Annotated in this window: 106 protein-coding genes, 3 tRNA genes, 1 other RNA gene, 3 pseudogenes and 1 riboswitch; of the genes and pseudogenes, 80 read left to right on the forward strand and 33 right to left on the reverse strand. The window is 56.4% G+C overall.

Annotation, left to right across the window (positions count from 1 at the left end; translation table 11 throughout):
• Positions 1–135: 135 nt before the first annotated feature.
• Positions 136–810 (reverse strand): two-component system response regulator KdpE, encoded by a 675-nt coding sequence (gene kdpE / locus AFL22_RS03425; protein ID WP_010260694.1) that lies wholly within the window; start codon positions 808–810, stop codon positions 136–138.
• A gap of 257 nt (positions 811–1,067) precedes the next feature.
• Here kdpE and AFL22_RS03430 point away from each other — a divergent pair, with 257 nt between their 5' ends.
• From AFL22_RS03430 to nei, 11 genes are all read left to right on the forward strand, one after another.
• The gene (locus AFL22_RS03430; protein ID WP_010260696.1) at positions 1,068–1,268 is read left to right on the forward strand and encodes a YbfA family protein; all 201 of its coding nucleotides are present in this window, start codon (positions 1,068–1,070) and stop codon (positions 1,266–1,268) included.
• A 154-nt stretch (positions 1,269–1,422) separates the two neighbouring features.
• Positions 1,423–2,379 carry a 2-thiouracil desulfurase family protein gene (locus AFL22_RS03435; RefSeq protein ID WP_010260698.1) on the forward strand — a complete coding sequence of 319 codons (957 nt, stop codon included), beginning with the start codon at positions 1,423–1,425 and terminating at the stop codon, positions 2,377–2,379.
• Between the two features lie 12 nt (positions 2,380–2,391).
• Complete coding sequence (phrB, locus tag AFL22_RS03440) at positions 2,392–3,816, forward strand: deoxyribodipyrimidine photo-lyase (protein ID WP_052270802.1); 1,425 nt, start codon at positions 2,392–2,394, stop codon at positions 3,814–3,816.
• 18 nt (positions 3,817–3,834) lie between these two features.
• Entirely contained in the window at positions 3,835–4,578 is a 744-nt protein-coding gene (locus AFL22_RS03445) for a type 2 GTP cyclohydrolase I (RefSeq protein WP_010260703.1), read from the forward strand.
• A 159-nt stretch (positions 4,579–4,737) separates the two neighbouring features.
• Complete coding sequence (pxpB, locus tag AFL22_RS03450) at positions 4,738–5,394, forward strand: 5-oxoprolinase subunit PxpB (protein WP_052270803.1); 657 nt, start codon at positions 4,738–4,740, stop codon at positions 5,392–5,394.
• A complete protein-coding gene (gene pxpC / locus AFL22_RS03455) occupies positions 5,388–6,317 on the forward strand; it encodes a 5-oxoprolinase subunit PxpC (protein WP_052270804.1) in 930 nt (309 codons plus the stop codon). The genes pxpB and pxpC overlap by 7 nt, the downstream gene beginning before the upstream one ends.
• Positions 6,307–7,044, forward strand: coding sequence for a 5-oxoprolinase subunit PxpA (gene pxpA, locus AFL22_RS03460; RefSeq protein WP_010260713.1), 738 nt, complete (start codon positions 6,307–6,309; stop codon positions 7,042–7,044). Before pxpC ends, pxpA begins: the two co-directional genes overlap by 11 nt.
• A 53-nt stretch (positions 7,045–7,097) precedes the next feature.
• Positions 7,098–7,826, forward strand: a complete 729-nt coding sequence (locus AFL22_RS03465) for a DUF969 domain-containing protein (protein ID WP_052270805.1) — start codon at positions 7,098–7,100, stop codon at positions 7,824–7,826.
• Complete coding sequence (locus AFL22_RS03470) at positions 7,826–8,842, forward strand: DUF979 domain-containing protein (RefSeq protein WP_052270806.1); 1,017 nt, start codon at positions 7,826–7,828, stop codon at positions 8,840–8,842. The genes AFL22_RS03465 and AFL22_RS03470 overlap by 1 nt, the downstream gene beginning before the upstream one ends.
• Before the next feature lie 6 nt (positions 8,843–8,848).
• Positions 8,849–9,496, forward strand: coding sequence for a pyroglutamyl-peptidase I (pcp, locus tag AFL22_RS03475; RefSeq protein WP_052270807.1), 648 nt, complete (start codon positions 8,849–8,851; stop codon positions 9,494–9,496).
• Between the two features lie 11 nt (positions 9,497–9,507).
• Positions 9,508–10,296, forward strand: coding sequence for an endonuclease VIII (nei, locus tag AFL22_RS03480; RefSeq protein ID WP_010671297.1), 789 nt, complete (start codon positions 9,508–9,510; stop codon positions 10,294–10,296).
• A gap of 286 nt (positions 10,297–10,582) precedes the next feature.
• On the opposite strand, the gene AFL22_RS03485 is transcribed toward nei, so the two are convergent.
• Entirely contained in the window at positions 10,583–11,866 is a 1,284-nt protein-coding gene (locus tag AFL22_RS03485; RefSeq protein WP_010260725.1) for a citrate synthase, read from the reverse strand.
• A gap of 633 nt (positions 11,867–12,499) precedes the next feature.
• Here AFL22_RS03485 and sdhC point away from each other — a divergent pair.
• The 23 genes from sdhC to AFL22_RS23090 all read left to right on the forward strand — a co-directional run bounded on the left by sdhC (position 12,500) and on the right by AFL22_RS23090 (position 32,315).
• The gene (gene sdhC / locus AFL22_RS03490; protein ID WP_029519433.1) at positions 12,500–12,889 is read left to right on the forward strand and encodes a succinate dehydrogenase cytochrome b556 subunit; all 390 of its coding nucleotides are present in this window, start codon (positions 12,500–12,502) and stop codon (positions 12,887–12,889) included.
• Positions 12,883–13,230, forward strand: coding sequence for a succinate dehydrogenase membrane anchor subunit (gene sdhD, locus AFL22_RS03495; protein ID WP_009091417.1), 348 nt, complete (start codon positions 12,883–12,885; stop codon positions 13,228–13,230). The genes sdhC and sdhD overlap by 7 nt, the downstream gene beginning before the upstream one ends.
• The gene (gene sdhA / locus AFL22_RS03500; RefSeq protein ID WP_022626042.1) at positions 13,231–14,997 is read left to right on the forward strand and encodes a succinate dehydrogenase flavoprotein subunit; all 1,767 of its coding nucleotides are present in this window, start codon (positions 13,231–13,233) and stop codon (positions 14,995–14,997) included.
• A 14-nt stretch (positions 14,998–15,011) separates the two neighbouring features.
• Entirely contained in the window at positions 15,012–15,728 is a 717-nt protein-coding gene (locus AFL22_RS03505; RefSeq protein ID WP_010260736.1) for a succinate dehydrogenase iron-sulfur subunit, read from the forward strand.
• A gap of 200 nt (positions 15,729–15,928) precedes the next feature.
• Complete coding sequence (gene sucA, locus AFL22_RS03510; protein ID WP_010260738.1) at positions 15,929–18,736, forward strand: 2-oxoglutarate dehydrogenase E1 component; 2,808 nt, start codon at positions 15,929–15,931, stop codon at positions 18,734–18,736.
• A gap of 15 nt (positions 18,737–18,751) precedes the next feature.
• Complete coding sequence (gene odhB, locus AFL22_RS03515; protein WP_010260740.1) at positions 18,752–19,975, forward strand: 2-oxoglutarate dehydrogenase complex dihydrolipoyllysine-residue succinyltransferase; 1,224 nt, start codon at positions 18,752–18,754, stop codon at positions 19,973–19,975.
• Between the two features lie 70 nt (positions 19,976–20,045).
• Complete coding sequence (gene sucC / locus AFL22_RS03520; protein WP_003853151.1) at positions 20,046–21,212, forward strand: ADP-forming succinate--CoA ligase subunit beta; 1,167 nt, start codon at positions 20,046–20,048, stop codon at positions 21,210–21,212.
• The gene (gene sucD, locus AFL22_RS03525; protein ID WP_010260744.1) at positions 21,212–22,087 is read left to right on the forward strand and encodes a succinate--CoA ligase subunit alpha; all 876 of its coding nucleotides are present in this window, start codon (positions 21,212–21,214) and stop codon (positions 22,085–22,087) included. Before sucC ends, sucD begins: the two co-directional genes overlap by 1 nt.
• 574 nt (positions 22,088–22,661) lie before the next feature.
• Complete coding sequence (gene cydA / locus AFL22_RS03530) at positions 22,662–24,233, forward strand: cytochrome ubiquinol oxidase subunit I (RefSeq protein ID WP_031593672.1); 1,572 nt, start codon at positions 22,662–22,664, stop codon at positions 24,231–24,233.
• Positions 24,234–24,244: 11 nt separating this feature from the next.
• Complete coding sequence (gene cydB / locus AFL22_RS03535; protein ID WP_022626041.1) at positions 24,245–25,384, forward strand: cytochrome d ubiquinol oxidase subunit II; 1,140 nt, start codon at positions 24,245–24,247, stop codon at positions 25,382–25,384.
• A 15-nt stretch (positions 25,385–25,399) separates the two neighbouring features.
• Positions 25,400–25,504, forward strand: a complete 105-nt coding sequence (cydX, locus tag AFL22_RS23085; protein WP_010260755.1) for a cytochrome bd-I oxidase subunit CydX — start codon at positions 25,400–25,402, stop codon at positions 25,502–25,504.
• On the forward strand, positions 25,504–25,797 hold the full coding sequence (gene ybgE, locus AFL22_RS03540) for a cyd operon protein YbgE (protein WP_010260756.1): 294 nt from the start codon (positions 25,504–25,506) through the stop codon (positions 25,795–25,797). The genes cydX and ybgE overlap by 1 nt, the downstream gene beginning before the upstream one ends.
• A gap of 178 nt (positions 25,798–25,975) precedes the next feature.
• Positions 25,976–26,380: a tol-pal system-associated acyl-CoA thioesterase gene (gene ybgC / locus AFL22_RS03545; protein WP_010260759.1), complete on the forward strand. Its 405-nt coding sequence runs from the start codon at positions 25,976–25,978 to the stop codon at positions 26,378–26,380.
• The gene (tolQ, locus tag AFL22_RS03550; RefSeq protein WP_010260762.1) at positions 26,377–27,063 is read left to right on the forward strand and encodes a Tol-Pal system protein TolQ; all 687 of its coding nucleotides are present in this window, start codon (positions 26,377–26,379) and stop codon (positions 27,061–27,063) included. Before ybgC ends, tolQ begins: the two co-directional genes overlap by 4 nt.
• Positions 27,064–27,076: 13 nt before the next feature.
• Positions 27,077–27,505 (forward strand): colicin uptake protein TolR, encoded by a 429-nt coding sequence (tolR, locus tag AFL22_RS03555; RefSeq protein WP_010260764.1) that lies wholly within the window; start codon positions 27,077–27,079, stop codon positions 27,503–27,505.
• A gap of 27 nt (positions 27,506–27,532) precedes the next feature.
• Positions 27,533–28,834 carry a cell envelope integrity protein TolA gene (tolA, locus tag AFL22_RS03560; RefSeq protein WP_022626037.1) on the forward strand — a complete coding sequence of 434 codons (1,302 nt, stop codon included), beginning with the start codon at positions 27,533–27,535 and terminating at the stop codon, positions 28,832–28,834.
• 115 nt (positions 28,835–28,949) lie between these two features.
• Positions 28,950–30,245 (forward strand): Tol-Pal system beta propeller repeat protein TolB, encoded by a 1,296-nt coding sequence (gene tolB, locus AFL22_RS03565; RefSeq protein ID WP_010260769.1) that lies wholly within the window; start codon positions 28,950–28,952, stop codon positions 30,243–30,245.
• Between the two features lie 50 nt (positions 30,246–30,295).
• On the forward strand, positions 30,296–30,826 hold the full coding sequence (gene pal, locus AFL22_RS03570; protein WP_010260771.1) for a peptidoglycan-associated lipoprotein Pal: 531 nt from the start codon (positions 30,296–30,298) through the stop codon (positions 30,824–30,826).
• Between the two features lie 9 nt (positions 30,827–30,835).
• On the forward strand, positions 30,836–31,630 hold the full coding sequence (cpoB, locus tag AFL22_RS03575) for a cell division protein CpoB (protein ID WP_010260773.1): 795 nt from the start codon (positions 30,836–30,838) through the stop codon (positions 31,628–31,630).
• A 164-nt stretch (positions 31,631–31,794) separates the two neighbouring features.
• Positions 31,795–31,870, forward strand: a tRNA-Lys gene (locus AFL22_RS03580).
• A gap of 70 nt (positions 31,871–31,940) precedes the next feature.
• A tRNA-Lys gene (locus AFL22_RS03585) sits at positions 31,941–32,016 on the forward strand.
• Positions 32,017–32,062: 46 nt separating this feature from the next.
• Positions 32,063–32,138 (forward strand) — tRNA-Lys (locus AFL22_RS03590).
• Between the two features lie 43 nt (positions 32,139–32,181).
• Positions 32,182–32,315: non-coding RNA, RtT sRNA (locus tag AFL22_RS23090), on the forward strand.
• Positions 32,316–32,678: 363 nt separating this feature from the next.
• Here AFL22_RS23090 and AFL22_RS03595 read toward each other — a convergent pair.
• Positions 32,679–34,154 carry an AlkA N-terminal domain-containing protein gene (locus tag AFL22_RS03595; protein WP_052270808.1) on the reverse strand — a complete coding sequence of 492 codons (1,476 nt, stop codon included), beginning with the start codon at positions 34,152–34,154 and terminating at the stop codon, positions 32,679–32,681.
• A 158-nt stretch (positions 34,155–34,312) separates the two neighbouring features.
• Between AFL22_RS03595 and AFL22_RS03600 the strand changes: the two genes are divergently transcribed.
• The 3 genes from AFL22_RS03600 (at position 34,313) to pnuC (ending at position 36,790) form a co-directional block, all read left to right on the forward strand.
• The gene (locus AFL22_RS03600) at positions 34,313–34,855 is read left to right on the forward strand and encodes a methylated-DNA--[protein]-cysteine S-methyltransferase (RefSeq protein WP_010260149.1); all 543 of its coding nucleotides are present in this window, start codon (positions 34,313–34,315) and stop codon (positions 34,853–34,855) included.
• A 126-nt stretch (positions 34,856–34,981) separates the two neighbouring features.
• Positions 34,982–36,043, forward strand: coding sequence for a quinolinate synthase NadA (nadA, locus tag AFL22_RS03605; protein WP_022626034.1), 1,062 nt, complete (start codon positions 34,982–34,984; stop codon positions 36,041–36,043).
• A gap of 24 nt (positions 36,044–36,067) precedes the next feature.
• On the forward strand, positions 36,068–36,790 hold the full coding sequence (gene pnuC / locus AFL22_RS03610) for a nicotinamide riboside transporter PnuC (protein ID WP_052270809.1): 723 nt from the start codon (positions 36,068–36,070) through the stop codon (positions 36,788–36,790).
• Here the strand turns inward: pnuC and zitB are convergent.
• From zitB to AFL22_RS03630, 4 genes are all read right to left on the reverse strand, one after another.
• Positions 36,784–37,773 carry a CDF family zinc transporter ZitB gene (gene zitB, locus AFL22_RS03615; RefSeq protein WP_052270810.1) on the reverse strand — a complete coding sequence of 330 codons (990 nt, stop codon included), beginning with the start codon at positions 37,771–37,773 and terminating at the stop codon, positions 36,784–36,786. The two genes, pnuC and zitB, sit on opposite strands and share 7 nt — an antisense overlap.
• Positions 37,751–40,795 (reverse strand): transporter substrate-binding domain-containing protein, encoded by a 3,045-nt coding sequence (locus tag AFL22_RS03620; RefSeq protein WP_197276780.1) that lies wholly within the window; start codon positions 40,793–40,795, stop codon positions 37,751–37,753. Before AFL22_RS03620 ends, zitB begins: the two co-directional genes overlap by 23 nt.
• A 14-nt stretch (positions 40,796–40,809) precedes the next feature.
• Positions 40,810–41,391: a response regulator transcription factor gene (locus AFL22_RS03625; protein WP_052270812.1), complete on the reverse strand. Its 582-nt coding sequence runs from the start codon at positions 41,389–41,391 to the stop codon at positions 40,810–40,812.
• A gap of 98 nt (positions 41,392–41,489) precedes the next feature.
• Entirely contained in the window at positions 41,490–41,858 is a 369-nt protein-coding gene (locus AFL22_RS03630) for a YbgS-like family protein (protein WP_022626030.1), read from the reverse strand.
• Positions 41,859–42,145: 287 nt separating this feature from the next.
• On the opposite strand from AFL22_RS03630, the gene aroG reads away from it, so the two are divergent.
• Entirely contained in the window at positions 42,146–43,198 is a 1,053-nt protein-coding gene (gene aroG, locus AFL22_RS03635) for a 3-deoxy-7-phosphoheptulonate synthase AroG (RefSeq protein WP_052270813.1), read from the forward strand.
• Positions 43,199–43,400: 202 nt separating this feature from the next.
• On the opposite strand, the gene gpmA is transcribed toward aroG, so the two are convergent.
• The 6 genes from gpmA to modE form a co-directional block, all read right to left on the reverse strand.
• Positions 43,401–44,153, reverse strand: coding sequence for a 2,3-diphosphoglycerate-dependent phosphoglycerate mutase (gene gpmA, locus AFL22_RS03640; RefSeq protein WP_003851893.1), 753 nt, complete (start codon positions 44,151–44,153; stop codon positions 43,401–43,403).
• Positions 44,154–44,304: 151 nt separating this feature from the next.
• The gene (galM, locus tag AFL22_RS03645; RefSeq protein ID WP_010260170.1) at positions 44,305–45,339 is read right to left on the reverse strand and encodes a galactose-1-epimerase; all 1,035 of its coding nucleotides are present in this window, start codon (positions 45,337–45,339) and stop codon (positions 44,305–44,307) included.
• Positions 45,333–46,481 carry a galactokinase gene (gene galK / locus AFL22_RS03650; RefSeq protein ID WP_010669660.1) on the reverse strand — a complete coding sequence of 383 codons (1,149 nt, stop codon included), beginning with the start codon at positions 46,479–46,481 and terminating at the stop codon, positions 45,333–45,335. Before galK ends, galM begins: the two co-directional genes overlap by 7 nt.
• Positions 46,478–47,524, reverse strand: coding sequence for a galactose-1-phosphate uridylyltransferase (galT, locus tag AFL22_RS03655; RefSeq protein ID WP_010669661.1), 1,047 nt, complete (start codon positions 47,522–47,524; stop codon positions 46,478–46,480). The genes galK and galT overlap by 4 nt, the downstream gene beginning before the upstream one ends.
• A gap of 237 nt (positions 47,525–47,761) precedes the next feature.
• Positions 47,762–49,234: a molybdate ABC transporter ATP-binding protein ModF gene (modF, locus tag AFL22_RS03660; protein WP_052270814.1), complete on the reverse strand. Its 1,473-nt coding sequence runs from the start codon at positions 49,232–49,234 to the stop codon at positions 47,762–47,764.
• A 69-nt stretch (positions 49,235–49,303) separates the two neighbouring features.
• A complete protein-coding gene (modE, locus tag AFL22_RS03665; RefSeq protein WP_052270815.1) occupies positions 49,304–50,086 on the reverse strand; it encodes a molybdenum-dependent transcriptional regulator in 783 nt (260 codons plus the stop codon).
• A gap of 136 nt (positions 50,087–50,222) precedes the next feature.
• On the opposite strand from modE, the gene AFL22_RS23095 reads away from it, so the two are divergent.
• The 4 genes from AFL22_RS23095 (at position 50,223) to modC (ending at position 53,040) form a co-directional block, all read left to right on the forward strand.
• A complete protein-coding gene (locus AFL22_RS23095; protein ID WP_010260183.1) occupies positions 50,223–50,378 on the forward strand; it encodes an AcrZ family multidrug efflux pump-associated protein in 156 nt (51 codons plus the stop codon).
• A gap of 144 nt (positions 50,379–50,522) precedes the next feature.
• Entirely contained in the window at positions 50,523–51,296 is a 774-nt protein-coding gene (gene modA, locus AFL22_RS03670; RefSeq protein WP_033771171.1) for a molybdate ABC transporter substrate-binding protein, read from the forward strand.
• The gene (gene modB / locus AFL22_RS03675; protein WP_010260189.1) at positions 51,293–51,982 is read left to right on the forward strand and encodes a molybdate ABC transporter permease subunit; all 690 of its coding nucleotides are present in this window, start codon (positions 51,293–51,295) and stop codon (positions 51,980–51,982) included. The genes modA and modB overlap by 4 nt, the downstream gene beginning before the upstream one ends.
• The gene (gene modC, locus AFL22_RS03680) at positions 51,982–53,040 is read left to right on the forward strand and encodes a molybdenum ABC transporter ATP-binding protein ModC (protein ID WP_010260194.1); all 1,059 of its coding nucleotides are present in this window, start codon (positions 51,982–51,984) and stop codon (positions 53,038–53,040) included. Before modB ends, modC begins: the two co-directional genes overlap by 1 nt.
• Here modC and AFL22_RS03685 read toward each other — a convergent pair whose 3' ends face one another.
• Positions 53,041–53,859 carry a pyridoxal phosphatase gene (locus tag AFL22_RS03685; RefSeq protein WP_010669666.1) on the reverse strand — a complete coding sequence of 273 codons (819 nt, stop codon included), beginning with the start codon at positions 53,857–53,859 and terminating at the stop codon, positions 53,041–53,043.
• Between the two features lie 155 nt (positions 53,860–54,014).
• Between AFL22_RS03685 and pgl the strand changes: the two genes are divergently transcribed.
• Positions 54,015–55,016, forward strand: coding sequence for a 6-phosphogluconolactonase (gene pgl, locus AFL22_RS03690; protein ID WP_010669667.1), 1,002 nt, complete (start codon positions 54,015–54,017; stop codon positions 55,014–55,016).
• Positions 55,017–55,061: 45 nt separating this feature from the next.
• On the opposite strand, the gene AFL22_RS03695 is transcribed toward pgl, so the two are convergent.
• Positions 55,062–55,538 carry a kinase inhibitor gene (locus AFL22_RS03695; RefSeq protein ID WP_013357177.1) on the reverse strand — a complete coding sequence of 159 codons (477 nt, stop codon included), beginning with the start codon at positions 55,536–55,538 and terminating at the stop codon, positions 55,062–55,064.
• 75 nt (positions 55,539–55,613) lie between these two features.
• Positions 55,614–56,918 (reverse strand): adenosylmethionine--8-amino-7-oxononanoate transaminase, encoded by a 1,305-nt coding sequence (gene bioA / locus AFL22_RS03700; RefSeq protein ID WP_052270816.1) that lies wholly within the window; start codon positions 56,916–56,918, stop codon positions 55,614–55,616.
• Positions 56,919–57,003: 85 nt separating this feature from the next.
• Here bioA and bioB point away from each other — a divergent pair, with 85 nt between their 5' ends.
• Genes bioB through bioD form a run of 4 tightly spaced genes read left to right on the forward strand, consistent with a single transcriptional unit; the run spans position 57,004 to position 60,593 of the window.
• Positions 57,004–58,035 carry a biotin synthase BioB gene (bioB, locus tag AFL22_RS03705; protein WP_031593833.1) on the forward strand — a complete coding sequence of 344 codons (1,032 nt, stop codon included), beginning with the start codon at positions 57,004–57,006 and terminating at the stop codon, positions 58,033–58,035.
• Positions 58,035–59,186, forward strand: coding sequence for an 8-amino-7-oxononanoate synthase (bioF, locus tag AFL22_RS03710; protein ID WP_010669671.1), 1,152 nt, complete (start codon positions 58,035–58,037; stop codon positions 59,184–59,186). Before bioB ends, bioF begins: the two co-directional genes overlap by 1 nt.
• Positions 59,170–59,925, forward strand: coding sequence for a malonyl-ACP O-methyltransferase BioC (gene bioC / locus AFL22_RS03715; RefSeq protein ID WP_052270817.1), 756 nt, complete (start codon positions 59,170–59,172; stop codon positions 59,923–59,925). The genes bioF and bioC overlap by 17 nt, the downstream gene beginning before the upstream one ends.
• On the forward strand, positions 59,922–60,593 hold the full coding sequence (gene bioD, locus AFL22_RS03720) for a dethiobiotin synthase (protein WP_052270818.1): 672 nt from the start codon (positions 59,922–59,924) through the stop codon (positions 60,591–60,593). The genes bioC and bioD overlap by 4 nt, the downstream gene beginning before the upstream one ends.
• Positions 60,594–60,739: 146 nt before the next feature.
• Here bioD and AFL22_RS03725 read toward each other — a convergent pair whose 3' ends face one another.
• Positions 60,740–61,462 (reverse strand): ATP-binding cassette domain-containing protein, encoded by a 723-nt coding sequence (locus tag AFL22_RS03725; protein ID WP_052270819.1) that lies wholly within the window; start codon positions 61,460–61,462, stop codon positions 60,740–60,742.
• A gap of 183 nt (positions 61,463–61,645) precedes the next feature.
• Between AFL22_RS03725 and AFL22_RS03730 the strand changes: the two genes are divergently transcribed.
• Positions 61,646–61,924, forward strand: a complete 279-nt coding sequence (locus tag AFL22_RS03730; protein WP_052270820.1) for a hypothetical protein — start codon at positions 61,646–61,648, stop codon at positions 61,922–61,924.
• Positions 61,925–62,355: 431 nt separating this feature from the next.
• On the forward strand, positions 62,356–64,377 hold the full coding sequence (gene uvrB, locus AFL22_RS03740) for an excinuclease ABC subunit UvrB (RefSeq protein WP_010260230.1): 2,022 nt from the start codon (positions 62,356–62,358) through the stop codon (positions 64,375–64,377).
• On the opposite strand, the gene yvcK is transcribed toward uvrB, so the two are convergent.
• Positions 64,361–65,284: a uridine diphosphate-N-acetylglucosamine-binding protein YvcK gene (yvcK, locus tag AFL22_RS03745; RefSeq protein WP_010260233.1), complete on the reverse strand. Its 924-nt coding sequence runs from the start codon at positions 65,282–65,284 to the stop codon at positions 64,361–64,363. The two genes, uvrB and yvcK, sit on opposite strands and share 17 nt — an antisense overlap.
• 204 nt (positions 65,285–65,488) lie before the next feature.
• Positions 65,489–65,622: riboswitch (molybdenum cofactor riboswitch) on the forward strand.
• On the opposite strand from yvcK, the gene moaA reads away from it, so the two are divergent.
• The 5 genes from moaA (at position 65,612) to moaE (ending at position 68,308) form a co-directional block, all read left to right on the forward strand.
• Entirely contained in the window at positions 65,612–66,598 is a 987-nt protein-coding gene (gene moaA, locus AFL22_RS03750) for a GTP 3',8-cyclase MoaA (RefSeq protein ID WP_022626014.1), read from the forward strand. Its footprint overlaps the riboswitch before it by 11 nt.
• 14 nt (positions 66,599–66,612) lie before the next feature.
• Positions 66,613–67,128: a molybdenum cofactor biosynthesis protein B gene (moaB, locus tag AFL22_RS03755; RefSeq protein ID WP_052270821.1), complete on the forward strand. Its 516-nt coding sequence runs from the start codon at positions 66,613–66,615 to the stop codon at positions 67,126–67,128.
• Positions 67,129–67,130: 2 nt separating this feature from the next.
• Complete coding sequence (moaC, locus tag AFL22_RS03760) at positions 67,131–67,616, forward strand: cyclic pyranopterin monophosphate synthase MoaC (RefSeq protein WP_052270822.1); 486 nt, start codon at positions 67,131–67,133, stop codon at positions 67,614–67,616.
• The gene (gene moaD, locus AFL22_RS03765; protein ID WP_022626012.1) at positions 67,609–67,854 is read left to right on the forward strand and encodes a molybdopterin synthase sulfur carrier subunit; all 246 of its coding nucleotides are present in this window, start codon (positions 67,609–67,611) and stop codon (positions 67,852–67,854) included. The genes moaC and moaD overlap by 8 nt, the downstream gene beginning before the upstream one ends.
• A gap of 1 nt (position 67,855) precedes the next feature.
• Positions 67,856–68,308 (forward strand): molybdopterin synthase catalytic subunit MoaE, encoded by a 453-nt coding sequence (moaE, locus tag AFL22_RS03770; RefSeq protein ID WP_010260246.1) that lies wholly within the window; start codon positions 67,856–67,858, stop codon positions 68,306–68,308.
• Between the two features lie 105 nt (positions 68,309–68,413).
• On the opposite strand, the gene AFL22_RS03775 is transcribed toward moaE, so the two are convergent.
• A complete protein-coding gene (locus AFL22_RS03775; RefSeq protein WP_010260249.1) occupies positions 68,414–69,199 on the reverse strand; it encodes an OBAP family protein in 786 nt (261 codons plus the stop codon).
• Between the two features lie 106 nt (positions 69,200–69,305).
• On the opposite strand from AFL22_RS03775, the gene AFL22_RS03780 reads away from it, so the two are divergent.
• Together AFL22_RS03780 and AFL22_RS03785 are read left to right on the forward strand one after the other, a co-directional pair.
• Positions 69,306–70,400 carry a DUF1615 domain-containing protein gene (locus tag AFL22_RS03780; protein WP_010669679.1) on the forward strand — a complete coding sequence of 365 codons (1,095 nt, stop codon included), beginning with the start codon at positions 69,306–69,308 and terminating at the stop codon, positions 70,398–70,400.
• 246 nt (positions 70,401–70,646) lie between these two features.
• Complete coding sequence (locus AFL22_RS03785) at positions 70,647–71,354, forward strand: Bax inhibitor-1/YccA family protein (protein WP_010260256.1); 708 nt, start codon at positions 70,647–70,649, stop codon at positions 71,352–71,354.
• Between the two features lie 50 nt (positions 71,355–71,404).
• Here the strand turns inward: AFL22_RS03785 and AFL22_RS03790 are convergent, their stop codons facing one another.
• The 3 genes from AFL22_RS03790 to AFL22_RS03800 are packed head-to-tail and all read right to left on the reverse strand — an operon-like array spanning position 71,405 to position 74,372.
• Complete coding sequence (locus AFL22_RS03790; RefSeq protein ID WP_052270823.1) at positions 71,405–72,370, reverse strand: lysylphosphatidylglycerol synthase domain-containing protein; 966 nt, start codon at positions 72,368–72,370, stop codon at positions 71,405–71,407.
• Positions 72,370–73,614, reverse strand: coding sequence for a cardiolipin synthase ClsB (gene clsB, locus AFL22_RS03795; protein ID WP_010260263.1), 1,245 nt, complete (start codon positions 73,612–73,614; stop codon positions 72,370–72,372). Before clsB ends, AFL22_RS03790 begins: the two co-directional genes overlap by 1 nt.
• The gene (locus tag AFL22_RS03800; protein ID WP_022626009.1) at positions 73,611–74,372 is read right to left on the reverse strand and encodes an endonuclease/exonuclease/phosphatase family protein; all 762 of its coding nucleotides are present in this window, start codon (positions 74,370–74,372) and stop codon (positions 73,611–73,613) included. Before AFL22_RS03800 ends, clsB begins: the two co-directional genes overlap by 4 nt.
• 179 nt (positions 74,373–74,551) lie before the next feature.
• Here AFL22_RS03800 and AFL22_RS03805 point away from each other — a divergent pair, with 179 nt between their 5' ends.
• The 4 genes from AFL22_RS03805 (at position 74,552) to AFL22_RS03820 (ending at position 78,749) form a co-directional block, all read left to right on the forward strand.
• A complete protein-coding gene (locus AFL22_RS03805; RefSeq protein ID WP_031594396.1) occupies positions 74,552–74,944 on the forward strand; it encodes a YbhQ family protein in 393 nt (130 codons plus the stop codon).
• A 217-nt stretch (positions 74,945–75,161) separates the two neighbouring features.
• Entirely contained in the window at positions 75,162–76,538 is a 1,377-nt protein-coding gene (rhlE, locus tag AFL22_RS03810) for an ATP-dependent RNA helicase RhlE (protein WP_033779545.1), read from the forward strand.
• A gap of 2 nt (positions 76,539–76,540) precedes the next feature.
• Complete coding sequence (dusC, locus tag AFL22_RS03815) at positions 76,541–77,491, forward strand: tRNA dihydrouridine(16) synthase DusC (RefSeq protein ID WP_033766737.1); 951 nt, start codon at positions 76,541–76,543, stop codon at positions 77,489–77,491.
• Positions 77,492–77,561: 70 nt separating this feature from the next.
• Positions 77,562–78,749, forward strand: a complete 1,188-nt coding sequence (locus AFL22_RS03820) for an MFS transporter (RefSeq protein WP_052270824.1) — start codon at positions 77,562–77,564, stop codon at positions 78,747–78,749.
• A 21-nt stretch (positions 78,750–78,770) separates the two neighbouring features.
• Here the strand turns inward: AFL22_RS03820 and AFL22_RS03825 are convergent, their stop codons facing one another.
• The 4 genes from AFL22_RS03825 to AFL22_RS03840 form a co-directional block, all read right to left on the reverse strand.
• A complete protein-coding gene (locus AFL22_RS03825) occupies positions 78,771–80,372 on the reverse strand; it encodes an inorganic phosphate transporter (protein ID WP_052270825.1) in 1,602 nt (533 codons plus the stop codon).
• 187 nt (positions 80,373–80,559) lie between these two features.
• Positions 80,560–81,681 carry a L,D-transpeptidase family protein gene (locus tag AFL22_RS03830; RefSeq protein WP_010260287.1) on the reverse strand — a complete coding sequence of 374 codons (1,122 nt, stop codon included), beginning with the start codon at positions 81,679–81,681 and terminating at the stop codon, positions 80,560–80,562.
• A gap of 214 nt (positions 81,682–81,895) precedes the next feature.
• Positions 81,896–83,710, reverse strand: a complete 1,815-nt coding sequence (locus tag AFL22_RS03835; RefSeq protein ID WP_052270826.1) for a glycoside hydrolase family 15 protein — start codon at positions 83,708–83,710, stop codon at positions 81,896–81,898.
• Between the two features lie 231 nt (positions 83,711–83,941).
• Positions 83,942–84,523, reverse strand: coding sequence for a DedA family protein (locus AFL22_RS03840; RefSeq protein WP_052270827.1), 582 nt, complete (start codon positions 84,521–84,523; stop codon positions 83,942–83,944).
• A 205-nt stretch (positions 84,524–84,728) separates the two neighbouring features.
• Between AFL22_RS03840 and AFL22_RS03845 the strand changes: the two genes are divergently transcribed.
• The 3 genes from AFL22_RS03845 (at position 84,729) to AFL22_RS03855 (ending at position 89,116) form a co-directional block, all read left to right on the forward strand.
• Positions 84,729–85,316, forward strand: a complete 588-nt coding sequence (locus AFL22_RS03845; protein ID WP_010260296.1) for a Yip1 family protein — start codon at positions 84,729–84,731, stop codon at positions 85,314–85,316.
• Between the two features lie 178 nt (positions 85,317–85,494).
• A complete protein-coding gene (pbpG, locus tag AFL22_RS03850) occupies positions 85,495–86,442 on the forward strand; it encodes a D-alanyl-D-alanine endopeptidase (protein ID WP_010669685.1) in 948 nt (315 codons plus the stop codon).
• 226 nt (positions 86,443–86,668) lie between these two features.
• Positions 86,669–89,116 (forward strand): DUF3772 domain-containing protein, encoded by a 2,448-nt coding sequence (locus AFL22_RS03855; RefSeq protein ID WP_050680587.1) that lies wholly within the window; start codon positions 86,669–86,671, stop codon positions 89,114–89,116.
• A 325-nt stretch (positions 89,117–89,441) separates the two neighbouring features.
• On the opposite strand, the gene AFL22_RS03860 is transcribed toward AFL22_RS03855, so the two are convergent.
• From AFL22_RS03860 to dld, 3 genes are all read right to left on the reverse strand, one after another.
• Positions 89,442–92,093: a beta-N-acetylhexosaminidase gene (locus AFL22_RS03860; RefSeq protein WP_052270828.1), complete on the reverse strand. Its 2,652-nt coding sequence runs from the start codon at positions 92,091–92,093 to the stop codon at positions 89,442–89,444.
• A gap of 48 nt (positions 92,094–92,141) precedes the next feature.
• Positions 92,142–93,539, reverse strand: coding sequence for an OprD family outer membrane porin (locus tag AFL22_RS03865; RefSeq protein ID WP_052270829.1), 1,398 nt, complete (start codon positions 93,537–93,539; stop codon positions 92,142–92,144).
• A gap of 293 nt (positions 93,540–93,832) precedes the next feature.
• Complete coding sequence (gene dld / locus AFL22_RS03870; RefSeq protein ID WP_052270830.1) at positions 93,833–95,536, reverse strand: D-lactate dehydrogenase; 1,704 nt, start codon at positions 95,534–95,536, stop codon at positions 93,833–93,835.
• 155 nt (positions 95,537–95,691) lie between these two features.
• On the opposite strand from dld, the gene bglX reads away from it, so the two are divergent.
• On the forward strand, positions 95,692–97,989 hold the full coding sequence (bglX, locus tag AFL22_RS03875) for a beta-glucosidase BglX (protein ID WP_052270831.1): 2,298 nt from the start codon (positions 95,692–95,694) through the stop codon (positions 97,987–97,989).
• A gap of 96 nt (positions 97,990–98,085) precedes the next feature.
• The gene (locus AFL22_RS03880; protein ID WP_052270832.1) at positions 98,086–98,961 is read left to right on the forward strand and encodes an oxygenase MpaB family protein; all 876 of its coding nucleotides are present in this window, start codon (positions 98,086–98,088) and stop codon (positions 98,959–98,961) included.
• A 238-nt stretch (positions 98,962–99,199) separates the two neighbouring features.
• On the opposite strand, the gene AFL22_RS24715 is transcribed toward AFL22_RS03880, so the two are convergent.
• Positions 99,200–99,373 carry a glyoxalase superfamily protein gene (locus tag AFL22_RS24715; protein ID WP_228312227.1) on the reverse strand — a complete coding sequence of 58 codons (174 nt, stop codon included), beginning with the start codon at positions 99,371–99,373 and terminating at the stop codon, positions 99,200–99,202.
• On the opposite strand from AFL22_RS24715, the pseudogene AFL22_RS24720 reads away from it, so the two are divergent.
• From AFL22_RS24720 to AFL22_RS03910, 7 genes and pseudogenes are all read left to right on the forward strand, one after another.
• Positions 99,290–99,526, forward strand: a pseudogene (locus AFL22_RS24720) (methyl-accepting chemotaxis protein); the annotation flags it as partial. The gene AFL22_RS24715 and the pseudogene AFL22_RS24720 sit on opposite strands and share 84 nt — an antisense overlap.
• Before the next feature lie 741 nt (positions 99,527–100,267).
• Positions 100,268–100,516 carry a hypothetical protein gene (locus AFL22_RS03890; RefSeq protein WP_233600682.1) on the forward strand — a complete coding sequence of 83 codons (249 nt, stop codon included), beginning with the start codon at positions 100,268–100,270 and terminating at the stop codon, positions 100,514–100,516.
• A gap of 52 nt (positions 100,517–100,568) precedes the next feature.
• On the forward strand, positions 100,569–100,862 hold the full coding sequence (locus AFL22_RS23100; RefSeq protein ID WP_181955252.1) for a hypothetical protein: 294 nt from the start codon (positions 100,569–100,571) through the stop codon (positions 100,860–100,862).
• 132 nt (positions 100,863–100,994) lie between these two features.
• Positions 100,995–101,327, forward strand: coding sequence for a hypothetical protein (locus tag AFL22_RS03895; protein ID WP_156311574.1), 333 nt, complete (start codon positions 100,995–100,997; stop codon positions 101,325–101,327).
• Positions 101,328–101,487: 160 nt separating this feature from the next.
• A complete protein-coding gene (locus AFL22_RS03900) occupies positions 101,488–101,700 on the forward strand; it encodes a hypothetical protein (RefSeq protein ID WP_156311575.1) in 213 nt (70 codons plus the stop codon).
• 269 nt (positions 101,701–101,969) lie between these two features.
• Positions 101,970–102,186, forward strand: a pseudogene (locus tag AFL22_RS24725) (DUF6434 domain-containing protein).
• 905 nt (positions 102,187–103,091) lie between these two features.
• A complete protein-coding gene (locus AFL22_RS03910) occupies positions 103,092–103,775 on the forward strand; it encodes an O-methyltransferase (RefSeq protein WP_052270837.1) in 684 nt (227 codons plus the stop codon).
• A 401-nt stretch (positions 103,776–104,176) separates the two neighbouring features.
• On the opposite strand, the pseudogene AFL22_RS23110 reads toward AFL22_RS03910, so the two are convergent.
• Positions 104,177–104,628 (reverse strand): annotated as a pseudogene (locus AFL22_RS23110) (GNAT family N-acetyltransferase).
• A 259-nt stretch (positions 104,629–104,887) separates the two neighbouring features.
• Here AFL22_RS23110 and AFL22_RS03915 point away from each other — a divergent pair.
• Positions 104,888–105,298, forward strand: coding sequence for a hypothetical protein (locus AFL22_RS03915; protein WP_228312224.1), 411 nt, complete (start codon positions 104,888–104,890; stop codon positions 105,296–105,298).
• A 245-nt stretch (positions 105,299–105,543) separates the two neighbouring features.
• On the opposite strand, the gene AFL22_RS03920 is transcribed toward AFL22_RS03915, so the two are convergent.
• Entirely contained in the window at positions 105,544–106,500 is a 957-nt protein-coding gene (locus AFL22_RS03920) for a D-2-hydroxyacid dehydrogenase family protein (RefSeq protein WP_052270838.1), read from the reverse strand.
• A 334-nt stretch (positions 106,501–106,834) separates the two neighbouring features.
• Between AFL22_RS03920 and AFL22_RS03925 the strand changes: the two genes are divergently transcribed.
• From AFL22_RS03925 to idi, 7 genes are all read left to right on the forward strand, one after another.
• A complete protein-coding gene (locus tag AFL22_RS03925) occupies positions 106,835–107,395 on the forward strand; it encodes a hypothetical protein (RefSeq protein WP_052270839.1) in 561 nt (186 codons plus the stop codon).
• Between the two features lie 264 nt (positions 107,396–107,659).
• Entirely contained in the window at positions 107,660–107,890 is a 231-nt protein-coding gene (locus AFL22_RS03930) for an EexN family lipoprotein (protein WP_033766753.1), read from the forward strand.
• Positions 107,891–108,071: 181 nt separating this feature from the next.
• Positions 108,072–108,557, forward strand: coding sequence for a DUF2778 domain-containing protein (locus AFL22_RS23115; RefSeq protein ID WP_072000444.1), 486 nt, complete (start codon positions 108,072–108,074; stop codon positions 108,555–108,557).
• A 2-nt stretch (positions 108,558–108,559) separates the two neighbouring features.
• Positions 108,560–108,787, forward strand: a complete 228-nt coding sequence (locus AFL22_RS03940; protein ID WP_033766755.1) for a hypothetical protein — start codon at positions 108,560–108,562, stop codon at positions 108,785–108,787.
• Positions 108,788–109,117: 330 nt separating this feature from the next.
• A complete protein-coding gene (locus AFL22_RS03945) occupies positions 109,118–110,227 on the forward strand; it encodes a suppressor of fused domain protein (RefSeq protein ID WP_033779531.1) in 1,110 nt (369 codons plus the stop codon).
• Positions 110,228–110,418: 191 nt separating this feature from the next.
• Entirely contained in the window at positions 110,419–112,314 is a 1,896-nt protein-coding gene (locus AFL22_RS03950) for a methyl-accepting chemotaxis protein (protein ID WP_022625996.1), read from the forward strand.
• A 146-nt stretch (positions 112,315–112,460) separates the two neighbouring features.
• Complete coding sequence (idi, locus tag AFL22_RS03955) at positions 112,461–113,003, forward strand: isopentenyl-diphosphate Delta-isomerase (protein ID WP_010254245.1); 543 nt, start codon at positions 112,461–112,463, stop codon at positions 113,001–113,003.
• 124 nt (positions 113,004–113,127) lie between these two features.
• Here the strand turns inward: idi and AFL22_RS03960 are convergent, their stop codons facing one another.
• Complete coding sequence (locus AFL22_RS03960) at positions 113,128–114,603, reverse strand: MFS transporter (protein WP_010669713.1); 1,476 nt, start codon at positions 114,601–114,603, stop codon at positions 113,128–113,130.
• Positions 114,604–114,799 lie beyond the last annotated feature (196 nt).

The raw sequence follows: 114,799 nt of genomic DNA on the forward strand, positions 1-114,799 counted from the left end.
ACTACAGAAAACAAGATACAATGGATGACGGCTTTTGCGTCTTTCCGATCTGACCCTGTTTCCTGAGCAAGCTCGGTCTCACAGCGAACCGGGCCAGAATTTGTTGACAGTCTCAGGCGCCTCTGGCGCCTTTTTTTATGGCATAAAGCGATAGCCGATCCCGGTTTCCGTCAGCAGATGAGCCGGTTGTGTCGGATTGGCTTCCAGTTTCTGGCGCAGATGTCCCATATAGATGCGCAAGTAATGGCTGTGCTCCACCGCATTGGGTCCCCAGACCTGGCTCAGCAACTGCCGCTGTGTCAGCACCTTACCGGCATTGTTCAGCAGAATACTCAACAGACGAAATTCAATCGGGGTAAGGTGAATCTCGCTGCTGCCGCGCTGTACCCGTCGTGCGGCGAAATCGACGCTGACGTCGGCGAACGTCACCCTGGCATCCGGCTGCTGGCCACTATGACGACGCAGCGCAACCCGGACGCGCGCCAGCAGTTCGCCAATGCCAAAGGGTTTGGTCAGATAGTCATCTGCTCCCGCATCCAGTGCGGCGATCTTATCCTGCTCATCGCTGCGCGCTGACAGCACAATCACCGGTATGGCGCTCCACTGGCGCAGGTCACGAATGAAATCGGTGCCATCTCCATCCGGCAGACCCAGATCCAGGATCACTAAGTCCGGCTTGCGGGTCGCCGCTTCAATCAGTCCGCGTTGCAGCGTATCGGCATCAAACACCTTAAGGGCTTCATTTTCCAGCGCCAGCCGGACAAAGCGCCGGATCTCTTTTTCATCTTCAACGATCAAAACCGTGGTCACGCAATACCTGCCTTGAGTGGGGACCGAAGCGCTACTTTATCAACATTTTATGCTGGCGTCCGCGACCATAATCTGCCGGCCCTTTCAACGCTAACGCAACCAGGCGGTAACCTTTTTGTAACTTAATTACAGGTTAATTCTTAAACAGCAAAAATAGCGGCAAATAAGTGGTCAGATGAGTAGTAAAATTACACAACCTGGCGTAAAGTTGAACACAGATCACATTCACACTATTTCACTTACCGGGAGGAGAAACCATGTATCGGGCTTATCCACGTTATAAAATTATTGCGCGACGTACGCTGGTGGTTCTTCTCGGCGTACTGGCGTTTCCTGTTATGCTGTTTCGACAGGATCGGGCACGTTTCTACAGCTATCTGCACCGCGTCTGGTGTAAGACCAGCGCCAAGCCGGTCTGGCTGGCGCAGGCGGAAGCGGGCGGTGGCGCGTTCTGGTGATTTCCCCTGCCGCAAAACAGGCCTGGTCAACTGACCGGGCTTTTTTTTGCGTTTTTTCTGAGAATAAGCGATCCGGAATCCCGTTTTAACCCTTTATTCCTGACCATTTTACGCTACACTTAAACCTCTACAAGATTTCGGAGGTTGTACAAGTATGAGCAAAAAAATCCCCGTTGGAATCAGTGCATGCCTGCTCGGCGACCGCGTCAGATTTGATGGTGGGCATAAGCGTCTTACTTTTGCGACCGACGATCTCACCCCATTTGTCCGTTTTGAGCCCATCTGCCCTGAGATGGCGATTGGTCTGCCAACGCCGCGCCCGGCATTGCGTCTGGTGAAGCAGGGCGATGATGAGCTGCATCTCTGCTTCAGCAAAGATGGCGGAGAAGAGGTTACGACGCAGATGCGTGACTGGTCTGCTGAGCGGGTAAAATCGCTGCATCACCTCTGTGGCTATATCCTCTGCGCCAAATCACCCAGTTGTGGCATGGAGCGGGTGCGGGTCTATGAGCCCGATAACAACAATAACCGCAAAGCAGGCACCGGTATTTTTACTGAATTCCTGCAGCGCGAGATGCCCTGGCTGCCGCTGGAAGAAGATGGTCGTCTGCACGATCCCGCCCTGCGTGAGAACTTTATCGGTCGTGTCTGCGCGCTGCATGAATTTAATCAGATGTGGGAAAGCGGTCTGACCCGGCAGGGACTGATCGCCTTCCACAGCCGTTACAAGCTGATGATGCTGGCGCATTCGCAGGAGAAATACCGCGAGCTGGGACCCTTTGTCGCCTCCATGAGCCAGTGGGAGTCGCTGGACGCCTTTGCCTTTGAGTACCGCAATCGCATGATGGAACTGATGTCACGTCCCGCCTCACGTCGCAATCACACCAATGTGCTGATGCATGTGCAGGGCTATTTCCGCACGCATCTGAGTTCACCGCAGCGCCAGGAGCTGGCAACGCTGATTGACCGCTATCGTCAGGGCACACAACCGCTGCTGGTGCCGATTACCATTCTCAAACACTACATGGCGGAGTACCCGCACCCGTGGCTGGCCCAGCAACGCTATTTCGATCCCTATCCCGAAGCCTTGTGCTTACGCTACGGACAGTAATACAGGAGGAGTATGACCACCCATCTGGTCTGGCTGCGTAACGATTTACGCGTCAACGACAATCTGGCGCTGCACGCCGCCTGCCGCGACAGCGGTGCAAAAGTGATTGCGCTCTACCTTGCCACGCCAGCACAGTGGCAGCAGCATGAGATGTCACCGAAGCAGGCAGCATTTATCCACGCCAGTCTGTTGCAGGTGCAGCGTGCGCTGGCGGAGCGGGGCATTGAACTGCACTACCAGGCGTGCCACGCTTTCAGCGACAGTGTTGATGCGCTGGTGCAGTTCTGCGCTAAGCAGCAGGTCGATCAGCTCTTCTACAATTACCAGTATGAAGTTAATGAACGCCAGCGCGATGCGGAGGCTGAAAAGCGTCTCGACCAGGCGGGCGTGATTTGCCAGGGCTTCGATGACAGCCTGTTGCTGCCGCCCGGTAGTGTGCAGAGTGGCGATCGCTCGATGTATAAGGTGTTTACCCCGTTCAGCAAAGCCTTTGTCCGCCGCTTGCAGCAGGGGCTGCCTGAATGCGTGCCTGCGCCGAAAGCGCGCGAAGGCGCACCGCTGAAAGCCACCCCGATTCCCGCCTTTGACTATCCAACCGAAGCCTTTGATCAGGATCTGTTTCCGCCAGGCGAAGCGGCGGCATTGAAGCGGTTGCGCCATTTCGCCACGCAACCGGTTATCGACTATCCCGCTAAGCGCGACCTTCCGGCGCTGGACGCCACCAGCCGTCTGTCGGTTTATCTGGCGACCGGCGTACTGTCGCCACGTCAGTGCCTGCATCGCGTGCTGCATGAGCATCCCGATGCGCTGGACAACAGCCGCGCGTTCACCTGGCTGAACGAGCTGATCTGGCGTGAATTCTACCGTCATCTGCTGGTTGCCTGGCCGGCGCTGTGCCGACACAAGCCGTTTATCGACTGGACGCGTAATGTTGAATGGCAGCGTAACGACGCACATTTCGACGCGTGGAAAGCGGGTAAAACCGGCTATCCGATTGTCGATGCCGCAATGCGTCAGATGAAGGCGCTGGGCTGGATGCACAACCGCTTACGGATGATAACCGCCAGTTTCCTGGTCAAAGATCTGCTGATCGACTGGCGTGAAGGTGAACGCTATTTCATGCAGCAGCTGATTGATGGTGACCTGGCCGCGAACAACGGCGGCTGGCAGTGGGCGGCATCGACAGGCACGGACGCGGCGCCCTATTTCCGCATCTTTAACCCGACCACGCAGGGTGAGCGCTTCGATGAGAAGGGGGATTTTATCCGTCACTATCTGCCAGAACTGGCCGGGGTCCCTGACAGCGATATTCACCAGCCCCATGTCTGGGCGGAGAAGCATCATAAGAAACTCGATTATCCGGCACCAATCGTGGATCATAAGGTGGCACGCAAAAAGACATTAGACGCCTTTGAGCGCGCCAAGAGCGCAGCCTGAGGCCTCGAAGGAGCCTGAATGAACCATTACGAATTAGAGACGCTGATCAATCAGCAACTCGACAGCCACAGCTTCAGCGATTACGCCCCCAACGGTTTGCAGGTTGAGGGACGCAGCGAGATCAAAACGATTATCACCGGCGTCACTGCCTGTCAGGCGCTGCTGGATGAGGCGGTGGCGCGTCAGGCCGATGCGATTATTGTCCATCATGGCTATTTCTGGAAAAGTGAACCGGCCGCGATTAAAGGTATGAAGCGCCGTCGTCTGCGGACCCTGCTGGCCAACGATATCAATCTCTATGGCTGGCATCTGCCGCTCGACGCGCATCCTGAATTAGGCAACAACGCCCAGCTGGCGAAACTGCTGGATATCGAAGTGCGCGGCGAAGTGATGCCGCTGGTGTTCTGGGGTGAGCTGGCTGAGCCCCTGTCAGGCGAACAGCTGGCCCGCCGAATCGGTGAGCGGCTGGGACGTGAACCCCTGCATTGTGGTGACAACGCGCCAGCGCTGATCCGTCGTATTGCCTGGTGCAGCGGGGGCGGGCAGGGCTTTATCGACCAGGCCGCGGCGGCGGGCGTCGATGCCTTTATCACCGGTGAAGTCTCTGAACAGACTATTCACAGCGCGCGTGAGCAGGGGCTGCATTTCTTTGCCGCAGGCCATCACGCCACCGAGCGCGGCGGCGTAAAAGCGCTGGGCGACTGGCTGGCGCAACACCACGATCTTGATGTGACCTTCATCGATATCCCTAATCCTGCCTGACACTCTCCCTTGTCCTGCGCGCCTGCGCAGGACCTAAATCTGTTGACACATCCCTGTCACTTTCGCATAACTGTTTGCTTTACGTAGATAAGCAATGGGCTGTACCGGGCATCCGGTCAGGTCGGCCAGGCGCGATCTCAACTGAGCGGGAGGTAGCTGTTGCAACGAGCACGGTGTTATTTATTGGGTGAACGCGCTGTCGTGCTGGAGCTGGAACCGCCGGTCTCACTGGAGAGCCAGCAACGAATCTGGGGACTGAATCAGCGACTGCACGACTATGCCAGCGTGCTGGAGGTGATCCCCGGCATGAACAACATCACCCTGATCCTGCGTGATCCCCAGCAGAGCGCGCTGGACGCAATAGAGCGGCTTCAGCGCTGGTGGGAAGAGAGTGAAGCGCAGTTGCCGGAGTCGCGTCAGGTGGAGATCCCGGTGATCTATGGCGGCGAGTCTGGCCCCGATCTGACGGTGGTGGCGGAACACGCCGCGCTGACGCCCCGTCAGGTGGTTGAGCTGCACAGCAGCAGCGACTATGTGGTCTTTTTTATCGGCTTTCAGCCCGGTTTTCCCTATCTGGGCGGACTGGATCAGCGCCTGCACATCCCGCGGCGTGCTGAGCCCAGGGTTGCAGTGCCCGCCGGCTCGGTGGGCATCGGCGGCAGCCAGACCGGCGTCTATCCGCTGGCTTCGCCCGGCGGCTGGCAGTTGATTGGCCAGACGCGCACCGCGCTGTTTGATCCCCTGCAGCAACCGCCCACGCTGCTCCGTCCCGGTGACAGGGTTCGCTTTGTGCCGCAACAGGAGGGCGTATGTTAAACATTCTGCGAGCCGGCCTGGCCGCCACTATTCAGGATGCGGGCCGTTACGGCTGGCGTCAGTATGGCATCAGCCCTGGCGGTGTGCTGGATCATCCCGCGATGTTCACCGCCAATGTGCTGGTGGGCAATGATCCCGACAGCGCGGTGCTGGAGATGGTGCTCGGCCAGTTCAAAGCGGAGTTTACCCGCGATGGCTGGTTTGCGCTGACCGGCGCAGGCTGCCATGCGGAGCTTGACGGCCAGCCGGTCTGGACGGGCTGGCGCACGCCGGTGAAACGGGGGCAGCTCCTGTCACTGGCGATGCCGCAGCGCGGCATGCGCAGCTATCTGGCAGTGCAGGGCGGTTTTGATATTCCTGCGATGCTCGGCTCTGCCAGCACCGATCTAAAAGCAAAATTTGGCGGCTTTCAGGGGCGAGCCTTGCAGGATGGCGATCAGCTCCCGCTGGGTAAACCGACCCGCACGTTTGACCGTAAAGTCGGGGTGCGGCAACTGCTATGGGGCAACCGCATCCGCGCACTACCTGGCCCGGAGTATCACGAGTTCAGCCGCGAAGCGCAGCAGGCGTTCTGGCGTACCGCATGGAAACTCAGCCCGCAAAGTAACCGGATGGGATACCGGCTTGAGGGACGCAAGCTTGAGCGCGAGAGCCCGCGCGAGCTGCTGTCACACGGCGTGATGCCGGGTGTGATTCAGGTGCCGCCGAACGGACAGCCTATCGTGCTGATGGCGGATGCCCAGACCACCGGCGGCTATCCGCGCATCGCCTCGGTTATCGAAGCCGATCTCTATCACCTGGCACAAATCCGGCTGGGTGAGCCGATTCACTTTATTCACTGCACCCTGCCGGAAGCGATGCTGGCACGTCAGCATCAGCAACGCGCCCTGGACCAGATGAAGTGGGGACTCCATGAAAATTGATTTAAACGCCGACCTGGGCGAGGGCTGCGCCAGCGATCAGGCGCTGCTGCAACTGGTGAGTTCCGCCAACATCGCCTGTGGCTTTCACGCAGGTGATGCGCAGACCATGCTGCAGTCGGTACGCTGGGCACAGGCATCCGGCGTCGCAATTGGTGCGCATCCCGCTTTTCCCGATCGGGAGAACTTTGGCCGCAGCGCCATGCAGTTGCCGCCGGAAACGGTCTACGCCCAGATGATCTACCAGATTGGTGCGCTGAAAAGTCTGGCGGAAAGCGAAGGTGCGCGGCTGCTTCATGTTAAACCGCACGGCATGCTCTACAACCAGGCTGCGGCCGATCCGGTGCTGGCGGACGCCATTGCCCGTGCCATCAGGGCGGTCGACAGCCAGCTGATTGTGGTGGGACTGGCTAACAGCGAATCGATTCGTGCGGCGGCGCACTACGGCTTACGCACGCGGGAAGAGGTGTTCGCCGACCGTGGCTATCTCAGTAGCGGTGCGCTGGTGCCGCGCAGCGAGCCGGGCGCGCTGATTGAAGATGAACAGCAGGCTATCAGTCAGACGCTGACGATGGTGCAGCAGGGCAAAGTAAAAAGTATCACCGGAGAATGGGTTGCGGTGAATGCACAGACCGTCTGCTTACATGGCGACGGCGCGCACGCCCTGCAATTTGCACAGCGGTTGCGTGATGCGTTTGCCGATCAGCAGATTCGTGTCACCAGCAACTGAACAACAACACTTAGCCCGGCGTATGCCGGGTTTTTCAACTCTGAGGGAAATCCATGGATAGTGCAGTAAATCTCTGGCCATTACTGGGCATCGTCGCCATCGTCGTCGGCTTCCTGTTACGGTTCAATCCGGTGCTGGTGGTGATTGTCGCCGGGTTTGTGACCGGTCTGGCCGCGATGATGCCGCTGGCGGACATTCTGGAAAAGCTCGGGGCAGGTTTTCTCAACACCCGCAACCTGCCGCTGATCCTGCTGCTGCCGCTGGCGGTCATTGGCCTGCTGGAGCGTCACGGACTGAAAGAGCGGGCGCAGGCGTGGATTGCACAGATCAAAACGGCAACCGCCGGACGGCTGCTGATCGTCTACCTGTTTGTGCGCGAAATCACCGCCGCGCTGGGGTTAACCAGTCTCGGCGGACATCCGCAGATGGTGCGTCCGTTGCTGGCACCGATGGCGGAAGGAGCAACTGAAAGCCGCTATGGCGAGATCTCACCTGAGCTGCGCCATCGGCTGCGCGCGATGTCAGCGGCGACCGATAATGTCGGTCTCTTCTTTGGTGAGGATATCTTCGTGGCGTTTGGCGCGATTATCTTTATGCACAACTTTATGCAGGAGTCAGCCGGGATTCAGACCGAACCGCTGCACATCGCCTTATGGGGCATTCCGACTGCCGTCGCCGCGTTCCTGATCCACTCGGCACGTCTGGTGCGGCTGGATCGGCAACTGGCGCGAGAGCTGCAGCAGCTGAACCGTCAGGCGCTGAAAGCCAAAGGAGGTGAGTAATGTTCCAGCAACAATATCTGATGTGGCTGGCGGGCATTATCCTGCTGGTGGTGGCGGTGCTTTCCTGGCGTGACAGCGCGAATCCACGTCGCTTTACCACCGGACTGTTCTGGGCCTTGTATGGCCTGGTTTTTCTGGTCGGTGACTGGACGACACAACTGATGAGCGCCTGGATGGGTTCAGATGCGGCGGGCACCCGTATGCTGCACATCGGCATCGGTGTCATTGTGGTGGTGATGGCGCTGATTGCCGGATTTGGCGGTGTCAGGCTGGGTCGCTATCATCAGCGCAGCGATGAAGAGAAACAGGCCAGTGCGCTGCGTCTGCGCAATAAACTGTTTCTGCCTGCACTGTCGATTCCGGTCGTGACCGTGGTCGGTGTGCTGGCGTTTAACCATATTCACGGTTTGCAGGATGCGGTGTTCGGCCCCGGTAACCACGCTACGCTGGTGACGCTGTTTTCAATGATGGTCGGCTGTGTGATTGGCTGGCTGGTGGCGTTAAAACTGACCCACGAGAAACCGGTGCAGTCGATGCAGGAGACCCGTCGCCTGCTGGATTCGATTGGCTGGGCCTTTATCCTGCCGCAGATCCTCGCCACCCTGGGGCTGCTGTTTACCAGCGCAGGCGTGGGCAGCGCCATTTCGCATCTGACAGAAACCTGGCTGGCGGTAGATAATCGCTTTGTCGCGGTCACCGTCTATGCCGTCGGGATGGCGCTGTTAACCATGATCATGGGTAATGCTTTTGCGGCGTTTCCGATAATCACCGCAGGCGTCGGCATCCCGATTCTGGTGTTGCAGCACGGCGGAAACCCGGCAGTGATGGCGGCAATTGGTATGTTCTCCGGCTACTGCGGTACGCTGATGACGCCGATGGCGGCCAACTTCAATATCGTCCCGGCAGCGCTGCTGGAACTGCCCGATCGTAACGCGGTGATCAAGGCTCAGATTCCGACCGGTGTGCTACTGTTAATCGTTAATATTTTCCTGCTCTATTTCCTGATGTTCCTGTGAGGTTGCATGAAAACTGTCCTGATGACCGCCTTTGAACCTTTTGGCGGTGAAACGATTAACCCTTCATGGGAAGCGGTGCGCGCGCTGGAAGGCAAACAGATTAGCGGGGCGACGATAGTGATCCGCCAGTTGCCGGTGGTATTCAGCGACGTACTCAGGGTGCTGAATCAGGCGCTGGAAGAGGTGAAACCGGATGCGATTCTGTCGGTGGGGCAGGCGGGCGGGCGAAGCGACATTACCGTTGAACGTATTGGTATTAATGTCGATGACGCCCGTATCCCGGACAACGCTGGTCATCAGCCGGTAGATGAGCCCGTTGTAGCAGGTGGCCCGGCAGCCTATTTTTCCCGTCTGCCCATCAAAGCGATTGTGGCGGCGGTGCGGGAAGCGGGGATCCCCGCTTCAGTGTCGCAAACGGCGGGCACCTTTACCTGCAACCGCGTAATGTACGGCCTGCTGCACTGGCTTGAGCAGCATGACAGTCCGATGCGGGGAGGTTTTATCCATATTCCTTATCTGCCAGAACAGGCAGCGCAGCATCCGGGCGCACCGAGCATGGCGCTGGCGTCCATTATTCAGGCGCTGGAAATTGCGGTAAAGGTCACGCTGGAGACCGGCGAGGATATCAGACAGGCTGGCGGCGCCACCCATTAAGAGGATGAACGATGCCTGAAGGACCGGAAATTCGTCGCGTGGCGGATAAACTTGAAGACGCCATTGTGGGTCAGCCCTTAACGGAAGCGTGGTTCGCGTTTCCTCAGCTCAAGACCTATGAACCGGCATTGATTGGTGAGCAGGTTAATGCGATTGAGACGCGGGGTAAAGCGCTGCTGACTCATTTCAGCAATGGCCTGACGCTCTACAGCCATAACCAGCTTTATGGTGTCTGGCGCATTGTAAAACCTGATACCGAACTCAATTCCACCCGTCAGTTGCGGGTGCGACTGGCGACGGCGGGCAAAGCGATTCTGCTCTACAGCGCCTCAGATATTGAGCTGCTCAACGCAGATACGCTGGCGGCGCATCCGTTTCTTAATCGTATCGGGCCGGATGTGCTGAACAGTGCGCTGACAGTGGAAGAGGTGAAAGAGCGGCTGCTGTCACCCCGTTTCCGGCGGCGGCAGTTCAGTGGTCTGCTGCTGGATCAGGCTTTTCTGGCCGGGCTGGGAAACTACCTGCGTGCCGAAATTCTCTGGCTGGCACAGCTGCTGCCAAATCATCGGGCGCAGGATCTCAGTAACGATCAGCTGACTGCTTTCAGCGAAGCGCTGCTTTCAGTGCCGCGCCATGCCTATCGGATGCGTGGAACCATGAAGAAATATCATGAGGAAGCGGCGTTTCAGTTTGAGGTTTTTCATCGGCAGGGCAAAAAATGCCGACGCTGCGGCACGGTGATTGAGAAGGGCACGCTCTCATCACGGCCTTTTTACTGGTGTCCGGGTTGTCAGAGATAGGGGCGACCGCATTGGCGAACAAAACAGGAAAAGGTTCTTACTGCAAACAGCTGACAAACTCGAATCCGGGTGAGTCCAGCCGCTACGAAGAAGTCTGACGCGCAGGGAATACGGTCAGAGGAGGAAAGCGTCCCGCGCCAGGGACGGCGCGGGCCGAGCGGCCATGGATGGTTTAAGCGACTTTCCGATCTGACCATGTTCTCTGCGCAGGCGCGGTATCACAGCCAACCGCCCCCGGCTTTAAAGCAACATCAGGCGGAGATCCCTCTCCGCTATCCACTGAGCCTTACTTTTTCAGCTGTGAGCTGAATTCGCGCTCGGTATAACCGGTGTAGAGCTGACGTGGACGGGCAATCTTCATGCCTTCGTCGTGCATCTCTTTCCAGTGTGCAATCCAGCCAACAGTACGGGCCATCGCGAAGATCACCGTAAACATGGAGGATGGAATACCCATCGCTTTCAGGATAATACCGGAGTAGAAGTCCACGTTTGGATAGAGTTTACGCTCGATGAAGTACGGGTCGTTCAGCGCAATGTGTTCCAGCTCCATCGCCACTTCCAGCAGGTCATCCTTCATACCCAGCTCATTCAGGACTTCATGGCAGGTATCGCGCATCACGGTCGCGCGTGGATCGTAGTTTTTGTAAACGCGGTGACCAAAGCCCATCAGACGGAAGGAGTCATTTTTGTCTTTAGCGCGTTTAACAAATTCCGGAATATGCTCAACGGTGCTGATCTCTTCCAGCATACGCAGGGTCGCTTCGTTGGCACCACCGTGCGCCGGTCCCCACAGGGAGGCGATCCCGGCGGCGATACAGGCAAACGGATTCGCGCCGCTTGAACCGGCGGTACGAACGGTAGAGGTTGAGGCGTTCTGCTCATGGTCAGCATGCAGGATCAGGATGCGGTCCATGGCGCGTTCCAGCACCGGATTCACTTTGTACTCTTCGCACGGCGTGGCAAACATCATGTGCAGGAAGTTACCCGCATAGGAGAGATCGTTGCGCGGATAGACAAACGGCTGGCCGATAGAATATTTGTAACACATCGCTGCCATGGTCGGCATTTTAGAAAGCAGACGGAATGCTGCGATTTCGCGGTGGCGCTCAATGTTTACATCCAGCGAATCGTGGTAAAACGCAGCCAGTGCGCCAGTGACACCGCACATTACCGCCATCGGATGAGAGTCGCGACGGAAGCCGTGGAACAGGCGGGTAATCTGCTCATGAATCATGGTGTGGCGGGTAACCGTGGTACGGAACTCATCAAACTGTTTCTGGTTTGGTGCTTCGCCGTTCAGCAGGATGTAGCAGACTTCCAGATAGTTAGAGTGGGTCGCCAGCTCAGAAATAGGGAAACCACGGTGCAGCAGGATACCTTCATCCCCATCGATAAAGGTGATTGCAGATTCGCAGGACGCGGTAGACGTAAAACCGGGATCGAAGGTGAACAGGCCACTTGAACCCAGAGTGCGGACATCAACGACATCCTGGCCCAGCGTACCTTTCAGCACGTCCAGTTCAATAGATGTTCCATCTTGCAGGGTTAGCGTTACTTTTTTATCTGTCATTTTCGTCTCCATAGCGCCTTATGTGGGTAAGGATCTTTAGACACCTGAAACGCGTTCATGTTGCGGTTGGCAAAACTACACAGTATCACTCTGCGGGGGTAAAACGGGTGCAGGGTACAGAGTGAGCGGCGCGTTCCCAGCGGGAACCGGTGAGCCATGGACATGCTGCATATCGCGGTTGTTAAAGATCCGGTCAGGACATAACTTCTTGGTAACCAATAACCTGATGCTTTTTAATGCTCATTATCGCAATGTTACATAACTTGCGCTTAGGGGAAAGTGTATCCCCATAACTTTTGCGCATCATAGGAATTTACAGGCTTAGTTTGTAACTGAATTGTTGAACTATTGTCAAATCAGATAATTAAAATTGTATCAATTGTGAAAATCGTGAGTAGGATCACTGTTCCACCTAAAATATACCAAAGAGTTTGTAGGGGAATTGTAATCAGAATGTGATCCTCCTATACTCCAGGCAGGTCTCCGGAACACCCTGACACCAGGAGCCACCCAGCGTTTACTACCGCGTCAATTAACACTGGATGTTGCTTTTTTGGTGACGGTTAAAGTCTGCCACGCGTTGTGATTAGACTCCGCCTCAGGTCCGGAGGAAGCAAAATAAAAAAGAGCTGTGTGGGCAAAACCGTGAAAAAACAAAGACCTGTCAACTTGGATCTCTCGACGATCCGGTTTCCCGTTACTGCAATATCGTCCATTCTTCACCGCGTCTCCGGCGTAATCACATTGGTTGCCATTGGCATCCTGCTGTGGCTGCTCGGTCTCTCTCTCTCCTCTCCTGAAGGTTTCCAGCACGCTGCGTCCATCATGGATGGCTTCTTCGCGAAGTTCATTATGTGGGGCATTTTAACGGCGCTGGCCTATCACGCGGTGAGCGGGATTCGTCATATGTTGATGGATTTTGGTTATCTGGCCGAAACGCTGCAGGTTGGTAAGCGTTCCGCTCATATGACTTTTGTGATCACTGTCGTGCTGGCAATTCTGGCGGGAGTCCTCGTATGGTAAGCAATGCATCCGCATTGGGTCGCAACGGCATTCAGGACTGGCTGCTGCTGCGGGCAACTGCAATTCTCATTACGCTCTACATCGTCTACATCCTCGGTTTCGTGGTGATGACAGACACGCTGACTTATGACCTGTGGCGTGGCTTCTTCGCTTCCGCATTCACCAAAGTGTTCACGCTGCTGACGCTGTTCTCCATTCTGATCCACGGCTGGATTGGCATGTGGCAGGTGTTAACAGACTACGTTAAATCACTGCCAACCCGCTTGTTGTTGCAGTTTGTGATTGTCGTGGCGCTGTTGTGGTATGCGATTTATGGATTTGTTGTGGTGTGGGGTGTGTAAATGAGTTTGCCAATCAGAGAGTTCGATGCCGTGGTAATCGGCGCAGGTGGCGCAGGAATGCGAGCCGCACTGCAAATCTCCCAGGGCGGCCAGAGCTGTGCCCTGTTATCTAAAGTTTTCCCGACCCGTTCCCACACCGTATCTGCGCAGGGTGGTATTACCGTTGCGCTGGGTAATACCCATGAAGATAACTGGGAATGGCACATGTACGACACCGTCAAAGGTTCCGACTATATCGGTGACCAGGACGCGATTGAATATATGTGTAAAACCGGCCCGGAAGCGATTCTGGAACTGGAACACATGGGTCTGCCTTTCTCGCGTCTGGAAGATGGTCGTGTCTATCAGCGTCCGTTTGGTGGCCAGTCAAAGAATTTCGGTGGCGAGCAGGCGGCACGTACGGCGGCTGCGGCTGACCGTACCGGTCACGCATTGCTGCACACTCTTTATCAGCAGAACCTGAAAAACAAAACCACTATCTTCTCTGAGTGGTATGCACTGGATCTGGTGAAAAACGCCGATGGCGCAGTCGTGGGTTGTACCGCTATCTGCATCGAAACCGGCGAAACCGTTTATTTCAAAGCGAAAGCGACCATTCTGGCTACTGGCGGCGCGGGCCGTATCTACCAGTCCACCACCAATGCGCATATCAACACCGGTGACGGCGTAGGTATGGCACTGCGTGCGGGCGTACCGGTACAGGATATGGAGATGTGGCAGTTCCACCCAACCGGTATCGCCGGTGCGGGCGTGCTGGTCACCGAGGGCTGCCGTGGTGAAGGCGGCTATCTGCTGAACAAACATGGCGAACGCTTCATGGAGCGTTATGCGCCGAACGCCAAAGATCTGGCGGGCCGCGACGTGGTTGCGCGCTCAATGATGATTGAAATCCGTGAAGGTCGCGGCTGTGATGGCCCGTGGGGTCCACATCTCAAACTGAAACTGGATCATCTGGGTAAAGAGGTGCTTGAGTCACGTCTGCCTGGCATCCTTGAGCTGTCACGCACCTTTGCGCACGCCGATCCGATTAAAGAGCCGATTCCGGTCATTCCAACCTGCCACTACATGATGGGCGGTATTCCGACCAAAGTGACCGGCCAGGCACTGCGCGTCAATGAGCAGGGCGAAGATGTAGTGATTCCAGGCCTGTTCGCCGTCGGTGAAATCGCCTGCGTATCGGTACATGGTGCCAACCGTCTGGGCGGTAACTCACTGCTCGACCTGGTGGTCTTTGGCCGTGCAGCGGGTCTGCATCTGCTGGCAAGTATTCAGGAGCAGGGCGACCTGCGTGATGCCACAGAAGATGAGATCGCCGGGGCGATGGCGCGTTTCAACCGCTGGGAAAATAACACCACGGGTGAAGATCCGGTTGAGATTCGTAAAGCGCTGCAACGCTGCATGCAGAATAACTTCTCGGTATTCCGTGAAGGCGAAGCGATGGCACAGGGTCTGGAAGAGCTGAAAGAGATTCGCCAGCGCCTGAAGTCAGCGCGTCTGGATGACCGCTCACCGGATTTCAACACCCAGCGTATTGAGTGCCTGGAGCTGGATAACCTGATGGAGACGGCCTTTGCCACGGCGGTAGCGGCTAACTATCGCACCGAAAGCCGCGGTGCGCACAGTCGCTTCGACTTCCCGGATCGTGATGATGAAAACTGGCTGTGCCACAGTCTTTATGTCCCGGAAACCGAAAGCATGACGCGCCGTGAGGTGAACATGCAGCCGAAACTGCGCGCGGCCTTCCCGCCGAAAGTGCGTACCTACTAATTTCGGAGACGATCATGAGACTCGAGTTTTCAATTTATCGCTACAATCCGGATGTCGATGACAAACCGCGCATGCAGGATTACACCCTGGAAGCGGAAGATGGTCGCGACATGATGCTGCTGGACGCGCTGATTCGCCTGAAAGAGAAAGATCCGACCCTGGCGTTTCGTCGCTCCTGTCGTGAAGGCGTCTGCGGTTCCGATGGCCTGAACATGAACGGTAAAAACGGACTGGCCTGCATTACGCCCGTCTCGGCGCTGGGCAACGGCAAACAGAAAATTGTTATCCGTCCGCTGCCAGGTTTACCGGTGGTGCGTGACCTGGTTGTAGACATGAGCCAGTTTTATGCACAGTATGAGAAAATTAAGCCTTTCCTGTTGAATAATGGGGAAAATCCGCCAGCTCGTGAACATCTGCAGTCGCCGGATGAGCGTGAACACCTGGATGGCCTGTACGAATGTATACTCTGTGCCTGCTGCTCAACCTCATGCCCATCATTCTGGTGGAATCCTGAGAAGTTCATCGGTCCTGCTGGCCTGCTGGCCGCTTACCGCTTCCTGATTGACAGCCGCGACACCGAAACCGAGGCGCGTCTCGACAATCTGAATGATGCTTTCAGCGTATTCCGCTGCCATAGCATCATGAACTGTGTGAGCGTATGTCCGAAAGGGCTGAACCCGACGCGCGCCATCGGCCATATCAAGTCGATGCTGCTGCAGCGCGGCGCATAAGCAGTTTCTGCCGGGAACCTCAGGTTCCCGGTGTTTTACGGAAGCCTCTGTAAGCGCGGTGATTACCACGTTTACAAAGGTTCCCTTACGGGCCACGCGCGCTGCGCAAAGTGCTCGTATCGCTGAACTCACTACGGCAAACCGCGAAAGCGGCAACAAATGAAACCTCAAAAAAGCATAGCAATGCTTAAGGGATCACAATGCAGAACAGCGCGATGAAGCCCTGGCTGGACTCTTCCTGGCTGGCCGGCGCGAATCAGTCTTACATAGAGCAGCTCTATGAGGATTTCCTGACCGATCCTGACTCTGTCGATGCAGTGTGGCGCTCGATGTTCCAGCAGTTACCGGGCACCGGAATGAAACCTGAGCAGTTTCACTCCACCACACGTGAGTACTTCCGTCGCCTGGCGAAAGACGCATCTCGTTACACCTCATCTGTCTCCGATCCTGAAACCAACTCCAAGCAAGTAAAAGTGCTGCAGCTGATTAACGCGTTTCGTTTCCGCGGTCATCAGCACGCCAATCTTGACCCGCTTGGTCTGTGGAAACAGGACCGGGTAGCCGATCTCGATCCCGCTTTTCACGATCTGACCGAGGCCGATTTTCAGGAAAGCTTTAACGTCGGCTCTTTTGCCATTGGCAAAGAGACCATGAAGCTGGCCGAACTGTTCGAGGCGCTGACTCAGACTTACTGCGGCTCGATCGGTGCAGAATATATGCACATCAACAACACTGATGAGAAACGCTGGATTCAGCAGCGTCTTGAGTCAGTCGCGGGCCGTGCAGCCTTCAGCAATGAAGAGAAAAAAGGTTTCCTGAAAGAGCTGACCGCGGCCGAAGGGCTGGAAAAATATCTCGGAGCGAAATTCCCGGGTGCCAAACGCTTCTCGCTGGAAGGCGGCGATGCTCTGGTTCCGATGCTGCGCGAAATGATCCGTCATGCCGGTAAGAGCGGAACCCGTGAAGTCGTACTGGGTATGGCGCACCGTGGCCGTCTCAACGTGCTGATCAACGTGCTGGGTAAAAAGCCACAGGATCTGTTCGACGAGTTCGCCGGTAAGCACAAAGAGCATCTGGGCACCGGTGACGTGAAGTACCACATGGGCTTCTCGTCTGACGTGGAAACCGAAGGCGGCCTGGTTCACCTGGCGCTGGCGTTTAACCCGTCGCACCTGGAGATCGTCAGCCCGGTGGTCATGGGTTCAGTGCGTGCCCGTCTGGATCGTCTGGATGAGCCAGCCAGCAATAAAGTCTTACCGATCACCATTCATGGTGATGCGGCCGTGATTGGCCAGGGCGTGGTTCAGGAAACTCTGAACATGTCACAGGCGCGCGGTTATGAAGTGGGCGGTACCGTTCGCATCGTCATCAACAACCAGGTTGGCTTCACCACCTCCAACCCGAAAGATGCGCGTTCGACCCCTTACTGCACCGATATCGGCAAAATGGTGCTGGCACCGATTTTCCACGTTAATGCTGACGATCCGGAAGCGGTCGCGTTTGTGACCCGCCTGGCGCTCGACTATCGCAACACCTTTAAGCGTGATGTGTTTATCGATCTGGTCTGCTATCGCCGTCATGGTCACAACGAGGCGGATGAGCCAAGTGCGACCCAGCCGCTGATGTACCAGAAAATCAAAAAACACCCGACGCCGCGTAAAATCTATGCCGACCGTCTGGAAGGTGAAGCCATTGCCACGCAGGAAGATGCGACCGAAATGGTCAATCTCTACCGTGACGCGCTGGATGCGGGTGAGTGTGTGGTGCCGGAATGGCGTCCAATGAGCCTGCACTCCTTTACCTGGTCACCTTACCTGAATCATGAGTGGGATGAACCTTACCCGGCTCAGGTCGACATGAAACGTCTGAAGGAGCTGGCGCTGCGTATCAGCCAGGTGCCTGAAGAGGTGGAAGTGCAGTCACGTGTTGCCAAGATTTACAACGACCGTCGTCTGATGGCTGAAGGCGAGAAAGCCTTTGACTGGGGCGGCGCGGAAAACCTGGCATACGCCACGCTGGTTGATGAAGGCATTCCGGTACGTCTGTCGGGTGAAGATACCGGTCGCGGTACCTTCTTCCATCGTCACGCGGTAGTCCATAACCAGGCGAACGGCTCAACCTATACCCCTCTGCACCACGTGCACAGCGGTCAGGGTCAGTTCAAAGTGTGGGACTCCGTGCTGTCAGAAGAGGCGGTGCTGGCCTTTGAATATGGTTATGCCACCGCAGAGCCGCGCATCCTGACCATCTGGGAAGCGCAGTTTGGTGACTTCGCCAACGGCGCACAGGTTGTTATCGACCAGTTCATCAGCTCCGGTGAGCAGAAATGGGGCCGGATGTGTGGCCTGGTGATGCTGCTGCCGCACGGTTATGAAGGTCAGGGGCCAGAGCACTCCTCTGCGCGCCTGGAGCGTTATCTGCAACTCTGCGCTGAGCAGAACATGCAGGTCTGCGTGCCGTCTACCCCTGCGCAGGTTTACCATATGCTGCGTCGTCAGGCGCTGCGCGGTATGCGCCGTCCGCTGATTGTGATGTCGCCGAAATCACTGCTGCGTCATCCGCTGGCGATCTCCACGCTGGATGAACTGGCTAACGGCAGCTTCCAGCCTGCGATTGGCGAAGTCGATGATCTGGATCCGCAGGGCGTGAAACGCGTCGTGCTGTGCTCCGGTAAAGTCTATTACGACCTGCTGGAGCAGCGTCGTAAAAATGAGCAGACCGATGTGGCTATCGTGCGCATCGAGCAGCTCTATCCGTTCCCGCATCACGCAGTACAGGAAGCATTAAAAGCGTATGCTCACGTGCAGGATTTTGTCTGGTGTCAGGAAGAGCCACTGAATCAGGGCGCCTGGTATTGCAGTCAGCATCATTTCCGTGAAGTTGTGCCGTTTGGTGCCACCTTACGTTATGCAGGCCGCCCGGCATCCGCCTCACCGGCCGTGGGTTACATGTCCGTACACCAACAACAGCAGCAAGACCTGGTTAATGACGCGCTGAACGTTAATTAATTAAAAGGAAAGATAATGAGTAGCGTAGATATTCTCGTTCCCGACCTGCCTGAATCGGTTGCCGATGCCTCTGTGGCAACCTGGCATAAAAAACCAGGCGATGCAGTCACTCGCGATGAAGTGCTGGTCGAAATCGAAACTGACAAAGTTGTACTGGAAGTGCCAGCCTCTGCGGACGGTATCCTGGAAGCCGTTCTGGAAGAAGAGGGCGCCACCGTCACTTCCCGCCAGATCCTGGGTCGTCTGAAAGAGGGCAACAGCGCCGGTAAAGAGAGCAGCGCGAAGTCTGAAAGCAAAGAGTCTACCCCGGCTCAGCGTCAGACTGCGTCACTGGAAGAAGAGAGCAACGATGCGCTCAGCCCGGCTATCCGCCGTCTGATTGCAGAGCACAATCTTGATGCCTCACAGATCAAAGGCAGCGGTGTTGGCGGTCGTCTGACCCGTGAAGATGTTGAAAAACATCTGGCCAACAAACCGCAGGCTGCCAAAGCCGCTGCGCCAGCTGCTGATGCGGCCGCCGCGCAGCAGCCAGTGGCTAACCGCAGCGAAAAACGCGTGCCGATGACCCGTCTGCGTAAGCGTGTTGCCGAGCGTCTGCTGGAAGCGAAGAACAGCACCGCGATGCTGACCACCTTCAACGAAATCAACATGAAGCCCATCATGGATCTGCGTAAGCAGTATGGTGAGGCCTTCGAGAAGCGTCACGGTGTACGTCTGGGCTTTATGTCCTTCTACATCAAAGCGGTTGTTGAAGCGCTGAAACGCTATCCGGAAGTGAATGCTTCTATCGATGGTGAAGATGTGGTTTACCACAACTACTTCGACGTCAGCATTGCGGTCTCTACGCCACGTGGTCTGGTTACACCGGTCCTGCGTGATGTTGATGCGCTGAGCATGGCGGACATCGAGAAGAAAATCAAAGAGCTGGCAGTGAAAGGCCGTGACGGCAAACTGACAGTTGAGGATCTGACCGGCGGTAACTTTACCATTACCAACGGCGGCGTCTTTGGTTCACTGATGTCCACCCCGATCATCAACCCACCGCAGAGCGCCATCCTGGGCATGCACGCCATCAAAGATCGTCCGATGGCGGTCAATGGTCAGGTTGTGGTGCTGCCGATGATGTATCTGGCGCTCTCCTACGACCACCGTCTGATCGATGGCCGTGAATCAGTTGGTTATCTGGTTGCAGTGAAAGAGATGCTGGAAGATCCGGCGCGCCTGCTGCTGGATGTCTGATTTTCACCGGGCGCGCCTTGCCGCGCGCCCAACCTCATTACTCTTTTCAGACCTGAATGGATAGAACATCATGAACTTACACGAATACCAGGCGAAACAACTGTTTGCACGGTATGGCATGCCGGCACCAACGGGTTACGCCTGCACTACACCACGTGAAGCGGAAGAAGCAGCCTCTAAAATTGGCGCAGGCCCGTGGGTAGTTAAATGTCAGGTTCATGCCGGTGGCCGCGGTAAAGCGGGCGGTGTGAAAGTGGTTAACAGCAAAGAAGAGATTCGCGCTTTTGCTGAAAACTGGCTGGGCAAACGCCTGGTTACCTATCAGACAGACGCAAACGGCCAGCCGGTAAACCAGATTCTGGTTGAAGCAGCGACCGATATCGATCAGGAGCTCTATCTAGGCGCTGTGGTCGATCGCGCAACGCGTCGCGTAATTTTCATGGCCTCCACTGAAGGCGGCGTGGAAATTGAAAAAGTGGCGGAAGAGACCCCGCACCTGATCCACAAAATGGCGCTGGATCCACTGACTGGCCCGCAGCCTTATCAGGGCCGTGAACTGGCGTTCAAACTTGGCCTGACCGGCAAGCTGGTTGGCCAGTTCACCAAGATCTTCATGGGTCTGGCGACACTGTTCCTGGAGCGCGATCTGGCGATGGTTGAGATCAACCCGCTGGTGATCACCAAACAGGGCGACCTGATCTGCCTGGATGGCAAACTGGGTGCCGATGGCAATGCCCTGTTCCGTCAGCCAGAGCTGCGCGAAATGCGCGATCCAAGCCAGGAAGATCCACGTGAAGCCCATGCGACACAGTGGGAACTGAACTATGTTGCGCTGGAAGGCAACATCGGTTGTATGGTTAACGGCGCAGGTCTGGCGATGGGCACCATGGACATCGTTAAACACCACGGCGGTCAACCGGCCAACTTCCTTGATGTCGGCGGCGGCGCAACCAAAGAGCGCGTGACCGAAGCCTTCAAAATCATCCTGTCTGACGATGCGGTTAAAGCCGTATTCGTTAACATCTTCGGCGGCATCGTACGCTGCGACCTGATTGCCGACGGCATCATCGGCGCAGTCGCTGAAGTGGGTGTGAACGTGCCAGTTGTGGTACGTCTGGAAGGTAACAACGCCGAGCTGGGCGCCCAGAAACTGGCGGACAGCGGTCTGAACATCATTGCAGCAACCAGCCTGACAGACGCCGCACAGCGTGTTGTTGCTGCCGCGGAGGGTAAATAATGTCCATTCTGATCGACAAAAACACCAAAGTCATTTGCCAGGGTTTCACCGGTGGCCAGGGGACTTTCCATTCTGAGCAGGCGCTGGCATACGGCACCCAACTGGTTGGCGGCGTGACGCCAGGCAAAGGTGGCACGACCCATCTCGGCCTGCCGGTGTTCAACACCGTTCGCGAAGCGGTAGAAGCAACAGGCGCGACCGCCACTGTGATCTACGTTCCGGCTCCTTTCTGTAAAGATGGCATCCTGGAAGCGATCGACGCGGGCATCAAACTGATCATCACCATCACCGAAGGCATCCCGACCCTGGATATGCTGACCGTGAAAGTGAAGCTGGATGAAGCAGGCGTGCGGATGATCGGTCCAAACTGCCCAGGCGTTATCACCCCAGGCGAATGTAAAATCGGCATCATGCCGGGTCACATTCACCAGCCGGGCCGCGTCGGTATCGTGTCACGTTCAGGCACCCTGACCTATGAAGCGGTTAAGCAGACCACGGATATCGGCTACGGCCAGTCAACCTGCGTTGGCATCGGTGGTGACCCGATCCCAGGCTCTAACTTCATCGACATCCTGAAAATGTTCCAGGATGATCCACAGACTGAAGTTATCGTGATGATCGGTGAGATCGGCGGTAGCGCAGAAGAAGAAGCTGCAGCCTTCATTAAAGAGCACGTGACCAAGCCGGTTGTAGGCTACATTGCTGGCGTCACCGCGCCAAAAGGCAAGCGTATGGGCCATGCTGGCGCCATCATTGCCGGTGGTAAAGGTACAGCAGATGAGAAATTTGCTGCGCTGGAAGCGGCAGGCGTGAAAACCGTCCGCAGCCTGGCGGATATCGGTGACGCAGTTAAAGCCGTATTACCTGCTAAATAAGTCAGCGTCATCTGAGACTAAGCCACCTTCGGGTGGCTTTTTTTATGCCTGTAAATGAGAGCTCTAACGCAGGAAGCTAAAGTGAAGAGTGCGCGGTTAAATAACCGGCCCGCGGCTCATCACGTTAAGGAAAAGTGTCAAAGGTAAATTATTCCTTCGCGCTTTATTGCATTACTGACATCTCATTAACAAGAAACCTACCTGACCCTATCTGGAAACTTATTGCGTTAATCCAGATCAATTAATCGCGACTTATATCCAACTATATCTCTGGCAAAGCGCAACGCTAAGGGCGTAAATTGCGCTGCATCAATCCAGCCTTTTACATAAATTTTCAAACGTCTGCTCAACCCGGGATAACACCCGCTTTCCTCCTGTTAAAGCACGCGTTAACGAAAGCGCTGATTGACAATTTTCTGAGCTGCTTCATTCGCTACTCGCCTGTTCGGGCAGCTCACAGACCTGTTCTGCGGGTAATAAAAAACTGGAATCAATAAACAGTCGTTGCTGACTCTGATTGCGTTCGATCTGTTCGCGCGCGTGACGGAGACAAAGCGAGGAGCAAGGAGTCCTTATGTTAGATATCGTCGAGCTGTCGCGGTTACAGTTTGCCTTAACGGCGATGTACCATTTTCTGTTCGTCCCTTTAACGCTGGGTATGGCGTTTTTGCTGGCGATCATGGAAACGGTATATGTCCTGAGCGGCAAACAAATCTATAAAGATATGACGAAGTTCTGGGGCAAGTTATTTGGTATTAACTTTGCGCTGGGTGTCGCCACCGGCCTGACCATGGAATTTCAGTTCGGGACTAACTGGTCATATTACTCTCACTACGTCGGCGATATCTTCGGTGCGCCGCTCGCCATTGAAGGTCTGATGGCGTTCTTCCTGGAATCCACCTTTGTTGGCCTGTTCTTTTTTGGCTGGGATCGCCTGGGCAAAGTGCAGCACCTCGCCGTCACCTGGCTGGTGGCGCTGGGCTCAAACATGTCGGCGCTGTGGATTCTGGTGGCTAACGGCTGGATGCAGAACCCGATCGCCTCTGAGTTCAACTTCGAAACCATGCGCATGGAGATGGTCAGCTTCTCAGAGCTGGTGCTGAACCCGGTCGCGCAGGTGAAATTCGTGCACACCGTGGCAGCCGGTTACACCACCGGAGCGATGTTTATTATGGGCATCAGCGCCTGGTACATGCTGAAAGGCCGTGACTTCGCCTTTGCTAAACGCTCGTTCGCTATCGCGGCCAGCTTTGGCATGGCGGCGGTGCTGTCAGTCATCGTTCTGGGCGATGAGTCAGGTTACGAGATGGGGGACGTGCAGAAAACCAAACTGGCCGCTATCGAAGCGGAGTGGGAAACCCAGCCGGCACCGGCCTCGTTTACCCTGTTTGGCCTGCCCGATCAGGCCACTCAGGAGAACCGATACGCAGTACAGATCCCCTGGCTGCTGGGCCTGATCGCCACCCGATCTACCGATACGCCGGTAACCGGCCTGAAAGATCTGATGGCACAGCATGAAGTGCGCATCCGCAACGGCATGAAAGCCTATGCCCTGCTGAATGAGCTGCGCGGTGGCAGCCAGGATCCGGTGGTGCGTGACGCGTTCAACAGTCACAAACAGGATCTCGGCTACGGTCTGCTGCTGAAGCGTTATACCGACAACGTGGCTGATGCAACCGAAGCGCAGATTAAACAGGCGACGCAGGACTCTATCCCGCGTGTCGCTCCGCTCTATTTTGCCTTCCGCATCATGGTGCTGTGTGGCGTACTGCTGCTGGGCATTATCGCGCTGGCGTTCTGGAGCGTACTGCGTAACCGCATCGGTAAAAATCGCTGGTTACTGAAAGCGGCGCTGTTTGGTATTCCGCTGCCGTGGATCGCTATCGAATCAGGCTGGTTTGTGGCGGAGTATGGTCGTCAGCCCTGGGCTATCGGTGAAGTGCTGCCGACTGCGGTGGCCAACTCCTCCCTGACCGTTGGCGATCTGCTGTTCTCAATGATCCTGATCTGCGGACTCTACACAATGTTCCTGGTGGCTGAGATGTACCTGATGTTCAAATTCGCCCGCCTTGGGCCGAGCAGCCTGAAAACCGGGCGTTATCATCATGAGCAGATCACGGCAATCACCCAGCCGGTACAGGGATAAGGAGAGCGACCATGTTTGATTATGAAGTTCTGCGCTTTGTCTGGTGGCTGTTGATTGGCGTGCTGCTGATTGGCTTTGCCGTCGCAGATGGTTTTGATATGGGTGTCGGGATGCTGACGCGCATTCTGGGCCGGAATGATACTGAACGTCGTATCATGATTAACAGTATCGCCCCACACTGGGACGGTAACCAGGTCTGGCTGATCACCGCAGGTGGCGCGCTGTTTGCCGCCTGGCCGATGGTTTACGCGGCAGCCTTCTCTGGCTTCTACGTGGCGATGATTCTGGTGCTCGCGTCGCTGTTCTTCCGTCCGGTTGGCTTCGATTACCGTTCGAAGATTGAAGACAATCGCTGGCGCGGTGCCTGGGACTGGGGGATTTTCATTGGCAGCTTCGTGCCGCCGCTGGTGATCGGCGTAGCGTTTGGCAACCTGTTACAGGGCGTGCCGTTCCATGCCGATGAGTATCTGCGCCTGTTCTATACCGGTAACTTCTTCCAGCTGCTGAATCCGTTTGGTCTGCTGGCAGGTGTGGTCAGTGTGGCGATGATTCTGGCGCAGGGTGCAACCTATCTGCAGATGCGCACTACCGGCGAACTGCATCTGCGTTCACGCACCGCAGCACAACTTGCCGCCCTGGTGATGATGGTCTGCTTTATCCTGGCGGGCGTCTGGGTGAAATATGGTATCGATGGTTATGTGGTGACCAGCACCATGGATCACTTCGCTGCTTCTAACCCACTGGGCAAAACCGTGGTGCGCGAAGCGGGTGCCTGGATGGTCAACTTCCAGAACCACCCTGTGCTGTGGCTGTTCCCGCTGCTGGGCGCTGTGCTGCCGCTGCTGACCATACTCTGCTCGCGGGTTGAGAAGGGCGCCTGGGCGTTCCTGTTCTCCTCACTGACGCTGGCCTGCGTCATCATGACAGCCGGCATTGCAATGTTCCCGTTCATCATGCCATCCAGCACGGTGCCGGGTATGAGCCTGACCATGTGGGACGCAACGTCCAGCCTGCTGACGCTGCAAACCATGACCGTTGCCGCCGCTATCTTTGTGCCGATCATTCTGGCCTACACCACCTGGTGCTACTGGAAGATGTTTGGTCGTATCACCAAAGAGCATATTGAAAGCAACAGTCACTCACTCTATTAATTAAGGAGACGTCGCATGTGGTATTTTGCCTGGATTCTCGGCACGTTGCTGGCCTGTGCCTTTGGTATCGTGACCGCGCTGGCGATTGAGCACATTGAAGCGCAGGATGAGCCTCACTGATGCGAACGCTAATTCGGATGCTGTATGATCTGATGGATAAGGGCCCGTTACGGGCCCTTTCACTGCTGCTGGCGCTGCTGACCGCAGGCGGCGTGATGTGGGATCCGACACGCTTTGCCAGTCAGGCAGGCCAGTTACCGGCTCTGCAGGGGCTGGTGCTGATCTGGGCGGTCTGCAGTGGGGTGATCCACGGTGTGGGCTTCCGGCCACAGCAAACCCGATGGCAGGCGCTGTTTGCCCCGTTACCCGCCATGCTGGTGCTATTTATTGCGCTTTACCGTTTTTATCTTTAAGACCCCGTCTCATCGGCGCTGTCAGTGAATTTTTGTCAGCGTCTGGTCAATTAATCTCCCTGAAATCGTTCCGTTTGTTACGGAGCGATAATTATTTTCGCCTGGCTCTGACGAGCCATTCCCAACCCCAATTCTCTTGCGTATAGTAACAACGTTTAAAACGAGGCCGGGATGTAGAGTGAGTACAACGCTGTTTCGCTGGCCGGTTCGGGTCTACTACGAAGATACTGATGCCGGTGGTGTGGTTTATCACGCCAGCTATATCGCTTTTTATGAACGAGCACGTACTGAAATGTTGCGACAGCACCATTTCAATCAGCAGACGCTGTTAGAACAGCAGATCGCTTTTGTGGTACGGCGTATATCGGTGGACTATCTGGCGGCGGCGCGTCTTGATGACCTTCTGGAGATCCAGAGCGAGGTCACATCAATGACACGGGCTACCATGACGTTCACTCAGCGTATCGTGAATACTGAAGGCAAAGTGCTCAATGAGGCAGAAGTCCTGATTGCCTGCATTAACCCACATCTAATGAAGCCGATTGCGCTTCCCAAGTCTATTGTCGCGGAGTTCAAGCAGTGACTGACATGAACATTCTTGATTTGTTCCTGAAGGCGAGCCTTCTGGTCAAACTTATCATGTTGATTTTGATCGGCTTTTCTATTGCCTCCTGGGCCATCATTATTCAGCGCACACGTATTCTGAATGCGGCGGGAAGAGAAGCGGAGGCGTTTGAAGACAAATTCTGGTCCGGCATCGAACTCTCGCGCCTCTATCAGGAGAGCCAGGAGCGCCGGGAAGAACTGGGCGGTTCGGAGCAGATTTTCTATTCCGGCTTTAAAGAGTTCGCCCGCCTGCATCGCGCCAACAGCCATGCGCCGGAAGCGGTCATTGATGGTGCGAGCCGTGCGATGCGCATCTCGATGAACCGTGAGCTGGAAGCGCTGGAAAACCACATTCCATTCCTCGGCACCGTCGGTTCTATCAGCCCTTATATCGGACTGTTCGGCACCGTCTGGGGGATCATGCACGCCTTTATCGCACTGGGTGCCGTGAAGCAGGCAACCCTGCAGATGGTTGCACCGGGTATCGCTGAAGCGTTGATTGCGACCGCTATCGGTCTGTTTGCCGCAATTCCGGCGGTGATGGCGTACAACCGTCTGAACCAGCGCGTGAACAAACTGGAGCAGGGCTACGACAACTTCATGGAAGAGTTCACTGCCATTCTGCATCGCCAGGCTTTCTCCAGCGATAGCGCTAAGTAAATAGAGGTTAATGATGGCCAGAGTACGTGGTCGCAAACGCCGCGACCTGAAGTCGGAAATCAACATCGTTCCGCTACTGGACGTCCTGTTGGTGCTGTTGCTGATCTTCATGGCAACGGCGCCCATTATTACCCAGAGCGTGGAAGTGGATCTGCCTGATGCGACCGATTCGAAAACCGTTGCCAGCGATGATAATCCGCCGGTGATTGTCGAAGTGGCGGGCGTGGGTCAGTACAGCCTGGTCGTGGATCACGATCGTATGGATCAACTTCCGCCAGAGCAGGTAATCAGCGAAGCGCAGCGTCGACTGGAAGCGAATCCTAAGACGGTCTTTTTGATCGGGGGCGCGAAAGAGGTGCCTTACGATGAAATTATTAAAGCGCTCAACCTGCTGCACCAGGCGGGTGTTAAATCTGTCGGTTTGATGACGCAGCCGATTTAAAATCGAACCGTTTTTTGGGAACCGAGTGTGTCGAAGGCAACCGAGCAAAACGAGAAGTTAAAGCGCGCGATAATCATTTCGGTGATTCTGCATATCGTGCTGATCGCGCTGCTGATTTGGAGCTCGTTTAATGAGCACATTGACGCCAGCAGTGCGGGTGGCGGAGGCAGTGATATTGATGCAGTGATGGTCGATCCCGGTGCCGTCGTGAGTCAATACAATCGTCAGCAGAACCAGCAAAGTGACAGCCAGCGGGCTGAGCAGCAGCGTAAAAAGCAGGCGCAGCAGCAGGCTGAAGAGCTGCAACAGAAACAGGCTGCTGAACAGCAGCGTCTGAAAGCGCTGGAAAAAGAGCGTTTAGCCGCGCAGGAAACCGCGAAAGAAGAGGCAAAACAGCAGGCTGAGCAGCAGAAGGCTGCCGAAGACGCTGCTAAGCAGGCGCAGGAGCAGCAAAAAACGGCGGAAGCGGCGGCTGCCAAAGCCAAAGCGGATGCAAAAGCTCAGGCAGATGCGCAGGCAAAAGCCGCGGCTGAGCAGGCGAAACAGGCCGCAGCCGAAGCAAAGAAGCAGGCTGATCAGCAGGCGAAAGCCGCCGCTGCCGCTGCTGCAAAAGAGAAAGCCGTTGCGGAAGCGAAGGCGAAATCTGAAGCAGATGCGAAAGCCGCAGCTGAAGCCAAAGTGAAAGCGGCGGCGGATGCCAAAGCCAAAGCGGCTGAAGAGGCTAAACAAAAAGCTGCTGAAGCCAAAGAAAAAGCCGCAGAGGCGGCGAAAGAGAAAGCCGCAGAAGCCGCAAAAGAGAAAGCGGAAGCGGCTAAAGAGGCCGCCAAAGAGAAGGCGGAAGCTGCCGCCAAAGCGAAAGCCGATGCCGCGGCGAAAGCCAAAGCCGATGCTGCCGCTAAGGCCAAAGCGGATGCTAAAGCGAAAGCCGCCGCCGATGCGGCCAACGACAGCGATGTCGATGATTTGCTGGGTGGACTCGCTTCCGGTAAAAATGCACCGAAAAGCGGCACCTCTGGCGGCGCAGCAGGGCAGGGAAACCAGAAGAAAGCGGGTGCATCAGGCGCGGAAATCAACTCCTACATGGGTCAGGTTGTGAGTGCGATTCAGAGCCGATTCTATGATGCGGATCTGTATCGCGGAAAAACCTGTGATTTGCGGATTAAACTTGCGCCTGATGGCTTGTTGATTGATGTTAAGTCAGAGGGTGGCGATCCCGCGCTCTGTCAGGCCGCGATTGCTGCCGCAAAACAGGCACGTATTCCGAAGCCGCCTTCGCAGGCGGTCTACGAAGTGTTTAAAAACGCCCCAATGCGTTTTAAACCGCAATAATGCAGTAACGGGCGGCAAGTTGATCTATGTTTAGCGTGCCGTACTTAAGTTGTACTCGTGGTTTCCAGGAACAGTGCCAATTATCGTGGACTGAGGTTCAGATAAGGGAGATAAAATGAAGCAAGCTCTTCGCGTTACGTTAGGCTTTTTTATCCTGCTGTGGGCAGCCATGCTGCATGCAGAAGTTCGAATTGAGATCACCCAGGGTGTCAACACTGCGCGCCCGATTGGCGTGGTGCCGTTTAAATGGGCCGGTGCTGGCGCAGCGCCGGAAGATATCGGCGGCATCGTTGCAGCTGACCTGCGCAACAGTGGCAAATTTAATCCACTGGATCGCTCGCGTCTGCCACAGCAGCCTGCCAGCGCGCAGGAAGTTCAGCCTGCCGCGTGGAGTGCACTCGGCATTGATGCCGTGGTCGTCGGTCAGGTCGCGTCTAACCCGGATGGCAGCTATCAGGTTTCGTACCAGCTGGTCGACACCGGCGGTGCACCCGGTACCGTGCTGGCTCAAAACAGTTATAAAGTGACGAAGCAGTGGCTGCGTTATGCCGCTCATACGGCCAGTGACGAAACGTTCCTGAAGCTGACCGGCATCAAGGGCGCTTTCCGTACCCGTATCGCCTATGTGGTGCAGACCAACGGCGGCCAGTTCCCGTATGAACTGCGCGTTGCTGACTACGATGGTTACAACCAGTTTGTCGTGCATCGTTCACCACAGCCTCTGATGTCGCCAGCCTGGTCTCCGGATGGCAGCAAAGTCGCTTACGTGACCTTTGAAAGCGGCAAATCTGCGCTGGTGGTTCAGACGCTGTCGAACGGTGCTATCCGTCAGATCGCCTCCTATCCACGTCACAACGGTGCCCCAGCGTTCTCGCCGGATGGCTCTAAGCTGGCGTTCGCGCTCTCTAAAACCGGCAGCCTGAACCTCTATGTGATGGATCTGGCCTCAGGTCAGACGCGTCAGATTACCGATGGTCGCTATAACAGCACCGAACCAACCTGGTTCCCGGACAGCCAGACGCTGGCTTACACCTCCGATCAGGCTGGTGCTCCACAAATCTACAAAGTCGGACTTAACGGTGGCGCGCCACAACGTATTACCTGGGAAGGCGGTCAGAACCAGGATGCGGATGTCGCAACAGATGGTAAGTCAATGGTGATGATTAGCACCAACGGTGGTGCTCAACACGTCGCCAAACAGGATCTGGAAACGGGAGCCGTTCAAACGTTAACGGACACGTTCCTGGATGAAACGCCGAGCCTGGCACCCAATGGCACAATGGTAATCTACAGCTCTACTCAGGGTATGGGTTCCGTGTTGCAGTTGGTTTCTACCGACGGCCGTTTCAAAGCGCGTCTTCCGGCAACTGATGGACAGGTAAAATTTCCTGCCTGGTCGCCGTATCTGTAATGTCTGACAGTTCAGACATCACAAACAATAAACAATAATGGGATTTTGAAATGCAACTGAACAAAGTGCTGAAGGGTTTGATGCTGGCTCTGCCGGTTCTGGCAGTAGCGGCTTGTAGCTCACACAAGAACAACAACAATGACCAGACTGGCATGGGCGCTGATGGCGGCGCTTACGGTGCAAATTCTGGCATGAACGGCAACGGCGGCAACATGTCTTCTGACGAGCAGGCTCGTCTGCAGATGCAGCAGCTGCAGCAGAACAACATCGTGTACTTCGGCCTGGACAAGTATGACGTTCAGTCTGATTACGCACAGATGCTGGATCAGCATGCAACCTTCCTGCGCAGCAACCCGTCATACAAAGTGACCATCGAAGGTCATGCGGATGAGCGCGGTACGCCGGAATACAACATCGCCCTGGGCGAACGTCGTGCTAACGCGGTTAAAATGTACCTGCAGGGTAAAGGCGTGTCGGCTGATCAGATGTCTATCGTATCTTACGGTAAAGAGAAGCCAGCCGTTCTGGGTCATGACGAAGCAGCGTATTCTAAAAACCGTCGTGCCGTTCTGGTCTACTAAGAGAATCACATGGTTAGTAACTTCAGACATCACCTGTTGAGTCTGTCGTTACTGATTGGCGTAGCGGCCCCCTGGGCCGCTAATGCCCAAGCGTCAATCAGTAGCGTTGGCTCCGGCTCGGTCGAAGACCGTGTCACCACTCTTGAAAGAATTTCTAATGCCCAGGCACAGCTGATGCAGCAATTGCAGCAGCAGATGAGCGATAACCAGCGTGATATCGACGCGCTGCGTGGGCAAATCCAGCAAAACACGTATCAGTTGAATCAGGTGGTTGAGCGGCAGAAGCAGCTTTACCAGCAGATTGACAGCCTGAGCAGCGCCAGCACCAGCGGCGGTCAGCAGGCAGCCGGCAGTAATGCCGCAGCGGATACCGGCGCAGCAGCAACCGCAGGCGCGGCAGCATCAACGGATAGCGCACCTGCGCAGACCGGTGACGCTAACAGCGATTACAATGCGGCTGTGGCGCTGATTCTGGAGAAGAAACAGTATGATCAGGCGATCAGCGCGCTCCAGGCGTGGGTAAAACGTTACCCGGATTCGACCTATCAGCCGAACGCCAATTACTGGCTCGGACAGCTGAACTATAACAAAGGCAAAAAGGACGACGCGGCTTACTATTACGCCACGGTAGTGAAAAACTATCCGAAGTCGCCAAAAGCTGCAGAAGCGTTGTTGAAAGTGGGCGTCATCATGCAGGAGAAAAAAGACACAGCGAAAGCTAAAGCGGTCTTCCAGCAGGTGATCAAACTTTATCCAGACACCGAATCTGCTAAGCAGGCGCAAAAACGTCTGACCAGTCTGTAATCTGTACGGTTCAGGCCAGATATCGTGTGATTTCTGGTCTTGCCGTATGAAAGGTAAGCAACTGAAGCATTTAGCAGAAATAAGAGTTGCGCTACCCCGCTAAATCAGTAATATATGCCGCCGTTGCCGGGACACATTGCAAAGTGTCTGGTAAGCCTGAAGATGGGTCGTTAGCTCAGTTGGTAGAGCAGTTGACTTTTAATCAATTGGTCGCAGGTTCGAATCCTGCACGACCCACCATCTTCCTCAGACGCGCTTTTACCGCGCAGTTTTAAGAAGAACACTTCAGCATTGCTTCACAACCTAAGATGGGTCGTTAGCTCAGTTGGTAGAGCAGTTGACTTTTAATCAATTGGTCGCAGGTTCGAATCCTGCACGACCCACCATCTTATCTCAGCCGCCTGGCGCGTTGAACGGTTGTAAGCCCCCAGCGGGTCGTTAGCTCAGTTGGTAGAGCAGTTGACTTTTAATCAATTGGTCGCAGGTTCGAATCCTGCACGACCCACCAATTAAGAAAAAAGCGCCCTCAGGGCGCTTTTTTTGTTTATGCGGCACGGCGTTCCCCGTGCAGGGTGAGAACCTGCAGCAGGTTCGACTGAATCGCCAGGCGATTCAGGCTGATGCGACAGCATCACCCGAAGGGCGAGGCCCCGGATGGGCCGAGGCAATCCTGCACGACCCACCAATTAAGAAAAAAGCGCCCTCAGGGCGCTTTTTTTGTTTCTGCGGTATCTGAAAACTTTTTCAAAGCAAAACGTCACTGGTTTTTGAAGTTGTTGGCAAACTCTGGCCCGTTCCGCTGAGAGATCGAGCCTGCGCAGAGAACAGGGTCAGATCGGAAAGACGCCAAAGCCAATCCCTGACCTGCTCGACCCGCGCGATTACGCACCTCATCCCTGAGGTGCGCCCGTAGCCGGGCCAACGCTCTGCGTTGTTCAAAAACGCTCCCGGCGTTTTTGTCCCAGGCGCGGGACGCTTTCCTCTTCTGACCCTGTTCCCTGCGCGTTGAGCTTCTGTATTGCTGGCAGATTTGCCCCCACTCTCGCCGTCACGGCTTTTTCTTTGCCTTTGCCACTGCCAGGCTCTCCCAGATATGCATCACCGCATAGCTGCGCCAGGGACGCCACGACTGCGATCGCGCCTCCGCTTCTTTCGATGACATGCCGCCCAGGTTATTCCGGATGGCAATATCCTCTTTGGGAAAGGCATCCGGCCAGCGTAGGGCGCGCATCGCGATGTAGTGCGCGGTCCAGGGACCAATACCCGGCAGGCTGACCAGTTTTTTGATGACCTCGTCTGGCGCCTGAGCGGCACTAAGACGCAGATCTCCGCTGGTGCAGGCATTTGCAAAGGCGATGATGGCGCGGGAGCGGGCGGCACTGACAATCCCCATCGGCGCGACATCGTCTACCGTCAGTCCGGCGATGCGTTCAGGGTGGGCGGTGTAGCGGGTCAGATCGGCGAACGGCGTCTCACAGGGTTCGCCAAAGGCGGCGGCAAAACGGCTGCTGACCGTGGTGGCCGCTTTGACCGTCACCTGCTGGCCGATAATGGCGCGCACGCCCAGCTCAAAGGCGTCGAATGCGCCAGGCACACGCAGACCCGGATGCGAGATCAGGCTGGGTGCCAGCAGTGGGTCCTGCGCCAGACAGGCGGCGATACGCTGCGGCTGTGCGTCGAGATCGAACAGATCGCGCAGACGGCGCAGCAGCAGAGGCAGAACCGGCGTCAGCGAGGTGGAGAGCGTCACCTGCAACGCATTCTTTTGCGGCAGATGCGAAACAGAAACCCAGCCCCGGCAGCGGCCCAGCACCACGGTGCGTCGCCAGCTGCCATCTTCCACCGCCTCGACCTCTTTCATCAGATGTGTCTGCAAAAACCAGAGCATCGCCGCCCAGTCATAGGGAGGGCGATAGGCCAGCCGCAGCGTCACGCGGTCGCCGGGCTGCGCGCATTGAGTGCCCGTATCGTCCCTGCGCAGCGCGCCTGGCGTCATGCGGTAACGCGCCTGGAAGACATCATTAAAGCGCCGCAGGCTGCCAAAGCCGCTGGCATAGGCAACGTCAATAATCGGCAGTCGGGTTTCGGTCAGCAGTTGTTTAGCCAGCAGCATGCGCCGCGTCTGCTTCAGCTCCAGCGGCGAGACACCCAGCTCCTGCTGCACGATACGGCGCAGTTGACGCAGGCTGATACCGAATTCAGCGGCAATCGCCTCCAGTCCTTCACGTTCCTCCAGCATGCCTTCCTCGATACGCTGAACCAGCCGCTCTGCCACACGGTGCGGCTGATCAACCGGCGCATTACCGGGTGCCAGTTCAGGCCGACAGCGCAGGCAGGGGCGAAAGCGGGCTTTCTCCGCCGCTTCGGCGCTGCTGAAGAAAAGGCAGTTCTTCTGCATCGGCGCTTTGACCGGGCAGACCGGACGACAATAGATACCGGTTGAGGTCACGCCAACAAAGAAAACGCCGTCAAAGCGGGTATCACGAGAGGTCAGCGCCTGATAGGCAATGTCGGGATCGAGCATGGCAGTTCTCCGGTAAATAAGCGCAGCCTACACCGGTGAATCCCGGCAGACTGGCTGTTTTCGGACAGCACAACAGTTTATCGCCATGACCGAAAACAGCCAGTCAGGCTGATGAAAAGTGCGATAATAGGCGACAGAACCGTGACGGGAGAATCACCATGTACTACTTCAAACCGATAGTCACCCCGGTGGGTGAACTGAAACTGGTCGCCAGCGATAGCGGCCTGGCGGGTATTTTGTGGGAAAACGACGATCCCAAACGCACCCGGTTTTTGCCGCAAACGCGCGATGACGATCATCCCATTCTGATCGAAACTGAGCGTCAGCTCAGCGAGTACTTCACCGGTGCTCGTCGCTGCTTTGAGCTGCCGCTCGATTTTGTCGGCACTGAGTTTCAGAAAAAAGTCTGGCAGGCGCTGGTGGCTATCCCGTTTGGTGAGACGCGCAGCTACAGCCAGATTGCGCGGGAGATCGGCCATCCGCTGGCGGTGCGTGCCGTCGGGGCGGCCAATGGGCGTAATCCGCTCTCGATTGTCGCACCGTGCCACCGCGTGATTGGAGCCAACGGCAAGCTGACCGGCTTTGCGGGCGGACTGGATATCAAAGCCTTTCTGCTGGCACTGGAAGCGCCGCAAAAACCGCTGGTACTGGCAGATGAAACGCAGCCCGGCAGGGTCGGCGCTGTGATGCAGACAGAATAAATATCGCACGACACAGGCAGGCTTTTCCGCTATCGTGTTTAGCATATAAAACACGATGGCGGATTCAACGCCATAAGTCGCCGGAACAGGCGATTTTCGTTAACTAGACAAAACGAGAGCTGTGTCATGAGTGTGATGTTCGATCCAGAAAGCGCCGTTTATCCCTTTCCGCCCAAACCCGCTCGTCTGAGTGACGACGAGAAGGCGTTCTACCGTGAGAAAATTAAAGCGCTGCTGAAGGCGCGAAACGCAGTGATGGTGGCGCACTACTACACCGATCCGGAAATTCAGGCGCTGGCAGAAGAGACAGGCGGCTGCGTTTCGGACTCGCTGGAGATGGCACGCTTTGGCAGCAACCATTCGGCGACGACACTGCTGGTGGCGGGCGTGCGCTTTATGGGGGAAACCGCCAAAATCCTCAGCCCGGAGAAAACCGTACTGATGCCGACGCTGCAGGCGGAGTGCTCACTGGATCTCGGCTGCCCGATTGAAGAGTTTAATGCCTTTTGCGACGCCCATCCCGATCGCACTGTGGTGGTCTACGCCAATACCTCGGCGGCGGTAAAAGCGCGGGCCGACTGGGTGGTGACCTCAAGCATTGCGGTCGAGTTGATTGAGCACCTCGACAGTCTGGGCGAAAAAATTATCTGGGCGCCGGATCGCCATCTTGGCCGCTACGTTACCCAAAAATCGGGCGCGGACGTGCTCTGCTGGCAGGGCGCGTGCATTGTGCACGACGAGTTCAAAACCCAGGCGCTGCAGCGTATGAAAGCGCTCTATCCCGACGCGGCAGTGCTGGTGCATCCTGAGTCACCGCAGGCGATTGTCGATCTGGCCGATGCGGTCGGCTCGACCAGCCAGCTGATTCAGGCCGCCAAATCCCTGCCACATCCGCAGATGATTGTGGCGACCGATCGCGGCATCTTCTACAAAATGCAGCAGGCGGTGCCGGATAAAGAGCTGCTTGAAGCGCCGACCGCCGGTGAAGGTGCCACCTGCCGCAGCTGTGCTCACTGTCCCTGGATGGCGATGAACGGCCTTAAAGCCATCGCAGAGGCGCTGGAGTCGGGTGGGGTGGAACATGAGATTCAGGTGGATGAGACGCTGCGTGAGGCGGCGTTACTGCCGCTTAATCGCATGCTATCCTTTGCAGCGGAACTTAAACTCAACGTGAAGGGAAACGCGTAAGCGTTTTCCGGACAGGTGCTCAGCATGGACTTCTTCAGCACACATAATATTCTGGTTCACATTCCTCTGGGTGCCGGAGGCTACGATCTCTCATGGATTGAGGCTATCGGCACGCTGGCGGGCTTACTCTGCATCTGGTTTGCCAGCCTGGAAAAAATCATCAACTATCCCTTTGGCCTGATTAACGTCACGCTGTTTGCGGTGATTTTCTTTCAGATCCAGCTCTACGCCAGCCTGCTGCTGCAGCTCTTCTTTTTTGCCGCCAATATCTACGGCTGGTACGCCTGGAGTCGGCAAACCTCCGATCATCAGGCGGCGCTGAAAATCCGCTGGCTGCCGCTGCCTAAGGCGCTGGCCTGGACGGCGGGCTGTGTGATTGCGATTGCGCTGATGACCCTCTATATCGATCCGGTGTTTGCGCTGTTAACCCGTGCGGCCGTCACGCTGATGAACGGCCTTGGCCTGTCGGTGGCGATGCCCGTGCTGCAGCCGGATGCGTTCCCGTTCTGGGACTCCTGCATGATGGTGTTGTCGATTGCGGCGATGGTGCTGATGACGCGCAAATATGTTGAGAACTGGCTGCTGTGGGTCATCATCAACGTGATTAGCGTGATGATTTTTGCCCGTCAGGGCGTCTATGCGATGTCGCTGGAGTATGTGATTCTGACGCTGATTGCGCTGAACGGCTCGCGCATGTGGATCCGCAGCGCGCGGCAACAGGGTTCCCGCGCGCTGTCGGCTCAGTGAGTGTGCGCTTCGCCTTTAGCGTGAGCGTGGCCATGATCATGGTCGTGAGAATGACTGTGGTCATGGCCGGTGGCGGCAGCGCCGCTTAAGCCGAGTTCACACTCGGCACCGGCACAGGGCTGATACTCCATCTGCACGGTCGCATGCGCAATCTGATAGTGCTGGCGCAGATAGTCGTGGATACGATGCAGCAGCGCATCGTGATCGTAAGGCGGGATCACCTGCGCATGCAGCGTCAGCAGCGGCTTTTCGCCTACCTGCCACAGATGCACATGGTGAACATTGCGCACCTCTGCGATGTTCAGGGTGAGATCCCGTATCAGCCGGTTCACATCCAGCGAACGCGGCGCCCCTTCCAGTAACTCCTGCAGACTCTCACGCAGCAGCGCCCAGGCGCTGCGCAGCACCAGCAGTGACACCAGCAACGACAGAATCGGATCGATTGGGGTCCAGCCGGTCAGCATAATAATCACCGCCGCGACAATCGCACCCACCGAGCCAAGCAGGTCGCCCATCACATGCAGCGCCGCGGCCCGCACGTTGAGATTCTTCTCTTCGCTGCCGTGATGCAGCAGCCAGAACGACAGAATATTGGCCAGCAGACCGCCAATAGCAATCCCCAGCATCAGGCCGCCGGTCACCGGTTGCGGGTCGGCAAAGCGGCGCACCGCCTCCCAGACGATCAGTGCGGTAATGCCCAGCAGCGCAATGGCGTTAACAAATGCGGCCAGCGTGGTCAGACGCAGCAGGCCAAAGGTGTGGCGTGCATTGGGTTTACGGCGCGAGAACTGCACCGCCAGCAGCGCCATCAGCAGCGCGGCGGCATCGGTCAGCATATGCCCGGCGTCCGCCAGCAACGCCAGTGAACCCGAGAGCCAGCCGCCAATCACTTCAGCCACCATAAAGACAACGGTCACCCCGAAGGCGGCCGCCAGACGCGTGCGATTACTATCCTGCCCGCTATGAGTGTGGGTATGTGCCATAAGATTCCAGTTTTTTCAGTAACCTGTTTGCTAATAATATCAGTAATTGCCACGTCTCAGACGTGTCCTGATGCTGTTTTGCCTGCTCCGCCAGTTGCTGGCTGAGCTGTGCGCCATGCTCCAGCCCCACCAGTAACCAGCTTCCTTTCATCCGGTGTGCCGCTTCGGCGAACGGTATCCACGCCTCGCGCTCGCGTGCTTCGCGCATCACGGCCAGATCCTGCGTCACCGTGCTGTGCAGCGTCTGGCTCAGACGGCGGAGGAATTTTTCATTCTGCTGTGCCAGTTGCCACAAATTGTCATCCAGCGCCGCCAGCGGATCTTCCTGCCACTCTGCCAGCAGCGCGCTGAGATCGGCTAACTGCACCGGTTTTATCATTACCCGCTCCCGCGCCTCCAGCGGTCGTGACAGCAGCTGGGCATCAGCGGAGCAGAGCACCCGCATCGCCTGACGCTTCCGCTGACGGTCACGCCGCCGCAATATCCGCAGCAGCAGCGTGCCGTCAGGCCGCGGCATCATCTGGTCGATAAACAGCAGGTCATAAGGCTGCTGCGCATCGGCCTGCAGCAGCGCGCGTCCCTGCTCAAAGATGTCAGCCTGAATCGCAAAACGCGACAGCTGCTGCTGCATCACCAGCAGATTGGTCGGATGATCATCGACAATCGCCACCCGCAGTTGTGGAAGGTCGGGCAGGGCGGTTTCATCCACGTGGTTTGCTGGTGCGCAGACCGCCAGTGGCAGCGTCACGGTGACCTGGGTGCCGTGACCGGGTTCAGAGGCGAGCCGGATGTCGCCGCCCATCCGCAGCACCATTTCCCGGCAGATAAACAGCCCCAGGCCGCTGCCCTGCACCGAAACCGATTTACCGGACGGTGCCTGATACCAGGGATCAAACAGCTTCTGCTGCTCCTCTGGCGGAATGCCGCTGCCGCTGTCGCTCACCGTCAGAATCAACTGTTGTTGCTGTGCGGCCAGCGTCAGGCGAATCGCGCCGTGGCGGGTAAATTTCAGCGCATTGGTCATCAGGTTGTTGACCACCTGCTGCAGGCGATCGGCATCGATCATCACGGCATCAGGCAGCGGCGTCAGCGCCTCGACGATCAGATGCGGGCCGTCTTCGCGCATTAACGGATGATAAAAGTGCTGCTGCTGATTGAGCCACTGCGCCAGCGCCAGCGGACGGGGCGCCAGGGTAAAACTGTTGCTCTCGATGCGCGCATGATCCTGCAGATCATTCAGCAACGTCAGCAGCGATTGCGCACTGCTGTGCAGCAGCGTCAGGTTCTGGCTGCTGTGCTGCTGCTTCTCCAGCTCCAGCAGGCCGAGGATCGCCTGCATCGGCGTGCGCAGCTCATGGCTGACGGTCGCCAGGAACTGGCTCTTCATCGCATTGGCGTGCTCAGCCTGTTCACGCTGCTGACGCTCCCGGCGCTGTTGCCAGTAGCGGCGCGCCAGCAGCAACAGCAGCAGCGCAATGGCCGCACCTGCCACCGCCAGCACCATCATCGGCAGCGAACGCATCACCATCACGCTGCCGGGCTGTGGCGGGGTTGACCAGCTGTCGCGCATCTGACTCTGTGTGTCAGCCGGGATCTGCTGCAGCGCGCGATCCAGCAGGGTGCGCAGCACCGGCTGGTCAGGCGTCACACCCAGCGCGATCGGCCAGGCGATGTCGCTGGCGGCAAAGGCGAGATGGATGCGCGCATCATCGCGGCTGGCGATACGCCAGCGGGCGGAGAGCACGTTATCCACCAGCGCATCGATCTGCCCCTTTGCCAGCGCGTCATAGAGGCTATTACGATCGGCAAACTGCTGCGGCTGCAGATCCGCAGGCAGCAGACGCAGCGCCAGGTCATCCTGCAACACGCCGACCCGCTTGCCGCGCAGGTCGCGCCAGTGCGCCAGCGTATCGGGCTGCAGGCTGTAGATGCCCCACAGTGCGCGCCACACCGGCAGCGAGGTGCTCTGCATCGCATCGCCGTTCAGCGGCTGCATCAGCTGCAGCATCGCCTGCTGCTGACCGATCAGCGTGTTCGCCTGACGCGGATTGCTGACCCACACCGGTTCAAACTGCAGGCCGGTGCTCTGAGCTATCGCTTTCAGCAAATCCACGCCATAGCCTCTGGCGGTCCCGCTGGCATCGCGATAACTCCAGGGATAGTTGTCCGGTTCGGCGGTGTAAGTAATACGCGGATGATCGGCAATCCAGGCGCGTTCAGTGGGGCTGAGCATCAGGGTCTGCGTATCCTGATAGCGCGGCAGGGTACTGCTCCAGCGCGCCTGCAGCGTGTTCATCAGTTCTGCTGGCAACTGACGCAGGCTCTGATTAATCCAGCTGATAAGCTCCGGATCGCGGGAGACCGCGCGCAGGTTGAGCTGTCCGGCCTCGATGTGTGAGGCGATCTGATAAATCTGGCCCTGTTGCAGCTGGCTCAGCAGAAAACCGGCGCTGGTTTCATCCGCCACCACATAATCATTCTGCTGATTCAGCAAGGTATAGAGCGCCTGCAGGTCACTGCTGTAGCGTCGCCAGCTGTGGCGGGCCGCCAGCGCAGGCGGCAGTTGTGCCAGCGTGCTTTCGCTGATCGCCAGTTGGGCATTCTGGCTGTTAAACATCACGGCACGCTGGTTTTGCTGATTGCGGTAGACCCGAAGCGGGCTGCTGTACCAGTTATCGCTGCTCAGCGCGCCGGCTGGCAGGGGAGAAATCCACATGCCAAGCGCAAAATCGATCTGGCCGCTGTTCAGCGCCTGCATCAGATGCGGCTGATCGCTGTAGAGGTTGAGGCTGAACTGCGCGCCAGTCAGCTGGCGCAGGGCGGAAAGATAGTCAGCATTGATGCCATACAGGTCGTTGCCGATGCGCATCGCCCAGGGGGCGTGGTTCTCTTCCAGCAGGCCAACACGCAGAATTTTGCCCTGCATGGTTTCCGCGTGTGTCACCGGCAGCATCATCGGCAGATTGATGCTGCTCACCGGACGCACCTCAGCCAGAACGGAGCCGCACAGCAACAGCAGCATCAGCAGGAGAGTTCTCACTGCTGCGCCTTCCACAGGTCAGCCAGTTCCACCACCGAACGGGCGCCGGTTTTTTCCAGAATGTTCTTTTTATGGGTGCTGACCGTTTTGTTACTGATGTGCAACTGGGCAGCGATTTGCAGATTGGACAGTCCGCTGGCCAGCAGCGCCAGAATCTGACGCTCTTTCTGGGTCAGCGGGAGTTCCGGATCATCATCCATCACCGGAAACGCCGTCTGACCGCCCAGCACCGCCAGGATAGCGCTAAGCAGTTGCGCCATGCGCTGGCTCTTCACCACATAACCGGCGGCACCCAGCGCCTGGGCACGACGCACATAGTGGCGGGTCTGTTGAGCAGAGTAGATCAATACCGGACAGTCGGGCCGATGGATCTTCAGGCGACGCAAAAACTCCAGTCCATCGCTGTCCGGCAGGCCAATATCCAGCACGATGATGTCCAGTGGCTGCTGAAGCAGGGGACGGGCGGCTTTTTCACTGCTGGCAGAGAGGAGCTGAACCGGAATGGGCGACTGGCTCAGAGCGGCTTCAAGTGCCACTTCAACCAGCGGATGATCGTCAATCAGAAGCAAAACGGCCATGAAGGATTTCCTGTAAAATTCACAGGATTAGCATAGCGGAAGAGTGGGACAGAGGGGAGAAAAACCAGGAGAGCGTCAGCTCTCCTGGCTAAACAGAATTACTGGGTGGTGCCGTCGGTTTTGGTATCTACGTCACCGCCGCCCACTTTAGTCTGAACTTTTTTATTGATGTTCGGACATTTACCATCTTTACACTGGGCGTTCTGGTCCATTTCGTTAGCAGACATATTACCATGGCTGGTGGTGCTGCCAGACGTTGCAGGATTGGTATCGTTGCCAGTGTTATTAATTTTGCTGTTATCGACATTATTTGGCGGCAGATTCTCTTTCGCTCCGCCCGCTGCTGCACCTGCACTGGCTGCCTGATTCGATGTACCGTTATTGCTGCTGCTGTCTGCAGCCAGTACCGCACCGCTGCTCAGTGTCATTGCTGCTGTCAAAAAGAGTAAGGCAAACTTTTTCATCATTATGCTCCCGTTAATAAATGAAGATGCTTTAAGCCCAGAGGTGCAATTTCGGGTAAGAAAATCCCTGACGAAATATAATTCGCCGGTTGGCTTAAACAGGGTGATTTAATTTGGTAAGCGGGACGTTCCTCAGTGCTTACCATTAAAAAGTCTAGTCGCTAACCTGATTAATGCAAATATCACCCGCACATTTAACCCGCAGCGGGAATTTACACCCCAGGCGCTTCGGGCTACATTGGGCAGGTTGTGTCCGGCGGGCGCCGGGCCAGAAATAATATGGAATCAGTATGAATTACCAGAACGATGACTTACGCATCAAAGAGATTAAAGAGCTGTTACCTCCGGTTGCGCTGCTCGAAAAATTCCCGGCGACCGATCGTGCTGCACAGACCGTTTCACAGGCCCGTCAGGCGATTCATCAGATCCTGCAGGGCAAGGACGATCGCCTGCTGGTGGTGATCGGCCCCTGCTCAATTCATGACACTCAAGCGGCAAAAGAGTATGCCGACCGCCTGCTGGCGCTGCGTGATGAGCTGAAAGGCGAGCTGGAAGTGGTGATGCGGGTCTATTTTGAAAAGCCGCGCACCACGGTGGGCTGGAAAGGGCTGATCAACGATCCCTACATGGATAACAGCTACCAGCTCAATGACGGTCTGCGTCTGGCGCGTAAACTGCTGCTGGATATTAACGACAGCGGCTTACCGGCGGCGGGCGAGTTTCTGGATATGATTACCCCGCAATATGTGGCTGACCTGATGAGCTGGGGCGCGATTGGCGCGCGCACCACGGAATCCCAGGTTCACCGTGAGCTGGCGTCCGGTCTCTCCTGTCCGGTCGGCTTCAAAAACGGCACCGATGGCACCATTAAGGTGGCGATCGATGCCATTAACGCGGCGGGATCGCCGCACTGTTTCCTGTCTGTGACGAAGTATGGTCACTCCGCCATTGTGGAAACCAGCGGCAATGGTGACTGCCATATCATTCTGCGCGGCGGCAAAGAGCCGAACTACAGTGCGCAGCATGTTGCAGAGGTCAAAGAGGGCCTGGCAAAAGCGGGTCTGCCACAGCAGGTGATGATCGATTTCAGCCACGCCAACAGCAGCAAGCAGTTCCAGCGTCAGATGGTTGTGGCAGACGATGTCTCACAGCAGCTGATTAATGGTGAGCAGGCGATTGTCGGTGTGATGATCGAGAGTCATCTGGTGGAAGGCAACCAGAGTCTGGAGAGCGGCGAGCCGCTGGTCTATGGCAAAAGCGTCACCGACGCCTGTATCGGCTGGGAAGATACCGACAAGGTGCTGCGTCAGCTGGCGGCAGCGGTTAAACAGCGCCGCGGCTGAGTGGGATAACTGACAAGGTCTGACCCGGTTCGCGTTGAGGATGGTGCCTCTGACCGTATTCCCTGCGATTTGAGCCAATCAGTTGTTGCCAGGCTCATTGATCTCTTTATTCTGACAACGAACACAGTGCGCAGCGTTCATGCGCGCAGCCCAATAAAAAAGGCCAGACTTTCGTCTGGCCTTTTTGCATTTCAGCGAGAAATTACTTCGCTTTACCCTGATTCGCAACGGCTGCAGCTTTCGCGGCAATCTCGTCCTGGTCGCCCAGGTAGTAGCGTTTCAGCGGTTTGAAGTTTTCATCGAACTCATAGACCAGCGGTACGCCGGTAGGGATGTTCAGTTCGAGGATTTCATCTTCGCTCAGGTTATCCAGATATTTCACCAACGCACGCAGTGAGTTGCCGTGTGCGGCAATGATCACTTTCTCACCGCTTTTGATGCGCGGCAGAATGGTGTCGTTCCAGTAAGGGATAACGCGGTCGATGGTCAGCGCCAGGCTTTCGGTGGTTGGCAGCTGCTCTGGGGTCAGTTTCGCGTAACGCGGATCATGGCCCGGGAAGCGCTCATCTGAACGATCCAGCTCTGGCGGAGTAACGGCAAAGCCGCGACGCCACTGCTTAACCTGCTCATCACCATATTTGGCAGCGGTTTCCGCTTTATCCAGACCCTGCAGCGCACCGTAGTGACGCTCGTTCAGACGCCAGGTTTTCTCAACCGGCAGCCAGGCCTGATCCAGCTCATCCAGCACATTCCACAGCGTGTGAATGGCACGCTTCAGTACTGAGGTGTAAGCGAAATCGAAAACAAAGCCCTCTTTTTTCAGCAGCTGACCTGCTGATTTGGCTTCGCCACGACCTTTCTCAGAAAGGTCAACATCATACCAACCGGTAAAGCGGTTTTCGTTGTTCCACTGGCTTTCGCCGTGTCGCACCAGAACCAGCTTAGTTACAGCCATAGCTTAACTCCTTAATACTGTGATGTTTCTGTGAGATTGGAAACCTGCTGCTGCCCGCCTGACACGCGAGCTGATTGCGCCATACCATAACGGAAAAGCGGGCAGCGCGTAAGCCTGTGTGTGACGCACTGCGCGTTTTTCAGCCGGAGGCTCAGCGTGGCGTGAAGCGATAACGCGTCACGGATTCCCAGCGATCTCCCGGCTGCAGCCAGCAATCAGGCTGAGGCCATTCATCATGATTAGGCGAATCCGGTAAAAATTCGCTCTCCAGCGCAATACCCTGAAATGCAGTATAGCTCGCCTGCTCGCGGGCACGGGTGCCCGCCAGGTAGTTGCCGGAGTAGAACTGCAACGCCGGTGCCGAAGTGGTCACGCTGAGCTGCAGTCTGCCATCTTCCGACCAGAGTTCTGCCGCAGGCTGAGTGTCGTCGCCTGCGCTGTTGAGCAGAAACGCATGGTCATAGCCCTTCACCGCTCGCTGGTCGTCGTCTGCCAGAAACTCCTGTGCCACGACTTTGGCCTCGCGGAAATCAAAACTGGTTCCGACAACCTCTTTCAGCGGCGCATTCGGGATGCCTTCGCTGTCGACCGGCAGATAATGGTCGGCGTGCAGTTGTAAGCGATGCTGGCGGGCGTCGCCATGATGCGCATCAAGGTTAAAGTAGGCGTGGTTAGTCAGATTGACCGGGCAGGGCTGATCGCAGCGCGCTTCATAGCTAATGCTCAGGCAGTTCTGGTCATCCAGCTGATAGCGCAGATCGGCAATCAGATTGCCGGGATAGCCCTGATCGCCATCAGGCGAATCAATGCGGTAGTGCACCTCGCTGTCAGACTGGCTGACAATCTGCCAGCGGCGCTTATCAAAGCCTTCCGGTCCGCCATGCAGCTGATGTGCGCCCTGGTTCGGCACCAGCTGGCGGTTCAGTTTATTCAGTTTTGCCCCGGCGATGCGGTTAGCGTAGCGGCCGACCGTCGCGCCCAGATAGGCATCCTGATGGAGATAGTCAGAGGGCGTGGCGCAGCCGAGCAGCGCTTCACGCACCGTGCCATCCTGCATCGGCACGCGGGCGGAGAGCCAGGTTGCGCCCCAGTCCATAAAGGTGGCCAGCATGCCGTTGGCATTGCGCAGCACCGTTATGCGCCACGGCTGACCGTCGGGCGCATGGGAGTTGACGTCGTTCAGCATTGGCCGGCTCCTTCAGAGGCTTTGCAGACGTAGAAGGTCTCTTTGATGCCGGTTGCTGCTTCATACTGCTCTGCTACGGCGGCTTTGACCTGATCGACCAGATCCAGTGGCATCAGCGCGACGATACAGCCACCAAAGCCGCCGCCGGTCATACGCACGCCGCCGCGCTCACCGATCTGCGCTTTCACGATCTCAACCAGGGTATCGATCGGTGGCACGGTGATCTCGAAGTCGTCACGCATCGAGGCGTGAGATTCGGCCATCAGCTGGCCCATACGGGTCAGGTCGCCCTGCGTCAGCGCATCAGCCGCTTCCAGGGTGCGGGCGTTCTCGGTCAGGACGTGACGCACGCGTTTTGCCACCTGCGGATCGAGCTGCGCCTGTGCCGCTTCAAACTCGGCCAGTTCAACGTCACGCAGTGCCTTCTTATTAAAGAAACGCGCGCCCGCTTCACACTGCTCACGACGTGTGTTGTATTCGCTGCCAACCAGGGTACGACGGAAGTTGGAGTTGATGATCACCACCGCGATATCTTCCGGCATCGACACCGGACGCGTGCCCAGCGTGCGGCAGTCGAGCAGCATGGCGTGATCTTTCCGGCCCAGCGCTGAGATCAGCTGGTCCATGATGCCGCAGTTACAGCCGACGAACTGGTTTTCCGCTTCCTGACCATTCACGGCAATGGCGGCGCCATCCAGCGGCAGATTATAGAGCTGCTGCACCACGGTGCCGACCGCCACTTCCAGCGACGCAGATGAGCTGAGGCCCGCGCCCTGAGGCACGTTGCCGCTGATCACCATATCGATACCGCCGAAATCGGCATGACGCTGCTGCAGATGTTTCACCACGCCGCGCACATAGTTGGCCCACATCGGTTCCTGCAGGCTGACGATCTCTTCATCGAGAGAGAATGTGTCCTGCGCATTCTCATAATCCGCAGCGACCACCCGAATCTGACGATCGTCACGGCGGGCACAGGCAATCACCGTCTGGTAATCGATGGCGCATGGCAGCACGAAGCCGTCGTTATAGTCGGTATGCTCGCCAATCAGGTTAACGCGGCCCGGTGCCTGAATGGTATGCGTAGCGGCGTAACCGAAGGTGTCAGAGAAAAGCTGCTGCGTGATGGTTTTTAAGCTCATTGTTGTGCCTCACGGAAGTGAACGTCGCTGACAGAACGCAGACGTTCCGCCGCCTGTTCCGCCGTTAAATCGCGTTGGGTTTCGGCCAGCATTTCATAGCCAACCATAAATTTACGCACCGTTGCTGAGCGCAGCAGCGGCGGATAGAAGTGAGCATGCAACTGCCAGTGATCGTTGGCTTCGCCGTTAAACGGCGCGCCATGCCAGCCCATGGAGTAGGGGAATGAGCACTGGAACAGGTTGTCGTAGCGGCTGGTCAGCAGCTTAAGCGCCAGCGCCAGGTCGGTACGCTGCGCCTCATTGAGGTCGGTAATTCGTTTGACGTGCGCTTTCGGCAGCAGCAGGGTTTCAAACGGCCAGGCGGCCCACCACGGCACAACCGCCAGCCAGTGATCGGTTTCCACCACGGTGCGGCTGCCATCCTGCTGTTCGCGAGCCAGATAATCGACCAGCATCGGCGAGCCATGTTTAGCGAAATAGTCGCGCTGATGATCATCTTCACGTTGCGCTTCATTCGGCAGGAAGCTGTTGGCCCAGATCTGACCATGGGGATGGGGGTTGGAGCAGCCCATCGCCGCGCCTTTGTTCTCAAACACCTGCACCCAGGGATAGTGCTGACCCAGATCGGCGGTCTCTGCCTGCCAGGTACGCACCACCTCTTCCAGTGCGTTCAGCGACATCTCCGGCAGGGTTTTGCTGTGATCGGGCGAGAAGCAGATGACCCGACTGGTGCCGCGTGCGCTTTCACAACGCATCAGGATATCGTCGCTCTCGGGCGCGTCTGGCGTGTCGGTCATCAGCGCAGCAAAGTCATTGGTAAAGACGTAGGTGCCCGCATAGTCCGGGTTTTTGTCGCCGGTGATGCGGGTGTTTCCGGCACACAGGAAGCAGTCCGGATCGTGCGCCGGTAACGTATTGACCGCCGGGGTTTCCTGCGCGCCTTGCCACGGACGTTTGGCCCGATGAGGTGAAACTAAAATCCATTGATCAATCAGTGGATTGTAACGGCGATGCGGGTGATCGACCGGGTTGAATTTTTCCATGTTAGATCCTGGTAAGCGTCAAAAGCCAAAGAGGCATCGGTAAAAAGTAGCACATCAGCGCGCCCGAAAGCGTGATCAAGTCTGGATAAATGGTATCGTTTACACAAGCTGAATATTCTTATTTCGTGGCATTGTGTGCGGATATATGGCGTGAAAGGTGATGTGGAATGGTAGCGCTTACACAAGGGTGCTTTAAAACGCCGCAGCAGCGGCGTGGGGTGACGCGTTACAAGAGCCTTAGTGCAGGGTTTCCTGCTGATAGTGATAGCCGCCGTCATGGGCGATAAAGCTCAGGCGATGTGTGATGCAGGCGGGCGCATCTTCCGCGTGATGCGAAACAAACAGCAGCTGAGTCCGTCCCTCGCCAATCAGCACATCGACAAAGCGCCGCACCAGCTGGCGGTTAATCGGGTCGAGCCCCTGTAGTGGCTCATCCAGTATCAGTAGCGTCGGATGCTTAACCAGCGCGCGGGCAATCAGCACCAGCCGCTGCTGTCCCCATGAAAGCGAGTGGAACGGCGCATCGGCCTGTCCGTTATCCATCCCCAGCAGTGCCAGCCACTGCTGTGCCAGCGCTTTTTGCCGGTCAGAAGCCGCCTGATAGAGACCAATAGAGTCGAAGAAGCCCGACAGGATCACCGTGCGCACATTGGTGCTGACGCGGTAATCGAGATGCAGGCTGCTGCTGACATAGCCAATATGCTGCTTGATATCCCAGATGGTTTCACCACTGCCGCGACGGCGGCCAAACAGGGTTAAATCATTGCTGTAGCCCTGAGGATGATCGCCGGTCACCAGGCTGAGCAGGGTCGATTTTCCGGCGCCGTTCGGGCCGGTAATCTGCCAGTGCTCGCCGGCGTTGACCTGCCAGTTCAGCCCCTGAATTACTGGCTTATCGTTATACGAGACGGTGCCGTTGCGCAGGATAACGCGCGGCGCATCATCCGCCAGCGATGGCAGCTGATCCGGCGCATCCGCCTCAGGTAACGCCATTCCCATCAGCTGTTCACTGTGTGCCAGCTGCGCCACCAGCGCTTCCGTTAAAATAGCCTGGCGTGGCCCGCTGTGGGTGAGGGTGCACTCCGCCAGCACGCCAACCTGCTGAATGAAATCGGGAATATCGTCAAAGCGATTGAGCACCAGCACCAGGGTAAATGTCGGTTGCTGCAGGCCGCGCAGCGTGTCGGTCAGGCTGGCGCGCGACGCCACATCCAGCCCGTCAAACGGCTCATCCAGAATCAGCAAATCTGGCTGGTTCATCAATGCCTGACAGAGCAGGGTTTTGCGGGTTTCGCCGGTAGAGAGATATTTGAAGCGGCGTGAAAGCAGCGCTTTGATGCCGAACTGCTGTGCCAGCTGCTCGCAGCGCTCGGGCTGCTGCACCTCCGCCTGAATCACCTCTGCCACGGTCAGCCCGGTATCCTCTTCACCTTCGCTGAGCATATCGGTGTTGTTGCGCTGCCACTCCTGCGCCACCAGGGTTTGTAGCTGCTCCAGCGACAGCCGGACCGGCCGTCTGAAATCGCTGCTGACTGAACCGGCCAGCGGCGGAAGTTCACCAGAGAGTGCACGCGCCAGTGATGATTTGCCGCTGCCGTTGGCTCCGACAAACGCCCAGCTTTCGCCGCGCTGCAGTTCCACCTGATTCAGGCTCAGTATCCGGGTATCGCTAAGACGAAACGTGCCTTGCGAAATGTGCAATGAAGCCATGATCTGTTCCATTTTTTGCATCGTGTCACTGAGTTGTAACCATTGCCCTTAATGAAGTCAAATCAACCGCTAGAGCAGGGTGGCGACGATGGCGTGTTCGGCATTGAAACTGGCGATCACTGCGTCGCCGGGCTGCAGCGTCAGTTGCTGCAGTTGATCGTTGCTCAGGGTCGCGCACAGGGTTTCGCCGCTGGGGAGCTTCATCAGCACTTCACTCATCTGCTCGCCGGGTTCGATGGCACTGACCGTCGCTGCCAGCTGATTGTCATCCTGTGCGGCGTCACGACTGATGCGGATCCACGGCGCCTTGATCAGCACCAGCACCTCTTTACCTGCGGCCAGTTGCAGGCGATCGGCGCTGCGCTGGGTCAGCGCCACATTAAGCTGCGTGACGCCATCGGCCAGTTGAATCAGCAGATGCTGGACCACCTGCTGCGCATCGTTACTGACGACGGTGCCAAACAGCTGGTTACGGGCGCTGGTCTGCAGCGAGAAACGGGCGATGGCCGCCAGCAGACTGTCGAGCGGTAACGTATCCTGCTGCAGCGCATCAAAGGCTTTCTGCTGGATCTGCTCCATCAGCTGGAACAGCTGAATCAGGCGTTCACCGTAGCGGGTCAGCGTTGCACCGCCGCCGCCTTTGCCACCGGTGGCCCGCTCCACCAGCGTTTCATCCGCCATCTGGTTCATCTCATTAATCGCATCCCAGGCACTTTTGTAGCTGATACCGGCCAGCTTCGCCCCCTGACTGATCGACCCGGTCTGCTGTACGCGTTTCAGCAGCTCAATACGTCGCGGATCGGCAAACAGTTTCTGTTGTAAACGGATATGAAGGGACAGTTCGGCTTCCATGACAGCTCCGGCAAAGGGTTAAGGCGAAGGCCGATGATAGCGGCGTTTTGTGACCAAAGTAAAAGCACGAAAAGGGCTGCGCAAAATTTTGCTGACCCGTTACAATCTCTTTTTTGTTAGCAGAGTGAGACTCTCCATGCTGGAATTACTTAAAAGCCTCGCCGTTGCCATACTGATGGTGCCTGTCGTGATGGCGCTGATGCTGGGCATGATTTATGGCCTGGGTGAAGTGTTTAACGTCATCTCTAAAATTGGTCATCGCGAAAAATCCTCAGCCCGTTCGCACAATTAATTGCTGCTACGCCCGCCATCTGCGCGGGCGTGGTCGTTTTTATCTCTCCTGATTTAACCTTTTGTTCCCCCTGCCGATAATTTACTGAACCTCACTGACATTGCGCTATATTATCCGCTACACAACGAATAGCCGGAGAAAATCATGTCATTTAAACACTATCGCTGGGGCGTCGCGGCCCTGATCACCGTTTCGCTGGCCGGGCAGGCTGTGGCCGCCGACAGCATCACTGTGTTTGCCGCGGCTTCACTGACCAACGCGATGCAGGATATTGCCAGCCGTTACAAGCAGGAAAAGGGGGTGACGGTGGTCTCTTCGTTTGCCTCCTCTTCAACGCTGGCGCGCCAGATTGAGCAGGGTGCTCCTGCCGATCTCTTTATCTCTGCCGATCAGCAGTGGATGGATGATGCGGTGGCGAAAAAAAGTGTGATTACCAGTAGCCGCTATACCCTGCTGGGCAACGATCTGGTATTGATTGCGCCACGCAGTGCTGACGCGAAAGCGGTGACGCTGGACCCGCAGACTGACTGGAAAACCTTGCTGCACGGTGAGCGTCTGGCAGTCGGCGATCCGGACCACGTTCCTGCGGGCATCTACGCCAAAGAGGCGCTGCAAAAGCTGGGTGCCTGGGAAGGCGTTGCGCCTTCGTTAGCGCCAGCCAATAATGTGCGGGCAGCGCTGGCGCTGGTCGAGCGTAATGAAACGCCCTATGGCATTGTCTACGGGTCTGACGCGGTCGCCAGCGATAAAGTGCAGGTCGTCGGGCATTTTCCGGCAACCAGCCATAAACCCGTAGAATATCCGATGGCGATCGTGAACGATCACGACAACGCTGCCGTTAAAGCGTTTTATGATTATCTGAAAGGGCCTCAGGCCGCGGCTATCTTTAAACATTACGGATTCACACCGACGAAATGATACTCAGCGATCCCGAATGGCAGGCGGTACTGCTTAGCCTTAAAGTCTCTGGCATAGCCGTGATAGGCAGTCTGCCGTTTGGCATCCTGATGGCCTGGATTCTGGTGCGCTGCCGTTTTCCTGGTAAAGCGCTGCTCGACAGCCTGATCCACCTGCCGCTGGTGCTGCCACCAGTGGTGGTGGGTTATCTGCTGCTGATTAGCCTTGGGCGGCGCGGCATCATAGGCGAAAAGCTTTATGACTGGTTCGGCTTCAGCTTTGCTTTTAGCTGGCGCGGTGCCGCACTGGCCTCTGCCGTGATCGCCTTTCCGTTGATGGTGCGCGCCATCCGGCTGGCGCTGGAGGCGGTGGATAGCCGGCTGGAGCAGGCGGCGCGCACGCTGGGCGCCGGACGCTGGCGGGTCTTTTTCACCATTACGCTCCCGCTGACGTTGCCAGGCGTGATCGTCGGTACGGTGCTGGCGTTTGCCCGATCGCTGGGCGAGTTCGGCGCCACCATCACCTTTGTTTCTAATATTCCCGGCGAGACGCGCACGCTGCCGCTGGCGATGTTTACCCTGATAGAGACACCGGGCGCGGAAGGGGCGGCGGCACGGCTCTGCGTCATCGCTATCGTACTGGCGCTGGCGTCACTGCTGGCGTCGGAATGGCTGGCACGTGCAGGCCGTAAGCGGATGGGAAACTGATGCTATCACTCAACGTTATGCAGCAGCAGGGCGATCACGTGCTGGAGGTCGACCTGCAGATCCCGGCCAAAGGGATCACTGCTATTTTCGGCGTGTCAGGCGCCGGAAAAACCTCCCTGATCAACGCAATCAGCGGGCTGACCCAGCCGCAGCGGGGACGGATCCAGCTGCACGATCGCCTGCTGTTTGATGCAGAGCAGAAGATTGCGCTGCCGCCGGAAAAACGGCGTATCGGTTATGTGTTCCAGGATGCGCGGCTGTTCCCGCACTATCGGGTCCGTGGCAACCTGCAATATGGTATGGCACCTAAGATGAAAGCGCAGTTCGACAGTCTGGTCTCTCTGCTGGGTCTGGAGGCGCTGCTGCCGCGCTTTCCGCTGTCGCTGTCGGGCGGGGAAAAGCAGCGGGTCGCGATTGGCCGTGCGCTGCTGACCGCACCGGATATGCTGCTGCTGGATGAGCCGCTGGCGTCACTGGATCTGCCACGCAAACGTGAACTGATGCCCTATCTGCAAAAGCTGGCGAAGCAGGTTGATATTCCGATGCTCTACGTTTCGCACAGCCTGGAGGAGATCCTGCAGCTGGCTGATAACGTGCTGGTGCTGGATGCGGGCAAGGTCAAAGCTTTTGGTCCGCTGGAGCGGGTCTGGAGCAGCAGCGCGATGCGGCCCTGGCTGCCGGTGAGTGAACTGACCAGCGTGCTGCGGGTGCAGGTGCTGGAACAGCATCCCGACTATCCGATGACCGCGCTGTCGCTGGGCGATCAGCACATCTGGGTCAGCCGGGTGAATCAGCCGGTTAAAACCCCGCTGCGTATTCGCATTGCCTCGGCCGATGTCTCGCTGGCGTTGCAACCGCCGCAACACAGCTCGATCCGCAACATTTTACCGGCACAGGTGGTGGAATTGCTGGAGGTCGGGGACCAGGTTGAGGTGAAGCTGCGCATCGGCATCAGCGAACTCTGGGCGCGCATCACGCCGTGGGCGCGGGATGAGCTGGGCATCCGGCCGGATCAGTGGCTTTATGCCCAGATCAAAAGCGTCTCGGTGACGCCCTGATTACAACACGTACTGATAGAGGGTATCGGCAATACCGGTTTCAAGGTTGGTGCCGATCACCATTTTCGCCCGCGCTTTGATCGCCTCATCGGCATTACCCATCGCCACGCCCAGTCCGGCCGTTTCCAGCATGCTGAGATCGTTATAGTTATCACCGAACGCGATCACATCGGACATACTTAGCCCCAGTGATTCAACCCACTGCGCCAGTCGTTTGCCTTTGCTGTTGCCGCCTTTGGCGATATCAACCTGATCGTGCCACGACCATTCGCAGGCCAGCCCCAGTTCCGCTTCCACTCTGGTGGCGAACTGCTGCAGTTCCGGAATGTTGTTGTGCGACAGGGCAAACTTCCAGATCGAACCGGCGTCGCGTGCCGCCTGGGCCAGGTCGGGCACCTGGCGGAACAGTGGACGCTGGTGGGCAGGCAGCGATTCGGCCCACTTCAGGGTGCGCATCACGTGGCCGGTCGGGGTCTGATAGAGCATCGCATCATCCACATAGAGCAACCCGTGAATCTGCTGCTGATTCAGCATCTCAATTACCTGCAACGCCAGTTGCGGGTCGAGGGGATCGGACGCCAGCACCTTTTTCGCCTGGTAATCATACAAATAGGTGCCATTACAGCAGATTGCGGGTGTATCCAGCTGTAACGCCTGATAAAAAGGGTGGATAGCGCAGTGATGGCGTCCGGTCACGATAGCGACATGAACGCCCGCCTGGCGTGCCTGATTTAGCGCTTCGATTGACTGCGGCAGAATCGTTTTGGCTGGGGTCAGCAGCGTGCCGTCGAGGTCGAGGGCAATTACACGGTAGCTCATTAATCCTCTCGTTTTTCCTGGTTTGCAGGGGCTGAAGTCTACACCTCACCACGGTCCGGAGACAAAAAACAGGGCACAAATGATCCCAGCGCAGGGCAATAAAACAGGCTACAGTGATTCACAGATCATGATCAGGCAGCAAAAAAGGAGAATGCATGAAACAAGTTGTCTACACCGCCAGTCCCGAGAGCCAGCAGATCCACGTCTGGCAGATGAATGATGAGGGCGGGCTGACGTTGCTTCAGGTGACCGATGTCGCCGGCCAGGTTCAGCCGATGGTGGTGAGTCCGAACCGCGATTTTCTCTATGTCGGTGTGCGTCCCAATTTCCGCGTGCTGGCGTTTCGCATTGCCGCCGATGGCACGCTGACCGAAGCGGGTCAGGCGCCGTTGCCCGGCAGTCCGACTCACATTTCCACCGATCGCCAGGGCAGGTTCCTGTTCTGCGGCTCCTACAATGATGCCTGCGTCAGCGTCAGCCCGATTGGCGATGACGGCATTCCGCAGGCCCCGCTGCAGGTGATCAGCGGACTGGATGGCTGTCACTCGGCCAACATCGATAATGACAACAAGACGCTCTACGTGCCGGCTCTGAAGCAGGACCGTATCTGTCTGTTTACGCTGGGCGAAGATGGTCAGCTGACGCCGCGTAAACAGACGCAGGTCACGACGGTAGAAGGCGCTGGCCCACGTCATATGCAGTTCCATCCGGGCGGTCAGTATGCTTACTGCGTGAATGAGCTCGACAGCACGGTTGAGGTGTGGGCATTAAATACGGGCGAAGGCGAAGCAGAAAGCGTTCAGACGCTGGATATGATGCCGCCTGATTTCAGCGGTACGCGCTGGGCAGCCGATATTCATCTGACGCCGGATGGCCGTTTCCTCTATGCCTGCGATCGCACCAGCAGCACGCTGGCAGTCTTCAGCGTCAGCGACCTGGGCGATGAGCTGACCCTGGAAGGGTTCCAGCCGACGGAAACGCAGCCGCGCGGATTTAATATCGATCACAGCGGACGCTATCTGGTGGCGGCGGGACAGAAATCTCATCACATCGAAGTTTATGCGATTACCGAACCGAAAGGGCTGTTAAAGCCGCTGGGACGTTATGCGGTGGGGCAGGGCCCGATGTGGGTTGTGATTCATCAGTTACAGGCGTAACCCGCTACGAAAAACGCCTCTCCTGTCAGGGAGAGGCGTGCTGAATTACTGATAATTCACGGTCAGCGAGGCGCTCGCCAGTGCGTGGAAATGCACATTAAAGCCGACCATTGCGCCACTGGCGCCTTCATCTACTTCAATCGTCTCAACATCCAGCGCATGCACGGTGAAAATGTAGCGATGGGTTTCGCCCTGTGGCGGCGCCGCGCCACCGTAGCCCGCCTGACCGAAATCGGTACGGGTCTGGATTGCGCCTGCTGGCAGTGACGCTTTGCCGGAACCGGCACCCTGCGGCAGTGACGTCGTGCTGGCCGGAATATTCGCCACCACCCAGTGCCACCAGCCGGAACCGGTCGGGGCATCAGGATCGTAGCAGGTCACCACAAAGCTTTTTGTACCCTCTGGTGCCGCTTCCCAGGCAAGATGGGGAGAGATGTTCTCGCCCTGATAACCCATGCCGTTGAAAACATGCTTTTCAGGCATTTTCTCGCCGTCATTAAAATCCTGACTAAAAACGCGCATCACATCTCCTTAATTGTCGATGAATAGCCTGTCATCATAACCAAAAGTGCCGTCAGTGCCAGCGGTCAGCCCGCTTCAGGCGGCAAAATGTTGAGGATGCTCCAGCGCGACGCCAATCGCCTGCACCAGCCTGCTCAGCGCCTGCGGCGTGATGATGTAGGGTGGCATCAGGTAGATCAGCCGGCCAAAAGGCCGGATCCAGACGCCCTGTTCAACAAAGAACTGCTGCAGCGCCGCCATATTAACCGCCTGATGGGTTTCCACTACGCCAATCGCGCCCAGCACGCGCACATCGGCCACCTGCGGTGAACTGCGCAGCGGCAGCAGCTCAGCCCGTAACTGCTGTTCGATTGCCGCCACCTGGCGCTGCCAGTGACCTTCCGCCAGCATGGTCAGGCTCTCTGCCGCGACCGCGCAGGCCAGCGGATTGCCCATAAAGGTCGGGCCATGCATAAAGCAGCCCGCCGCGCTGCGGCTGATGGTGTCCGCGACCTCGCGGGTAGTCAGGGTCGCCGCCAGCGTCATCATGCCGCCGGTCAGCGCTTTGCCGACGCAGAGAATATCCGGGGTAATGCCCGCATGCTCGCAGGCAAAAAGTTTGCCGGTACGGCCAAAGCCGGTGGCGATCTCATCCGCAATCAACAGCAAGCCATAGCGATCACAGGCTTCCCGTACCTGCTGCAGATAACGCGGATGGTAGAAACGCATGCCGCCCGCACCCTGCACAATCGGCTCCAGAATCACCGCTGCCAGTTGCCGGTGATGCTGTTCTATCAGCCTGGCGAAATCATCGAAATCAGGCTGGTGCCATTCATCATCAAAGCCGCAGGCCGGGGCCGCCGCAAAGTGATGCTCGGGCAGATAGCCGCGCCACAGGCTGTGCATTGAGTTCTTGGGGTCGCACACCGACATCGCTGCAAAGGTATCGCCGTGATAGCCGCGTTTCAGCGTCAGGAACTGCTGGCGCGTCTGGCCACGCCCCAGCCAGTACTGCAGCGCCATCTTCATCGACACTTCCACCGCCACCGAGCCTGAATCGGCCAGGAAGACGCACTCCAGCGCCTCAGGCTTCATCGCCACCAACTGACGGCAGAGCGCCACCGCCGCCGGATGGGTAATGCCGCCAAACATCACGTGCGACATCTGGGTGACCTGCTCTGTCAGTGCCCGGTTCAGGCGCGGATGGTTGTAACCGTGGATCGCCGCCCACCACGAGGACATCCCATCCACCAGCTCACGGCCATCGGCCAGCTGCAGCTGAAAACCCTGTGCGGCGACCACCGGGTAGCAGGGCAGCGGATCCTGCATCGAGGTGTAGGGATGCCAGATATGCTGGCGGTCAAAGCGGGCATCGTCTGAGGAGAAAACGGGGATAGTCATCGGAGTTGTAAACCAAAATAAAAAAATATAGTTTACAAGTATAACCCTGCTTTTCGTCGGGATGACACCCTTTTTGGAGTAAGTAATGGCTCAACGCTGGACAATTGCACAGGCGCAAGCGCTGTTTGATCAACCTTTTCTTGAACTGATGTTTAACGCGCAGCAGGTGCATCGGCAGCACTTCGATCCGCGCCAGGTGCAGGTCAGTACCCTGCTGTCGATCAAAACCGGCGCCTGTCCGGAAGATTGTAAATACTGCCCGCAGAGTGCGCGCTACAAGACCGGCCTGGAGTCGGAGCGGCTGATGGAAGTGGAAGAGGTGCTGACCTCAGCGCGTCAGGCCAAAGCCGCCGGTTCAACCCGTTTCTGCATGGGTGCCGCGTGGAAAAATCCGCACGAGCGCGATATGCCCTATCTGGAGAAGATGGTTGAAGGCGTGAAGGCGATGGGAATGGAAACCTGCATGACGCTGGGCACGCTCAGCGACGACCAGGCGCAGCGACTGGCGGGCGCGGGTCTCGATTTCTACAACCATAACCTCGACACCTCACCGGAATTCTACGGCTCCATCATCACGACCCGCAGCTATCAGGAACGTCTGGATACGCTGGGCAAAGTGCGCGACGCCGGCATTAAAGTCTGTTCGGGTGGCATTGTCGGCCTGGGCGAAACCGTTAACGACCGCGCCGGTCTGCTGGTGCAGTTAGCCAACCTGCCAACGCCGCCGGAGAGCGTACCGATCAACATGCTGGTGAAGGTTAAAGGCACGCCGCTGGCGGATAACGATGATGTAGAACCGTTCGATTTTATCCGCACCATCGCGGTGGCGCGCATCATGATGCCGACCTCGCATGTGCGCCTCTCTGCGGGCCGTGAGCAGATGAGTGAGCAGACCCAGGCGATGTGCTTTATGGCCGGGGCGAACTCGATTTTCTACGGCTGCAAACTGCTGACCACGCCGAATCCGGAAGAGGATAAAGACCGCGTGCTGTTCCGCAAACTGGGCCTTAACCCGGAGCATACTCACACTCAGCACGGCGATCAGCAGCAGGAGCAGCAACTCAGCGAGCAGCTATTCCATGCCGACACTGAACAGTTCTACAACGCGGCGCTGTAATGGGCTGGCAGCAACGTATCCGTCAGGCGCTGACGCAGCGCCGGGCGGCCGATGGCTGGCGGCAGCGACGAGTGATCGATCAGCAATCCACCCGCACACTGCACAGCGGCGGCCGCAGCTATCTCCACTTCTCCAGCAATGATTATCTCGGCTTAACCCAGCATCCGGCGGTGATTGCGGGCTGGCAACAGGGCGCGGCGCAGGCGGGCGCAGGTGCCGGTGCTTCAGGGCATGTCACGGGTTATCACCGTCAGCACGCCGATCTTGAGGCGCAGCTGGCCGACTGGCTCGGCTACGACCGTGCGCTGCTGTTTATCTCTGGCTTTGCGGCCAATCAGGCGGTCATTCATCTGCTGGGCGAGAAAAACGATCGCATCCTGGCCGATAAACTCAGCCACGCCTCGCTGCTCGACGCCGCCAGCCATAGTCCGGCACAGCTGCGACGTTTCCATCACAACGCGCCGGAGAGCCTGGCAGCCCGGCTCGCCTCTCCCTGCGAGGGCGAAACGCTGGTGGTGACGGAAGGTATTTTCAGCATGGATGGCGACAGTGCGCCGCTGGCCGCCCTGGCGCAACAGACGCGACAGGCAGAGGGCTGGCTGCTGGTGGATGATGCACACGGCATTGGCGTGGTGGGTGAGCAGGGGCGCGGCAGCTGCTGGCAGCAGGGCGTTAAACCGGAACTGCTGGTGGTCACCTTTGGCAAAGCCTTTGGCGTCAGCGGTGCCGCGCTGCTGTGCGACGCAGCCACCGCCGACTATTTCCTGCAGTTCAGCCGACATCTGATCTACTCCACCGCGATGCCCGCGGCGCAGGCGAGCGCGCTGCAGGCGTCGCTGCGTGAAGTTCAGCAGGGCGATGCCCTGCGGCAGCAACTGCAACAGAACATCGGGCATTTCCGTCGCGGTGCTGTCTCGCTGCCGTGGCAACTGATGGACTCCGGCAGCGCGATTCAGCCGCTGCTGGTGGGCGAAAATGGTGATGCGATGGCGCTCTCCCAGCGGCTGGCTGAGGCGGGCTGCTGGGTCAGCGCAATCCGGCCACCGACCGTGCCGCCGGGGACGGCCCGGCTGCGCATCACCCTGACCGCGGCTCATCATCCTGAGGATATTGACCGGTTACTGGAGGCGCTGCATGACGCTGCGGGTTGACAAGCAGGCGGTGGCACGCGCCTTTGGCCGGGCGGCCAGCCATTACGATTCCCATGCGGCGCTGCAACGCCTCAGCGGCGATGCCCTGCTGGCACTGGCACCCGCACAGAGTGGTCTGCAACTGCTGGATGCCGGTTGCGGCACCGGCTGGTACAGCAGGCTGTGGCGCGAACGTGGCAAACAGGTAACGGCTCTGGATCTCTCTCCGCAGATGCTGCAACAGGCGCGGGACAATGACGCGGCGCAGCACTATCTGGCCGGTGATATCGACGCGCTGCCGCTGGCGGATAACACGATTGATCTGGTGTGGAGCAACCTGGCGGTGCAGTGGAGCGAGGATCTGCCCGGCGCGCTGAGCCAGTTCCGGCGGGTGCTGCGGCCCGATGGCACGCTGCTGTTTTCCACTCTGGGCGACGGTTCGCTGCAGGAGGTTCATGAAGCCTGGTCCCATCTGGATGCGCTGCCTCACGCCAACCGCTTTCTCAGCGAGCCGCAGATTGCGGCGGCCTGCCACGCAGAGCAGCTGCGCTGTATCTCAGAGGTGGTGACCCTGCATTTTCCCGATGCGCTCAGCGCTATGCGCTCCCTGAAGGGGATTGGCGCGACCCATCTGCATCAGGGGCGTGACGGGCAGGTATTAACCCGACAACGGCTCAACCAGTTAGAGGCGCACTGGCCGCGAGATCGGCACGGCTATCGCCTGAGTTACCATTTAATCTATGGAGTAAGTGCATCATGAAACGCCTGTTTATCACTGGCACCGACACCGAGGTCGGTAAAACCGTGGCCAGCGGCGGGCTGCTGCAGGCGGCAGCCGCAGCGGGCTATCGCTGTGCGGGCTATAAGCCGGTTGCTTCAGGCTGTGAGATGACGCCAGAGGGCATCCGTAACAGCGATGCGCTGGCGCTGCAGCGCTACAGCAGCGTGCCGTTAACCTATCAGCAGGTCAATCCGCTGGCGTTTCTTGAGCCGACATCGCCGCATATCGTCAGCGCCGAAGAGGGCAGGCCGATTACCCATCAGGCGCTGTCGGCGGGTCTGGCGGCGCTGCAACCGCTGGCAGACTGGATTCTGGTAGAGGGCGCGGGCGGCTGGTATACCCCGTTGTCGGAGACGCACACTTATGCGGACTGGGTGGTCAGTGAAAAGCTGCCCGTGATTCTGGTGGTAGGGATTAAGCTCGGCTGCATCAATCACGCCATGCTCACCGCTGACGCGGTGCGGGCAAGCGGCCTGCCGCTAGTGGGCTGGATCGCCAACACCGTCGAACCGCCGGGTAAACGCTATCAGGAGTATCTCACCAGCCTGAAAAATAGGTTACCTGCGCCCTGTCTGGGCACCATCCCGTTTCTCACCGATGGGGCGCAGCAGGCGTCCTGTGGTCAATACCTGACGCTGCCCGAGTAACCGCCTGGCCTGGCTATTTTATTTGTCGTGCTGAATCCGGGCAGTGCTCTCCATCCTTGCGCGATGTGTACACGCTCCGGTGGTTCCGCGCGCTCCGTCTCCAGCCTGCCTGCAACACTTACGCCCGGTGGGGCAGGCGCTGAGTGTCAGGCCACCGTCAGCCATTTATCGACGGTGTGGTCATCAAGCTGTTCCATGCTGCCCTGCGCCACATTGCGGCCGCGGTGCAGCAGCAGGAAATAGTCCGCCACGCGACGGATCAGCGACAGGCGCTGCTCCAGCAGCAGGATGGTCAGCCCGTAGTCGAGGTTAAGCCGACGGATCAGATTGCCCATCTCCTCTTCCAGCCACGGCGACATTCCGTCGGTCGGCTCATCCAGAATCAGCAGTTTGGGCTGCAACACCAGCGCGCGCGCCAGGGCCAGCTGTTGCTGCTGATCGATCGGCAGATCGCCGCTGCGCTGCTGGCGCAGAGAGTAGAGCGCCGGGAAGAGGTCGAACACCATTTCGGGAATGGCGCGATGCCGATCGCGCTGGCTGGCACCCGCCAGCAGGGCAATCAGCAGATTATCTTCCACGCTCATCTGGGTAAAAATATGGCGGTCCTGCGGCACATAGCCAATCCCCATCTGCGCCCGCTGTTCAGCCGGTTGCAGCAGCAGATCTTCTGGCGGCGAGCCATCCTCTTTCCAGGAGATAGAGCCGCTGTTAATCGGCAATCTGCCCATGATGCAGTTCACCAGCGTGGTTTTACCCATGCCAGGACGGCCCAGAATGCCGGTGCAGGTGCCAGGCGACAGATCCAGGTCCACATCCCACAGAATATGGTTTTGACCGTAAAATTGATTTACCGAACGTAAACTCAGCATCTGACACTCTCCTTCCCGATCATTAGCCTGATTGCTTCCGCGCTCTGTCGTCTGGCAAACAAGTCATCAGCAACGGCAGCCTCGCCATTGCAGCACAGTGCGCATTCAGCGCGTTAACGCTACTGACTCCTGCAATTCCCAGGCCAGATCTAAAAACGGCCCTGTTTCCTGCCGGAGCGCCTCGTGTCAGGGAAGAAAGGTGAGAAAAACTTATCAATTCCCCACGGTGATCACGCGCCTGCACTTTTGCAGTGCCTCGGGGCGCTGTTTCTGGTGCAGACGAACTGTAACGTGGCAGCAAGTCCGATTAAGAATCTTAGTATGAGGCGTGAAAATTTGCGTGCGGCACCCAGTGACAGATTAAAATTGCAGAATAATCCGGCAGCAAGCGACGCGAAATTTAACGCAAAAAAAATTATTTTCACGGTGGTGAGAAGGCAGGGAAAAATTATACACAGCTGATGGCGTCGGGGCTGCCATCACTTATCCACCATTCCTGTGGATAACCTTGTGCATTAGGTAATGAAAACCAGTTGGAAGCGAGGAAATACGCGGCCTGGTAACATAATGACGAGAATCTGGCCTCATAGCCTTATGTCAGTAAAATCAGTTGTTTATCAAAAAACAAGCCTGAGAATTATCTGTCAGGTAACCGTACTGTAATTTTGTGACACTCTATTGACAAATGTTAAATCAGATCCCTTCCTGGGGATAACATTGCGCAACAAGCTGAGCGATAACGCTGCCAGCCTGCAGGGACATCAGGTGCCATCCTGCTGGCGTTAACATTGCACCAATACTGTTTTTATATCCAGTATTATTTTCTGGCAAAATCACCATAGCAGAGTAAAATAAGTGCCTGCCCGCCGACTTCTCCAGCAGGAACTGCATTCATGAGCAAAGCCTTTAAATTGAACTCCGCCTTTAAACCTTCGGGCGACCAGCCTGAGGCGATACGTCGCCTGGAAGAGGGGCTGGAGGATGGACTGGCCCATCAGACCTTATTAGGCGTAACCGGCTCCGGTAAAACGTTTACCGTCGCCAACGTGATTGCCGACCTCAACCGTCCGACCATGGTGCTGGCGCCCAACAAGACGCTGGCCGCCCAGCTCTATGGCGAGATGAAAGAGTTTTTCCCGGATAACGCCGTCGAGTTTTTCGTCTCTTACTACGACTATTACCAGCCAGAAGCCTATGTGCCGAGCTCCGATACCTTCATCGAAAAGGATGCGTCGGTGAACGAACATATCGAACAGATGCGTCTGTCGGCCACCAAGGCGCTGCTGGAACGGCGCGATGTCATTGTGGTGGCGTCGGTTTCGGCTATCTACGGTCTGGGCGATCCCGATCTCTATCTGAAAATGATGCTGCACCTGACCCGCGGCATGATTATCGATCAGCGCAGTATTCTGCGCCGTCTGTCAGAGCTGCAGTACACCCGCAACGACCAGGCGTTCCAGCGCGGTACCTTCCGGGTGCGCGGCGAAGTGATCGATATATTCCCGGCGGAGTCGGACGACATTGCGCTACGCGTCGAGCTGTTTGACGAAGAGGTTGAGCGTCTGTCGCTGTTTGACCCGCTGACCGGCCAGATCGATTCGGTCGTGCCGCGCTTTACCATCTACCCCAAGACGCACTACGTCACGCCGCGTGAGCGTATTCTGCAGGCGATGGAAGATATCAAAGTCGAGCTGGCGGACCGCCGCCGGGTGCTGCTGGAGAACAATAAGCTGCTGGAAGAGCAGCGCATTACTCAGCGTACCCAGTTTGACCTGGAGATGATGAGCGAGCTGGGCTACTGCTCCGGCATCGAGAACTACTCACGCTACCTCTCCGCACGCGGACCGGGCGAAGCGCCGCCGACGCTGTTTGACTATCTGCCCGCCGACGGCCTGCTGGTGGTGGATGAGTCGCACGTGACCATTCCGCAGATTGGCGGCATGTACAAAGGCGACCGGGCGCGTAAAGAGACGCTGGTGGAGTATGGCTTCCGCCTGCCGTCGGCGCTGGATAACCGTCCGATGAAGTTTGAAGAGTTTGAGGCACTGGCACCACAGACCATCTATGTTTCGGCGACGCCGGGCAAATATGAGCTGGAAAAGTCGGGCGACGAAGTGATCGATCAGGTGGTGCGTCCTACCGGTCTGCTGGATCCGATCATCGAAGTGCGTCCGGTCGGTACCCAGGTCGACGATCTGCTGTCAGAAATACGTCAGCGCGTGGCGATCAACGAACGTGTACTGGTGACGGTGCTGACCAAACGCATGGCGGAAGATCTCACCGAATATCTGTCTGAGCATGGTGAGAAAGTGCGTTATCTGCACTCCGATATCGACACGGTAGAGCGTATGGAGATTATCCGCGACTTACGTCTGGGCGAGTTTGATGTACTGGTGGGCATCAACTTACTGCGTGAGGGGCTGGATATGCCGGAAGTGTCGCTGGTGGCGATTCTCGATGCGGATAAAGAGGGCTTCCTGCGCTCCGAACGCTCGCTGATTCAGACCATTGGCCGTGCGGCGCGTAACATCAACGGTAAGGCGATTCTCTACGGCGATAAAATCACGCCGTCGATGGCGCGCGCCATTGAAGAGACCGAGCGCCGCCGTGAGAAACAGCAGTTGCACAACGAAGAGAACGGCATCGTGCCGCAGGGCCTGAATAAGAAGATCACCGATATTCTGGAACTGGGCAAAAACGTGGTGAAAACCCGCGGCAAAGCGAAACCCGCCCGCCCTGGCGAAGCCCAGGCGCTGGCCGATTTCCAGCTGTTAACGCCGCAGGCTCTGCAGAAGAAGATCCACGAGCTGGAAGGGCAGATGCAGCAGCATGCGCAGAACCTGGAGTTCGAACAGGCGGCCAACGTGCGCGATCAGCTGCATGAGCTGCGAACGCTGTTTATTGCGGCCTCGTAGCGCCGTTAAAGCCCTGAATGGCGTGTTCCAGCGCCACCCGTAACAGCTGGCGGTCGTGACGATATTGGATATCGGCGGCCTCCAGCGGTTCACGGACAATCAGCCGGTTTTCAATGCCACGGGTGTCCACCGCCGGGCTGACGACCAGCGCATCAATCACCCGCTTGCCGATATAACGCTCCATCATCTGCAGCTTGTCAGCCACTGAGAGACTGGCGGCGGCAGGACTCAGCTCGCGGCCCAGATTGCCGATAAACACCATAGTGGCAGGCGTGCGACGCAAGGCCTGCGCCATCTCTTCCATCAGCAGAATCGGCATCAGACTGGTGTAAAAGCTGCCGGGTCCAATCAGGATCAGATCCGCTTCACCAACCGCCTGCAGCGCTTCCCGCGTTGGCTGAACGTTAGGGTGCAGCATCAGCTCCTGCGGCGGCTGCTTCATCTCGTCAATTGCGGTTTCGCCATAAACCATGTTGCCTTCAACATCCATCGCCACCAGATCCACCGGCTGCTCCGACATCGGGATTAAAAAGGCGTCGACCTTCAGCAGGTTACGGATAATGTTGATCGCTTCCAGCGGACGAACGCTGAGATGATCCAGCGCCCGCAGCATCAGATTACCCAGGTTGTGTCCGGCCAGTTCGCCATTACCGGCAAAACGGTACTCAAACATCGCCGAGGCGACGCTGGGTTCTGCAATCAGCTGGTTAAGGCAGTTACGCATATCGCCCCAGGCGATGCCGCCTTCTGAGCGACGAATACGGCCGGTTGATCCGCCGTTGTCGGTGGTGGTGACGATGCCGGTGAGACGCGAGCCCAGCGGGGAAAGGGCAGACATGACGCGGCCTAAACCGTGTCCGCCTCCCAGTGCCACAACGCGATCAAGATCGGCCAGTGTGCGATTCATACTTCTCCTTAATATCCGTTCGCGTGGCGAGGCTCTAATCGCTAAGCCCGCGCGGATGACTTACGTCAAAATCTGGATCGCATTTTAACGTATCCTGTCGCGAAAATGCGGTGAAAATTCGATATGTATAAGAATATATAGCGAAAACAGCAAATGGAAGAGTGACGAAAATCACGCTACCATCATGCTTACCGCGCTGATCAACGGGTCAGCGTACACTCAAGCCTGAATGCCTACGTCTGCGGATAGGGGGTTCAGGCCGTAGCCATCGAGCTGCCAGGGTGCAGGAAGAAATGACTGCATCTCCCAATCTGGAAAGGTGTTCTGGTGTCACAATTTACTGATGCATACGCGCGTAAGTTCTATTACCTGCGCCTGTCGGTCACGGATGTCTGTAATTTCCGCTGTACCTACTGTCTTCCTGACGGCTACAAGCCGCAGGGAATTCGTAACAAAAGCTTTCTCTCGCTGGATGAAATCCGCCGCGTCACGCGGGCCTTTGCCGCTGCCGGAACAGAAAAAGTGCGGCTGACCGGCGGTGAGCCGTCGCTGCGCCGTGATTTCACCGACATCATTGCGGCGGTGCGCGAAAACGCCTCCATTCGCCAGATCGCGGTAACCACCAATGGCTACCGGCTGGCGCGTGACGTGAAACAGTGGCGTGACGCGGGGTTAACCGCACTCAACGTCAGCGTCGACAGCCTGGATGCCCGTCAGTTTCACGCCATTACCGGTCAGGATAAATTCCATCAGGTCATGAGCGGTATTGATGCTGCCCTCGACGCCGGTTTTCGCCAGGTCAAAGTCAACAGCGTGCTGATGCGCGATCTCAACAGCCGTAATCTGGCCACGTTCCTCGACTGGATCCGTACCCGTCCGATTCAGCTGCGCTTTATCGAGCTGATGGAGACCGGCGACGGCGGCACGCTGTTCCGCGATCAGCACGTTTCCGGCATGGTCATCCGCGATCAGCTGATCGCCCAGGGCTGGCAGCGTCGGGAGAGCGGACGCAGCGACGGCCCGGCGCAGGTCTTTTACCATCCCGATTATGTCGGCGAGATTGGTCTGATCATGCCCTACGCCAAAGATTTCTGTGCCAGCTGCAACCGTCTGCGCGTTTCGGCGCACGGTAATCTGCACCTATGCCTGTTTGGTGACGGCGGTGTGCCGCTGCGCGATCTGCTGGCGTCAGACGACCAGCAGGCCGAACTGCAGGCGCGTATTGCCAGCAGTCTGGGGCAGAAAAAGCAGACGCACTTTCTGCATCAGGGCAACACCGGCATCACACAGAATCTCTCTTACATTGGCGGCTAATTTCAGGAGGCAGTATGGGTAAACCAGCCAGCGAATTTCAGGCAGTGCAGATTGCGGTGATGACAGTGTCAGATCGTCGCGATGCCAGTGACGATACCTCCGGCGACTATCTGCGCGAAGCCGCAGCCGAAGCGGGGCATGAGGTGGTCGATCACGCCATCGTGCCGGATAATCTCTATCGTATTCGCGCCACCGTGTCGCGCTGGATCGCCAGTGAAGATGTTCAGGTCGTGATTATTAATGGCGGAACCGGCTTTAACCTGAAAAACAGCACGCCGGAAGCGCTGCTGCCGCTGTTCGACCGCGAGATTGATGGATTTGGCGAACTGTTCCGGATGATCTCCTATGAAGAGATTGGCGGTTCGACATTGCAGTCGCGCGCGATTGCCGGTCTGGCTAATCAGACACTGATCCTGGCCGTGCCGGGTTCCACCAGCGCCTGCCGCACCGCCTGGGAACGCATTCTCGCTGACCAGCTTGATGCGCGAACCGCGCCCTGTAATTTTGTCTCACATCTCAAGAAACGGTAAGTATGTCTCAACTCACACACATTAACGCCGCGGGCGAAGCGCACATGGTGGATGTCTCCGCCAAGGCGGAAACCGTGCGCGAAGCGCGGGCAGAAGTGCTGGTGCTGATGCAGCCGGAAACGCTGCAGATGATTATTGAAGGCAGCCACCACAAAGGGGATGTCTTTGCCACCGCGCGCATCGCCGGTATTCAGGCGGCGAAACGCACCTGGGAACTGATTCCGCTCTGTCATCCGCTGATGCTGAGCAAAGTGGAAGTGAACCTGGAGGCTGAACCGGACCACAGCCGGGTCCGCATCACCACGCTCTGTCGCCTGACCGGCAAAACCGGCGTGGAGATGGAAGCGCTGACGGCCGCATCGGTTGCCGCGCTCACCATCTACGACATGTGCAAAGCGGTGCAGAAAGATATCGTTATCGATCAGCTGCGGTTAATCAGCAAGAGCGGTGGCAAAAGCGGCGATTTCAAGGCGGTCGCGCATGATTAAGGTGCTGTTTTTCGCCCAGGTACGTGAGCTGACCGGCACCTCATCGCTTGAGGTCGGTGCTGATTATCCGGATGTGGCCGCGCTGCGCAGTGCGCTGGCAGAACGCGATGACCGCTGGGCGCTGGCGCTCGAGTCGGGCAAGCTGCTGGCGGCGGTGAATCAGACGCTGGTGCCGATGAGTCATCCGCTGCACGCCGGTGATGAAGTGGCCTTCTTCCCGCCCGTGACCGGAGGCTAAGATGGAAACGCAGATTCGCGTCGGTCCCGCGCCCTTTGATATGGCGGAAGCGTATCGCTGGCTGGCGGCCTGTGATGAAGATGGTGCGGTAGTGACCTTTACCGGCAAAGTCCGTAACCACAATCTGGGCAACGACGTCGCGGCACTGACGCTGGAGCACTATCCCGGCATGACCGAAAAAGCGCTACAGGAGATTGTTGATGCGGCGCGCGAACGCTGGCCGCTGCAGCGCGTCACGGTGATCCATCGCGTGGGCGAACTGTTTCCCGGCGATGAAATCGTGCTGGTGGGCGTGACCAGTGCCCATCGTGGCAGCGCCTTTTCCGCTGCAGAGTTCATCATGGATTACCTGAAAACCCGCGCGCCGTTCTGGAAGCGCGAAGCGACAGAGCAGGGCGATCGCTGGGTGGATGCCCGCGACAGCGACCACCAGGCGGCTCAGCGCTGGGACTAAGCGGTATTAACGGCTTAGCGGGCAGAAGTGTCTGCGCCCGCTGAGCCGTTAACCGCAGACACGCCGCTGCCCGCATCCCCGGACATCACGACGCTTAGCGCGGGATTAAGGCTGCTTTAGCTGCTCAGCCGGACCAAAACCGGTCTGACCGTGGCTGTGTTCGCCGCCGCCGGCGGTGCGCTTCAGCTGAATGACCTGGCCCTGTTGCCAGGCATTGGCACCTGCTGCGGCAGGATGCGCCACGATATCCGCACGCTGGGCGCGGATCTTTTTGCTGTCGACGTCAAAACGACGATCGCGGTCCGCCAGCAGTCGCGAGTCCATCTGACCATCCTCCGTAAAGCCCATCATCAGCGCCGGAATGCCGATCGGCAGCGTTTTGTCGCGATCGGTGTGCCAGGTGTGCCAGGTTTTCCCGTAGGTGTTCACAATGCGCTTCATCAGGGCGTGGTCGGCGGCTTCCGGTAAGCCTGGTGCAATCAGCGTGCCCGATTTCACCTCATACTGATGGCTGTGCCAGAGCTTCTTTTCTTCGGGCGGCAGGGTGTTAAACAGCCGTTCGCTGATAATGTACTCCACGCCCATCAGCCGTGCATCACGCGTATTGCCGTCGTAAATCACCGCCTGCATCACATCGTCATTCAGCACGGTGACATAGTGGTGCGCCTCCATCTGACCGTTCTTATCGCCGTTATAAAAATGGAATCCGTCGAGATAGGTGTTGATGGCGTCGATGGGCGGACGTGACTGCATCACGCTGGCGCCGGTCTCCAGCACCTTAAGCGAGGAGGAGGTGGGGGCGCCCGGAGATTTTACCTGGGCAGGCGTATTATTAGCGCCGCAGCCGGTTAATAACAGGCTGAACGCCGCAACAGGCCAGAGTTTAAACATCGTAAGTTCCTTTAACGGTAAAAAAGATAACCTTAGTTCAGTTCTCGCCTGCCTGTGAAACTCTGGCAATGGTAGAGTAGAGCTTTGGTTCATTCTGAGGACAGGCATGTCATCCACCCCGATTCTGCAACGTCTGACACTGGTCGCCGCACTGGTGCTGGCAGGTTGTAGCAGCAAGAAAACCCCTGAGGCGCCGGTGCGGCAGCCTGAAGATGTCAAAGCGCAGATCCAGCGGCTGCTGCCGTCGCACGTCAGCAATAAAGCGGCGTGGAGCGACGATATCTACACCACCTTCCGCACTCAGCAGATCGATCCCAGCGCCAGCAACCTCTGCGCGGTGATCGCCGTGGCGGATCAGGAGAGCAACTTCAGCGCCGAGGCCGCGGTGCCGGGTCTGCCAAAAATCGCCTGGGGCGAGATCAATCGCCGTGCGGCGCAGGTGCACGTTCCGGCATTCCTGGTGCGTACCGCGCTGCAGATCAAATCGCCCACCGGTGAAAGCTACGCCGCCCGGCTGGACAAAGTGCGCAGTGAGAAAGAGCTGAGCGCTATTTTCGATGACCTGATCGATATGGTGCCGATGGGCCAGACGCTGTTTGGTAATCTCAATCCAATCCACACCGGCGGGCCGATGCAGGTCAGCATTGCGTTTGCCGAAGCGCATGCCAAAGGCTACCCGTGGCCGATCGATGGCACCATCCGGCGTGAAGTCTTTACCCGTCATGGCGGGATCTACTTCGGGACGATGCACCTGCTCGGCTATCCGGCTGACTACAGCCAGCCGCTCTACCGCTTTGCCGACTACAATGCGGGCTGGTATGCCAGCCGCAATGCGGCCTTCCAGGCGGCGGTGTCGCGCGCCACCGGCATGAAGCTGGCGCTGGATGGCGATCTGATTCTTTATGGATCGGATGCGGCGGGCGGCACCGAACTGGCGGTGCGCACGCTGTCGAAGCAGATCGATATGAGCAACAGCGACATTCGCCGCGATCTGGAGAAAGGGGAGAAAGCGTCGTTCAGCGACAGCGAACTCTGGAAACAGGTCTTTACCCTGGCGGATAAAATGGCGGGTCGAAAATTACCGCGTGAAATGCTGCCGGGCATCAAGCTGGAAAGCCCGAAAATTACCCGTAATCTCACCACGGCGTGGTTTGCGCAGCGTGTCGACAGCCGTTATCAGCAGTGCCTGTCGCGACGTTAAGCGGCATGTTGTGGCGCAGTTGAGCTGAGCTGTGCCACACTTAGAGCCAGTTCCGGGCGACTTTTATTGTTATTCTGGCCCTGAACTGTGCGCATCCTCATAAGGCCGTATGGGCCCGTGGCGGTTGTGTCGCGCTGTCGCTGGCCCAACGGGCTGAAACAGAAACAACGTATGCCTGCCAGACCAGGTTATTCATCCGGTTCCCTGTGTGGGGCCGGTCCTAATCCGTTTAACAAGAGGTGCATCATGGACCGATATCCACGAAATGATTCCATCGTTCAATCCGCATCTCGCGGTTTACAAGCTTATATGGCGCAGGTTTATGGCTGGATGACCTGCGGTCTGTTACTGACGGCGTTTGTCTCCTGGTACGCTGCGCGCACGCCAGCGATCATGGAGCTGGTGTTTGCTAACCGCATCACCTTCTTCGGACTGATTATCGTGCAGCTGGGGCTGGTCTTCTTCCTGTCAGGCATGGTGCATCGCCTGAGCGGGGCCGTGGCAACCGGGCTGTTTATGCTCTATTCGGCGCTGACCGGCCTGACCATGGCGAGTATCTTCCTGGTTTACACTAACTCCTCGATCGCCAGCACCTTCTTTATCACGGCGGGGATGTTTGGCGCGATGAGCTTCTACGGCTATACCACCAAACGCGATCTCAGCCGTTTTGGCAGTCTGCTGTTTATGGCGCTGATTGGCATCGTGCTGGCGTCGCTGGTGAACTTCTGGCTGAAAAGCCCGGCGCTGATGTGGGCGATTACCTACATCGGGGTGGTGGTATTTGTGGGGTTAACGGCCTATGACACGCAGAAGCTGAAAAATATCGGTGAGCAGATCGATGCCCGCGATACGGAAAACCTGCGTCGCTACTCGATTATGGGCGCACTGACGCTGTATCTGGACTTTATCAACCTGTTCCTGATGCTGCTGCGGATTTTCGGCAACCGCCGTTAAGTCTGAGGGAGTAGCGGGGGAGGCGCACTGTCTGCGCCTCCCCTTTTTTATTACGACTTCTGCAACTTCTGCTCATTCTTCTGGCGCAGATGCTTCGCCCGACTCTCCAGCCCCAGATAGAGCACCAGCGCTAGCAGCAGCGGCAGGATAAAGTAGAGCACGCGATAAGCCAGCAGCGCCGCAATGATAGTGCCATGCGAGGCGTGCTGACCGCTAAGCAGCGCCAGGAAGACCGCTTCCAGTACGCCAATGCCCGCAGGAATATGAATGATTACCCCGGCAATACTGCTGATCAGCAGCACGCCCAGCACCATCGGATAACCGACGTCTCGTCCCAGCAGCAGCCAGATAATCGCCCCCATCACCATCCAGTTGGCACAGGAAACCGCAAACTGCAGCAGCGCCATGCGCAGCGAGGGCAACTGCAGCGTCTGGCCTTTGATCGTCCAGCGATGCTGTTTTGAGAAGGCACAGGCCCAGAGGTAGATCGCCACCAGCACCAGCAGAGCGCCACCAATCAGCCGCAGGGTGGTTTCACCAATAAACCAGCCGCTGGGGATCGACACCATGCCCGCACTGAATACCACGCCCGCCAGCAGAATATAGCCCAGCCAGTTAGTGGCGATGCTCAGAGAGAAGATGCGGGTGATGGTGCCGCTATCCAGCCCTAACCGTGAATAGAGCCGGTAGCGCATCGCGACGCCACCCACCCAGGTGCTCAGCGTCAGGTTGAAGGCGTAACAGATAAACGACACCAGCATCACCTGCCGCTTCGCCAGCTTATGGCCGCAGTAGGCGCGTCCAATCAGGTCATAGCAGCCATACACCAGGTAACTCAGCACCACCAGTCCGGCGGCGGTCAGTACCACAAAGCGGTTGTAGTTAACGATGACGTCATAAACATCTTCCCAGTTCACTTTGCGGGCATAGACCACCAGCAGAACCACCACCGCGATGAAAAAGAGCACGGTGAGGATTTTTTTTGCCAGTTGCCAGCGTGGATGTTTTTTTGCCATCAGGATTTTGCTCCCGGGTTATCAGTTTCAACGCGATCCTGCGTCTCCATTTCAGGCTGTACCGGCTCACCCACCTGGGCCAGCAGCGGCGTATGCGCCGGCAGCCAGCCAGCGATGGCCGGGAAATGGCGCAGGAAGTGGAATACCACCACGCTTTTACTCAGTTGCCACCAGTTGCGCGGCGGTAAGCGATCTTCCTGCACGCGCTGGCAATCGTTGGCCAGCAGCGCTTCCAGGTTATCGCGCAGCGTCTGGTTAAACGGCCTGTCGTGGATGATCAGATTGGCTTCGAGGTTAAGTGACAGGCTGAGCGGATCGAGATTGCTGGAGCCGACGGTGGCCCAGTAGTCGTCTTTTACCGCGATCTTGCCGTGCAGCGGGCGACGGATATATTCGTAGACTTCGACGCCGCCATCGACCAGATAGTTGTAGAGCAGCTCCGCGCCCACTTTCACAATCGGCATATCCGGTTCGCCCTGCACAATCAGTCGTACCCGGACGCCACGCTGCGCGGCGTTGCGCATCTCACGCAGCAGCCGGTAACCCGGGAAGAAGTAGGCATTGGCGATAATCACATCCCGCTTCGCCTCGCGCAGCATCTCCAGGTAGTGGACTTCGATGTCGTCGCGATGCTCGTCGTTATCGCGATAAACATAGAGCACCTGAGCATCGCCTGGCGTGGCGTTGACCGCCGGACGATGAGAGCGCGATCCCCACCAGCGGCGGGTATTCTGTTCGCTGCCAATCGCCTGTTGCAGATAGCGGGCGATGTCGCCCACCACCGGGCCTTTGACCTGCACCGCATAATCCTGTTTGGCTTCCGGGCCATAATCGGTGTTGTGCTCGGCTGAGAAGTTAATGCCGCCCACAAAGGCCACCACGTCATCCACCACCACGGTTTTGCGGTGCAGGCGGCGGAAAACGTTGGTGCGCATCCCCATCACCAGCGGACGCGGATCGTAATAGATGAAACGCACGCCAGCGCTGGTCAGGCTGTTAACAAATTTGTCGGAGAGTTCGGCAGAGCCATAACCATCGACCATCACTTCGACCCGCACGCCGCGCTGGGCTGCCGCCAGCAGTTCGCGGTGCAGGGCGTTGCCCACGTCATCCTCAAACAGAATAAAGGTTTCGATTAATACCGTACGTTCCGCCCGCTGAATGGCGCCAAAGACCCGCGGGAAAAACGCTTCGCCATTTTCCAGCAACAGCAGCCGGTTGCCTTCCTGCCAGCTAAAATTCATAGGTGAATCTCCACCGCCAGCGGCGCATGGTCGGAAAGATGGGACCAGGGCTTGCGCGGCAGCGCCCACGGATGACTGACGGTGGCGTTGCGGACATAGATGCGGTCGAGCCGCAGGATCGGGAAGCGCGCCGGGAAGGTGCGCGCCGGGCGTCCGGTTTTCATACTGAATACCTCTTTCAGGCCTGCGCCATGTTTCAGAATGGAGTTAGCGCGTCGCTGCCAGTCGTTGAAATCGCCCGCCACCACCACCGGCGCGTCGGGCGGCAGTGAGTTAACCATTTCACATATTTTCTTCATCTGCGCGTGACGATGGGCCACTTTCAGACCCAGATGAACGCAGATGACATGCAGCGTGCCGTGCGGCTCGGGCAGGGCGATCTGGCAGTGCAGCATACCGCGGTTTTCACTGCCCGCCACCGAGATATCCCGGTTCTCATAGTCGGCGATCGGGAAGCGAGACAGCACCGCATTGCCGTGATGCCCCTCCGGATAGACCGCATTACGCCCATAGGCGAAATCGTTCCATATGGTGTCGGCCAGAAACTCATAATGAGGAGAATCGGGCCACTCCTCATGGTTAAGGGAGTGGATGGCATGCGTGCCCATCACCTCCTGCAGAAAGACTACATCCGCCTCCGTTGCGCGAACGGCGTCGCGTAATTCGGGCAGGATGAAGCGGCGATTGAAAGGGGCAAAACCCTTATGTGTATTGATCGTCAGGACTTTTATTGAAAATCCTTGCTTGTTTTGTGGCATACTCGCGACGCACTCCTTTTCATCATCAATAGAATCAAAGTGTAGTCTTTGTCACAAATGGGTGGTGAAAGAGGACGAAAATTAGGGCGTTATCCGAAAATTGTTTTACATTGAGGAAATCGTTTCCGGCTTGTGCCGGTAGCACTTGGGCGACCTGTTGGGTCTGCCAGGAGAACTGAATGAAATGGTCTAATCGTATTCAAATTATCACGGGTCAAACGTTGTTGCATATTGCTATGCATCTGCTGGTGATCGCTGCACTGATCTGGGGCTGGAAGCACAAAGCGCTGGTTGATGTCTGCAGTACGCTGGTGGCGATGTACGCACTGGTTTTTGTTGCCATGCTGGTGACACAGCGCATTGCCCGTTTACGTACTCTCGGCGATTATCTTGAAGAAGCGACCACCACTTACTACTTTGGCGCCGCCATGATGACACTGTTCCTGGTGTCGCGGATTTACCACAACAACCTGCTGCTGGCGTGTCTCGGCGTAGTGATGTTGCTGGGTCCGGCGCTGGTCTCGCTGCTGGCCAAAGAGCCACCGCGACGAATCGAAAACAAACGTAGTTAAGTTGAAGGCCACCGGAAGGTGGCCTTCCTGTTTTCAGGCGGTTAAGTTGTGTCAGGAAATGTGAGCTATCTCGCACACTTCTCTTAAAGCTGTTACACTCGCCCGCTTACGCATCGTAGTTTGCGCCCTTTTCACGCGTCAGCCCTGGCTGGCGTCACTATCCCTCTGAAAACTACACCGTGAATCACGGTCAGAGCGGACCGGAGTAAATCACTTAATGTCTTTTGACTCTCTCGGCCTGAGTGCCGATATTTTGCGCGCGGTCGCCGAACAAGGCTACAGCGAACCCACACCTATCCAGCGCCAGGCGATTCCTGTTGTGCTGGCAGGCCGCGATCTGCTGGCGAGCGCCCAGACCGGCACCGGCAAAACAGCCGGCTTTACCTTACCGATGTTACAAAAACTCTCTGCCACTGCCACGCCCATCCGCGGTCGTCGCCCGGTGCGCGCCCTGATCCTGACCCCAACCCGTGAGCTCGCGGCGCAGGTCGGCGAAAACGTCAGCGACTACAGCAAATATCTCTCGCTGCGTTCCATGGTGGTGTTTGGTGGCGTCAGCATCAATCCACAGATGGTAAAACTGCGTGGCGGCGTCGATATCCTGGTGGCAACGCCTGGACGCCTGCTGGATCTGGCACAACAGAATGCGGTTGACCTGTCACAGGTCGAAATTCTGGTGCTGGATGAAGCGGACCGTATGCTGGATATGGGCTTTATCCACGACATCCGTCGCGTACTGGCGCGTCTGCCGGCCAAACGTCAGAACCTGCTGTTCTCTGCCACCTTCTCTGATGAGATCAAAGGCCTGGCTGAGAAACTGCTGACCAACCCGGAAATGATTGAAGTGGCTCGCCGCAACACCGCCTCCGAGCAGGTCGCGCAGCAGGTGGCTTTCGTTGATAAGAAGCGTAAGCGTGAATTGTTGTCTCAGCTGATTGGCGAAGGCAACTGGCAGCAGGTGCTGGTCTTTACCCGGACCAAACACGGCGCGAACCACCTTGCCGAGCAGCTGGGTAAAGATGGTATCTCCGCTGCCGCGATCCACGGCAACAAGAGCCAGGGTGCACGTACCCGCGCGCTGGCCGACTTTAAGTCAGGCGGAATTCGCGTCCTGGTTGCCACCGATATCGCGGCCCGTGGCCTGGATATCGAAGAGCTGCCACACGTCGTGAACTATGAGCTGCCTAACGTCGCCGAAGATTACGTTCACCGTATTGGCCGTACCGGCCGTGCGGCGGCGACCGGTGTCGCCCTGTCGCTGGTCTGCGTCGATGAGCATAAGCTGCTGCGTGATATCGAACGTCTGCTGAAGCGTGAAATCCCGCGTCTGGCCGTTGAAGGTTATGAACCCGATCCGAGCATCAAAGCGGAGCCGATCATCAACGGTCGTCAGCAGCAGTCTCGCGGCGGTGCAGGTGGCGGCGGCGGCCGTGGTCGCAGCCAGGGCGGACAGGGTGCAGGCGCATCGCGCTCATCTTCATCCGGCGAAAAGCGTCCTCAGGCGCGTCGTCAGAGCCAGGCCGCTCCTCAGGGCGATAGGCCCGCAGCCCGTCCGCGTCGTCCGGCAGCAGCGAAGCGTACCGGAAACGTCTGAGTATGAGGGTTTTACTGGCACCGATGGAGGGCGTGCTGGATTCACTGGTGCGCCAGCTGTTATCGGAAGTAAACGACTACGATCTCTGCATCACTGAGTTTTTGCGCGTGGTCGATCAACTGCTGCCGGTAAAATCTTTCTACCGTCTCTGCCCCGAACTGCATAACGCCAGCCGCACGCCTTCCGGCACGCGGGTGCGTATGCAGCTGCTGGGGCAGCATCCCGAATGGTTAGCCGAAAACGCCGCACGTGCGGTGGAACTGGGCTCATGGGGTGTGGATCTCAACTGTGGTTGTCCTTCTAAACTGGTCAACGGCAGCGGAGGCGGCGCAACTCTTCTTAAAGATCCCGATCTGATCTATCGCGGCGCGAAAGCGATGCGTGAAGCGGTGCCTGAAGATTTGCCGGTAACGGTGAAAGTGCGGCTCGGCTGGGACTCCAGCGCCCGCAGTCTGGAGATTGCCGATGCGGTGCAACAGGCCGGTGCCAGCGAGCTGGTGGTGCATGGGCGGACTAAAGAAGAGGGCTATCGCGCAGAGGCGATCAACTGGCAGGCGATTGGCGACATTCGTCAGCGGCTGCGCATTCCGGTGATTGCCAATGGCGAAATATGGGACTGGCAAAGCGCGCAACACTGTATGGCGGTAACCGGCTGCGATGCGGTGATGATTGGCCGTGGCGCACTGAACATCCCCAACCTGAGCCGGGTAGTGAAATATAACGAGCCGCCGATGGCCTGGCCTGATGTGGTGCGGTTATTACAGAAATACAGCCGGCTGGAAAAGCAGGGTGATACCGGCCTCTATCACGTGGCGCGTATCAAACAGTGGCTCGGTTATCTGCGCAAAGCCTATGGCGAAGCCGATGGCTTATTCAGCGAAATCCGTGCGTTAAAATCGTCGGGCGACATTGCACAGGCGATTGATCGTCACGCACATGTTCATGGTTTGTGATAAAAAATCAGGCGACCCCTTATCGGCCTGACGGTATAGTGGGAAAAATTTCCTGGACCCCTTGCCTGCTATGTCTGACTCCGCTGTGTTGAGCAACAGCCAGCTCAACAAACGAATCCTCTCTGTTATTATCTTCACCTTCTTCTGCTATCTCTCTGTCGGACTGCCGCTGGCCGTGCTGCCAGGCTTCGTCAAAAATCATCTTGGCTTCAGCTCCTTTATCGCCGGACTGATTATCAGCATTCAATATTTTGCGACGCTGCTCAGCCGTCCGCAGTCGGGCCGTCTGGCCGATCGCCTTGGGCCAAAGCGGGTGGTGATGCTGGGACTGCTCTGCTGCGGCATGAGCGGGGTGCTGACTATCGTGGCCGCACTGCTGAGCGGCTGGCCATGGCTGAGTCTGGCGCTGCTGGCCATCGGGCGGCTGTTTCTCGGCGTAGGTGAAAGCTTCAGCAGCACCGGCTCTACCCTGTGGGGTATGAACATCGTCGGGCCAATGCAGACCGCGCGCGTGATCTCCTGGAACGGTGTTGCGACCTATCTGGCAATGGCCGTCGGTGCACCGCTGGGCGTGCTGCTGAACAGTGAATTTGGTATGGGTGGATTTGCCGGGCTGATTGCGCTGATGGGCGTGGCGGGCTATCTGATGGCCAGCCGCAAACCGGCGGTGACGGTCAGCGTGGGCGAGCGCATTCCGTTTCACCGCGTCTTCTCCCGCGTCTGGCTTTATGGCCTGGCGCTGGGCTTCGGCACCATCGGTTTTGGCGTTATCGCCACCTTTATCACCCTCTATTTTGCCAGCCGTGACTGGCAGGGCGCGGCCTATGCGCTGACGCTGTTCAGCCTGGGGTTTGTGCTGGTGCGTCTGGGGTTTGGTCGCTTTATTACCCGTTTCGGCGGGCTGCGCGTGTCGCTCTTCTCTTTCCTGCTGGAGTGCCTGGGACTGCTGATTATCTGGCAGGCGGACAGCGCCTGGCTGGTAGGGGCGGGCGCATTCCTCACCGGCAGCGGATTTTCGCTGGTCTTTCCGGCGCTGGGCGTTGAGGCGGTTAAACGGGTTGAGCGTCAGGATCAGGGCTCTGCACTGGGCACCTATTCCGCTTTTCTCGATCTGGGCCTGGGCTTAACCGGCCCGGTGGCGGGATTGCTTATCGGACACTGGGGGATGCAGTCAGTCTATCTGGCGGCGGCGTTGATGGTGCTGGGAGCGCTGCTGATTACCCTGCGGCTTTACTGGCAGCAGCGGCTTATCGCCTGAATGACGATAAGCCGCAGACCGTTAAAAATGGCTGAACGCCCAGTAGAGCAGGGCAGAGAGCAGAATAGAAACCGGCAGCGTTAAAATCCAGGCGACGGCCAGGTTACGCAGCGTCGAGAGCTGCAAGCCGGAACGGTTCGCCGCCATGGTGCCCGCCACGCCGGATGAGAGCACGTGTGTGGTGGAAACCGGTAAACCGAAACCGTCAGCCGCGCCAATGGTCATCATCGCCACCAGTTCGGCGCTGGCGCCCTGGGCATAGCTCAGATGGGTTTTACCGATCCGTTCTCCCACTGTGACCACAATCCGGCGCCAGCCGACCATGGTGCCCAGTCCCAGCGCAATCGCCACCACCACTTTCACCCACATCGGAATAAAGCGGGTGGCGCTGTCGAGTTCCGTTTTCACTGCCTTGAGATTGCGTTCCGTCTCCTGCGGCAGTCTGACCTCGGCGCTCTGCAGATGCTTGATCGATTCTGACGCCAGATACATCTGGTTGCGGGTATTGGTCACCGCCTGAGCTGGAATGTTTTCCATTGAACCGTAACGACGAATCTCATCGCCGACTTCGCGCAGCGTCATCGCCAGCGCGGGCAGCACGTCGGGATTCATGCTGTTGCTGCCAACAAAGCCGGTCAGTACCTCACGGGCCGGTGGAGGATTGGCTGAGGCGGGTTGCAGTTGCAGCAGCTGATGGGCGGTCACTTCGTTCAGCGCCGCGACGCGCGGGATCTGATCGGGTGGCAGCGATCGGTTCAGGGCGTAGGCGATCGGCATGGTGCCCACAAGGATCAGCATAATCAGCCCCATTCCTTTCTGACCATCGTTGGAGCCGTGCGCAAACGACACGCCGGTACAGGTCAGGATCAGCAGGCCGCGGATCCAGACCGGTGGCGGCTGATTGCTTTCCGGCGCCTGATAAAGCTGGCGATTGCGGATAAACAGTTTCATCACCCACAGCAGCAGCCCGGCGCAGACAAAGCCGACCACCGGCGACAGCAGCAGTGCATAGCCGACCTTCAATGCCTGATCCCAGTCAACCCCGCTCAGACCGCTGCGTCCGTGCAGCATCGCATTGGCAACGCCGACGCCGATGATTGAGCCGATCAGCGTATGGGACGACGACGACGGCAGCCCTAAATACCAGGTGCCCAGGTTCCAGATAATCGCTGAGAAGAGCAGCGCATAGACCATGGCAAACCCGCTGCCGCTGCTGGCCTGCAGGATCAACTCCACCGGCAGCAGTGAGATAATGCCAAACGCCACCACGCCGCTGGAGAGCAGCACACCCAGAAAATTACAGAAACCGGACCAGACCACCGCGATGCCGGGCGTCAGCGAATGGGTGTAGATCACGGTCGCCACGGCATTGGCGGTATCGTGAAAGCCATTCACAAACTCAAAGCCGAGCGCAATCAGCAATGCCAGCCCCAGCAGAAAGAACGGCAGATAGCTGGTGACCGGCATATTGGTCTCTTCAACATCGCTGACCAGATTGAGGCCAGCGAACGCCAGTCCGGCAACCAGCAGAATAAAGAACAGCGGTTTACTGAAACGGCTATTTTTGCCGTTGAAATCGGGGCGACCTCGGGCTGATGAGGAGGAGAGACTGTTTTCGCTCATGGTGTACCTCTGGTGGCTGATGCCGGCTGCTGATTTGCACCGGGTCAACGCAGTGTGATACGCGCTTTATATGACAGATTAATGATCGTCGGACGGGGCATTCTGAGCGGAGTGCGCGGGAAAACGCGGAAACGCAGGCAATAAAAAAGCCAGCGACAGGCGCTGGCTTCTGCAAGCAGGGCGGCAATTACGAGCTGGTATTGGCCGCGGCTGCAGGTGCTGCTGGTGTTACCGGAGCGGCCGGTGCGGCTGGCTCAGTGGCCGGCTGCTGTGGCTGCGCGGCATCACTGTTTGCACCCTGAGAGGTGACCGGCGTCATTGGCTCTTCCTGTGGCACAGCCTGCGGGTTTTCCGGCATCGGAACTGGCGCAGTCTGGATGTTGTTCTCCACGCCGTTCACTTTTACTGGCATACCGGTACGGCCCTGAATCGCGCCATTAACCTGATCCTGATTGACGCTGGCATCAACCAGAACTTTGCTCACAGCCTGATTCAGCGTAATCGGCACCAGCTCACGCGAGTTGAACTGCTCTTCGGTGGTCGACAGCGGGTTATGCACTTCTACATAACGTGAACCGTCTGGCTCCACGGTCGCTTTTACCGGCTGATCAACGAACTGTACGCGCGTACCGACCGGCACGTTCTGATACAGCCATTTGATATCGTCAGCGCGCAGACGCACACAACCATGGCTCACGCGCAGGCCGATACCGAAGTTGGCGTTGGTGCCGTGAATCGCATAGAGGCGACCGATATAGAGCGCATACAGGCCCATCGGGTTATCCGGGCCTGGCGGGAAGACCGCTGGCAGGGTTTCACCGCGCGCCGCGTAATCCGCATGCATGCCTTTGGTTGGCGTCCAGGTCGGGCCATCTTTTTTACGTTCTACCGCTGTGGTCCAGTTAATCGGGGTATCTTTACCCAGTTCACCGATACCAATAGGCAACACCACCACGGTTTTGCTGCCTTTCGGATAGTAGTAAAGACGCATCTCCGCGCTGTTAATCACAATGCCTTCACGCGGTGCGTCCGGCAGGATCAGCTGCTGTGGGATGATCATTTTGCTGCCAGCCTTAGGCAGATAAACGTCAACGCCCGGATTGGCTTCCAGCATATTGCTGAGGCCCATCTGGTACTGTGCCGCAAAAGCTTCCAGCGGCAGTTTGCTGTCTTCAGGGACAGTAATTTCGATATTTTCGCCGATCAGACGGCTGTTGGCCGGCGGTAACGGGTAAACCACAGCAAAGGCTGACTGGCTGAAGGCAGCCAGAGCCAGTGCGATTGAAGCGAAAGCGCGAATGATTTTCATATTTTACAATTCTTTATCGCCATATTTCAGGCTGTTCAGTGTGTCGAATTCATGCTGGCCAATGTGACCTGCTGCGCATTATATGTTCATTAATCTGACGTTGTGAATCGGGATTTTAACCTGCCTGCAATACTTTACGTAAATTCACCGCGGATGTTAGCGCATTTACCGAAAGCAGGGCGCTAAAAATGGGGCTTTCCGGGCTTATCCCTGACTAAGGTTGCCACTGCGTTTGTTCGCCGCTGAGTTTGCGGTTCAGGAAAAAGGCGGCACTGATTAACGCCAGATGGGTCAGCGCCTGCGGCGTGTTGCCCAGCGCATGGCCGTGGCTGTCAAACTCCTCCGCGTAGAGGCCCAGTGGATTGGCGTAGCTCAGCAACTTTTCAAATTCAAAATGCGCTTCCTGAATCCGGCCCGCGCGTGCCAGACACTCGACATACCAGAAGGAGCAGGCTCCGAAGGACCCTTCTGAGCCTTTCAGGCCATCGGCGGGCGTCTCATGCGTATTGTAACGGCGCACCATACCGTCGCTGACCAGATTGGTTTTGATCGCATCCAGCGTGGCAATCCAGTCCGGGTCGGTGGCTCCCACAAAACGCACCAGCGGCATCAGCAGCATTGAGGCGTCGAGATGTTCGCCATGACGGGTTGAAGAGAAGTGACCCCGCTCACTGTTCCAGAAGTTAGCCCAGATATCTTCGCGGATCTCCCGGCGCGCCCGATCCCAGCGTTCATAAGGCATCGGCAGCGATCGCTTCATGCCCAGACGCAGCGCGCGATCCATCGCCACCCAGCACATCAGACGCGAGTGCAGGAAATGTTCCGGTTCACCGCGCATCTCCCAGATACCGGCATCGGGCTGATCCCAGTTCTCACACAGCCAGTCGATCATTTTGACGACATGTTCCCAGCCGCGCTGGGAGATCGCCTCACCATATTTATTGGCCAGATAGACCGCATCCATCAGCTCGCCATAGATGTCGAGCTGGGTCTGCTGCCAGGCGTCATTGCCGATGCGCACCGGACGGGAGTCGGCATAGCCGGAGAGATTCAGCAGCTCCATCTCGTGCAGTTCGGTGCCGCTGTCCAGCCGGTACATGACCTGCAGGCGCATCTCATCGTGATGGCTGTTTTCAACGCAGCGACCAACCCAGTGGGTAAAGTGTTTGGCTTCATCGATGTAGCCCAGCCGCATCAGGGCATACATGCTGAACGAGGCGTCACGGATCCAGGAGGCGCGATAGTCCCAGTTGCGTTCGCCGCCCAGCTCTTCGGGCAGGCCAAAGGTTGCCGCCGCCGCAATAGAGCCGTGCTGATGTGAAGTCAGCAGTTTGAGGACCAGCGCCGAACGCTGCACCATTTCGCGCCAGCGTCCCTGATAGTTACTGTGGGCGCTCCAGCGTCGCCAGTAGTTCAGCGTCTCTTCAAAGCAGTGTTCGGTGGTCAGCGCTTCGATATGCGCATCATCCACGCTGCCAAATTCAAACTGCGCATGTTCACCGGGTTGTAACGTGAAGAGGGCGGTCGCGCTCTCATCCTCCAGCGTCATCACCACGCTGGCGGCGAGACGCAACGACGGCTGGCCTTCGGCATGAAAATCGATACAGCCGTTGTGCGCCTCTGCGCGGGTCTGCGCCCGGGCATAGTCGTGGCGCGGTGAACAGCGCAGGCTAAAGGTCGCGCTGCCGCGTACCATTTTGACCCGCCGGATCAGACGCGGCAGCTTGTCCTTGTCATCACAAATCGGCATGTAGTCGGTAATCTCCGCCACGCCTTCATCATCCAGCCAGCGGGTCTGCAGGATGTTGGTATCGGGCAGGTAGAGCTGCTGACGTCGCGCATTGGGCCAGTCAGGGGCCAGGGAGAAAAGCCCGGCATCATCGCTGTCGAGCAGGGCGGCAAAGACCGACGGGCTGTCGAGTTCCGGCCAGCAGAGATAATCAATGGTGCCATCATTCGCGACCAGTGCGCAGGTGCGCAAATCTCCGATCACGCCATGGTCTTCAATCTTACGTTTTACCTTACTCATCCTCATCTCCCTGTCAGTGTCCATCCTAACTATAGCTGAGCCATCTGATGCGGCTTCGTTTGGGCACAGATGGTTAACGTGCGGTTGAATGAGACAGGGAAGGGGGGAGGGCGGGTGAAACATGGGAAATCGCCAGCAGGGTCGCCTGTCGCTGCTCAGCGTCGGCGACCCTTACCACCGGTCAGCTCACTCTCATAGACGATGGCGTCTGCTGGCGAATCCGTGGTTCATTTATTCCTGATCGGCACGACGGTTGTGCCAGCGGCGGATCACCCAGCGCAGCGCAAAGGCGAATACCACTGCGCCGACCAGCCACAGCAGATGCTTCAGATGCTGGTCGAGTTTATGCAGCCACGGCGCGATGATGCCGCCCGCGAAATAGCCCAGGGTGACAAAGATCAGCGCCCAGATGGCTGCCCCGATGACGTTAAGAATAAAAAACTTCATCGGATTGAGGCGGCTGGCCCCGATGATGATTGGGCCAATCAGTCGAAAGCCATACATAAAGCGCACGCCAATCACAAACAGGCTGGGACGGCGTTTAATCAGGCGATTCGCCTTGATCACTTTATCCTGATGCTTTTTAAAGCGGCGCAGGATCTGTGTGCCCCAGCGGCGACCGACCCAGTAGAGCAGTTGATCGCCGACAATACCGCCACCCATGGCGGCCAGCACCACCCCCACGTAATGCAGCAGCCCCTCATGCGCGGCGACGCCGCCCAGCAACGTAAATGTTTCCCCCTCGGCGATACAGCCAATAAAAAGTGCCAGATAACCGTACTGCGTAATTAATGCGTTGATATCCAGATGCAAAATGACCCTCCCTGTTCAGTGACTGTTTCTTCCAGTCTATACGCGATTTGGCTTCGCTTCCGCCCGTGCCTCATGGGTCCGTTTATTTATGCTGTTTTTTTGTCCGGTCACCACGAAAGTTTCGCTGCCGTTTATACTTGAGAGGACGCTGCCCCCAAAGACGGATGCATCATCGGGCGGCCCACTGCATCAGAGGAGTGAATCTATGAATCATGTCTGGGGTCTGCTGGCGCATCCGAATCAGGAAATGCGTCATATCAAGCAAGAGAATGAGAGCGTATCGCACCATTACACCCACCATGTTCTGCTGATGGCGGCGATTCCGGTGATCTGCGCCTTTATCGGCACAACTCAGCTGGGCTGGAATCTGGGCGAGGGGCAATATGTGCAACTCAACCTGTTGACCGGGATTGGGCTTGGCATTCTGTTCTATCTGATTATTCTGGGTGGCGTCGCGGTAATGGGACGCGTGATTCACTGGATGGCACGTGATTATCCGCAGCGCCCCGGCGTACAGCGCTGTACGGTGTTTGCGGGCTATGTGGCCACGCCGCTGTTTCTCAGCGGGCTGGTGGCACTCTATCCACTGGTCTGGCTCTGCGTGCTGGCGGGCGCCCTGGCGCTACTCTACACCGGCTATCTGCTCTATATCGGTATTCCACTGTTTCTTAATATCGACCGCGAAGAGAGTCTGCGTTTTTCCGGTTCAACGCTGGCCATCGGCGTGCTGGTATTTGAAGTATTACTGGCATTAACCGTGGTGCTGTGGGGATATGGACCGCATCTGTTCTGACCGATCGCTGCCGCCGCTCTGGTGGCAGTTCTCTTTTTACGCCCGGAAACACTCTCACCAGGAAATTTCTTAACCTTACGGGTATGATATCGCCGCCAGCCCGCGCTCCGACCTCACTGAAGCGGGCGGCCTGTGTCGGTCTGACACAGTACATATTCATAACCGGGTTTTTTCTACGATGCCTGCAAAAATTCGTTCCACCCTGCTTTCGCTGGCGCTGCTCGTTTCAGGGCAGATTGTTTCACTGCCGGCGCAGGCGACGACGTCGCTGTCGCAACTGGCGCCGATTGCTCAGCCGCAGATCGCCTCTGGCAGTGCGATGATTGTCGATCTCACGACCAATAAAGTGCTGTTTTCCAGCCACCCTGATCGGGTCAGGCCCATTGCCTCCATCACCAAGCTGATGACTGCTATGGTGGTGCTGGATGCGCATCTGCCGATGAACGAGATGATAACCGTCGATGTCAGCCAGACGCCGGAAATGCGGGGTGTCTTCTCACGCGTTAAGCTCAATAGCCAGATCAGCCGCCGTAATATGCTGCTGCTGGCGCTGATGTCCTCGGAAAACCGCGCCGCTGCCAGCCTGGCTCATGCTTATCCGGGCGGCTATAACGCCTTTATCCGGGCGATGAACGCGAAAGCGCGGTCACTGGGCATGAAACAGACCCGCTATGTGGAGCCAACCGGCCTGTCGACGCAAAACGTCTCCAGCGCGCAGGATCTGGTTAAATTACTCAAAGCGACGCGGGAATATCCGCTGCTTGGCGCGCTCAGCACCACTAAAGAGGAGACGGCGGTGTTTGCCCATCCGAGCTATGCGCTGCCGTTCCGCAACACCAACCATCTGGTCTATAAAGATGACTGGCACATTCAGCTGACTAAAACCGGCTACACCGATGAGGCGGGCCACTGCCTGGTGATGCGCACCATGATTAATAATCGTCCGGTGGCGCTGGTGGTGCTGGATGCCTTTGGCAAATATACCCACTTCGCCGACGCTAACCGTCTGCGCAGCTGGATTGAGACCGGTAAAGCGGCGCCGGTGCCGGCTGCCGCACTGGCATATAAAAAACAGAAATCGGGCCAGGTTGCCAGTAATGGGGCCAGCAGCGCCGACGTTGAGTAGAAAACAGCCGGTGTTGCGCGCTGCGGACACTGGCATTATCTGCAGGCTGAGCGGGTATCCGGGATGATGCAGGCAGAGGCGTACAGCGATTTTCACGCCTCTGTCTGCACCGAATTAGTCCGAAAAATGCCCGTTATTCCTATATTGCCATCCCTTGCAAAGCCCTACACTACGCGCGACTGGCGAGGGACGATCGCCTGATTTAAGCTGCCGGAATCTTACTCATATGTTTAAGCTACGATCCTTTTTTGCATTGTTAATGCTGGCGCTGGTGGCGTTTGCCCCGGCGCTGACGCTGGCCGCGGATGATAAGGCCACTGCTGCTCAGGAACAGGATGCGCCGCCGAAGCTGAATGCTGCGGTTGAACTGCCGAAAATGCAGAAGATCCTCGATAAAATCAAAAGTCAGGTCTCCGTTGATGCTGGCGAAAACAAGCTGACTCAGCTGAATGAAATGGCGCTTGAGCTCTCAGGCAGTGCCGACACGCTGGGCCAGGCGCTGCTCCCCGATCGCCAGCAACTGGAAGCCCAGTTGCAGGTTCTGGGGCCGGCACCTAAAGCCGACAGCGGCGTAAAAGAGACGTCGGAAGTGACGCGCAAGCGTAACGCGCTGGAGAGTCAGAAAAGCAAACTCGACGACCAGATCAAACAGGCCGAAGGCATTAAAAATGGCGCGCTGATGCTCTCCTCGCAGATTGTTAACCTGCGCCGCGATCAGCTGAAAAGCCAGCTGGCGCTGAACTCCGGCACCATTCTGGGGCCGCGCTTCTGGTCACCGCTGCTCAATAGTCAGGATCTGGATGGCGAGAAAATCGGTGAATTCCTGCAGGAGTTGCAGGACACCGCGGCACTCTCATGGGAGCCGGGCTGGCGCGTGGGCAGTGTCTTCTGGCTGCTGGCTGCCATGCTGGTGATGACGGCTGGCCGTCGTTACAGCGAAGAGTTTCTGGCCTGGATTAGCATTCACAAACTGCCGGAAGGGAAGCTGCGCCGCAGTTTCCTGGCGGCAGCGATAGCCCTGACCACCCTGGTGGCTGTCGTCCTCACCTTTAACTTTATCGCCCTGGCCTTTACCCGCCGTGATGAAGTTTCTGAAAACGTTCAGGACTTTGTGGATCAACTGGTTCGGCTCAGTGTCTTTTGTGGCCTGATTGCCGGACTGGGACGCGCTTTCCTCTCTACCCGTCGCCCCAGCTGGCGTTTACCGACCATCTCCAATGAAGTGGCGATGGCGTTAAAACCGTTTCCACCGATTACCGCCGTGCTGGTCTTTATCTTCCAGACGGTCGAAGCGTTTAACTACAGCGTCGGCACCAGCCTGAATACCACCATTTTTGCCAACGGGCTGACGGCACTGCTGATTGGTACTACCGCGCTGGCGATCAGCATGCGCACCAACCGGGTTCGTCGCCGTATGACCCAGGCGGGCACACCACCAGAGGCTCGCTCTACGCTGGTCGGACTGATCCAGATGGGCCTGACGCTGACCGGCATCGCCATTCTGGTGTCGCTGCTCATCGGTTACGTCACGCTGGCGCGCTTCCTGAGTTATGAAGTGATCTGGTGCGGCCTGCTGTTTGGTTCGTTCTACTTCCTCAGTCATCTGCTCAACGATGGCTGTGAGAGCCTGTTCTCGACCAGTAACGCAACCGGTCGCCGTATTCAGAGTTCGCTTAACATCAATGAGCGTCATCTGCAGCAAACGGCTACGTTGCTGACGGCCATCGGTAAAACCTTCCTGGTGCTGGTTGTGGCGCTGGCGCTGGTCAACGGGACCTTTGCCTCTTCAACACCGATTGAGCTGCTGCAAAAAGTGATTGAGTTCTGGGGCGGTAAAGGGCTTGAATCCCTGAATATCGTCCCGGCGCATATGGTGAATGCGATTATCTGCCTGATCGTCGGCATCTATGTGCTGCGAACGGTGCGCCGCTGGCTCGACACCGATTTTCTGCCGAAAACCACCATGGATGTGGGCATGCGGGTGTCGCTGGTGACGCTGTTCAGCAACATCGGTTATGTGCTGATTATCCTGCTGACGTTGTCGATCATGGGCCTGCAGTGGAATAAGCTGGCCTGGATCGTCAGTGCCTTGTCGGTAGGTATCGGTTTTGGCTTACAGGAGATTGTGAAGAACTTTATTTCGGGGCTGATTCTGTTGACCGAGCGGCCAGTGAAGGTTGGCGATCTGGTGAGCATCAGCGGTATCGAAGGGGATATCCGCCGGATTAACGTGCGCGCCACCGAGATCCAGCTGGGCGATAAATCCACGGTGATTGTGCCGAACTCGCAGTTTATCTCGCAGAACGTGCGAAATGCCACCATGGGTAATGCGCAGGGGGTGGTCACGATTACGCTGACGTTCCCGCTCGACATCGATCCGGCGAAAGTGCGCGATATCCTGCTGGAGGTCTACAACGAAAATGAACGCATTCTGGAGACGCCAGAGCCATCCGTTTCGTTTAAAGACCTGACTCAGCAGGGAATTATATTGAGCGTCACCGGTAACGTGGCGGGTCAGCGCCAGATCGCAGGGGCGAAGAGCGACCTGCTGTTCGATATTCTGACGCGTCTGCGTAAAGAGGGCATTCTGCTCTCCACACCGCAAACCATGATTATCGAGCGCCGTCAGCAGATGGCGGGTGCGGAGCCGGTCCCCGAAGAGAAGCTGGTTTAAGAGAACCAGGTTTAGGTGTGTAAAGGCCGACTTCTGTCGGCTCTGATGGTAAATACAGTGTGGCCCGGTTAGCTGTGTAATCGAGCTGGCACAGGGAACACGGTCAGATCGGAAAGACGCAAAAGCTGTCATCCATGACATGCTCGGCCCACGCCATCCCTGGCGTGGGACGCTTTCCTCTTCTGACCGTGTTCCCAGCGCATTAAGTTTCTTCATTGCTGCCAGATTCACCCTGCTTCAGGATTGGCAGCAATCAAAGGGCCGACTGCTGTCGGCCTTTTTTATGTTCAAACGCTGGCTTATCAGCCCATTCACACTTCGCTTTCTACAGGGATTCAACGCGGCTGGTGCGCTGCCCGTCGCGGCTCACCGAGCGGATTGCCACCGCACCGCTGACCTGCGGCGGTCTGTTGACATCGTAGCGCTGCCAGTTTGTGCCCTTGTCCAGACTGTACTCCAGCGTCACGCCCGGTAGGGCCACGTTCATCAACAGGATGCCATCAACGATTCTGGCTCCCGGCACCGGCAGGCGATAATTGATGCCCGCCTTATCCAGCTTCGCCAGTTCCCGCTGTCCCAGCAGATTGGCAAATCGCTGCCAGTCATTAAGGCGTGCCTGCTGATCGACGAGATGGGTTTTGCCCCCCGCATACTCCTGACCCGCCTTGTAATCCTGCTCCCAGCTGGCGCGGTGCCAGCTTCGTTCCGCTACTGCAAACAGGCGAGGATAAATCATGTGCTCCATTTGCGCGTCTGTGCGTAACGTTTCGCTCCACAGCTGGGCCGAAATGCCGTAAGCACCGCTCCAGGGCTTCTCTGATTTGGCGCTGAAAAAGTTGCCGTCGCGATCCACCGAGGTTTCAGCATTCTGCGGCAGGTTGTCCGGCGCGAAGCCAAAGATTTTGCGCTCGTCGTTGAAGCGTGTGCCCCAGTAATAACCGCGTTCCAGCGGGTTAACTTCATATGGAAAATCCAGATAGAGATAGTCGGGGCTGGAGATCACCACGTCGTAACCTTTCTGTGACCAGTCACTGGCTGTGTCAAAACCGCCCCAGTAGAGGGTGTCCCAGAAGTTGACCGCGACGCGCGGTGTGGCAAAGGCTGCTGAATCTTTGGCATGTTTTAAACCATCCTGCCAGGCCTGCATTTTGCCAATACCGTGCCGGTTAACAATGTCACTGACGGTCAGGGCAAAGTAGCTCGGCAGGTGCGCCAGATCGTCCACTTTGCCGCTCTTCACCAGCGCCTGACAAACCTGCGATTTCGCCCACGGCAGATCTTCTTTACTCCAGTCGCGCAGACCGGTGCCCGGTTTAGGGTCGCGTTTATCCGAGTAGCCAGCGCCCAGCCGGATATTCTTCGCTTCGTCACCGCCAAAATGCCAGACGCCGAGCGGCTGTCCCGCTTCCCGGTGCATCGCCTGAACTTCACCGATCACTTTATCGACAAACCGCTGTGAACCCGCAATGCAGGGATTGAGATAGCTGGTGCGGTCATAGAGCTGCACCGAGGTAGTATTGGAGTCGTCGGTGGGATCGATCAGGCGATACGCACTGGCCTGTTCAGATTGTCCCTCCTTCATCAGCCGCTGATAGCGTGCTTCCATGGCGATGACGGCGGCACGGGCATGGGCGGGCATATCGATTTCCGGGATCACCTGGATGTGACGGGCCTGGGCATACTTCACAATCTCGATGTAGTCGGCACGACTGAAATAGCCGCTGCCGTTGTTATCGCTGAACGGACCGGAACCGAGCTGCGGCAGCAGGCAGTGCTGTTCGCTCAGGTCATGGCAGCGCTTAGCCCCCACGTCAGTCAGTTCCGGTAAGCCAGGAATCTCAATCCGCCAGCCCTCATCGTCACTGAGGTGAAAGTGGAAGCGGTTCATCTTCCAGGCCGCCATCTGATCAAGCAGCCGCATGACCGCCTGTTTACTGTGAAAGTTACGGGCAACGTCGAGAAACGCGCCGCGATAGGCAAAGCGGGGCGAGTCATGGGCTTCCAGCGTGGCAATACGCGGCGCGCCTTCTGTGGGTATCAGCGAGAAAATCGACATCAGACCATAGAACGCACCGGCAGCATCGTAGCCCACCACAATGGCGCGGCGGGGAGTGATATCCAGATCGTATGCACCCGGTTTAGCCTGTTTGCCGCTGAAGTGACCCGGTTTGATCTGCGTCCTGATGGCAAATCCATCAGGATCTTCTTTCAGACCAAGCAGGGTCAGACGCTGCTTTACCGCCTCACCGGTTTCACGGGTCAACCCGGTCAGAGACAGACTGACGCCACGGCTGAGATCGGCATCCTGCGGACGCAGTTTCACCTCAAGCGGCGTGGGTGTGATTTGACCGCGCAGCGCGGAGGCGGGCAGGGTGGCAGCATCGCTGTTTTTATCAAACCGGCTGGCGGGTTGCATCAGGATATTCCGGTCATCGGCACTGCGTCGCCAGTTATCCCCCAACGGCAACACAAACTGACTGGGATCTTCATGATCGGTGCTGGCAATAATTTTGGGGGTGGCCTGCCCGGACGTCACATACCAGCGCGGCATCACATCCGTGGCAAACAGCTGCCAGTATTCGTTAACGATCGGAATCTGCACCGATTCGCCCGCGCCAATGCCGGTGAACTTCTCAGTCGGCTCCAGCCGGGTCAGGTCGCCGACCAGATGGGTCATTTTAAACTGTTCGTTATCGACCCGCAGCGTCTGGTGGACGTTGCTCATGTAGATTGCCCAGTGTTTATCGGTCAGGGCTGGGCCGTTATTGGTCAGGGTAATGGTGGCGCGATTGCAGGCGGCATAGTCGGCACCCAGCGCGGCGCAGTCGGTGCCATGCAGGGCGGCCTGATTATCGTTCACCTGATAAGTGACGCCAAACTGGCTGATCTGATTCACCACCTGCTGCGCTGACGAGCTGGCGTGGCCTGTGGCTGCAGCGCCCAGCAGAGTGAGCGCGATAAGGCTTAACTTAAACATATTGATTCATCCTTGCTGCTGAAGAGATATCCGGGAGTCTGCAGGGCGTCAGAACAGTGTAAACGGCACTATAACCATAAATTTGATGTCCTTCTCGTCCTGAAAAATGTTGCCGTAACCGCCGCTGTAACTGGGCAGATTGCTGTGATTGTCGTAGCGGGTGTAATGCAGTTTAAACAGGGTATCTTTGGCGCGCCCCTGCTGGATTTGATAGATCAGATCAAGGTTCCAGGCGGACTCTTTCAGCCGCTGGCTCTGGTCAACGGTGGGCAGCGTGGCGGGTCTGGCATCCCAGCCCCAGACGTACGATGCGCCCACTTTCCATCCCGCCAGTTGCCACGGCGTTAAGTCGAGCATCGCCCCGGCAAAGATCGCTTTTTCGCCATTGGCGTTCCAGTCGGAACGGGCATCCCACCAGATATCCAGTCGTCCATTGGAACTGGCGTAGCCTGGCGTCATGCGCTGCAGGAAGAAGCCCTGATTCCCCTCTGCTTTGACCCAACTGCCTTCGAGTCGCAGATCAACCGGGCCAACGGTATAGCCGACCGTGATTGCCTGTAACCAGGCCAGGCCGTCATAGACATCACGCGGATTAGCGGCACCACCCGATACTTTGTCGTGTGCGCCGTAAAACTGATAGCTGGTGTAGAGTGCATTGCCGCCAGGCGTGGCTGACCACGAGGCTTTGGCAAAATATTGATCCATATAATCCGCCGCCTGGCCAAATGCGCCCTCAAGCACCAGGTTATTTTTGAAGTCATATTTCATACCGAACGAATGCAGGTAGCTGACAGGCGTTTTGCCATCAGCCTGACGAAAATTATATAAATCACGATACCAGGGCGCTTTATATTTGTCGCTCCACATCCAGGAGAGCGATAATGTACCAGCCTGCTGGAAATCATACAGCGCACCGACTTCGACGCCGCGATAGGTTCCGGGTAAAAAACTCCAGTGTGGCGCAATAATTGTCTGGCCGGTTGGCTGAATATAACCGGCACGCAACCAGTAATCGTTATATTTTAATTTCAGTTCGGCTTTATAAACAGAAGCACCGCCGCTGTCGCCATTCCACTTTTCATCCCAGCGGGTACGCGCCTTACTGAAGCCAATTTCATTGGGTGCGGCGGGGCCGCTGTTGGAAAGCTCAGCAGCACCGAAAATGGCAAGGTCCAGACCAATCCACTCTCCGGCATAGCCTGACTGATAGTCGAGATTACTGTTGAGCGAGGCATGATGTAAATTAGCCCGATAGTGCCCCTGATATTCACTGGCGGGATCGGTGTCTCTGCGATCTCGCTGACGCTGCCAGTAAAAAACATTACCTTTCAGCGATGAGTCCTCAATAAATCCGCTGGCGTAGGCCGCTGATGAACTTATTGCAGTTAACGCTATTAATGCGGTGGCTATTTCAATTAACGCTAACGCGTAATTAATTTTTCGCATGATCACTCCTCCCTGAATGCAATCCGGATAATTAAGCAGAATATTATTATTGTGGCGGTAATCTATTTTTCGCGACGCGAATTATCAATTAGCGGCGTGGTGATTTGTGAACTATTGCGCAGAACCCGATGAGATAAAATAAAGCAGGTGCAATATGGGAGGGGAGATTAATTTTCTGATGAAAATGTTAGCTATTGGCAGGACTGTTGCAATGGGAAGCTGGTGGTGCGAACGGGCCTCCCGGTTGTATGACAATCAGCCTGCTCAGATAAGCAGGCTAATCCATAAGGCGATTAAACCTGCTTCACCGCCCATCCCTTTTGCTTACTGGTTTTGCCAATCCCAGGATTGAAGCTGTTGGTGGGATCGAGCTGGCGATAGAACGCCGCCAGCTGCGGTTTGGCCTGATAAAGATGTCCGACGTTATGTTCAGCGGGATATTCCGCGCCCCGCGCCTGAAGAATCTCCAGCATCTGCGCTTTGAGCGCATGCACATCGACGCCTTTTCTGACGATGTAATCCTGATGAAACACATGACAGAAGAAGTGACCATAGTAGAGACGATGGCTCAGCGAGGCGCGGATCTCATCGGGCAGGGTTTCGAACCAGTCCGCATCGTTACGACGCAGGGCGATATCCAGCGCCAGAATGTCCTCGACCTCATCAGAATGCACCGCGTGGTAGCGCACCGCCGCACCCGCCGCTGCAAAGCGATGCAGAAAGGCGTGCGTACCTTCTTTGCCTTCACACTCGAAGAATTCGCCACCGCCTTCACGGAAGTAGTCGCGCAGATAGTTACGCGCTTCCGCCACGCCGTCGCCAGACATCTTCAGCATCAGATGGTGTTCATATTTATCGCGATACTGCTTCATGCGTTTCGGCAGATGCGCCGGGAACAGTTTACTCAGGCGCTGCAACAGGCGATCGCTGAAGTGCGGTTTAACGAAGGAGAGTTTGCTCAGCCAGGCATCAACCCGCCCCTTGAGCGTGAAAAACAGCGGCATCTTGTCGGTGCCCAGCTTGTCGATCATCAGGAAGGTATCTTTGCCGTAGACTTCCGCAATGTCATAGATGTCGCGGTGCATATATTCGCCCGCCACCGGCAGATGGGTGAAATGCGCCAGCATGTGACGGCGGATATCGCTGAGAACGCCGGGCTCGTTGGTGCCGATGTAAAACACCTGCTGCTGCGGTTCGCTGGCAAAGGTATCGAGTCGTACCGCGAAGACCGCCAGCTTCCCGGCACAACCGGAGGCTTCAAACAGGCGACGCGCATCGGCGTTATAACGAGCGGGCGTATCCGCATCTACTTCACGAACCCGGTCGGCATATTCATGATCGGAGGCGTGACGGCCATCGTGCTGCACATCTTTGGGCTGCCAGCGGTCATCATCCAGCCGCCCCAGAATCTCCTCCGGTGACGTCCCAAGATCGATACCGAGATGGTTCACCAGCTTCAGTTTTCCCTGCGCATCAATCTGAGCAAACAGCGCCATTTCACTGTAGGCCGGTCCGCGTTTGATCAGCGATCCGCCGGAGTTATTACAGATGCCGCCCAGCACCGAGGCACCAATACAGGAGGAGCCAATCACCGAGTGGGGTTCACGCCCCAGCGGCTTTAGCGCTTTTTCCAGCTGGTAGAGTGTGCTGCCGGGGAACGCCAGCACCTGCTGGCCTTCGTCGATCAGCTGAAGCTTATCCAGCCGCAGGGTGCTGACAATCACCAGCGGACGATCGTAATCGTCGCCATGCGGCGTCGAGCCTTCGGTCAGGCCGGTATTCGCCGCCTGCATCAGGATAATGACATCGGCATTCACCAGCGTTTGCAGTACCCGCCAGAGCTCCAGCAGCGTACCGGGAAACGCCACCGCCAGCGCCTCGCCTTCGCCGGAGCGAAAGCCTTTGCGATAGCGCGCGGTCTGTTCAGGTTCAGTCAGCAGATGGGTAGGGCCGACCAGGCGGCGCAGGTCAGAAAGCAGGGCAGAGGTTTGTATCATGAGCAATTCCCTTGTCTTATCAGTGCGTCCTAACTGTAGCACGTCAACTCACCTCAACGCAGTGTGACAGCGGCAGCTACCTGCTATTCTCATCTTGTGGCACACTGCCGCCTGTTTATTCGATATTGCGCAGTTACTTAAGAGAACCCAACCTGATGAAATGGATTTACTCTGTTAGTCTCGCTGTCTCCCTCGCGATGCAACCGGCATTGGCTGAGACAGTGCCAGGTAACCACCCGATGACCGAACAGGCGCGGGATGCCTTCGTCAACCAACTGCTTAAAAAAATGACGCTGGACGAGAAGATCGGCCAGCTGCGTTTAATCAGCGTCGGACCTGATAATCCGAAAGAAGTGATTCGCGACATGATTCAGAAGAGTCAGGTTGGCGCGATTTTTAATACCGTAACCCGTCAGGATATCCGCGCGATGCAGGATCAGGCGATGCAGCTCAGCCGCCTGAAGATCCCGCTGTTTTTCGCCTACGACGTTATTCATGGTCAGCGCACCATTTTCCCGATTCCTTTGGCGCTGGCGTCGAGCTGGGATCTGGATGCGGTGAAAGAAGTGGGGCGCGTCTCTGCCTATGAAGCAGCCGATGATGGCCTGAACATGACCTGGGCGCCGATGGTGGATGTCAGCCGTGAACCGCGCTGGGGCCGTGGCTCCGAAGGTTTCGGTGAGGATACGTATCTCACCAGCGAAATGGGTCGCAGCATGGTGCAGTCGATGCAGGGCAAAAGTGCTGCCGATCGCTACAGCGTGATGACCAGCGTGAAGCACTTCGCACTCTATGGCGCAGTTGAAGGCGGACGCGATTACAACACCGTGGACATGAGTCCGCAGCGCATGTTCCAGGACTATCTGCCGCCCTATAAAGCTTCACTGGATGCCGGCAGCGGCGGCGTGATGGTGGCGCTGAACTCGATCAATGGCGTGCCCGCCACGGCGGACAGCTGGCTGCTGAAAGATCTGCTGCGCGATAAGTGGAAGTTCAAAGGCATCACCATCAGCGACCACGGCGCAATCAAAGAGCTGATCAAGCATGGCGTCGCCAGCGATCCGCAGGAAGCGGTGCGCATCGCCCTGAAGTCGGGCGTCGATATGAGCATGAGCGACGAATATTACAGCAAGTATCTGCCCGCTCTGGTGAAGAGCGGCGACGTCACCATGGCAGAGATTGACGATGCGGCGCGCCATGTGCTCAATGTCAAATATGACATGGGCCTGTTTAACGATCCCTACAGCCATTTAGGTCCGAAAGAGAGCGATCCGCAGGACACCAATGCGGAAAGCCGTCTGCACCGGGCTGAAGCGCGCGACGTCGCGCGTAAGAGCATCGTGTTGCTGAAAAACCGCCTGGAAACGCTGCCGCTGAAAAAATCGGGCACCATTGCCCTGATTGGTCCGCTGGCAGACAGTCAGCGCGACATTATGGGCAGCTGGTCCGCCGCTGGCGTGGCGAAGCAATCCGTTTCGCTGCTGCAGGGCATGCGCAATGCCACCGAAGGCAAGGCTACGCTGCTCTATGAGAAGGGCGCCAACGTTACCGATAACAAAGGGATTCAGGACTTCCTGAACCTCTATGAGCAGGCGGTTACCGTGGATACGCGTTCACCGCAGCAGTTGATTGATGACGCGGTCGCCAAAGCGAAGCAGGCCGATGTGGTGGTTGCCGCCGTGGGCGAAGCGCAGGGTATGGCGCACGAAGCCTCCAGCCGCAGCGACCTGGTGATCCCGCCGAGCCAGCAGAAGCTGTTAGCGGCACTGAAAGCCACCGGTAAGCCGCTGGTGATTGTGCTGATGAACGGACGCCCGCTGTCAGTGGTGAATGAAGATCGGATGGCCGATGCGATGCTGGAAACCTGGTTCAGCGGCACCGAAGGAGGCAACGCCATCGCCGATGTGCTGTTCGGCGATTACAACCCGTCGGGCAAATTGCCGGTTTCCTTCCCGCGCTCAGTAGGTCAGATTCCGATCTATTACAACCATCTGCCAACCGGTCGTCCTTACAACTTTGCTAAGCCGAACAAATACACGTCGCACTACTACGACGCGGCTAATGGCCCGCTCTATCCGTTTGGTTACGGCCTGAGCTACACCACTTTTACCGTGTCGCCGGTAAAAATGTCCTCACCGACCATGCCGCGTGACGGCAGCATCGAAGCCAGCGTAACGGTGACCAACAGCGGTAAACGCGATGGCGCGACGGTGGTGCAGATGTACCTCAACGATCCGGTCGCTTCCATCAGCCGTCCGGTGCAGGAGCTGCGTGGCTTTAAGCGCATCATGCTGAAAGCGGGCGAGTCGCAAACCGTGACCTTTAAAATCGACGTGGATGCGCTGAAGTTCTGGAACCAGCAGATGCAGCATGTTGCAGAGCCCGGCAAATTCAACGTGATGATTGGACTCGATTCCGTTCGTACCGAGGATGGGCAGTTCAACTATTTATAACCGTCAGCCTTTCCCCTGACGTCAGGGGAAGGTGACGCGGCGCGTCGTTAGCGTCCTGCTACGGCGCGCCGCGTCATATCCACTATCAGAGCCGCTATGATTAATCTGCGTGACCGCATTCAGCAGCAGGTATTTCGCCTTAACGGCCTGTCGATGAATGAATTTGACCTCTCTCAACCGCCTGGCGATCCCGGCCTGTTTGGCCCGGACAGCGTGATCTGGCGCGTCCACGGTGACTTCACCTCAATGATGTGCGGCGGGATCAGCGCGCTGCTGTTGCAGATGCTGCATCCGGCGGCACTGGCGGGCGTCTGGGATCACTCCAATTTCCGTGAAGATATGATGGGCCGCCTGCGGCGCACCAGTCAGTTTATCGCGGTGACCACCTACGGTAATTCGCAGGATGCACAGACGCTGATTGACCGGGTGAAACGCATTCACCTGAAAGTCAGCGGCGTTGATAGCGAAGGCAAACCCTATGCCGCCAGCGATCCGCATCTGCTGACCTGGGTGCATGTGGCGGAGACCAGCCGTTTTCTGGCCGCCCATCTGCGCTACAAAAATCCAAACCTCAGCCGCGCCGGGCAGGATCAGTACTATCAGGAAGCGGCGCAGATTGCCGAAGCGCTGGGGGCGGAGCAGGTACCGAAAAGCGTCGTCGATGTTGCGGATTATCTGCAACAGATGCGTTCAGAGCTGCGCTTTGATCATCGCACTGCCGAAGTGACGCGATTGCTGATGAATGCCCCCGCACCCAGCTGGCAGGCAAAACCGGTGATGAAAATCATGCTGAAGTCAGGGTTCGGGCTGATGCCAGCCTGGGCGCAGGCAATGTCCGGTACTGAGATCGGCCGCTTTCAGCAGGCGATCATTGACCGGAAGATTAATGCGATTGCGGTGGGATTAAGGTGGTCGATTCAGCGCGGTGCCTGGTATCGGGCGATGGTGCGGATGGGAAGGGATGTGGGGTGAGATGTTCACTGATAAAAGGGTGGGGGGCTAGTGGTCATAAAGAGATTAGGCAGCACTAGTGATTGATGCTGCTAATTGGATAGACGCTTTTGTTCACCCAATAAATTTATTTGGGTTATTCAAAATAGGCTGATCGGGGCAGATATCAACGTCCGCTTTGTGCCAGGAGCGGACATTTCGTGCGTATGAAAAAAGGGGTAATGCCTATGGCAATCCCCTTTGTATTGAGAAGAATAAATCAGCTTTGACAGAATCGGAGCCGGTTTCCAAATGGGTTGAAGACTTCCAGAATATCTCCCCAGTCCTGCTTCACTATTTCCGGGCGACCATAACGGAGATGGATGGTGTGAAGCAGCAGAATGCGTCGCTGGTCGAGGAATCTGCGTCGGCCTCGCAGAGCCTGCGGGAACACGTCTCCCCGCAGCTGCAGTCAGTGTCAGTGTCAGTGTTCACGCTTGCTAAAGTCTCACATCCCACAGCCACCCGGCATGCAATTGTATCTTCACCAACCGCAGTTAAGAAGGAAGCGCCTGCTGATACAGACGGAAACTGGACCACCTTCTGATGTCTGGCTGCGTCCTGCAGGGCGCAGCCGCCCTCCTTTATTCATATCATTTCTGTCGTCTCGTAGGCCTGCACGAATATAACTATCTTTGACAGACCAGCCTGCAGGAAGGGAGCCATGTACGGTGTTTTACGCGACAATGTCCAATAAAAGTGATGGACATTATTTTTGCGAACCCGGAGTGCGCCGGAGATACTGTCTAAATGCGAGGCTAACCTTTTAGTAGGCTTGAATATCTGAAGAATAGGCGGTTTTTAATTTTTCATAAATGCTTTTTTAAATAATCTATACAGCCTTTACTATTTTAAGAATGAAATTTTATAATTAATAAAAATGTAATGTGCTTCAGCTTGTAAAATATGTGACCGTGACGTGCATCTCACTTTGTGATTATGCCTAATAAATTAGCGCCGCACAGAAACATGCATTCGAAATCATGCAAATACTTTTGCTGCTTTATACACATCAGCTAATCCCGAGACACTTCTGATTACACCTGAGCTTCTTCTATTTTCCTGTTTTTTTTAATTTACTTGAGGTACCCCTACAGCGGGGTTATCCGTAATGTATTTTTTCTCATGTGTTTCTTACTTTAAGGATAGATTATGAGACCGAACAAAATCACTTTTGCTTTAGGGTTGTTACTGATCACTGCAGCTCGTCTGTCTGCCGCAACTCCATTGCACAGTGTGCCTGTCACATCAGACTCTGTGCATCCCTTTGTCTTAATCGGCGATGCCAATGGTGCCCCTGGTTCTGCCGGTGGCAACGGGGGTAATGGTGGTAATGACAACTCACCAGGAGCTCCTGGTGGGGATGGCGGTAATGGTGGTAATGGCGGTAATGCCGACAGTGGAAATGGCAGTAGCAATGGGAATGACAGCGGGGACAATAACGGAACCGGTAATGGTGACGGCAGCGATAATGGCGGCGGAGATGGCGGTGGAGATGGCGGTGGAGATGGCGGTGCATAATAAAAGGCATGCTTAATTTTAATACGCGGTGGATTATTTCATCGCGTTTTCATTATGGAGATATAAATATGAAATCCAATCATATAGTCATCAACTCTCTTATTTTCTCAGTTCTGACAATCAGTGCCTTGAGCGCCCACGCCTCGAACAAGCATCATCATAAACATAACGACTGCTCATATCTGAATGGGAAAAATGGCGGTACGACTGAAAATGGTGACGCTAATGGAGAAAACGGTAAGAAAGGGGTATCGGGGACGTCATGCATCGACGGTGGCAACGGCGGTAATGGCGGCAACACAAGTAACGGAAACGCAAATGGCGGAAGCGGCGCGCCCGGAGCTAATGGAGCTAACGGATGAATAGCAGAATAAATAAGGTTTTCACGTTGAGCATTTTTACCGTTGTGTCTCTCAACTCAATGGCAAATGCGTGGGCAAATAAGGAAGATACTAATGTAGTGTCTGTTTCCCATCTGGTTCATCAAATAGCTGATGGCGGGAATGGTGGTGACGGTGGCAGTGGCTCTGCAGGGGGAAATGGCGGGAATGGAGGAAACGGAGGAAGCGGGCCTGAGGGTGGTAATGGCGGCAACGGTGGCAACGGTGGCAACGGTGGCAATGGCAATAGTGCTGATTCGCCTGGGGGGAATGGCGGTGATGGAGGGGATGGGGGCAATAGCGGTAACAATGGGCAAGGAGGAGAAGGAGCTGCAGGAGCGAATGGAGCTGATGGTGGAAATGGAGGTGATGGCGGCAGCAATAATTCACCAGGAGGGAACGGTGGTGATGGTGGTGATGGCGGGGATGGGGGAAACACCTGATTAAATAAAGTGATGAATTGAATGAAGGAGATTTTAAATGCGAATTTTTCCTTTACGCACGTTTTTAAGATCATTATTGGTTATAGCTGTCATAACACTTCGAATAGCAATCTTCTGTACGCCTTCTTTTCTGCTGCCGGCTTTGACTTTCACCGCCAGCTTTAGTGCCATCGCAGACGATGGAGATGGCGGGAATGGCGGTGACGGGTCTGGCAATGGGAACGGTGGTGATGGCGGGAATGCCGGAGCCGGTTCTAATGGAGATGGAGGAGATGGGGGAAGCGGCGGCGAAGAAGGAGGTAATGGAGGAAACGGCGGCAACGGTGACGGTTCAGGCAACGGTGGAAACGGCGGCAACGCGGGACCCGGCGGATTAGGTGGTCAGGGTGGACAGGCAGGCAGCAATGGAGATCACGACGGCTCGCCGGGAATGAGCGGTGCCAGGGCTTCAAAGTAGTGTTGCTATTGAAAAGATAACGTGATGAATATCTGTCAGTCAGGTCACCGAGATTCCGGTATTAAGTGATTTCGCCCTGGCTGACTTCTTGACTCTTCAGTAGTTCCACTTCGTGCTAAAAACGGGCATTTCAAGGTCACGTGTTAAATTTGAACGCAGCTATCGTTTGTTTAAAACAGGAGCCAACAAATGAACATTGACTGGCATAGTTCTTCATTAACACGCTTTACAATCGTAGATAAAGACTACAAAAAACACACAAAACGTTCGCCGTTTTATGGTCAATGAGTGTGGTCCAGATTTCCGGTTTGATCGCGAGTTTATGGCCTGGATACGAAATGACGTACAAAAAAATCTGGGTGATGTGGTTGATGAGTGGAAGCGCAGACATCCACTTTCACTTTAGTGCAGGAACGTCCGGTCTTCGCTCATAGCGAACTACGCAATTGCAGATCTGCTTTATGCCAGTCGCGTGATTACCTGTATGCGGTTAGCGCAATAAGGCACCTGCCTCTGACAACCAGGATTTCTTACGGTCAGCTGAAAGAGGGGGGTATGCGCGTTTCAACATAACTGCGCGCTTCAGCAACCGAAAAAATCACTGCGACCGAGCAACGCCAGCGTTATTGGCGTGCCGCAGACCTTTTGCCCACATAGCTGTGGGGGGACCAGTGCGGTTCAGCTGGCTGACTATGATTTGCTACCACGAGGCATACATTAAGACGTATGAACGAAGAACCGTTATGTGTAACTTGCTGAGTCTTGCAGCCTTAAAGTCTTGAAAGATTAGTTTGCTTCGTCCTTCAGCCGGTGACGATAATTTTTCAGGACAACGAGTGTCACGATCTGACTGTAAATAAATCCGCCAAGCCCAGCTAATATTACGGTGCCGACTATGCCGCCAAAGTACGCTCCCGCGCCAGCAAGGACTCCGCAGAGAACGAGACCACCCCAGATCTGCCAGTGCCGGAAAGCCGATTTATACGCGCTCCGCCAACGCCTTCCACGCTCCCTCATAGATAAGTCTTTCAGTTCGGGGATACTTTTGTGGGTCCAGTAGATTTTCATGGCGAAGTCCTAGTTCAGATGGCTAAGCGAAGGAAAACATAAAACGCCAGCATAGGAAAGGTTCTGTCGATATCTGCTTCCCGCTCATAGCGGACTTTAGCCTGCGGAACGTCCGCTTTGTGCCAGAAGCGGACATTCGTAGTTCTGCAAAATTTAATGCCCCGAGAAGCGGTAACGTGCCAGGTGCTGTAACAGTAGGCATCTAAACTTCCTAAATGGACACTAAAGGAGAATAGATTCCCTATGCGAACCCCTGATTATGCCTCCCGAGATTCTGATAAATGGTCACAGGTAGATGCCTGGTTTGCTGAACAGCTCGCGCCTGAAGGAGCAGATTTAAAATACACACTTTCTAATAACTTAGAGCAAGGATTACCCACACACGATGTGTCTGCTTTGCAGGGAAAAATGCTGGCCATTTTCATTAAAATGACTCGCTCTGTCCGCGTTCTTGAAATAGGAACGCTTGGAGGTTACAGCACGATATGGATGGCCAATGCTTTGCCCCAACATGGAAGCATAACGACCATTGAGTTTAATAAGCATCATGCAGAGGTTGCCCGCCAGAATATAAAAAATGCCGGATTAACTGAGCGCGTCGAGCTTCACACTGGTGCTGCACTTGATGTCCTACCTACGCTTAAAGCACCGTTTGACCTTATTTTTATTGACGCCGATAAAGTAAATAATCCACGCTATCTGGAATGGGCAATCAAATTGTCGAAGCAAGGCACTGTAATTGTGGGGGATAACTCAGTACGTGGTGGTAATGTGATTAATTCTGCTAGTGATGATCCTAATGTGAAGGGTCTGAGAGAGTTTATTCAGATAATTTCAGCTGATGAGCGACTTGAGGCCACAGCCATTCAGACTGTTGGTGAAAAGGGATGGGATGGTTTCGTCATGGCTGTAGTTAAAGCCATATAATTATCTATCTTACCAACGCAAAGTTCAGCCGCCGCCAGGCGGTCTTTTCATACCATTCCCTGTAGATTATTAGACGCCAAATTCCTCATTGATTATCGCGTACTGGTTTTACTCATACTTTCGTTCTGGCCCGATTAATTCTGAGGTTTTTTTAGCAAGCAGGTCTGCTTCTTGCTCAAAGCTGCCAGTCAGTTCCTTTGATTTCCTGAAGATGTTTAAGCCGCCGTTCTGAATGCCTGGTCAGAAACGCAGAGTGTCCAGGGTGGCGCGGATTTAACTGTAATGGCTCTGATTTGCCTGAAAGTGGTTCGGTTTGGTTACGTCAGGGCTGTATCTCGTCAGGCATTCCTGAAAAGTGGTTCACTGGACAGAATATGCGGTCTATCCATAACGTGACTGTATCAATGCGCTGGGTCTCTGAGGCATAGATGGTGCGTGACTTTTTCTATGCCAGTTAAAGCAACAAAGCCAGCTTTTTCATAGAAAGTGAATGCCGATGGAGGAGCGTTTATGTTGATAAAATCAAACCAGTGGCCACAATCCTTAAGTATTTCACTGAGCAGGGCACTGCCAACCTGCCTTTTTCTCCATCCTGAGTCTACATAGAGATGTCGCAGACGTCCGATGCCAGTTTTTAGCGTAACGGGTCGATGTTGAGTCCACAAACGCCAATGATTAATCCGTCTACATAAGCCCCAATGAGTTTTTCTCAGGGTCTATCAAAACGGTTGTGTCCGCTAAGCCAGTTATCTTCCAGTCGGCGTAACATGTTAAATCCTTCAGCCATGCTCTGCGATATTAACTCAGCAAATCCTGGGCTGTCCGGGGTGACGCTTGTGAGTTGGATATCCATGTTTCTTCCAGTGATTTCAATCTGCATAGTCTGGACAGTATTATGATTGTGTCCAGTATGACAATGGCACACTCATACTTCCTACTGCCATCAATGTCCGCTCTGTGCCAGAAGCGGACATCTCATATTGGAGCTTTATTTCAACGTAGTAATGCATACTAATAGTCTAGAGTTAGTTAGTCACTGCTAAAAAATCTTAAATAAATCAGGTGTTAAAAACGTTAAGTTTGTAATTGCGCCAGTGAAAAACGGAGGTGATGTGTTGGCTAATCAGATAGATGAGTTGGAAAAGTCTTTAGGTGGGAAGCTAGAAAGATCAGATGCCAGAGTCATCCCCGGCATGGATGGCGCACCGACAAGGGAAACTATGTATTTTTCTGATGATGGGAAAAACAAATTCCGAAAGCAATTTAAAAATATTACATGCTTCGCTGATCCTACGAACGCAACTAGTGGGGGGGTCAATGAAGCAGGGTGCAGCATTACTCCACTGGATGGTCCGCTATTTCATGCTGTCATATATCACGGTGATATTGACGGATGGAGAAAGGATATCGAAGCTGGTGCCAAAGGCATGGGGTTGTTACTGGCTCAAATTGAAGGTGATCAATTTGTTATTACCGATGGCCGCTCTATTCCTCTGTCAGAGTGCAAAATAGAATTCTCTTAACCTTATCCTACTGATACCGGCCTGGCGCCGGTGTTTTCGCACTTGGTCTGCCCCTTTTTATCACTGACCTGCTCCCTGTTGATTAATATGTAGCTACGACAAGTCTTCATCTGTTGCAGAACAACTTTGACCGTCCGCTTCTCGCTCATAGCGGACCTTGTCCTGTTGTCGGTCGGCTTTGTGCCAGAAGCGGACGTTACTGGGATTAGTTGACAAAAAGGTGGTCCCATTTTTGAATAAATAATTCAAAAATTAATGACATGTGAAGTATCACCTTCAAAAAACCGCACAATATTATTAAATGCTGTTCTGAAATAGAGTGAATAGCTGGTCTTTTCAGCATATCCCAGATGTGGAGTACAAAGAACATTAGGCATTTGTAGATAAGGATCTTGTGGGTTGTACAAAGGTTCTTCTTCGTAAACGTCCAGTGCTGCAAATCCGGGCCGACCCTGTTTCAGTGCGTTATGCAGCGCGCCTTCACAAACAAGTTCAGCACGACTGGTATTCACGAATAACGCATCTGTTTTCATCAGCGCGAGATCAGCAGGCGTAATATTTCCTTCGGTTGCAGCTACCAATCTTTGATGTACTGTTATGACATCGCTGGTTGCAAAAAACTGCTCGCGGCTCTCCGGAACCAACAATCCGGCAGCACGTGCTTCTCCCTGCGCTCGCATACTTCCCCATACCTGAACCTGCATACCGAAAACGGCTGCAAATGAGGCGAGACGTTTACCTATTTTTCCATAGCCCAAAATGCCTATCACCTGATTATGGACGACTGAGCCTATTTCCGTTTGCCATCGGCCCTCAGCCATAGCATTCACCGACGAAACTAATTTTCGTCTGGATGCCATGATTAACAACCAGGTTAATTCAGCAGGCGCAACCGGGGAGCCAACACCTTCTACAATGGATACGCCAGCCCGTGTGCACGCATCAATATCAACATTTCTCGCCAGCTTACCGGTCTGACTGATTAATTTTAGATGCGGTGTGCGTCGCAGAAATGCTTCATCAATAACAGTTCTTTCGCGGATGAGTATCAATGCCTCTGCACATGATAACTGCTGATCTGCTAGTGAATCTTTGCTGAGATCTCCCAGCACTGAGCAATGGAATCTATCATTATGTTGGAGGAAATCCAGCTGTTGAGTTGCAAACTGATAGTCATCAGGAATTAAAATATGAATAGCCATCAAAAACCCTCATTTTTTATTTTATTTGAACGCTATTGTTTTCAGTAAGTTCAGATTGCATCATGCTTCCGATCCTCGAATTGTGGAGCATTTTCTGATATTTAACTCCTTAATTATTATATGTCAGTCTTTATGCTGGACGTCAATGTCCGCTTTTCGCTCATAACGGACCTAAGCCTGCAGTAAGTCCGCTGTGTGCCAGGAGCGGACGTGGCTAACATCGGAATGACTAATCTGCGGGGCTGGTCAGCACATATGACAACGTATGACGCTGTCGTGACCTCAGCTTGTAAAGTTGTATGAGTTGTTCTGCATTTCACACTTGGGATAGTCAGTGACATTACAAGCGACCTATATTGAACAGCTTACGCCCGGCGCTGAAACGGAAGGTGTTTCGATCATCGACGTCAATCCTTTTGGCTCTAAGGGGGAAAAGGATCGGCGACTGCTAATCAGAAACGACGGTGAGCCCCTTCTGATTTTACAGTTATATATACGTGCAGATGAGGATGGCTGGCTTATTTCCAGCGCCTTTTCTGATTTTCTCCTCAATGAATCCCACGTGGCTATCATTTGTGGGGACTATTTTCATGTTTTTGACATAGCCACACACGCGTTCAGAAGCCATCCACTAGGTGATTACGTCGGCCATATTTATTCAGTGCCTGACATCCATACTGACAAGCTACATGATCGGGTTTTGGTTGCAACTTACTGCCACGTTTTTCTGATGGATATTGCTGCAGGCATTCTCTGGAAATCCAGGCAGTGCGCCATTGATGGTGTAATCATAACATCAATAGAGAATGATACCGTGCTTGGCCAAGGAGAGTGGGACCCGCCAGGAGGCTGGGAATCTTTTAAGCTCGATCTTAAAACGGGTATCCTGATTTGAAAAAGGAGTTACCCTCACAGTAATTGCTAAAAGCGGATTTTGCTAGCATCGCAATATCATAATTTATGGGGACAAGTCAGGTTGACCTGCTCCCATTTGATTAATACACCTAGGTTTAACTAGCTCTTCATGGTACTGAGAACAACCGCTAAGTCTGCTTCTCGCTCATAGCGGACATTGTTTTTGACAGTCCCTGCTTCATTCGTTCGGGCGCACTACTGCTCTATAACTGCGGTCGCAATTAATTCTTTAAAGGGAAATCTGATGAAAGCAGGACTGCTTTCACTGGTTTTGCTGGCTACCACGCTGCTTACCGGTTGGGATGCTGGCGCGAAGGGTATTGATTGGTATAAAGCGCATGACGCGGAGCGCAAAGCTAAATATGAGGAATGCACGAAAGCCTTTGATCCACGCGATACCGAAGACTGCCGCAATGCGATTGATGCCACTGTCCACGGCGGCTCTTTTACAAAGAGTCCTAATAAAAGTTGGTAAATTCAGGCGAGCCGCCGCCTGGCGGTTTTTTATGCCTTTCTGCGGGCACAGGTAACGTCCCTCCAGTCAGCCACTCAAAGGCAGATGCCGGGCACAATTGACATTGTTCTCCCAAAAAGCAATAGTTAATTTTTAGAATCAAGTGGATCTACTATATTCGCACATAAGGAATGGAGTTCTCATGTCATATAGCTGCTATTTACTTCTCAATCGGCGTGAAATGACCAGCCTGAGCTGCCCTGGTATTGGTACATTTCCTGCTTTTTCTGGTCAAAAAGAAGGCCGCAATAATCCAGAAAAAACAAACGTACCTGATATAGGCCCAATAGTTCGTGGCCGTTACTTTATTGTAGAACGACCTTCAGGTGGAAGATTGGGGCCGTTTAGAGAACGCTTGTTGAAAGACATATACGGTACGGATCGTTCAACATGGTTTGGACTATTTCGTGACGATGGAAAAATCGATGACTACACGTTTGTACAAGGCATCAGGCGGGGCAATTTCCGTCTGCACCCTATTGGGCCATTAGGGCTGAGTGAAGGCTGCATCACACTTCAACATCCTCTTCAGTTCAATTACATGCGCGACATGTTCCTTAAATCTGGCCCAACGCTTAACATCCCGGGCAGCCAGCTCAAAGCCTATGGAACGGTAAAGGTATACTAACGATGCGCTTTATTTTAACTATTTTTCTGTTTGTTTTTTGCGCGATTGCTATTTCAAAAGCTATTGCTGTCATAGTGCCGGTAACATTCTTTTATGCCATCGCAGGATTTTTCAATATTAATGGCGATGAGGCAACCATCGACTTTGTACTCTCAGCCAACATCCTTATTTCTGTCATTATGTCTGTTGCGCTTTTATGGGTGCTGAAAGCTTTTTTCAAAAAGCATTAAACAGGACGATATGAGTACCATGGATTAGAGAAGTCAGTCTGCTAACCATAGTGAACGCTACAATCAACACCGTATCCGGTTAACTTTATGGGGCAGTGCATCGCGCTCCTTCGCTGCATCCACCCGTTACTGTAAGAGCATTATCAGACCGTGATGGTATGAGTATGCTGCCAGATGGGCCTCTGCTCCCGCCAATTGCGCCTGCTGTACTCTTCACCACCCCTCCAACTCCCACACTTTGAGACTATTACCCTTGTCTCAGATAGCCGCAGCCAGGATCCTGCTCTATTCTCGGGGAAAATGGATTCCTCCAGGCTTTGTCGAGGCACTATGACGTACAAATCCCTGATTGCTGAAGTCCACAATCAGCAGCGCACCCTGACCGCTATTGTCGAACAGGATGAGCGCACTGCCTATTTTTACATCTGGCCAACCGACCTGTTCCGCAGCCAGTATGCGGTACGCGGCTGCTGGCTACGAAACCTGCTGCCGGCACCGGCGCAGGAAGATCGCGAGGCGATGGAGCAGGGCATAGCGCCGCTGCTCAGCGCCGAGTATTGCCGTAATCTGGAAGCGGAACCCGCGCTGGATCCAGCTGGTCTGCAGGTGCTATGGGAGCCGAGCGATGATGGCGCGGCGCTGTGGTATTACGGCCAGCTGCTGGCGGTGATCCCCGGCTGGAGTCTCTATCAGGAGAAGCAGGTGAGCTTCTCTGCAGGCTGCATCAAAAAGAACCGGCTGACGGCACCGCTGGGGTCGGCATCAACCAATGACTACTACGCCCGTGCGGAGCATCAGCGTCAGTTCTGGCGCGAATGGCACGACGGCAGCGAGTGGGATAAGGTGCAGAACGATCTGATGGCCTGCTATCAGGCGCGCTTTGGCGAGTCAGTGAAGTATTACGCTATCGATCAGGGCAGCTGGCCGCCGATGGCAATCTCCCAGCACTGGCATCAGGGCGTCTGGTATTTCCTGACCATCGGCATGAGCATTCGGCCGATGCCGCAGGTCGATTATCTGTTTGATGAGCTGGCGCCGCAGTATCGCCGCATTGAACTGGGTATGGCGGTTGACGGTGAAGTCATGACCGAAGGCAACGCGGTGCAGATGGCCAGCGCGCTGGCGGAGTTCGTGCATCTGCCGTGGGCGCGGCTGACCTGGCTGGGCGAGGGCCATACGCTGGCGTCGGAAGTGGCCCCCGTCGGCTTTGAAAGCTTCCTGCTCGCCAATGAGCTGGCAACCGATCAGGCGCAGTTCTCGCTGCCAAAACGCGACGGCGATCGCCCGACTCTGCTCTGGACTACGCCGATTACTGAAGCGGAGCGGCAGTTCGCGCAGGCGGATGAACATGGCGGTCAGAAGTTACGGGAATTGTTAACGGCGGATGGCAATAATCACATCTTCCGCCCGCGCCAGCAGGTCGTCAGTTCAGAAGAGTAGGCCAGCAATAATGCGGCTGTTCGCCCATTCCCCGGCGCCCGCCGGGGATGTGATAGTTTCCATATGAAATTAAATTTTTACAAAAATCAAACATTTCTCAAATATGTGATCCTGCTCATCTCAAGTTCCCGCTTGCCGCGCCGTTAAACCCGATCAGGCAATCGCGCCGCACCAGGTTCAGGGGAACGAAGATGTTTAAAACAACACAATCCCGCTTCACCGCAACAATGATCGCGTTCTTTGTTGCGCTTTTACTCGTTACAGTCTGGGTTATTAATCAGTTTGTCGCGCCACAACTGGTGGATAGCGAAAGCCGTCTGGTTCGCTATCAGGTGGATTCGCTGGCTTCCGGTATCGTTGAACAGATGAACCGCGTTCAGGCCCAGCAGCGCGCCATTACCGAAGCCGCATCTGTCATGGACAGCGCCACCATCGACACCCTATTACCGACGCTGGTTAACCAGTATCAGGACAGCAATGTGTTTGGTGGCGGGATCTGGCCACTGCCAAATCGTCGTGACCCGGCCAAAGAGAAGGACAGCAGCTTCTTTGCCCGTAATGCCAGCAATGAACTGCAGGTGAACACCTACTGGAACTCCGACGCGGCTGACAAATACTGGGAGCAACCCTGGTACAAAGATGGCATGGCCGCTCCGAAAGGCCAGTGTGCCTGGGCAAAAGCCTATCAGGATGCCGCCAGCCCGCAGCCGCGTACCAACTGTGCTATGGCCATCTACAAAAACGGCACGGCCTGGGGTGTCGCCACCATCGACGTGACGCTGGGGTTCTTTAACCAGCTGGCGAAGCAGATGGGTGAAACCATTCAGGGCAACGTCCTGATCGTCGAAGCCGACGGTAAAGTCGTGGGCAATGGCGCACTGGTGAATGCCGCACCGAAGCTGGAGAACCTGGCTGACGTGCAGATGCCGATGGCAGCACCGCTGAAAACGCTGCTTAACGGTGTTGGCAATCAGCCGCTGGAAACCACCTATGACAGCAGTGAAGGCGAGCAGACGCTGTTCGTGCAGGCCATTCCAGGCAGCCCGTGGTATCTCGCCAGCAGCCTGCCAACCAGCCTGCTTAAAGCGCAGTCGCACAACATGCTGACCCGCCTGGGTCTGGTGCAGATCCCTCTGGCGGTGATCCTGCTGCTGGTGTCGCTGGGCTTTGTCCGCGCCATGATGAAACGTCTTAACGTGCTGAACAGCAACATTGAAGCGCTGTCGACCGGTGGTGCGGATCTGACTCAGCGTCTGCCAGCCAGCAACAGCCCGGAATTCAACGCCGTCGCGCAGAGCTTTAACCAGTTCATCAGCTATCTGCAGGGGCTGCTCCAGCAGGTGGGCGACAGCGCGCTGGCGATCACCGCCGCGTCGCGGGAAATTGCCAGCGGCAACGCTAATCTCTCTTCCCGTACCGAAGATCAGGCCAGCTCGATTGTAGAAACGGCCGCGTCGATGGAGCAACTGACCGGCACCGTGCGTCAGAACGCCGATAACGCCACCCACGCTAACCAGCTGGCGGGTGATGCCTCGCAGGTAGCCGCACGTGGCACCGAAGTGGTCCGTCAGGTGGTCACCACCATGGGCGAGATTCATCACTCATCCCGTAAAGTGGTCGATATCATCAGCGTGATCGACAGCATCGCATTCCAGACCAATATCCTGGCGCTGAACGCCGCAGTAGAAGCCGCACGGGCCGGTGAACAGGGTCGCGGTTTTGCGGTGGTGGCATCGGAAGTGCGCAACCTGGCACAGCGTTCAGCCAACTCGGCGCGTGAGATTAAAAAGTTAATCGAAGAGTCGGTGGCGAACATCGATACCGGCAGCGCGCTGGTCGAGCAGGCGGGTCAGACCATGGATGAGCTGATGAAGGGCGTGAGCAGTGTGACAACGCTGATGAGTGAAATCATGTCAGCCAGCCGCGAACAGAGCCTGGGCATCGAACAGGTTAACGTTGCGATTACTCAGCTGGATGGCACTACGCAGCAGAACGCCGTGCTGGTGGAGCAGGTTTCTGCTGCCGCGCAGGCGATGGAATCGCAGAGCACCCAGCTTGAGCGGGTGGTTCAGAGCTTCCGACTGTAATCCCTCTCCAGGCCAGCCTTGCTGGCCTGATTTTCTCTCTGCTTCATCCGCTTATCTCCGCCTGACCCGGGTAAAAAATCCTCGATGATCCGCCCAAACCGATAATTCTGTGCCAGAATAGTTGGGAATAATCTCAAGGAAACGCCATGTCTGCTATTGAAGTTATCCTCGTTGACCACCTCGATCGTCCCACCGGCAAGATGGAAAAGCTGGAAGTGCATGAAAAAGGATTACTGCACCGCGCGGTGACGGTCTACGTCTTCAATTCCCGGCAGGAGCTGTTGCTACAACGGCGTGCCAGCGATAAATATCATTGTGGTGGCTTGTGGAGTAATACCTGCTGTGGTCATCCTTATCCCCATGAATCAACCCGCGACGCCGCCGAGCGCCGCTTGCGTGAAGAGATGGGGATGGTGGTGACGCTGACGCCGGTGTTTGAGCTGAGCTACAACCTGAAACTGAGCAATGGCCTGACTGAACATGAGTATGGTCACGTCTTCTTTGCCGTCTGCGACAGCCTGCCGCAGCTGAATCCGCAGGAAGCGGATGCCTGGGATTATCGCCCGATGGCGCTGATTGAGCAGCAGATGCAGCAGCAGCCACAGCAGTTCACACCGTGGTTTTTGCACACCTTCCCGCGCATCCCGGACTATCTGGAGCAGTTTCCTTTCCCGCAAGTCACCGCATAAAAAAACCGCACTAAGGTGCGGTTTCAATGCTGGCCGGAGAAGTCGGGCCGGTGTAAACAATGCGCCAGGGTTATGAGCCCGTTTGCTCCCTGAGCCTGCGCGCTATCCACGCCCTGACCATTGATTATCGCTGCAGCTCGAAATCTTCCGCATCCACATCATAACCCGACGGTTCCCAGCGGATCGCCAGCAGCGCCAGCAGGCCCGCCAGTGGTGCCAGGAAGATCACCCAGAACACGCCGGTGCCCAGCGCCGCGACCAGCACCGGAAACAGAAACAGCGAAACGGTAGAGCTGCCGCGCATCAGCGTCTGGTTAAAGCCGACACCCACGCCGCGCAGCGACGTCGGATAGCTCAGCGACGCAAAAGTCATGGTATGGGAGCCAGGCCCGAATCCCTGTCCAAACAGGAACAGCGCCAGCATGCCGATCGCCAGCGCGGCTTCCTGGCCGCCTTCCGGACGACCAATCAGCGCCAGCCCGAGCAGCGCCACGCACTGACAGGCATAACCCGCCACCGACATCTTCCACGCCCCGAGGCGCGGCACCAGTCGCACCGCCAGTATCCCGCCGACAAAGGCGAACAGCAGATTCAGCGCCAGCGACACCAGAATGGTGGTAAGCATTGACTGGGCAAAGAAGCTGGAGATGATCACCGGCAAGCCAAACGCCACCGCGTTATAAGCAAAAGATGAGGCAATGGAAGTGATGGTCGCCAGCAATGTACGGCGGCGATAAACACCCTGTAACAGCGCGCCATAGTTACGCCAGCTCGCCTTGCGCACCGGCATGGCAGGCGTCAGCGCGGCGTCGGGTGCCACCTGGGCATTAATACTCCACGCACTGCGTAAAATCGCCGCGGCACCTTTCAGGTCGCCCTGATTCGCCGCCCAAACCGGGGATTCGCTCATGTAACGGCTACGGATGGCGATGATGATAATCGCCGGAACGGCACCAAAACCGAGGATTAGACGCCAGAGCCAGTCGGTGTGGCTTTCGGGTAACACGGCATAGAGCAGCAGCACCAGCAGATAAGAGATGCTGATCGCCGCATACCAGGTTGGGCACCACATCGCCACACTGGCCGCTTTATTCCCCTTGCCACGCAGTCTGGAAAACTCCGCCAGAAACGCCATCGCCACCGGCAGATCGATTCCGACCCCCAGACCCATCACAAAACGCGCGCCGGCCAGCACGTACTCATTGGGGGCAAACGCACAGGCGATAGCCGCCACCACGAAAAAGAACATATCGGCCATAAACACCCGATAACGGCCAATTTTATCCGTGAGATAGCCGCCGATCAGTGCGCCGATAATGGCCCCGAAGGTGATTGCCGAGGCGACCATGCCGGTGCCGGTCGGGGTGAGATTGAATTCGCGCGTGATGTCTTTGATGCCAAAGGCCAGCGCACCCAGGTCGTAGGCGTCAAGGAAGACGCCCCCCAGCGCAATCGCCACCACAATGCGGGCATTATTACGGGCGCTGTCGCCACTGTTCACTAATCGGGAGACGTCAGCTGCGCTGCGGATCCACTGTGTTTCGCCACCGGGCGAACTCCCTGCTGTTGCCACATGGGCGGAAGAGGTCAGGTCGGACATGATGTTGTGCGTCTTTTATTATAAAAACAGATTTCCGAGGATAGCCGTTTAGACGCCCAGACGTAAATTCATTTCGGTTATATGAGATGAATTTATAATCTCAAATCGTTATCAATTTGCGATAAAGTCAGCTACATCGCCGCTGCGCCAGGCTACGCTTTTAAGGCAGATAATTTCCGCTGCACGCCTTGCCAGC

This window comes from Pantoea sp. CFSAN033090 (assembly GCF_001264395.1).
Classification (GTDB): domain Bacteria; phylum Pseudomonadota; class Gammaproteobacteria; order Enterobacterales; family Enterobacteriaceae; genus Pantoea; species Pantoea agglomerans.

What these genes read in the sequence shown, in the direction of transcription:
- AFL22_RS03430 (WP_010260696.1), top strand. Translation starts at nt 1,068, where the DNA reads ATGTATCGGGCTTATCCACGTTATAAAATTATTGCGCGACGTACGCTG.
- AFL22_RS03435 (WP_010260698.1), top strand. Translation starts at nt 1,423, where the DNA reads ATGAGCAAAAAAATCCCCGTTGGAATCAGTGCATGCCTGCTCGGCGAC.
- phrB (WP_052270802.1), top strand. Translation starts at nt 2,392, where the DNA reads ATGACCACCCATCTGGTCTGGCTGCGTAACGATTTACGCGTCAACGAC.
- AFL22_RS03445 (WP_010260703.1), top strand. Translation starts at nt 3,835, where the DNA reads ATGAACCATTACGAATTAGAGACGCTGATCAATCAGCAACTCGACAGC.
- pxpC (WP_052270804.1), top strand. Translation starts at nt 5,388, where the DNA reads ATGTTAAACATTCTGCGAGCCGGCCTGGCCGCCACTATTCAGGATGCG.
- pxpA (WP_010260713.1), top strand. Translation starts at nt 6,307, where the DNA reads ATGAAAATTGATTTAAACGCCGACCTGGGCGAGGGCTGCGCCAGCGAT.
- AFL22_RS03465 (WP_052270805.1), top strand. Translation starts at nt 7,098, where the DNA reads ATGGATAGTGCAGTAAATCTCTGGCCATTACTGGGCATCGTCGCCATC.
- AFL22_RS03470 (WP_052270806.1), top strand. Translation starts at nt 7,826, where the DNA reads ATGTTCCAGCAACAATATCTGATGTGGCTGGCGGGCATTATCCTGCTG.
- pcp (WP_052270807.1), top strand. Translation starts at nt 8,849, where the DNA reads ATGAAAACTGTCCTGATGACCGCCTTTGAACCTTTTGGCGGTGAAACG.
- nei (WP_010671297.1), top strand. Translation starts at nt 9,508, where the DNA reads ATGCCTGAAGGACCGGAAATTCGTCGCGTGGCGGATAAACTTGAAGAC.
- AFL22_RS03485 (WP_010260725.1), bottom strand. Translation starts at nt 11,866, where the DNA reads ATGACAGATAAAAAAGTAACGCTAACCCTGCAAGATGGAACATCTATT.
- sdhD (WP_009091417.1), top strand. Translation starts at nt 12,883, where the DNA reads ATGGTAAGCAATGCATCCGCATTGGGTCGCAACGGCATTCAGGACTGG.
- sdhA (WP_022626042.1), top strand. Translation starts at nt 13,231, where the DNA reads ATGAGTTTGCCAATCAGAGAGTTCGATGCCGTGGTAATCGGCGCAGGT.
- AFL22_RS03505 (WP_010260736.1), top strand. Translation starts at nt 15,012, where the DNA reads ATGAGACTCGAGTTTTCAATTTATCGCTACAATCCGGATGTCGATGAC.
- sucA (WP_010260738.1), top strand. Translation starts at nt 15,929, where the DNA reads ATGCAGAACAGCGCGATGAAGCCCTGGCTGGACTCTTCCTGGCTGGCC.
- odhB (WP_010260740.1), top strand. Translation starts at nt 18,752, where the DNA reads ATGAGTAGCGTAGATATTCTCGTTCCCGACCTGCCTGAATCGGTTGCC.
- sucC (WP_003853151.1), top strand. Translation starts at nt 20,046, where the DNA reads ATGAACTTACACGAATACCAGGCGAAACAACTGTTTGCACGGTATGGC.
- sucD (WP_010260744.1), top strand. Translation starts at nt 21,212, where the DNA reads ATGTCCATTCTGATCGACAAAAACACCAAAGTCATTTGCCAGGGTTTC.
- cydA (WP_031593672.1), top strand. Translation starts at nt 22,662, where the DNA reads ATGTTAGATATCGTCGAGCTGTCGCGGTTACAGTTTGCCTTAACGGCG.
- cydB (WP_022626041.1), top strand. Translation starts at nt 24,245, where the DNA reads ATGTTTGATTATGAAGTTCTGCGCTTTGTCTGGTGGCTGTTGATTGGC.
- cydX (WP_010260755.1), top strand. Translation starts at nt 25,400, where the DNA reads ATGTGGTATTTTGCCTGGATTCTCGGCACGTTGCTGGCCTGTGCCTTT.
- ybgE (WP_010260756.1), top strand. Translation starts at nt 25,504, where the DNA reads ATGCGAACGCTAATTCGGATGCTGTATGATCTGATGGATAAGGGCCCG.
- tolR (WP_010260764.1), top strand. Translation starts at nt 27,077, where the DNA reads ATGGCCAGAGTACGTGGTCGCAAACGCCGCGACCTGAAGTCGGAAATC.
- tolB (WP_010260769.1), top strand. Translation starts at nt 28,950, where the DNA reads ATGAAGCAAGCTCTTCGCGTTACGTTAGGCTTTTTTATCCTGCTGTGG.
- pal (WP_010260771.1), top strand. Translation starts at nt 30,296, where the DNA reads ATGCAACTGAACAAAGTGCTGAAGGGTTTGATGCTGGCTCTGCCGGTT.
- cpoB (WP_010260773.1), top strand. Translation starts at nt 30,836, where the DNA reads ATGGTTAGTAACTTCAGACATCACCTGTTGAGTCTGTCGTTACTGATT.
- AFL22_RS03595 (WP_052270808.1), bottom strand. Translation starts at nt 34,154, where the DNA reads ATGCTCGATCCCGACATTGCCTATCAGGCGCTGACCTCTCGTGATACC.
- AFL22_RS03600 (WP_010260149.1), top strand. Translation starts at nt 34,313, where the DNA reads ATGTACTACTTCAAACCGATAGTCACCCCGGTGGGTGAACTGAAACTG.
- nadA (WP_022626034.1), top strand. Translation starts at nt 34,982, where the DNA reads ATGAGTGTGATGTTCGATCCAGAAAGCGCCGTTTATCCCTTTCCGCCC.
- pnuC (WP_052270809.1), top strand. Translation starts at nt 36,068, where the DNA reads ATGGACTTCTTCAGCACACATAATATTCTGGTTCACATTCCTCTGGGT.
- zitB (WP_052270810.1), bottom strand. Translation starts at nt 37,773, where the DNA reads ATGGCACATACCCACACTCATAGCGGGCAGGATAGTAATCGCACGCGT.
- AFL22_RS03620 (WP_197276780.1), bottom strand. Translation starts at nt 40,795, where the DNA reads ATGCTGCTGTTGCTGTGCGGCTCCGTTCTGGCTGAGGTGCGTCCGGTG.
- AFL22_RS03625 (WP_052270812.1), bottom strand. Translation starts at nt 41,391, where the DNA reads ATGGCCGTTTTGCTTCTGATTGACGATCATCCGCTGGTTGAAGTGGCA.
- AFL22_RS03630 (WP_022626030.1), bottom strand. Translation starts at nt 41,858, where the DNA reads ATGATGAAAAAGTTTGCCTTACTCTTTTTGACAGCAGCAATGACACTG.
- aroG (WP_052270813.1), top strand. Translation starts at nt 42,146, where the DNA reads ATGAATTACCAGAACGATGACTTACGCATCAAAGAGATTAAAGAGCTG.
- gpmA (WP_003851893.1), bottom strand. Translation starts at nt 44,153, where the DNA reads ATGGCTGTAACTAAGCTGGTTCTGGTGCGACACGGCGAAAGCCAGTGG.
- galM (WP_010260170.1), bottom strand. Translation starts at nt 45,339, where the DNA reads ATGCTGAACGACGTCAACTCCCATGCGCCCGACGGTCAGCCGTGGCGC.
- galK (WP_010669660.1), bottom strand. Translation starts at nt 46,481, where the DNA reads ATGAGCTTAAAAACCATCACGCAGCAGCTTTTCTCTGACACCTTCGGT.
- galT (WP_010669661.1), bottom strand. Translation starts at nt 47,524, where the DNA reads ATGGAAAAATTCAACCCGGTCGATCACCCGCATCGCCGTTACAATCCA.
- modF (WP_052270814.1), bottom strand. Translation starts at nt 49,234, where the DNA reads ATGGCTTCATTGCACATTTCGCAAGGCACGTTTCGTCTTAGCGATACC.
- modE (WP_052270815.1), bottom strand. Translation starts at nt 50,086, where the DNA reads ATGGAAGCCGAACTGTCCCTTCATATCCGTTTACAACAGAAACTGTTT.
- AFL22_RS23095 (WP_010260183.1), top strand. Translation starts at nt 50,223, where the DNA reads ATGCTGGAATTACTTAAAAGCCTCGCCGTTGCCATACTGATGGTGCCT.
- modA (WP_033771171.1), top strand. Translation starts at nt 50,523, where the DNA reads ATGTCATTTAAACACTATCGCTGGGGCGTCGCGGCCCTGATCACCGTT.
- modB (WP_010260189.1), top strand. Translation starts at nt 51,293, where the DNA reads ATGATACTCAGCGATCCCGAATGGCAGGCGGTACTGCTTAGCCTTAAA.
- modC (WP_010260194.1), top strand. Translation starts at nt 51,982, where the DNA reads ATGCTATCACTCAACGTTATGCAGCAGCAGGGCGATCACGTGCTGGAG.
- AFL22_RS03685 (WP_010669666.1), bottom strand. Translation starts at nt 53,859, where the DNA reads ATGAGCTACCGTGTAATTGCCCTCGACCTCGACGGCACGCTGCTGACC.
- pgl (WP_010669667.1), top strand. Translation starts at nt 54,015, where the DNA reads ATGAAACAAGTTGTCTACACCGCCAGTCCCGAGAGCCAGCAGATCCAC.
- AFL22_RS03695 (WP_013357177.1), bottom strand. Translation starts at nt 55,538, where the DNA reads ATGCGCGTTTTTAGTCAGGATTTTAATGACGGCGAGAAAATGCCTGAA.
- bioA (WP_052270816.1), bottom strand. Translation starts at nt 56,918, where the DNA reads ATGACTATCCCCGTTTTCTCCTCAGACGATGCCCGCTTTGACCGCCAG.
- bioB (WP_031593833.1), top strand. Translation starts at nt 57,004, where the DNA reads ATGGCTCAACGCTGGACAATTGCACAGGCGCAAGCGCTGTTTGATCAA.
- bioF (WP_010669671.1), top strand. Translation starts at nt 58,035, where the DNA reads ATGGGCTGGCAGCAACGTATCCGTCAGGCGCTGACGCAGCGCCGGGCG.
- bioC (WP_052270817.1), top strand. Translation starts at nt 59,170, where the DNA reads ATGACGCTGCGGGTTGACAAGCAGGCGGTGGCACGCGCCTTTGGCCGG.
- bioD (WP_052270818.1), top strand. Translation starts at nt 59,922, where the DNA reads ATGAAACGCCTGTTTATCACTGGCACCGACACCGAGGTCGGTAAAACC.
- AFL22_RS03725 (WP_052270819.1), bottom strand. Translation starts at nt 61,462, where the DNA reads ATGCTGAGTTTACGTTCGGTAAATCAATTTTACGGTCAAAACCATATT.
- uvrB (WP_010260230.1), top strand. Translation starts at nt 62,356, where the DNA reads ATGAGCAAAGCCTTTAAATTGAACTCCGCCTTTAAACCTTCGGGCGAC.
- yvcK (WP_010260233.1), bottom strand. Translation starts at nt 65,284, where the DNA reads ATGAATCGCACACTGGCCGATCTTGATCGCGTTGTGGCACTGGGAGGC.
- moaB (WP_052270821.1), top strand. Translation starts at nt 66,613, where the DNA reads ATGGGTAAACCAGCCAGCGAATTTCAGGCAGTGCAGATTGCGGTGATG.
- moaC (WP_052270822.1), top strand. Translation starts at nt 67,131, where the DNA reads ATGTCTCAACTCACACACATTAACGCCGCGGGCGAAGCGCACATGGTG.
- moaD (WP_022626012.1), top strand. Translation starts at nt 67,609, where the DNA reads ATGATTAAGGTGCTGTTTTTCGCCCAGGTACGTGAGCTGACCGGCACC.
- moaE (WP_010260246.1), top strand. Translation starts at nt 67,856, where the DNA reads ATGGAAACGCAGATTCGCGTCGGTCCCGCGCCCTTTGATATGGCGGAA.
- AFL22_RS03775 (WP_010260249.1), bottom strand. Translation starts at nt 69,199, where the DNA reads ATGTTTAAACTCTGGCCTGTTGCGGCGTTCAGCCTGTTATTAACCGGC.
- AFL22_RS03780 (WP_010669679.1), top strand. Translation starts at nt 69,306, where the DNA reads ATGTCATCCACCCCGATTCTGCAACGTCTGACACTGGTCGCCGCACTG.
- AFL22_RS03785 (WP_010260256.1), top strand. Translation starts at nt 70,647, where the DNA reads ATGGACCGATATCCACGAAATGATTCCATCGTTCAATCCGCATCTCGC.
- AFL22_RS03790 (WP_052270823.1), bottom strand. Translation starts at nt 72,370, where the DNA reads ATGGCAAAAAAACATCCACGCTGGCAACTGGCAAAAAAAATCCTCACC.
- clsB (WP_010260263.1), bottom strand. Translation starts at nt 73,614, where the DNA reads ATGAATTTTAGCTGGCAGGAAGGCAACCGGCTGCTGTTGCTGGAAAAT.
- AFL22_RS03800 (WP_022626009.1), bottom strand. Translation starts at nt 74,372, where the DNA reads ATGCCACAAAACAAGCAAGGATTTTCAATAAAAGTCCTGACGATCAAT.
- AFL22_RS03805 (WP_031594396.1), top strand. Translation starts at nt 74,552, where the DNA reads ATGAAATGGTCTAATCGTATTCAAATTATCACGGGTCAAACGTTGTTG.
- rhlE (WP_033779545.1), top strand. Translation starts at nt 75,162, where the DNA reads ATGTCTTTTGACTCTCTCGGCCTGAGTGCCGATATTTTGCGCGCGGTC.
- dusC (WP_033766737.1), top strand. Translation starts at nt 76,541, where the DNA reads ATGAGGGTTTTACTGGCACCGATGGAGGGCGTGCTGGATTCACTGGTG.
- AFL22_RS03820 (WP_052270824.1), top strand. Translation starts at nt 77,562, where the DNA reads ATGTCTGACTCCGCTGTGTTGAGCAACAGCCAGCTCAACAAACGAATC.
- AFL22_RS03825 (WP_052270825.1), bottom strand. Translation starts at nt 80,372, where the DNA reads ATGAGCGAAAACAGTCTCTCCTCCTCATCAGCCCGAGGTCGCCCCGAT.
- AFL22_RS03830 (WP_010260287.1), bottom strand. Translation starts at nt 81,681, where the DNA reads ATGAAAATCATTCGCGCTTTCGCTTCAATCGCACTGGCTCTGGCTGCC.
- AFL22_RS03835 (WP_052270826.1), bottom strand. Translation starts at nt 83,710, where the DNA reads ATGAGTAAGGTAAAACGTAAGATTGAAGACCATGGCGTGATCGGAGAT.
- AFL22_RS03845 (WP_010260296.1), top strand. Translation starts at nt 84,729, where the DNA reads ATGAATCATGTCTGGGGTCTGCTGGCGCATCCGAATCAGGAAATGCGT.
- pbpG (WP_010669685.1), top strand. Translation starts at nt 85,495, where the DNA reads ATGCCTGCAAAAATTCGTTCCACCCTGCTTTCGCTGGCGCTGCTCGTT.
- AFL22_RS03855 (WP_050680587.1), top strand. Translation starts at nt 86,669, where the DNA reads ATGTTTAAGCTACGATCCTTTTTTGCATTGTTAATGCTGGCGCTGGTG.
- AFL22_RS03860 (WP_052270828.1), bottom strand. Translation starts at nt 92,093, where the DNA reads ATGTTTAAGTTAAGCCTTATCGCGCTCACTCTGCTGGGCGCTGCAGCC.
- AFL22_RS03865 (WP_052270829.1), bottom strand. Translation starts at nt 93,539, where the DNA reads ATGCGAAAAATTAATTACGCGTTAGCGTTAATTGAAATAGCCACCGCA.
- dld (WP_052270830.1), bottom strand. Translation starts at nt 95,536, where the DNA reads ATGATACAAACCTCTGCCCTGCTTTCTGACCTGCGCCGCCTGGTCGGC.
- bglX (WP_052270831.1), top strand. Translation starts at nt 95,692, where the DNA reads ATGAAATGGATTTACTCTGTTAGTCTCGCTGTCTCCCTCGCGATGCAA.
- AFL22_RS03880 (WP_052270832.1), top strand. Translation starts at nt 98,086, where the DNA reads ATGATTAATCTGCGTGACCGCATTCAGCAGCAGGTATTTCGCCTTAAC.
- AFL22_RS03890 (WP_233600682.1), top strand. Translation starts at nt 100,268, where the DNA reads ATGGTGCCCCTGGTTCTGCCGGTGGCAACGGGGGTAATGGTGGTAATG.
- AFL22_RS23100 (WP_181955252.1), top strand. Translation starts at nt 100,569, where the DNA reads ATGAAATCCAATCATATAGTCATCAACTCTCTTATTTTCTCAGTTCTG.
- AFL22_RS03895 (WP_156311574.1), top strand. Translation starts at nt 100,995, where the DNA reads ATGGCGGGAATGGTGGTGACGGTGGCAGTGGCTCTGCAGGGGGAAATG.
- AFL22_RS03910 (WP_052270837.1), top strand. Translation starts at nt 103,092, where the DNA reads ATGCGAACCCCTGATTATGCCTCCCGAGATTCTGATAAATGGTCACAG.
- AFL22_RS03920 (WP_052270838.1), bottom strand. Translation starts at nt 106,500, where the DNA reads ATGGCTATTCATATTTTAATTCCTGATGACTATCAGTTTGCAACTCAA.
- AFL22_RS03930 (WP_033766753.1), top strand. Translation starts at nt 107,660, where the DNA reads ATGAAAGCAGGACTGCTTTCACTGGTTTTGCTGGCTACCACGCTGCTT.
- AFL22_RS23115 (WP_072000444.1), top strand. Translation starts at nt 108,072, where the DNA reads ATGTCATATAGCTGCTATTTACTTCTCAATCGGCGTGAAATGACCAGC.
- AFL22_RS03940 (WP_033766755.1), top strand. Translation starts at nt 108,560, where the DNA reads ATGCGCTTTATTTTAACTATTTTTCTGTTTGTTTTTTGCGCGATTGCT.
- AFL22_RS03945 (WP_033779531.1), top strand. Translation starts at nt 109,118, where the DNA reads ATGACGTACAAATCCCTGATTGCTGAAGTCCACAATCAGCAGCGCACC.
- AFL22_RS03950 (WP_022625996.1), top strand. Translation starts at nt 110,419, where the DNA reads ATGTTTAAAACAACACAATCCCGCTTCACCGCAACAATGATCGCGTTC.
- idi (WP_010254245.1), top strand. Translation starts at nt 112,461, where the DNA reads ATGTCTGCTATTGAAGTTATCCTCGTTGACCACCTCGATCGTCCCACC.
- AFL22_RS03960 (WP_010669713.1), bottom strand. Translation starts at nt 114,603, where the DNA reads ATGTCCGACCTGACCTCTTCCGCCCATGTGGCAACAGCAGGGAGTTCG.